Source organism: Dyadobacter fermentans DSM 18053 (assembly GCF_000023125.1).
GTDB lineage: Bacteria > Bacteroidota > Bacteroidia > Cytophagales > Spirosomataceae > Dyadobacter > Dyadobacter fermentans.
On sequence record NC_013037.1, the window covers coordinates 5,407,511 to 5,522,853 of the forward strand.

The following is a 115,343-nucleotide window of genomic DNA, read 5'->3' on the forward strand; positions in this document are numbered from 1 at the left end:
CGGGTTGCAGGAATGCGTGCTTTACGGAAAACGTAAATGCACGGTTTGTGCCACACTTCTTACACCCACAAAATGAGCACAGAAACACACTCTATCGAATGCACGGATGCGATGTTGCGGGCCTATGGCCGCGAGGTAGGCAAGCTCCTGAGCAGCAGCAGTGCCGAATGCTGGCGGGACGAACTCTGGACGATCTTCACCGGCTACATCATCTCCCTCAAAGAACAAGGCCCCGCGCCGGAGCTTTGCGATACGTACTTTTCGTTTAAGGAGCTGATTGCGTTTTTTGAGAATGTGGAGCGGATTGGGAGTGGGGAGGGGGAGAACGCAATGTAACGGCGACTGCCCTCACCTGCTGTCAGGCAACGGGTTCTCTGTCCAGGTCGCTATACGGATAATACCCGGCTTCTTTCAGCTTTTGCAGCAATTCGGACGTTCCGTTTTCCCTCGCGAAGTCCAGCTCGCTTGCAAAAACGGTAATGCACAGGAGCAAATGGTGTTTTCGGGTGCCGACTATAAGTTCCTTGTTGTCGGGTTCGTAGAGGTCCAATACAACATATGTGTTTTCCTCGTCGTCTCCATTGGGCACTTCGCAGGTTTCACCTGGATTCAGCACTGCTTCTTGTGAGAAAAGGCCGATGGTCGTGAAAATATGGCAAACTTCTCGCTCTATTAGATCGAAAGGTGTCGGCATTTCTTTGCCGGAATCATAACTGAGTTTGGTAAAAGCTACCAGCTCGTAGGTCCCGAAGCGGTTGCGCCGTGGGCCGTTCCCATCCGGATCAAAAGCTCCATCGTTGCAAAGCCGGTGCCCGGAATGTGGTTCGGGAAGTAGTACATATCCACCGCCCCGCCTACTGCAAAAGGGATTATTGCATGTCCGACAATATCATGCATTTTGCCGAGCACGTTTTCGAGGCCTTTTCGCTTAGCCTCGTAGTCTGCCTCAAATTCTTCCTCGCTAAATTCTCTCGGGGGCAGGTTGTCTTGTTTTTTGAAAAGGTTTTTGACAAAATTCAGCATATGATTTTTAAGGAGGGAAGTTGCTAGTCCAATTTTCGAGAATGTGGAGCGGATTGGGAGAGAGGAGCCGCTATTCAGGCTTGACGTGCGTGATTTTGCCATCTCTCATGACCACGAGCACGCTGTTTTTCTGCTTCTTGTATTCGATGAGTTTTTCGTAGGCCTTGTCCAGGCCGGCAAGAAGCTTGTCTCGTAATTCCATTTGCTCTTTAACCGTGGTCATAATAGCTCTTTAATTGAGTGAATTTATGATCTTCAAGAATGTTCATGCCACCGTCCACTGTCTTCTGTGCGAGTAAGTGGCGCTTGCCCCAAGAGTTATCGAAGATGAACGCGCCGTCCACAATCGGTAGGTAAATATCGAACAAATTTCTGATTCCTTTAAAATACCTTCGTTCGATTACTTGGGGTTCAATGTTATGGCCGCCTTCCGACACTCTGATTCTGACACGTTCCTTGGCTAACTCGACATTTTCCAGCCAGAAAAAGATTAATGTCGCGGTGTATCCTTGCCGCTTTGCTTCTTCGATCTTGGATTTGTAGCTCCTGGTCGCCAGCGTTGTTTCAAACGCAAAGCTTTCGTCACTTTTCAGCAGGTCGTTAATGCGGTTCAGCATAATACGCCCGGCTTCGAAGGCTACTTTTTCGGGTTGAAAGGGAGATATACCTTTGGCGATTTCATCCGCATTGACGAACTCTTTACATTCAATAATTTCGGGCAAAATGGTGAAGGAGGCGGTGGTTTTACCTGCTCCATTGCATCCGGCTATGATGTAAAGGTTCTTGTTTGGCATAAGCGTGTCGCGTCCATCAGTGGCGTCGTAAATAATCACTTTTCACGAAAACAGTCAATAAATAATTACTTTTCACAAGAAATAAGTGTTTTTCACAAATGAACCAGCCGATCCGCTACATCATTGCCATCCGCCCGCCCGCAGCCATTATCGCCGAGGTGAAAGAAATGAAGCTGGCTTTGAAGAAGGCCGTTGGCGGATTTTACAATAGCGTCAACTCAGAAGCGCATATCACACTTTTTGAGTTTTATGCTTATGATGAGCACTATCCGGCATTGCTTAACGAGTTAGCGAGGGTGGTAGGAATGCTAGCTTCTTTTGATCTGGAATTTCAAGGCTTTAATCACTTTGCTACCACTGGCGCATTTTACATTCAACTCACCAGCGAATCGTCAAAATCAGTTACCGAGCGGTGCATTCAATTCCGGCAAACATTAAGTCCCGAAATTCTAAATATCCACACCGAAGGCTGGACCGACATGTTCGCAACGCCGCATATGACCATCGGCCGGCGGCTGCGAGCGGATTGGATCGAAACAGCCTATTCACTGTTCGATCGGTTCGATGCAAAGTTCTGGTGCGATTCCCTCGCTGTGCGAAAGTTCAATGACGATCGAAAGCAGTTCGACGTCATTGCGGAGCTGCCGATGGCTGCGATGAGCTCATAACATAAAAACGGCGAACAGTTCCAGAACTGCCCGCCGTTTCCCGTAGTCATAAGACAACATTTATTTCCCGCCCTTCGCCTGCTTCAACGCCGACGTCGTCAGCCAATATTTAGCAATCATATTCGGCACCTCCCATTCCGGCAACTTCCCGGCTTTGAGATACCCCATATAAGCATTAGCCACCTGCGCGAAGTGCGATTCGTGGCCGGTATCGTATTTGGCATCGATCACGACTTCCCAACCCGCAGCAGTCTTTTTCAGATCCACTCCGGGATACTTATCCTGCACGGATTTAAATGCAGCCGCCACCGCATCTTCGTATGCTTTCGATTTATCCGTAGTTTCAATATAAAGCACAGGCTTGTACTTCTGCTCCTTGCCCTGGCGGACGATCAGGTTGGCTTTCGAGCCTTTCATGATCGAGTAATGCGTGTCGCCGGTGCCTTCGGGGGCCTGGAAGTTCCAGATCACGGATACTTTCGCGTGCACGCCTTTGAGGGTGTAGTTCAGTTCGCCGTTGGAATACACATTCAGCAAAGTGTCCTTAATGTCCTTTTTGAGGAAGTCAGGGTAGGTTTCGCTTTTGGTGACGAGCTTGAACTGCGAGGGCGTGAGTTGGGTCGCGGTGCGTTTCGTCGAGAGGAGTTGAATGTCCTTTTGATAATCGAGGGATACATTCGGGAAGCAGCTCCATTGCACGAGGTCCACGAGGTGGGTCGTCACGTCTACCATGCCTTCGCCTTGCTGGTTTACATCAAAAAACCAGGTAGGACGTACCAGCGGCTCGCCGGAAATGTATTTGAAGAAGTGGTGAACACTTTCTTTCGATACGGCCGGGTTTTCAGGCGTACCTTTTTGCAGTTCGCCGAAGATCTCGGGCAGCAATGCGAGTTCGCGTTGCAGGGTGTTGGTGATCTCGTAACGCTCGGTCATGATGTCGTACAGGAGCACCTTGTTTTTGTCGGCGCTGGCGAATGCTTCTTTCAGCTTGTCGAAGCCCGCCGCGTCGATCGCCATCGGTTTGTCGGCGAGGACGTTCAGGCCTGCGTCGACGGATCTTTTGATGAAATCGGTCTTTTTCTGGTTGTTGCCGGCCAGTACCACCACATTGCCTTTTTTCTCCGAAATCATTTTTTCAAAGAAATCGGAGCCGGTGTAAACCTCCTCCTTCCAATGCGTCGGCGCTTCGGGGCGGGTGTTGTATTTCTCCACCTTGTCGAGGTAAGCCTTCACATCCGGGCCTTCGGACGCGTACACGTGCACGACCGAATCCACATCGTCATACATCGATTTCTGAACCAGCGCCGCATGGAAGTGGCCGGGTTCCACCACGATCAGGCTCAGCGGTTTCTTCTCCTCATTCTTGGCCTCCTCTTTCTTCGAATTACATCCCTGATTGAATACCATTGCGCTCAATAAAGCGATTGTCAAGAGTTCTTTTCTCATTTGAATGGGTTGAGGTAATACATTGCAAGATAGCTCCGGTGCGGAACTATGCCTGCGAGTATGACGAAATTTCTTTGAGCTTCCCTGAACTCGCCTGGTCAATGAACAAGATCGCGTGCGGATGCTTGCGGAGGATGGTCGACGGGTAGGCTTCCTCGATGTCCTCGGCCACGGTGTGGTAAATGGCCTGCGCCTTTTTCTCGCCGGGCACGATGCAGAAGGCATATTTGGCCTTCATGAGCGTCGGAATGGTGAGGGTCAATGCGGTTTGCGGCACTTCGGCGAAGGTGTCGAAGCATTCGTCGTTTACTTGCTGCTGGCGGCAGGCGTCGTCGAGCTCCACGACTTTCACTTCCAATGGATCATCGAAAAACGCCACATGCGGGTCGTTGAATGCCAAATGCCCATTCTCGCCGATCCCGAGGCACACAATGTCGATAGGGTTTTCGCGGAGCAGTTTCGCATACCGGTCGCATTCCTGCTGCGGATCGGTAGCGTTACCGTCGAGATACGAAACCGAGCGCACGGGCACGTGGTCGAACAACCGTACTTTCAGGAAATACCCGAAGTTCTGCGGCGCATCGGCGGCGATGCCGATGTATTCGTCCATGTGAAACGCATTGATTTTCTCCCATTGAATGACCGGCTCGTCCTTCAACGTCGCCAGAAACTCGTTCTGCGAAGGCGCCGAGGCGAAGATGATGTTTACAAACTCTTGGGTATCCTGAATCTCCCGGATCTTGTCCGCCACGGCCTTGGCCGCAGCTTCGCCCATTTGCTGGCGGGTTTCGGAGATATTGATTTCCAGTTGGTCGACTTTCATTTTTTTGTGGTAGGTTAAATTTGGGGTATAGCGTTATGGAAAATGGTTTTTCCCTTGATAATCGTCCTTTTAATGCGGACGTCGGCGTCGAAGATCACGATATCGGCGTCTTTGCCCGCTACTAATGTGCCCTTGCGGTCGTGTACGCCCATAATGCGGGCGGGCGTTGCGCTGGCCATGCGCACGGCGTCGAGCAGCGACACGTCGGCCATGTGCACCATCGTGCGCACTAGGCGGTCAGCCGTGGAGACGCTTCCGGCAAACGAGGTACGGTCGGGCAGCTTCGCCACACCATCCTCGACGATCACTTTCAACCCGTTTTTCAGCGAGCCAAGCATACTTTCTCCTTCCGGCATTCCGGCGGCGCGCATGGCGTCGGTAATCAATGCAATGCGGTCGGGACCTTTGATTTTAACAATGAGTTTCAACAGCGGCGCAGGCAAATGCACGCCATCGGCGATGATCTCCACATCCATATCGAGCAAAAACGCGCTTTCGATCGTGCCCGCGTACCGGAACGCATTTCTGCGCGTCACGCCCGACATGGCCGAGTACAGGTGCGTCGCGAGCGTGTAGCCGTTCTCGAACGCTTCCAGCACATCCTCGTAAATAGCATCCGTATGGGCCACGGCGGCCAGAATGCCTTTTTGTTTTAATCTTTTCCCAAATTCAATAGCCCCCGGCAGCTCCGGCGCGGCGCTCCATCGGGTGATCGAATTGGAGTAGGCCAACACTTCCTCATACTCTGCGGGATCGGGATTTCGGATGTAGCGTGGGTCCTGCGCCCCCCGCTGGCTCAATGCGAAATAGGGGCCTTCCAAATGCATTCCGAGAAACTGCGCGCCATTCGCATTGGCTGCATTGGCCTTTTCGTAGCAATCCAGCGTTTCGAGCAGGTCCTCTTTTTCGGCGGTCAACGTGGTCGGTACCATGGCCGTGGTGCCGTATTGGGCATGCGTTTCGGCAATTTTCAAAAATGCCTCCGCGCTGCCATCCATGAAATCATGCCCGCCGCCACCGTGGATGTGCAGGTCGATGAAGCCGGGGGCTACGTAATGGCCTTCGGCATCGATGACTTCCGCATCAGGAAAATCCACATCCCGCGTTTCAATACCGATAATGACGCCGTCCTCCACCAAGACGGTACCGTTGCGGATGTAGCGGTAGGGGGAGATTAGCGTGCCGTTGGTGATTTTTAGTTTCATCGTTCTAGTTTTGAATGAGTGAATGAGTCAATGAGTGAATGAGTGAATGCGGAAATTCAAAAAATATTCACTCATTCACTCATTCACTCATTCACTCATTCGCTAATTCACTCATTAAATTCCCCATTTGCGCAACTTGTGCCCCTTCACCGCGTAAAAAACCAGATACAAATAGCAAGGCAGCAACACCCAATAAGCCTCCCTTACATTCACCACATCCGCGAAATGCCCGTAGAAAAGCGGCATAATGGCATTTCCGCAAAGCCCCATGATCATCACCGAAGCACCCAACTTGGTGAAGCGCCCCAAATCATCCAACGCCAGCGGCCAGATGCCTGCCCAAACAAGCGAGTTGGCGAGGCCGAGCAGGACGACGAACCAGATAGAAATGTCGGTCGTATGCCCCAGGAAGGTCACTTGTCCGTGGGTGAAGATGATAAGCAGTGTAAAAATGGTCCCCAGCAATGTGCAGATCCGCAGCGCGTTCACCTGGCTGATGAATTTTGGAATGACGGTAATTCCGATGAGATACCCGCAAATGGTGCAGAACAGCGTGTAGGAAGGGAAGACTTTCGCTTCGAGCAAATCAATGCCCATGGAATTGGCATAACCGATAATGGTATCGATCGCGATCACCTGCGTGCCTACGTGCAGGAAGATCGCCAGCGCGCCGAGGATGAGGTGCGGGAAATCGAAAATGCTTTTCTTACCTGCATTGGCAGAAGCTATTTCCTGGCTTTCGTGCTCGGTGTCGATTTCGGGTAATGGGGATTTGAAAACCAGGTAACCCAATGCGAACAGGAATGTGCCGAGGGCAATGTAAGGATTAATCACCCGGCGGATCAACTCGTCCAGTGCGGCGCTGCGTTCGGCATCGCTCATGGTGCCGAGCTGGGCGAAAAGGTCGGTATCGGTGGGTTTCAGGATGACGGCAGCGAAGACGATCGGCGAGAGGATACCGGCGGCTTTGTTGCAAATGCCCATCATGCTGATCCGCTGCGCCGCGCGTTCCTTGGCGCCTAGGATGGTAATGTAAGGGTTAGCGGCCGTTTGGAGGATAGCAAGGCCGATCCCGATCGTGAAAAGGCCCATCAGGAATATCTCGTAAGTCCGCGACATCGCAGCCGGCACGAATATGAATGCCCCCAATGCCATCGCCCAGAAGCCGATCATCATGCCCTTTTTGAAACCCACGGCCTTCAACAAATAGGACGAAGGCACCGACATCACGAAGTAGGCAATGTAAAAGGCAAATGCGACGAGGTAAGCCTGAAAGCTCGTCAGTTCACAGGCGATTTTGAAATAGGGGATCAATATGGAATTGACCCACGACACAAAACCGAAAATAAAGAACATCAGGCCGATCAGGAAGATCGAAATTGTCGTCTCCCGCTTCGTTAGGTTTTCTACTTTAATGGCAATCGCTTCGCTTTTCATAATTTATACCGTCGGCTCCCAGCCTTTTTGATACTCGCGTTTCCAGAATTTCTCGGCGGCTTTGCTGCCTTTGATATGGCCGTTGCTTGGGTCGATATTCAGCGTTTCGCCCGAGCGGATCGCGATGTTACCCAGCTGCGCCAGCAGCGTGCTCTGGTGCCCGCCGACGATCTCCGCCGCCACAGGCGTTCCCTTCTTAATGCCTTCGAAGAAATTTTGAATATGCAATGCGTCGAGCCCTTGCGAAGGGTTCATTTTGTTCAATGGGTCAATCTTGAAGTCGTTTTTGACGTCCTTGACCAGCTTGTTGTCCAGGTCGAATACTTTATAAGTATTGCCCTCGCCGATCTGAATCGAGCCTTTTTCACCATAGAATACCACGCCTACCGAGCTGCCTTCGATCGTGCGTCCGTTGCAGCTGCGGCCTTCCCAGGTCATGGCGGTGTTGTTCGCGAATTCGAGGTTGATAACCTGTGTATCAGGTGTTTCCCAGTCGTCTTTGTAGCGGAAACGGCCGCCTGAGGAGGTGACACGCGTCGGGTAATCCACTTGCAGGCCCCAGCGCATGAGGTCGAGCATGTGGGTGCCGTTGTTGAGCGCCTCGCCGGTGCCCCAGTTCCAGAACCAGTGCCAGTTGTAATGCACCACATTGTCTTTGTAAGCGCGGCGAGGCGCAGGGCCTTGCCACAGCTCATAGTCGAGCCAGGAGGGAACGGCGGTTTCCTTGCCTATGCCAATGGAAGCACGGTTATTGGTATACCAGCCTTTGGCAAAATACGCCCGGCCGATCACGCCGTCATGCACTTCCTTGATGCCCGCCGCCACATTCGGCCAGGAGCGGCGCTGGTTGCCCATCTGGATCACATTCTTGTATTTTTTTGCCACGGCAATGAGCAGCTCGCCTTCGTGCGGGTTGTGGCTGCAAGGTTTTTCGAGGTACACATGCTTGCCCGCTTTGGAGGCCAGAATAGCCGCCGGCGCATGCCAGTGATCCGGCGCAGCCACCACTAAAGCGTCCATGTCCTTATTTTCAAGCGCCTTGCGGAAGTCGGGCGTGTTAGCAGGTTTGGATTTTTGGGTGTCGTTCACGACGCTGATGCATTTCTCGGCAGCACGCGTATCGACGTCCGAAATGGACACCACTTCGCAGTTAGGCTGCAATGCATAGTTGGTCGCCAATGCCAGCCCGCGGCTGTTTACGCCCATCATACCGACGCGTACCTTCTCGTTCGCGCCGATGATTTTGGCATAACTTTTCGGACTGAAACCAGGCAATACGCCGCCGAATGTCAGCAATGCGCTGCCGGCCAGTGATTTTTTAAGGAAGTCACGACGGTCGTTACCGCGGCGGTCGTTATTTGAATTTAGGTTCTCCATTGAAGAAAAAGGTTAATGTCAGGTTATTGAAATGGATTGGGGATTTTGATAAGGTCCTGGATAATCTTGCCCTCCTGCTCGAAACGGGCGAGGGTGTAAACAGCGCCATCGGCACCGACGGCGATCGAATTCACGTAGGTCGGTCGTTCGCCGTCTTCGTAAAAGATCGCCCCGTGGTCTTTATATGTATGCGTGGGCAAATGAAATGTAATTAAATGCAGATTTTCCAACCCGCGTGCGGCGCCTTTTGCTATCTGATCTTCGCCTTTCACACGTTTGCCGTGCTCATAAATCGGCCCGCCGGTGAGGTAATAGATCGTTTCGCCATCCGGACCGAGCTGGAAGCCAAGGTAACCGTAGCTGAACTGATCGAACATCCCGCTCCTGCGCGACGGCTCGGAGGTAATGCGTTCCACAAGTTCGACTTTTTCCTCTCGGGGGTCGAAACGGAACAGATAACCCGAATTGCCATGCACGCCGTAAGCGACCTGCTCTTGCGGATGCCAGAAGATTTTCCGCCAGTTGTAGCACATGCTGCCAGGACGTGTCGGGTCGTATTTACCGAAATAGTCGAGGCGCAGGTCTGCGCTTTCTAGTTTACGTAAAAATTGGGTTTCAGGGTTGTAGGTAAGAATATCACCGTCGGCAACCGAAAAATACACATCGCCCAACTCCGCGTCCACAAACAGCGAGCGGCAAAGCGAACGAAAATCCGAGCCCGGCGTGCCTGCTTCGCCTTTGTACGAAATGGGGCCGAGGTTTTTCAGCACCTTATTCTCAACATCGTAATGAATAAAATGCCCGTAAGGCCACGTAATGCCGTACAAATGCCCGCGGTCGCGATCCATGGTCATGGACACCATGCCTTCGCCGTCCGGGACCAATGCCAGGTCCTCGAATGCCCCGGTTTTAAGGTCGTAGGAGAGAAAATGCCCGCCGGGATACAATGCATATCCTTCCGGCGCCTGTTCGGGAAGGCGGTCCATGCCGTCGATGAGCTGGTAATAGCCCACGTGGGTCGAGAAATAGAGCTTGCCATTTCTTTCGTAAAAACGCACGTGGCTCTTGCCTTGCGGAATGGCTTTTAAATGCTTTTCGCCGCAAATGTCGGTGAGGTCACCGAGATGGGTAATGCTGTCACCGGCCGGATCGTAGACAAACATCTGCCCGCCGATTTCGTGGTTATCCGACGACAGGATGTAATAGATCTTCCCATTGCTAGCCGCCGAGAGCGCGTTGTACGTATCGTGCGCACGCTCGAAGCCCGAATAGTAATGCTTCGCGGTCAACGTTTTAGGCTCAGCCAGCGGTTCGAAGTTCATGGAATAATCGATACTGTTCACGAAAAGAGGCAGACTTTGGGTAAACATTAATTTTTAATTACACGGGATTCCGGCGTGGCGACCCCGGCCTGCTTCGCCAGTTGCACCATCCCGTTCAATATTTCAATTTCCACATCTGACGCCCAGGTCGCGGGCAGCCCGTACACAATCGCGGCCACTTCGCCCTCATACCCGCCCTCGCGCAGGATGGTCGTACTGGGAATGTACGTCATCACATCATTGGAATAGCCCATCACAAACGTATCCTGACCGAATATTTGCTTCAAATTGATCGCATAATCCACCACCAGCTCGCCGCCGAGGGTCATGATAGCCTGGTCGCCGAGTTTCCACACCTGCAATGGAAAAGGGTAGGAGGTTTGAAACGGCTTTTTCTCTTCGATCTGCGCGATCATGCGCTTGGCCCATTTCTGCTGGAAACCGGTTGCTTTTTCGGCCATCGCGGAAAGTTGGGCGCGGGTGGGCGCAGTCGTTAATGAAAGCGTCACCTCATTGTAAGCCGTCGAAAGCTGCGGTGCCAATGGGTTCATTTCTTCACTCAAAACCCGCTCCACGGCCGCTGCAAGCGTTTTTCCATATTGAATGGCGAGCGGAACGGTATGCCTCGGTAATGGATTTTGATCCGCCCCCGCACCTTGGAAAAACAATGCGGTAGCACCCGGGTATAGCTTTTCGAGTTCGATCTGCGCCCAGCCGGGATAGTCGCCCGACCATTGGTAGCCGTCCAAAACAGTAGGATGGCAGGCATAGCCGAATGCGATGGCCATGATTTTCCCTTTCGCGTCCAGCACTTTCAGCACCGGCACGGCGGGGTCGCCGGGGCCGGTAATTTCGGTAAGCCTTTCCAATGTCGCCGCGTCGTTGTTCCGGCGGTTCACCTGGAAGCGCGTCACGCCGTTTTTTGCTTCGATCGTCGCCGGTTGCAATGCCTTCAATGCATCGCCAGTCAGCGTTATGATCTGATCGATCAGTTTGGCCGAGTACTGATCAATTTTCCTTTGGTCGGTTTCGGTTATCGGGTAAATATCCGACAACGCAGCTCCAAGCACGGGGCCGGAGTGCGTGTGCGAACTGTTGAGAATAATCTGTGCTTTGGAAAGTTTGTAGCGGTCATTGATTTTCGCCCTTAGCTCGTCAGACATTGCCTTTGGAAAGCCCAACAAATCCGTGGTAATGAGCACGGCCTGCTTGCCGTTCGCGTCCTGGATCGCCAATGCTTTGGCCCAAAGATCATGCAGCTTGCCCTCCGAAGCGTGCGTGCGCGCCGCGTAACCGGCCATCCACATCGGTTCAGCGGGCGTTATGGCTATTTTTGCCACACCCGCCTTCCAGCCCTGCGCGAATGCGGGGATGCAGGTCAAAAGCAGGAAAGTCCATGCGAGGGCTAGCTTCATTTTTGTCCTAATGTTTTGATCTTTTCGGCATTCTGATGGATCTTCTCAACGGCCGAAGCGATCGATTTCATGTCGTCTTTTGTGCCGAGGAGCATGTTTTGGGTGAACCAAACGGCTTCGTTACAAACCTGATCGTTCACCGGACATTTGTTCTGCGCATGATAGCGGTTAATGTCCAGCTTTTCCTTCGGATACATCCGCTGGTAGTTCTCCGAATCGAATGTGTCTTTCAAATAGGGCTGTGTATTCAAAGGCGTATATCCGCTCGAACACGGAACGCCTTCTGCCCGCAATGCTTTCAGAAATGCCTCGCGCGGTAATCCTTTGAACCCTTCCTTTTGATAACGGAAAGGAAACAAGTGAAAAGCGCCGCGGGTAACTTTGTCGTACAATTTATAAGGCACAATGCCCGAAATATCCTTGATCAGCGATTTGAGGTATTCGGCGTTTTCATTGCGCGTGGTCGTTTGTGCATCGAGGCGTTTCAGTTGCGCAATGCCGATCGCCGCCTGGTATTCCGAAAACCGCAGCTTAGTGCCCTGCATCACGGCCCCGGTACTGACCGAGCCCACGGCGCTTCCATAAGGATTACCGAAATTGGTATAGGAAAAACAGAGGTCGATGAAATGGTCGTTGTTACTCACAATCGCGCCGCCTTCGCCGATGGGCAGGTTTTTGGAGTTTTGAAAACTGAAACAGCCTGCGTCGCCAATGCTGCCGACTTTCTTTTTATCGTATTCTGCCAAATGCGCCTGGCAGGCGTCCTCGATCACGAGTAGTTTATGCTTTTTGGCAATGGCTATTACACGGTCCATATCCACAGGCAGCCCGAGAATGTGTACGGCCAGGATAGCTTTGGTGCGTGGTGTGATCTTAGCCTCGATCTTCGCCGGGTCGATCTGGAAAGTTTCGGCATCAATGTCCACGAACACCGGCATGGCGCCATTGGACAGAATGGAAGAAACCGACGCAATGAACGTGTAAGGCGGCACAAGCACCTCGTCGCCCGCGCCGATACCCATCTGGTGAATGGCGGTTACCAATGCGTTGGTTCCATTCACAACCGCGAGGCATCGCTTCACGCCCAAGGCTGCGGCCCATTCCTTTTCAAACCGGGTTACCACATCCGCCCGCGACCAGATGCCGCTCCTCATCACTTCCAGCAATAGTTTCTCGTCCGTTTCCGGGTTCCATTGCGGCCATATCGGCCATTTCACCTCCGCCCATGCTGACGGCCCGCCCAAAATCGCTGGCACCTGCGCCGACTTTGAAGCGATTGCCGGCAAGCCGGCCACCGACGACGATGCCAGGGCCACACCCAGCCCCGCCAGTGAGTTCTGTTTCAGAAACGTTCTTCGTGACAGTTTGGAGCTGAATGCTTGCATGGGACAATGGATTTAGGGTTGATTTCGAAAAATCTATTTTTTGCCGGCCTTGGCCAGCACGCTTTCCAGGGTCACGCTTTTGCCGCCCTGGCGCTTGCTTTCGTGGGCAGCTTCCATGAAAGAAAATATTTCAATGGTCTCTTCGGGTGTAACCGGCACCTCGCCGGTTTTGAAATACTTGATAATATCGACCAAAAGCGGCTCATAACCACCATAAGGCCCTAAAACTTTGTTGCCATCCTCGGTGAAAACTGTTCCGCCATAGTCGTGCTTGCCCGACCGTGTGCCGCGGAACGTACCCGTGCGGCCATCCTCCCAGATGCCCACCACGATATCGGTATTCGGTGTACTCACGCGGGTAACGCTTTTGCAGCCTCGTCCCATCACAGTGTACAGCGTTTCCACGCCGTGAATGCCGTACCAGAAGAAATCAGGGTGTGTTTTTTCGAAAACGGCCGGACTATACGTATCCGCGCCGAGCACCTTTTTCTTATCGAGGCTCTCAACTCCTTTGATATACCGGAGCGAGGAAGCTGAGAAAACTGGGATATTGTATTTTTTAGAAGCTTCGAAAATTTTCAGCGTGTCTGAAAGCGAGGCAGCGACCGGCTTGTCGATAAACATCCGTTTTCCCGCCTTTAAAACTTCCACCGCCTGCTCCAAATGCAGCCGCCCATCGTTCGTTTCGAGCAGGATTACATCGGTTTTATCCAGCAGTTCCTTGATCGAACCGACCACCTCGACGCCCATTTTCTTCACGTCCTCGATGTAACCCGGAATGCGTTTCGTGCTCGACTCGATGTCCTTGCTGCCGTAAGGATAGGCAGCCACTACTTTGTAACCGTCGTACACGGCATCCGGCTGCGGCGCGTTCAGCGCTTTTGTGAATGCGATCACGTGGGAAGTGTCCAAACCGATTATCCCGACCCGCTTGCCATCGGCAGGCCGCGCCAATGCAGGCCGCGCCAATGCAGGCAAATGATTTATCAAACCCAAGCTGATGCCGGCGGTTGCCGATTGGAAAATAAACTTTCGTCTGCTAAGCGAATGCATATGGGAAGTGGAAAAGAGGTTAGGAATAATCAGCCCGTCAATGATTTCGGGTACGTACCCGTAAATATACACACATATTTTAATTTACAACTAATCGCTTGAATTGTTTGAAGGAAATTTTGCGATGTAGATTATTTGAGAAAGCAAATATGGTTGAAGTGGAAAATGGCGGTGTTGCGGCAGCGCGAATGCGGCATCGGTTTTGTTGTTACATGCCTGACGGCATTTTCAGAATGGTCCTGAATATGGTTTTCTACCAGTATTACATGCCTGACGGCATTTGGTAGAATGGCCCTGAATTGGTTTTCTACCAATATTGCATGCCTGACGGCATTTGGTAGAATGGTCCTGAATTGGTTTTCTACCAATATTACATGCCTGACGGCATTTAGTTAGAATGGTCCTGAATATGGTTTTCTACCAGTATCACATGCCTGACGGCATTTGTTAGAATGGTCCTGAATATGGTTTTCTACCAGTATCACATGCCTGACGGCATTTGTTAGAATGGTCCTGAACATGGTTTTCTACCAGTATTACATGCCTGACGGCATTGTTAGAATGGTCCTGAATTGTTTTTCTACCAATATTACATGCCTGACGGCATTTAGTTAGAATGGTCCTCAATATGGTTTTCTACCAGTATCACATGCCTGACGGCATTTGTTAGAATGGTCCTGAATTGGTTTTCTATCAATGTTACATGCCTGACGGCATTTGGTAGAATGGTCCTGAATTGGTTTTCTACCAATATTACATGCCTGACGGCATTTGGTAGAATGGTCCTGAATTGATTTTCTACCAATATTACATGCCTGACGGCATTTGGTAGAATGGTCCTGAATTGGTTTTCTACATGCCTGACGGCATTTGTTAGAATGGTCCTGAATTGATTTTCTACCAATATTACATGCCTGACGGCATTTAGTAGAATAGTCCTGAATATGGTTTTCTACCAATATTACATGCCCGGCCGCATTTGGTAGAATGTTGTCTATTCGTATCTATTAATGTGGAATGCTCAGCAGTGCTGTCTTCGTACATCAATAGCAGCATTGCAATCGCGTAGCGATGTAACATTGGTAGCAATAAGAAAATAGCCGACGTATTTTAATTCCGTAGGAATGTAACAACAAATCGAACGCAACCGACATTCTGTGATGCAATATCGTTCGCACGGTACTAACCGGCCGGAAGCCTGCGAATAGTCTGTGCGAAGGTGGACCTTCTACCTCAGCAGCGTCAATTCTGATAAAATGCCTGGTTCTCCTTTGTCACAATATCAATCGGCATGAAATGCGTTTTTTCAACCGGCGCGCCGAGGACGAGCGTCTGGTAGAGCGCCATGAGCCCGCGGTAGCCTTGTTCTTCGGGTTTGTGGCAGATCAGGAAGTCGATGAGCTCCTTGTTCAGGTAGGTGATGTTTTCTTTTAAATAATCATAACCAATGAGCGAAATGTCGGAGCGTTGGGTCTTTTCAAGGAATGCCGCCACAGAGAAAACGCGGGAATTGGTCACGAAAATGGCTTCAATGTCGCCGTGCTCGTGCAATGCGCGTGTAAGGTCGCGGGTAACGGACAGGCTGTCGGTATCCTTAATATCAATGCGGATGATCTCGATCGGCAGGTTATGGTCCTTAAAATAGGAGCGAAAGCCTTCTTCGATTTGCAGGTAATTGTAGCTGTCGGATTCCTTCGAAATGTTCACCACGGCTACCTTATGTTTTTCTTTCAAACGATAGGTAGAAAGCTTGGCACCCACATAGCCGCTCTGGAACAAATGCGGACCGATGTAGCAGAGATTGTCCTCGTCGGGCACGTCGGAGTCGATGAACACAAACGGTATTTTTTTCTCCCGGCAGGAACGGATAAACTTCCGGGACTCTTCAATGAACGAAGGGGCCAGCAGCACGCCTTTGAAATGGCCATCGAGAATGGCGGCCGCCTGCTCATTGAATGACGCAGGATCATTCAGATCGAAGTAAAAAGTGGTAACCTGAATGCCATATTTCTTGATCTCCGAATCGGCCCGGGTAATGCCTTTCATAGGCGCCTCCCAGAAATCGGTTTCCTCGGAAACGCGCGGAATGAGCACGGCCAGCGAGATGATTTTCTTCGAAGCGAGGCGGCTGGCGAGGATATTGGGCTGATAATCCAGCTCCTTGATAATGTCGTTGATCTTCTTCTTGGTCTTTTCCGAAACGCCCGAGCGGTTATGCAACACACGGTCGACGGTCGCGATGGAGACGTTGGCACGGCGGGCGATTTCCTTCACGCCGTAGTAGGTATTTTCTTTTTCCATCCGGAAAAGGGAGGTTATGATATCAGTAGCAAATTGTACGATCGGAACAAGGCCGCCTGTAAAACCACGAATAAAAGGGTTTTAGAATTTATTTAACGGTTTTTGTCCAAATTTTTGGCAAATACAATCACACATCCAATATTTGTATATATAATCTATTAATTAAATATAGTAAAAGAGTCGGTTATGGCGCTCAATTACATGGCATTGGCCGTTCCACTGTTCCTTTTGCTCATCGGGATCGAATATTGGGTGTCGAAGCGCCTTGGGCGGCAGCTGTTCAATTTCAACAGCTCTATTGCCAACATGAATGTCGGTGTTTTAGAGCGGCTGATCGACATGTTCACGGCCGGTTCGTTCTTCTTTTTTTATGACTATATCCAAAAAAATTACGGCCTGTTTGAAATCCGGCCGACGTTGCTCGTCTGGATCGCATTGATCCTCGCCACAGACTTCGTTTGGTATTGGTACCACCGGGCGGGGCACAAAATCAACCTGTTTTGGGGCTTTCACGTGGTGCACCACACGAGCGAAGAGTTCAATTACACGGCCGGAACGCGCATCACCATTTTTCAGGCGGTCGTTCGCACGGCATTCTGGTCGGTGCTGCCGCTAATTGGCTTCCCGGCGCCGATGATCACTACCATGCTCATCGTCCACGGCCTTTACCCGTTTTTTACGCACACCCAGGTCATCGGCAAGCTCGGCATTCTGGAATACATATTGGTGACACCCTCGCACCACCGCGTGCACCATGCGAGCAACGAGGCCTACCTCGACAAGAATTTCGGCGACATGTTTATCATTTGGGATAAGCTTTTCGGCACATTCGAGGAGGAAAAAGAACAGCCCGTTTTCGGCCTCACCAAGCAGCTCGACAGTTACAGTTTTCTCTGGCAGCATTTCCATTTCCTCGTCGAAATATGGTATGCCGCGCAGCAGAAAAAGGGCATTGTCGCTAAGCTGAAAGTTATTTTCGGCAGTCCGTCCGACTTCGATCCGGCCGTCCGCAGGATTGTTGAAAAGCGCTTTTTATCCAAAAACAAGGTACGCGTACGCTCGCAGAAATTCCGGCGCTACGTGCTCGTGCAGTTTGCCATCACGGTGATCACGCTGTTTTTCCTGTTGCTATTCGAGCACCACGAAGAAACGTTCTTGCAAGTAATGATGGCGCTCGTCATTTTCGTGACGCTCATCAACTGCGGCGCCATTCTCGAACAGCGGCGCTGGGTTTTCTATCTGGAATTCGCCCGCGGCGCATTGATCTTTATCACCGCCTACCATTACTTCCCGCATCCGACGGTGCTCTTTCTCATTTGGGCGGTGCTCATCGGTGGCGTGCTTTACTTTTCGGCTTTGCAAAAACAATATCTACAATCGATCTACGGGCGATAAGTAAAATCGCGAGCCTTGTATTTTTTACATAACAAGTAGCAGTAATCCTTAAAAATCGCCCGATTTGTGCAGAATAAATTAACACAGGTTGCTTGTTGCTGATTCTGTATTTTACTTTGCCTATATATTTAATAGGATTTATAGTTTTATATCAAAGCACATTTACAACCACCATTTCCCCGCTGCCACGCCCCAGCCCATTTACTAATCGCTATGTTCCAAAATCTATCCAAAAGCTCTCTGTTGAGCAGAGGCCGGCTACTTGTGGCTTTGCTGCTCTTCGGCCTCAGCGCCGCCGCCCAGAACATCACCGTGAAGGGCACCGTTACGTCCACAACTGACAACGGCTCGCTGCCGGGTGTCAATATTGTGGTCAAAAACACACTCATCGGGACTTCCACCGATGTCGATGGTAAATTCGAGATCGATGCACCGTCCGACGGCACCCTTGTTTTCTCCGGGATCGGGTACGTTACCCAGGAGGTTTCGGTGAATGGCCGTGCTACGATCGACATTAAACTCGCTGCCGACACGAAGCTGCTCGAAGAAGTGGTCGTGGTCGGTTATGGCACGCAGAAACGCAATGCGCTCACCAACTCGGTTTCGCAGATCAGCGGCGAAGCGATTACCAAACGGCCGGTATCAAATATCCAGCAGTCGATGCAAGGGCTCATGCCGGGGGTAACCGTGCTCGATGCGGGCGGCTCGCCGGGTAAATCCAATACCAACATCCGCGTGCGCGGGATCACCACATTCAACATTAACGGCAGCAGCACCAGCGGCTATGATCTGGGTAAAAACGACGCATTGGTGATCGTTGACGGCATCGAGCAGCGCCTGAGCGACATTAACCCGGACGATATCGAGTCGATTTCCGTGTTGAAAGATGCCTCTTCGACGGCCATTTACGGTTCGCGCGCAACGAACGGGGTAGTGCTTGTTACCACCAAGCGCGCGAAAGGCGGCAAAGTGCAGGTGGATTACCACGGCTATTATGCCATTCAAAAATCGAACAATGTGCCCAAAATGATGGGAATCGAGGCTTACATGCGCGAGCAGGTGGCCGCATACACGAATGCAGGCCTGGCCGTGCCGGCGCGTTTTACGGAAGAATCCATTCAGGCGTACGTGAATGCGACCGACCGGGAAAAATACCCGATGCCGAACACCTGGTTTGAGACCATGCTCCGCTCGGCGCCCCAGCAGAACCACACCATTTCGGTAGCCGGCGGCACGGACGTGATCCGCACGCGACTCAGCGCCCGTTTCCAGGACCAGCAGGGTGTGATTGCGGGTTATTCCAACAAAATCGGCGAATTTCGGTTGAATACCGATTATAATGTCTCGAAACGCATTCGCGTGAGCGGCGACATCAACTACCGCTATGCCCGCGCATTGAACCCGACCGTCAACAACAACCCGAATAACCCAACGCCGCTGAACAACTTCTTCCATGGTACACTGTGGGCAGTTCCCAAATACCCGGATGGTACTTACGGACTGAGTACGCAGGGTAATAACCCACTGATGTTTAACGAAATAGGCGGCCAGTCCCGGCAGGTGACGGATTATCTGGCGGGTTATCTCAAAGCGGAGTTCGACATTGCAGAAGGGCTGACTTTCTCGACCCAGATCGCAGGCCGGGGCACATTTGTGAACCAGAAAAACTATACGAATTCCTACACCAACACCGACAAAAACACGAATGTTACCAAAACGGTGGCCATTAACTCGCTCACCGAAGTGCGCAACACGCTGCGCGAATACACGATCAACAACCTGCTTAACTATGAAAAAAGCTTCGGCAATCATGGTTTGAAGGCATTGGTGGGCTATTCGCAGATCGGCAACACGCAGACTTTCCTGTCAGCCTACCGCGAGCGGTTCTATAACAATGATATCGGCTCGATTGGCCAGGGCGCGAATGATGGCACGAAGAGCAACACCGGCAACGATGCGGAATATGGCCTGCGCTCCTATTTCGGCCGGGTAAATTATGATTACAAAGAGAAATACCTCTTCGAAGCGAATGGCCGCTATGACGGTTCTTCGAAGTTCACCGGGCCGAAACAATACAGTTTTTTTCCCTCATTCTCAGCCGGATGGCGCATTTCGAAGGAAAGCTTCTGGCAGGGAATGGAAAAGTCGGTCAACGACCTGAAACTACGCGGCTCGTGGGGGATCACGGGTAACCAGTCGGTGGACCTGTACAGCTACTACTCCGCATTGACGGCCCTCGGGTACAGCTTCGGCGGCACGCCGGTGCAGGGTTACCGCCCCACCACATTGGCCAACACGGGACTCGGCTGGGAATCTACCACGCAGCTCGACCTCGGTATCGACGCCGCGTTCCTCAACAAGCGCCTCACGTTTACCGCCGATTACTACCGCAAACTCACCGACGACATTCTCCTGAACCTCGACATTCCGGCCACGATCGGTCTGAAAGCGCCGCCGCAGAATGCAGGATCGGTCGAAAACAAAGGATGGGAGTTCAGCCTCAATTATCGCAGCGCATCCAGCTCATCGGGCTTCCGGTACACTTTGGGTGGAAATTTGAGTATTAATGAAAACAAAGTAACCGACCTGAAAGGCACTGGTCCGTACATCACGGGTTCCGACATCGACCCGCGCTACATTATCGCCAAAGGCCTGCCGATCAACACGCTTTGGGGTTATCAAACGGACGGCTTGTTCCAGACCGAGCAGGAAATCGCTGAATACAAAGCCACTTACGCCGCCAACACCAAGCCCGGCGACGTGAAATATGTGGATCGGAATGGTGACGGCAAAATCAACGCCGACGATATGACCGTGATTGGTAACTCGTTCCCGAAATACACATTCGGGGTGAATGGTGATTTTGCTTACAAAGGCTTCGAACTGAGTATCTTATTCCAGGGAGCGGCGAAAGTGGATGCCCGCCTGGCCGGTGCATTAGCGGAAATGGGTAACCAGGAAGGCTTCACCCACGAGATTTATACCAATAATTACTGGACGCCGGAAAATACCGGTGCGCGTTTCCCGCGCCCGACCAAATTCGACCTTCGCAACGTCGCCACTTCCGACCGTTTGGTAATTGATGGCTCTTATTTGCGCCTCAAAAACGTTCAGCTCGCCTATAACATTCCGTCCGAAATGGTGAGCAAACTGCGCGTGAGCCGCATCCGGGTTTACACCTCGGCTACCAACCTGCTCACTTTCTCGAAGCTGAACGAATGGAACCTCGACCCGGAAGTGCCATCCGGCCGCGCCGTGTATTTCCCGCAAACAGCCTTGTACACATTCGGCTTGAACCTCTCATTCTGACCGCATTGATTTTATGAAAACAAATACATTTAAACATACCATTATCGCCGGAATCGCCGCCCTCACGCTCGGTCTGGCCTCCTGCGACTCGGGCCTGCTCGAAACCGTTCCGAACGACCGTCTTTCCGAAGACTTATTCTGGAAAACCGAAAACGACGCCAAACTGGCCGTTAACTCACTCTACACGGACCTCGACAGCACCACCGCCGTCACATTCGACGGCATTACCGACCTGGCGCATACCAACCAGAGCTTCAACGTGGCCGCTTACATTGAAGCCGGCAGTTACGATGCGACGAGCTCGGTGATTTATGACGAATGGCGGCGCGCATACCGCGGCATTCGCGGTGTGAATTACTTCCTGGAAAATGTGGATAAGGTGCCGAGCACCAACACTGCGCTGCTCAACCAGCTGAAAGGCGAAGCAAAAGCATTGCGCGCTTACCATTATCTGAAACTGGCTGGCTTGTTCGGTTCGGTCCCGTTGGTGACCGCGTCGATCAGCATTGATGAAGGCCGTTCGCTCACCAGTACGCCAGTGGAAGAGATCTGGAATTTTGTCGAAAAAGAACTGACCGAAGCCGCTGCCTTGCTGCCGTCCACTTACGGCGCTGCCGACAAGGGCCGCTTCACGAAAGGCGCTGCGCTGGGCCTGCTCGCCCGGGCGGATTTGTACGCAGGCCGTTACCAAAAGGCAGCCGATGCAGCCGACCAGGTGATCAAATCGGGTGTGTATGGCTTGTATGAATCCTACGAAAAGCTGTACAGTTACGCCGCGGAAAATAACAAGGAAGTGCTGCTGGATAAACAGTATCTGAAAGACATTGCCCAAAACAACGTCTTCAACCTGCTGGCGCCGTACAGTCAGAAGAATGCGCAAAGCACTTATGTTCCTACAAAAGCATTGGTGGATAGCTACGAAACTCTGGAAGGAAAGAAAATCTCCGATCCGGCGAGCGGCTACGATCCAGCAAAGCCTTATGCGAACCGCGATCCGCGGTTGAAATTCTCGATCTTCCTCGAAGGCGACGCATTACCAAGCGGCATTACATTCCAGCCCCGCCCGACGAGCGGCACCGCCGACGCGATCGGCAGCACGTACATTGCTTCCACGACCGGTTTTAATATCAAAAAGTACATCAATAATGAAGATTTCGCGAACCCGACCAACAGCGGGATCAATATCATCCTGCTGCGTTACGCGGAAGTACTGCTGACTTACGCGGAAGCGAAAATCGAGCTGGGCCAGACCGATGCGACCGTGCTGGCTGCCATTAACCAGGTACGAAATGGCCGTACCGACGTGAAGCAGCCTTCGGTAACCGCTGCCACGCAAGCCGCATTGCGTGACATCGTACGCCGCGAACGGACGGTAGAGCTGGCATTTGAAGGCCAAAGGATATTTGATATCCGCCGCTGGAAAACTGCTGAGCAGGTTTTACAAGGTCCGGTGTTCGGCATCACTTACCCGGATGCGTCGGGCAAGCTGGTAACGGTGCAGGCTGCTTCTTCCAACCGCGTGTTCGATGCGAGCCGCCATTACCTGTGGCCCATTCCGCAGAAGGAGCGCGATTTGAACCCGAATCTGAAACAAAATCCGAACTGGTAATTAAATTTGACCAATGGCGCCAGACGAAAGCCTGGCGCCAGCTATCTGCCGGCATCCGGCAAAGGTAGCATTTACCTAAAACCACCTTAAAAACATGCTTCGAATACTCTCTCTGCTGCTGGTATCCGCTGGCCTATGCCTGCTGATGGCCTTCAGACCTGAAAAGCCAGCCGCAAAAACACCCAACATCGTTCTCTTTTTCATCGACGACCTCGGCTACGGCGACCTTTCCGTGTACGGCGCATTGGGCTACAAAACGCCTAACCTCGATAAAATGGCCCAGGAAGGCACGCGTTTTACCAACTTCATGGCCGCACAGGCCGTGTGCAGCGCGTCGCGTGCGGCATTGTTGACGGGTTGTTATCCCAACCGTCTGGGCATTTCGGGGGCATTCGGGCCAAATGCTGGGGTAGGCCTCAACCCTAAGGAAGAAACCATCGCCGAATTGGTGAAAGCGCAGGGTTATGCCACCGGTATTTTCGGCAAATGGCACCTCGGCAGCGACCAGGAATTTTTGCCTTTGCAGCAGGGCTTTGATGAATATTACGGCGTGCCTTACTCGCACGACATGTGGCCGCTGCACCCATGGCAGGAACGCGCCAAATATCCGCCGCTGCATTGGATTGAAGGAAATAAGCCGGTGAAGGAGATCAAAAACCTCGAAGACGCCAGCGAACTGACGCCCGTAATTACCGAAAAAGCCATTTCATTTATCAAAAGGAATAAAAACAAGCCTTTCTTCCTATATGTACCGCACCCGCTGCCGCACGTGCCATTGGCTGCTTCGGCAAAATTCCGCGGCAAAAGCGAGCGAGGCATTTTCGGAGATGTGATGATGGAACTCGACTGGTCGGTAGGGGAGATCATGAAAGAGCTGAAAGCGCAGGGGCTGGATAACAACACGCTCGTGATTTTCACCTCCGACAATGGCCCCTGGCTCAACTACGGCGACCACGCCGGCTCGGCAGGTGGCTTCCGCGAAGGCAAAGGAACCTCATTCGAAGGCGGCCAGCGCGAGCCGTGCATTATACGCTGGCCGGGTGTTGTCCCCGCCGGAAGGGTTTCCAATAAGCTCCTCTCCACCCTCGACGTCCTCCCGACCATCGCCAAACTGACCAATGCGAAATTACCCAAGGAAAAAATCGACGGCCTCGATTTCAGCGCATTGCTCAAAGGCGACGACACCCAGACGCCGCGCGAAAGTTTCTTGTATTATTACCGCAAAAACAACCTGGAAGCCGTCCGCAAGGGCAACTGGAAGCTCGTCTTCGCCCACCCGGGCCGCACTTACGAAGGCTCCCTCCCTGGCAAAAACGGCCAACCCGGCCCTTCGCCAGAGGATCATCAATTCCCAAAAGCACTCTACAACCTCGCCCGCGACCCATCTGAGCGCTACGACGTGCTGGAACAGAACCCGGAAATCGTAGCCGAACTGGAAAAAATCGCGGACGCCGCACGTGAAGATATGGGTGATGATTTGCAGAACAAGACCGGGAAGAACGTTCGGGAGATCGGACGTGCCGGTAGAAAATAAGAGATGGTGTTTCTGAGCAGCGATGACCACATTGCTGCTCAGAAAATTTGTAACCCTCGGGGTGGCACGCTATCTTTATGATAAGACTTTCAACCACAAAGGATTAAGGCTGCTTTGGGAAAAGGACGATACATTGAAGTTGTCTCCCGGGCAAGTCGAAAAGCGAAGGCGTATACTTGCGGTTTTGAATACCGCCAAAAGTCTTGACCCGATCAGAGCAATCCCGGGATACAAGCTGCATGCGCTGTCGGGTAAAATGGATGGGTTTTGGTCTGTCTGGGTTACCGGTAATTACCGGGTATTGTTCAGGTTTGAGAAAGGTGATGTCTTCAATGTTGACTATGTCGATTATCATTAAGCGTTATGGAAAGCGAAATGAAGCCGGTACACCCCGGCGCGGTATTGCGAGAGGATATTCTGAAGGAAATGAAAATTTCGGTGACGCGTGCTGCAAAAGAATTGAGTGTAAGCCGCAAGCAGTTGTCGGAGGTGGTGAATGAAACCGCTGCTATTTCGGCTGAAATGGCTGTCAGATTGGAAAGCGGGTTCGGCGTTAGTGCGGAATTTTGGCTAGATATGGAGAAGAAGTATGATATCTGGCGAATTAAAAGCAGCGGCCGCGTTCAGAATGTGCATCGTATTACGGCAGGTCCTATTATTTAAGCAAAAAAATAAATGTAGATCGTACATTTCATTTGCTTCTTCAAACATTTTAAATTTACTTTGTCTATCAAACAAGTAGATTATATCGAGCTTTCGATTCGCGATATTCAGAAACGTATCTGCTTTCCGATACCCTAAAAGACGGCCCTGGCGCGACTTGCCGGAATTTTCGGTGGTTGTCAATTCATGCCAGTCGACCGGGCTGTCGTAGGGTATCGGGACAAAGATACACCCGCCACGCCAAATCCAAGTAACCCCGGGCCTGCAATGTCTTTCTGAAATGTATTAATCTACTCCACAATGAGAAAATATTTGTTGCTAATACCCCTACTGACTTCCTCATTCCTTACTCAACGCGCCGACGCGCAGGCCCCAAAGCCGCAACGCCCGAATATCGTATTTATCCTGGCCGACGACCTTGGTTACGGCGACGTCGGTTTTAACGGACAGAAGCTCATCAAAACGCCCAATATCGATAAACTGGCGAAGGAGGGAATGATCTTTAACCAATTTTACGCCGGTACATCGGTGTGTGCGCCTTCGCGGTCGTCGCTGCTGACGGGGCAGCATACCGGCCATACGTATATCCGCGGCAATAAGGGTGTGGAGCCGGAAGGCCAGCAGCCTATTGCCGACTCGGTGACGACGCTGGCGGAGGTGCTCAAAAAATCGGGGTACGTGACGGCGGCATTTGGCAAGTGGGGGCTGGGGCCGGTTGGCTCGGAAGGCGATCCCAATAAGCAGGGCTTCGATCGTTTTTATGGTTACAACTGCCAAAGCCTCGCGCACCGCTATTATCCGGAACACCTTTGGGATAATAGCAAAAAAATACTGTTGGAAGGCAACAAAGGCCTTATTCATAACAAGGAATACGCGCCCGACCTGATCCAGAAAAAGGCGCTCAGCTTTGTGAATGCGCAGGATGGCAAGCAGCCTTTCTTCCTGTTTTTGCCCTACATTTTACCCCACGCCGAGCTGGTGGTGCCGGACGACAGCCTTTTCAGATATTATAAAGGTAAGTTCGAAGAAAAGCCGCACAAGGGCGCCGACTATGGCCCGGGTGCTAACGGCGGCGGCTATGCATCACAGGACTTTCCGCACGCGACTTTCGCGGCGATGGTGGCGCGCCTGGACCTTTATGTAGGCCAGGTAATGAATGCATTGAAGAAAAAAGGCCTTGACAAAAATACGCTGGTGATCTTCACGAGCGACAACGGCCCGCACGTCGAAGGAGGTGCCGATCCGAGATTTTTCAACAGCGGCGCCGGTTTCCGCGGCGTGAAGCGCGATTTGTACGAAGGCGGCATTCGCGAGCCATTCGCAGCCCGCTGGCCGGCCGCGATCAAGCCGGGTTCGAAAAGCGATTACATTGGCGCATTCTGGGATATTCTGCCCACTTTCGCCGAGCTGGCCAACGCGCCGGCCCCGCGTAACATCGACGGTATTTCATTTACCGATGCATTGAAAGGCAAGGCGATTCAGAAAAAGCACGATTACCTCTATTGGGAATTTCATGAGCAAGGCGGCCGCCAGGCGGTTCGCCAGGGTAACTGGAAGGCCGTCCGCCTGAAAGCCGCCGGAAATCCCGATGCATTGGTAGAGCTCTACGATCTTTCAAAAGACCCGCAGGAAAAGAATAACCTCACCCCACAGTTCCCCGAAAAAGCCAAGGAACTCGGCCAGATCATGAACCGCGCGCACGTTTCATCCGCGATTTTCCCGTTTGGCAGTCTGGCGACGAATTAAGGTAGGCGTATAACAGAAAAGCCCTGACCATTTCGACAATGATCAGGGCTTTCGATTTGTAAATCCATCAAATCAACCCCAACCCCGCAGCTAACTTAATCAGTGAAGCGGTATTCGATACTTCGAACTTGATCAGTAAATTCTGCCGATGGCTATTTACCGTCGTCACGCTGATAAATAGTTGTTCGGCGATTTGGGGGTTGGTGAGGCCTTCGGCGATTAGTACCAAAACTTCCTTTTCGCGGCGGGTGAGGAATGGCACCGTTTTCGGAGCGGTGGCGGGCGTTACCTGATCGAATTGCACGTTCATGAAATAACCCCCGGCTTGCACCTGGGCGATGGCTTCGAGGATGTCCTCCTTGCCGGAGCTTTTGATGAGGTAGCCCGAAGCGCCGTTCTGGATCATGCGCGATACGTAAGCGCGTTCGTTGAAGGTGCTCAATGCGAGTGTTTTCACCTCAGGAAACTGGTCTTTGACCTTTTTGCAAAGATCAATGCCGCTGATGTCGGGCAGGTTGATGTCCAGGAATGCGATGTCGACTTCGTTGCCTTTCAGGAATGCAATGGCTTCGATCGCATTGGTAGCCGTGCCTACGACCTGCACGCCCTCCGCGTCGGCAAGCAGCGATTTAAGTCCTTCCAAAACCAGCGGGTGATCGTCTACGATGAGGATTCTGACACTCATAAGTTCTTTTTTATAGAGATTAAAGCCATTGCTGGCATTGGTATCGGTGATTTACAATACAATTTCGACAAGTACCGACGTGCCTTCGCCCGGTTTCGACTGGATGTCGAGCGTGCCGTTCAGGTAGTCTACACGCGCCTGTACGTTGCGCAAGCCGGCGCCTTTGTTTTGTTCAAGGTTTTGAGTGTCAAAACCTTTACCATTGTCTTCCACGGTCACACTCACATTGTTTTCGACCCAGGTCAGCTGCACCTGCGCTTCGGAGGCGTGGGCGTATTTGAGCACGTTGTTCAGCAGCTCCTGGATGATCCGGTAAAGCACTACTTCCACCTGCGAATCGAGGCGTTTGTCTTCGAAACCGAATGCCTGCATGGTCACTTTCAACCTGCCGGAGGCGCTGATGCCTTCGCAAAAGTCGCTCAGCGCGTCGATTAATCCGAACCGTACGAGCGATTCGGGCATCATGCTGTGGGCAACGCGGCGCATTTCGCTGATGGCACCGTCGAGTTGGGTGAGAGCCCTGGTAAACGTCATGGCGCTTTCCTCGGGCAGGATTACATTTCCTTTCACGGAATTGAGAGTTAGTTTAATGCCTGATAACAGTCCCCCGAGGCCATCGTGCAGGTCGCGGGCCACGCGGGTGCGTTCTTCTTCTTGTCCTTTCAAAATGGAATTGGTGGCTACCAATTGTTTTTCCTGCTGCAATTGGAGCACTTCCTGCTCGGCCACGCGCTTGCGGAATGCAATGTTCCGGTAAACCAAAATCGCGATAACCAGCAGTCCCACCAGCCCGGCAATGAGGCCGTAAATCAATGTCGTGCGGGTTTGTTTCTCTTTTTCAAGCGTTACAATCTGGTTTTCCTTTTGGGCCGTCAGGTATTTGGTGTCGAGCTCCTGCAATTGTTTCTGCACGTCGATCCCCTGAATGGAGTCGTTCAGGATCGAGTATTTCATCAGGTAATCATAGGCGCCTTTGTAGTTGTTCTGGCGGGCAAGGTCGGTCGCGTAGTCTTCGTAAAGCTCCACCAAATGGTCGGTCATGTTGTTGGCTTCGGCAATGGTGAGCGCTTCTTTGGTGTATTTGGCGGATAAATCCGTCTTTTTAGCGTCCTCTGCGAGGAACATCAATGCCCTGAGGCAGTCGAGTTCGAGAAAAACATTGCCGGATTTCCGCGCGAGATCGAGCCCTTTCTGACCGTAAATCCAGGCTTCGTCGAGATTTTTCAACAGGCGGTTCGTGCGGCAGAGTCCGGCGTAGGCCTGGGTTACGAAAATGTCGGAACGGATCTTTTGAGCCACCAACAGCCCTTCCTTGAAATGCGCGAGGGCTTCGTTGTACTTTTTCAGATTGAAATAACAACCGCCGATATTGGTCAGAATGTCGGCCAGTTGCAGGCTATCCTTCATCGGACGGGCGAGCTGCAATGCTTTTTGCTTGTAAACCACCGACTTATTGAACAGATTGGCATGCTCAAAAGCCGTTCCGATGCTAATGTAAAGCCGGGGCAGGAACTCCTTCATTCCCAGCTTGTCGAACTGGCTCGCCGACTGCTGGTAATACTTGATCGCCTCCGTAAAATTGCCCATATAGGTGTAGCTGGCCGCGATATTGGCGTAGCTCTTGCCGATATTGACCTGGTGTTTCATCCTTTTGGCGATTTCCAGGCTCTCGCGGTTGAGTTTCAGCCCCTCTTCGAATTTCCCCTGCAAATTGAGAATGTACGTGTAGTTCGACCGGAACTTGAACCGCCCGATGTCGTAATTCAGCTGCTCGCTCAGGGCGTCGGCTTTGAGGTAATATTTGGCGGCGCTGTCGAGATTCTGGTTTTCGAGATACTGGCCGTATTCGACGTAGGCGAGTACGCGGTTGGTGTCTTGCCGGCTGGTCTGAATGCGTTTCAGAATGGCGGCCGGATCTGGGTTTTGTGCAAATGCATTATTGTAAAAAAAAACCAGTAAGAGTGCTCGTAAATATAATTTCATCGGACCCGGAGAGTAGAATGGATTGGAAAATTACAGTGGCAAAAGTCTGAAATAAAACCTTTTAATAATATCCTCTAAACATATGATTTTTCAAAAATCATGCATTTATAGGATTGATCCCCGGCTCCCCGGCAGGCTACCTTTGTGATGTCGAAAGGCAAAAAATTATCTCATCCATTATCCATTTATTAATCAAATACAGCCATGAAGAAGATCACATTTTTGAAAAACATTCTCGCTCTGTTGTTCCTTAGCACACTGATGTTCGCTTGCGAAGACAAAGACAAGGACCCATCTCCGGAACTGAGCTCGAAAGTAGAAGGAAGTTACAAAGTGACCCGCATGACCGAAGACGGTGAAGAGTATCCGCTCGAAGAGAACAACGTTAAGATCTTTGTTGAACTGGACAAATTCTCGTCAGAAGTGGTAAGTGCCAGAATGAAACTGACGATCGACGGCGACCGCCAGCCAGATGAGGAAGTAGGCACGCTCACGCTGAAAAACGCCGGCAGCACGGGCATCGACCTGTATGAAGGCACTGAAAAAGTTGGCAATGTGAAAGACGGCAAGCTGAACATTTTCGTGATTTACGAGGGCGCGGAGCTGGAAATGACGGCCAGCAAGCAGTAATCCGCCCTTTGCCGTACCCATTAACTCCCGATTACAATTATATAGCCATGAAAAATAGAATAGTACCCATTTTCCTCTACGCGATCTGCATTGCATTCCTGAATTTCACTTTCAGTGACGAGTTTGAAGAATATGGAATCAGCCAAAAGGACATTCAGAATCGCCTTTGGAATGGTTTGCAGGCCCCTTCGGTAACTGTGCCGTACTTTGGAAGCTCTGTGAAGTCGGCGTGCCGCTCGCTCGCTCCCGACGCCCAGGCCACCGCGATCAGGAAAGCAGGTTCATTTGTGAAGATGTATTTCAATTCGGAAGACTTTCAGAAGCGTTATACGGAATCGATTGCGAAAAAGTATCCGAAACTGGAAACGGCCGTGAGCGAACAGCGTAAAGCGGAAATCCGTGCGAACCGTTTGAAAGGCGTGCAGGGCTTGCAGGCGAAGGATATGGAGCCGGTGGTAGACATTCAAATCCAGTCCGCGGAGACGTTCGTGGGGATGGAAAGCATGCTCAGCAGCATCCCGGCCGACCAGCGTGCCGACTTCAAGAAGCAGATCGAGGACGGCAAACGCAATGCAGCATTCTTTAAGAAGATCAAACCGCTTTTGAAAACGAATATGGAGGAGTTTAAAAAGCAATATGCCGAGTTTCTGGCGGCTGATGAAATCCGCCAGTCGGAGCAGACGATGGCGCGGAATGCGAAAAGCAATGCGGACGAATACGAGAAGTTGAAAGACCCGAAAAAAGTGCTCGTGGCTCGCCTTACCGACTTTCTGAACCAAAGCAAGGGCGTAGACTTTGCGGCGCAGACGAAGGAAGTGAATGGACGTAAGAAGTTTGTCAATGCGGCTTACGAGGGCAGAAGCGACGTCTGGAAATTCTGCTACCGCATGGGCGCGACGCCTACGAACACCGCCCGCGCATTTGCCCAGCAATGGGTGACAGAGTTGAAATAAAGTTGAGCGAGTTGAAATAAATTGGTTTATATAAAACCGACAGGCAGGCGCCATTGGTGCCTTTTCTGTCTGATCCGTGGCCGACAGCGCGTTACTGTTGCCACGGATTTTTTTATTTTAAAGAAAATGCGGCGCGCTATTGCATTTTAAAAAACATTAAACTTACTTTGTCTATCAAATAAGTATACTATTAAAGAAACAAGGCTCCTGAACCACCCTGAGCTGAGTATTAATCCAGGCATCTTTGATATGAGCGCGGTTAATTTACTTTGTACGACCCCATTGAGGGAAGTGGTGGGACGCCCCTTCATGCTTTGTTTTTTCCGAACCTGTTGCTGTTGTTGAAACGGCGGCATTTTACCTGACATTTCTCGGAAATATCCCGCCAGACAGTCATGGCTGATCATCTGAAATTTTCGGTGGTTGGCGATTTCAGTTGCCGGCTGTGCTGTCCCGGGGTATTTCCGTGCCCATATTACCTGCTGCGTTTATAGTTAACCGGTACTACTACACCTTTCAAATATGATCACATTTTCAGACGTGTTGCTGCTGGCACGGAAGATCGCCGTTGGCATTTTACTCACCGTTATTCCTTTTGTTCTGGTTGCCGGGGGAATCTGGCTGGCCTGGAAAGTATTGAACTGACATCTCAATTTCACCTTTTAAAGATCACTTATTATGAAGTTGGACAACGAAACGGCGCGGAAAATCACCCGCGACGGTCTTATCAGCGTGGCGCTCTACACTGCGCCGATTATACTGATGTTCGCAAGTTTCCAGATTTTCGACTACCGGCCATGGGAGGGCAGCAATGCATTTCCGTTCAAAGCCCCGGCGTTTCTTGAGGCGGTTTTCAAAAACCTGAGCAGTTGGGGTTTGCCGGTGATCGTGCTCACGCTGGGTGTGATCGAATTCGCGGCGGGGCTTTATGAAAACAAATGGACCAAGAACGAGCGCATCCTCGACATTGTGTGCTTTGTGGTGCCGAAACTGGTCGTACGGCCTTTTGTAGCCTATTTTGGACTAAAACTTCTTCCTGAAATCCTGCCGGGTGCCAAGAATGCGTTCGAATGGGTGCCGTTTTGGTGGGCATTTCTGATCATCGCCGTGGCCGACGACCTTACGCAATACTGGTATCACCGCCTGCACCATCAGGTGCCGTGGCTGTGGCGCTTCCACCGTACACACCATTCGGCGCCTTATATGGGAATGGCAATGGCCGGCCGCCAGAACATCATTTACACGCTGTTTTTCTCGCAAACATACCTCACCGTCGCGCTGACTTACCTCGGGCTTGGTTATGCCGCATTGTTTGTGAAAGTGATTAAATCGTTCATCACCACCGGCGCGCATTCAAGCATTCCCTGGGACAAACCGTTTTATGAAAAAAAATGGCTGCAACCGATCGGCTGGGTATTGGAAAGGCTCATTTCCACCCCTGCCACACACCATGCACACCACGCCGATACGAATGACGACGGAATAGGGCATTACAAAGGCAATTTCGGGAACATGTTCTTTCTTTGGGACATTATTTTCGGAACGGGCATCATTACCCGCAAATATCCGTCGAGCTACGGTATCAAGCATTATCAGGAAGAAGAATGGTATGCGCAGTTTTTGTGGCCCATTCTCAAATCCAGAAAGGAAGGCAGCGAGCTATCTCACAACGGTCCGGTCGTAGGCGACGCCGTGCCCGATACGCCCGAGCTCATTCCCCTGAAACCTGAACCAGCGACTACCGCAGTACCGACTGCCGCAGTACCGACTGCCGCAGTAACGACTGCCGCAGTCGCTTGAAATCACTGATGACCACTGGCTGAGTCGGTGGTCATTTTTTTGTGCCAAATACTCAGTCAGAAGCTTAGTCGGCCTTGGTCAGGCCATCCACCTTGCCCCGATACGGCTGCAATGGGACGGTAGGGATGAAGCCTTTGGTACCGTCGGCCAGCTGCACGCGGTAGCCTCTCGACATTTCCCCAATGATGCGAACGACCGCATCGGCAGGCAATGGTTGAATGATCGTGCTTTTATCGAGTTGCGGCGTGTTATACAAATTTGTCTTCTTTCGGATCGTAACCGTATCGCCCAGCCATTTGGAAAGTTCCGGTAAGCCGGGCAACTTCTCGCGGCGATCGTCGATAAACGGCAGCGGGTTCACCGCGCCGGAGCCTCGTGTATAAATCCCGAAATGCAAATGCGGCGACGTGGTAATGGCATTGCCGGTATTGCCGACCAATCCGAGCGTATCACCCAATGTAACCCGCTGGCCGGATGACACCATTTGGCTATCCAAATGTGCATAATACAGCGAATAGGGGCTGTCGAGCGAAGAAAGGAATACCACTTTTCCACCCAAATTATTAGTCCCGACCTGCGTCACGAAGCCATTCTGAGAAGCAATGGCCGGCGTGCCGCGTTTGGCTCGGATATCGATCCCTTCGTGCGAGCGTGCACCCGCGTCACGCTCCGCGCCCCAGTAGCTGATCACGCTCGACATGCTATGCCCGGCCACCGGGAAGCCGAGTGTCGGCTCTGTCGAAAGCGACACCGTAACGGCGAGTTGCTGAGCCAGCCCAGTTTGTATTTTCAGCAGTAAAGTGTCCCGTTCGGTATTGGAATAGGCAATGTAGGCGCCATTGTCTTTGAGGTAATCCAAACGCTGCGGCTTTCCGTTCCGCCGGATTTTGTACAGCTCCATAAACAACAATGCGGCCGAATCGGCATTGGCGCGGTTAGGCGTAATCACCAGCTTCCGGCCTTCCGGCACGGTAATCCTGAATGCCTGCGCGGGCAGCGAATCACCGAGGAAAACCCGCTCCTGGTACGGCGCGATGGTGAAAACTGAGTCGGAAAGCACTTCGGTACTCATCCTGAACCACGTGGCGCCGGCCTGGGTCTTCTCCATTTTCGCTTTGAGCAATTCCCTTTCGTAATGCTCCTGCGGTGTCACTGGAAACCAATGCGAAACCGGCACCGGCTTACAGGCTTCGAAAAGCATTGCGAGTGCAGCTACGACAAGTATTTTTTTCAGGGATTCCATTTGCTGATGACTTTGTAAGCGGGAGGGTAACAAAGTCATGCCATTGGAGAATCGGATTTGAGCGATGAGTGCTGATAAGGTGTTATTCGACTTTTTATCATCTAAAACTTCATCAATATGACCGATTTCAAATCATTAGTATCAAGCATCCAGGAAACCAATGTGACTCTCCAGCAAAGCGCTTCCAAAGCCATCAACAGATACCTTACCATCCGTAATTGGCTGATCGGCTTCCACATTGTGGAATTTGAACAGAATGGAGAAGATCGGGCAGAGTACGGTCAGCGGCTAATTGAAGAGTTGGCCAAAGCTTTGGATACGGCCGGGCTAAGTGTACGAAGCCTGAAATTATTCCGACAATTCTATTTTACTTATCCCCAAACTGGGCAGACACTGTCTGCCCAATTCAAAAGTATGCGTTCAATCAGGTTAAATGACCTTCCTGCAAAGCTTGATAAGGTTAATGCGGTAAATGAACAAGGTGCCCGGTTTTCGGTAGATGCGCAAATACTGCTTTCCAAATTGTCATTTTCACATCTTGCTTTACCACTCCCGCTGAAAGAGCCTGAGAAGCGCTCATTCTACGAGCGTCAGTGCGTGATGGGGAATTGGAGCGTTTCCGAACTCAAAAGGCAAATCAATACCCTTTATTACGAACGCTCGGGAATGAGCCTCGATCCGGATGAATTGGGCCGGGGCGTTGAGGAAAATGCGCAGCGGCCCGGCATTGCAGACATTATCAAGTCGCCATTCACCTTTGAGTTTCTTGGGTTAAAAGCGAAAGACGCGGTGTATGAAAATGAGCTGGCGCAGATGCGATCTTAGCTGATTCGTTTATAAACTGTTTCAGTTGCCTTATCCTCTTGCCCTTCGGGCGAGATGTTGTACGCGGTGATGATTAACGTGTTTTCGTCTGCCAGCTCGGCAACGGTGCGCCAGTTCCAGGGAGCGGGGTATTCGGGGACGCTGTATTGGCCGAGAACGTTGAAGCCGTTGTCGGTGGGAGTGCCGTTGGAGAGCATCATGCCGGTGCCCATGTGAAAGCTGTCGATCCAGAACGCCTCTGCTTTGCTGTTAGGAATGTCGAATCCGTAAATGGCAACGCCCTTAAATGGTTTGCCGTCGATGCTGCCCTCGTATTCGTGTAGCAGAAAGCTGCCTCCGAGGATGGCGCGGATCGTGCCACTCATTTCAGATTCGTCGGCAAGGATATTGGGCTCGAACCACGTTTTGGTAATGCCTTTCCAGGTGCCCGTCAGCGCCTGCAGTTGATGATGTACTCCCGATTCCAGGGACGTTTCAAATTTCGATTTTGTCATAGGTTTTCTAATTTGTTTGAATAAAGACGCGATTGTGCACCAACGCATTCAAGCCTGTCCGTGTCATCGTGGCGAGTTTTTATAAATATAAACATCCAAAATTTGATAAAAATAAGATGCAAAGCAATTGCCGGAAACGCCAACCGAGAGGGGTATTTGAGACAAAAATATTTATATTGGTGCCCGCTTTGGTTTGAATGTCAAAGATTAACACATCAACAACATGGTAAAATTAGGACTATTAATTACCAACCGGCACCGTTTATTGAGCGTAGCAGCGATTCTGGATGTATTCGAATCGGTGAACAGCTTTTATGAACGGGCCAATCAGCCACCCTTCTTCCACATTACATTGTTTTCGCCGGACCCCGAGCCGGTGGAATTTTACGGTGCATATTCAATGCAGCCGATCAGCCAGTTTATCAAGCAGGACCTTGTTCTCGTGCCGGCATTCGGTGCTGGCGACGTCCAGCTTTCGATTATGAGTAACCAGAGCTGCATTCCGTGGCTTTGGGAACAATACAAAAGCGGGGCTGAACTGGCCAGCTTCTGCACCGGGGCATTCCTGTTCGCCGCGGCCGGCCTTTTGAATGGCAAGCACGCCACTACGCACATCGACGCGGCCGAAACGCTCGCATCCAACTTCCCGGAGATCATTATGAAAAGCGACGCCGTTGTGACCGAGGATAAGGGCATTTTCACAAGCGGCGGCGCTACCAGCAGTTTTCACCTGATGCTTTACCTTATTCAGCGTTTGTGCGGAAAAGATCTCACGCTGCGCACCGCCAAAATGTTCGCCATCGACATGGACCGCGAGCAGCAAACCTATTTCGGGACTTTCGCGCCGCCGCAAAACCACGGCGACGGGCTGGTGAATATGGCGCAGCGGAAAATCGAGAAGGAGTATCAGGAAGGAAGCACGATTGAAGTACTCATTCAGGACATTCCGGCAAGTCGCAGGAATGTGGTGCGGCGGTTTAAGCAGGCAATCGGCGTGACGCCCATCGAATATTTGCAGCGCACGCGCATCGAAGCAGCGAAGCGGCTCCTCGCGCAAACCGACCAGAGCGTGCTGGAAGTAATGCTCAATTCCGGCTACAACGACCTCAAATCGTTCCGGCAACTCTTCAAGAAAAGTACCGGTGTGACGCCTAAGGAATACCGCGACAAATTCAATATCGCCCGGCTAGAAACCGGTGCCCGATGGAACCGCCCGATGAGCGGAGCCGCCTATCTCGACTAAAAGCAAAAGCCCGGACTTTTTCGACGGTCCGGGCTTTGCATTGCTGAGTATTTTATTTCAATTCACTTTCGCGATTTTGCGGAATGCGCGGTCGCTGCCCTGGATGATTTCAACAATGTAAACGCTAGCGGGAAGCTGGGTGATGTTCAGTTCGTGCGAGAAACGGTTCGCAGTTTTTTTCACTTGGGTGTTTTTATAAAGTGCTCCTGATTTTGCATCAAAAATCCTGATTTCAATTTGCTCAGTCTTTTCATTCGCGAGATCGATCCGCACGAAATCCGATGTCGGGTTGGGATAGACATTGACATCCGCATGCAGTGAAATTTCTTCTGGGGCTAAGGTCGCAGCCACTTCCACCGCCGCTTGTCTGGCATTCTGGCCGTCGGCGGCGATTACAAAAATGGGGGTTTCGCCTGCTGTAACGGTCACTTTCCCATCCACGATCGGCAGTTCGATCATGGCCATGTTGTCGGCACCGGCAGTAGGGGTGTAAATCCGCGCGACGCCCGATTGGTTGAGGTTTACGGTATATTCCGCCGTTCTGCCCACTTCGTCAGGGACGGTGAGGATGAAGAGCGATTTTCCGTTCAGCTCATAGCGGTCCACAATCGGGTCGTTGTGGAGCGTTTCCTTGTATTCGTATTGTCCGAAAAGCTTTTGCGTTTGCAGGAAATAGTCAGCGGACGGCCGGCGGGTTTGGTCATTATTCACAAATCCCGAAGTGCCGAACATGCCACCGTGGCCATGGTCGTCGTACATTTGGTAGAAAAACAATTTCTCGACGCCATTGCGGGCTGTGAACAGCGAAGTGCGCAAAATCCAGTCGGCCTGCGTTTGCAATGCGGATTTGTTGCCGATCGGGATCGCTTTCAGCGGGCTGTCCTGATGAATGTCGTAACCGGCTTCGGTGTTCCAGATCGGAAGGTCATTGGATAATTCGCGGGTTACTTTTACGAAATTTTCGAGGATTTGTTTCGCATTGGTCACTTCCGGGGCTGCGCCGCGGGTTGAGGTACCGCTTTGGCTCGACGATGTGTTGTCGGTATAAAGGTGGAAGTTCACCACGTCCCAGCAAAGATTCACCGTGCCATCGGCATTGTAGCCGCGGAATTCTTTACACCAGTCAACCATCCCTTTTATAAAATCGGGTCCGGTAACAAGCCCGGCGATGACGACTTTCATGTTCGGATCGGCGTTTTTGACACCTACGCCGGCGCCCATCGTGTTTTTGTGCCCGTCATAAAAGGCCGACATATTTGCCGCATATTCGCGGGCTGTCTGGTAGCCTTTGCGGCCTTTCCACCATTTATCGCGCTCGTTGTCGCATTCGATGTATTTGATATAATTCAGCCCGATTTTCACTTCGTTCACAGGGTCGTTGGTCCATCTTGGGGTGGTCGAAACGCTCAGCAGCGACGGATCAACATTGGTATTGCTGCCATAGCGCGCCGCATATTGGAAAGCGACTTTGGCCTGTTCGATGTACGAAAGCGGATCGGCGAAATTCTTGCCGTAGCGCACGGGAACATTTTCCGGGTCGCGCTGATCTTCGGGATAGGTTTCGCGCATCCAGGCGGGCTGCGTTTTGAGGCAAGCGAGCACTTCGATGCCTTCCTGTTTGCAGCGTTCGTAAATCAGGTCATAGTTCCAGCTGCCGCTCAATGTCGGGTTGTAGGAATAAACGCCCTCCGACGATTCCAGTTTTTCCCAATCCATATAATGCCGCAAGCCGGTGAAGCTTTTGGCAACCTGCACTTTTGACTCAACGAGTGATTCGGTATGCGCGCCGTCCTGAAAATACCATTCATACCCATTTACGCCGAGCATGTCATTCAGCTTAATGTGCTTGGTTCGGGCAGGTTTCGCGGTTTCAGTGCCTGGGGTGTGGCTTCCGTAGAATTCAATTTCAGTCGGCAATGTGTTCGACATCGTCATCACCAGGTACCGGATGTTGCTCATCGGCTGATCCAGCTTGAACTGCGCATCGCCGGAAAGCTGACGATCGGGGTAGGGGCCTACCCAGCCGTTGTAGATTTCGCCTGTGAAAGTTGCGACGGAAATGCGCTCCCATTGATCTGTGATCACCGATAGTACCAATGGGAAATCCTGCGCCGAGCCTGTAAAATCGAAGAATTTGACACCATTGAGGGTAATCTGCTCGCCCTCTTTGAGCGGATAGTAGGCCTCGTAGTTGTTAATAACCTTGCCCCAGCCTGTTTGAACATTCTCCTGGGTATTGCCGTCGAAGAGCCCGTCGAGCCCATTGGCCGCATTAGTCAGCTGGTACCAGCGCTTCGGATCGATGGGGATTTTGGTGCCCAATGCAGGATTGTTTGGATTGGTAATGCCTGAAACAGTAAATGTTCTGGCGATATTGTCAGCCGTAAGATAATTGTTGTTACCCGCTTGCGAAGCCGTGATGGTCACCTGTCCCGCCGCGTGGATTGAAGCTTTCCAAATGCCGCTCGCGTTTGAAACAGACACAATGGCTGGGTCGGAGGAGCTGAAAAGGATGGGTGTTTCGGGATTAGTGCTGCTGGCGGTCAGGTCGAACGAGCCATCGGTAATGCTTTTATCCGAAATCGCGTCAAAAGTGAGGATGGACTGTCCCTGAACGGAACCTGGGATTACTTCAAACCAGTTGAAGTTGAATGCGCCGCGGTTCGCAAAAATGCGGAAGATCTGGCTCCCTGCTTCCAGCTGCACAGTGGTGCGAACCGTCGTGTAGTTCTGCCAGCCGCCGGTTTGGGGAACGTCCACACTTCCGAGCACAGTACCGTTTGTATTTTTGAACTGTATATTACCATTGCCCCATTGGTTGGCTACCCTGAAATTAATCGTGTAAGTGCCTGCCGTTGGAACATTTACATTGTAATCCATCCAGTCGTTATCGTCGATGTAATTCACATTGATCGCTCCATCAACGTCGCCCGTCACTTCTGTACGCACGTCCGATGCTGCGTCGAAAGTCTCGGCTTCGATCCTGCTAGTCAATGCGCGGGATTCTTTGGCTTCAAACCAGTTGAAATTCCATCCGCCCTTGGTCGCAAAAACCCGCAGTTGCTGATTACCCGCCGGCAACGCTGCTATCATACTCACGGTTTTCCATCCCTGCATTCCGCCCGTTTGGGGCAAAATGATGCTGCCCAACTGATTGCCTTCGCTGTTTTTTAATGTCAGGGTTGCTTCCGGACTGTATCCGTTGGCAATGCGGTAGTTGAATGTGAAAATGCCTGCTGCGGGAACATGGACATCGTAATCCATCCAACTGCCGTCCTGAATCCATTCTACATTCTGGCCGCCGTCTATATCCTCGGTATTCTGCAGTTGCACGCTCGAAAAGTCGTCGTAGTTTTCGGCTTCTACTTTGGCAGGTAAAATAGTGCCGGTAATGCGGGCACCTGCCGAGACGAATGAAAACCAGTTAAGGTTAAAGGCGCCGCTGCGGGCGAAAAGGCGAACGACCTGGCTGCCTGCGGGAAGCGATACCGTGGTGCTGACCGTTACCCAGTTCTGCCATCCGCCGGTTTGCGGCACATTCACCTGGCCGAGGACGGTGCCGGCCGCATTTTGTATTTCAATAACCCCATTACCGTAAGCGTTAGCGACCCGGAACTGAATCTCATAGTCGCGTGCGGTAGCGAGGCTCAGGTTGTAGTCCAGCCAATCATTATCGTCGATGTAGCCGACATTCTGGCCGCCGCCTTCGTCGCCGGTATCTTCCGTGCGCACCTCGTGAGCGGCATCGAAGTTTTCCGCTTCCACCTTACCCGAAACGAGCGCGCGTGAACTGCCTACCTCGAACCAATTAAAATTCCAGCCTCCTTTCTCCGCGAAAATTCGGATCGTTTGATCCCCTTGTGGAAGCAATGCGACAAACGAAACGGTTTGCCAACCCTGCATTCCACCCGTTTGGGGAAGCACAATGCGACCGAGAACACTACCACTTGCCGATTGCAATGCTAGTGCCGCTTCCGGACTGTATCCATTTGCGATGCGGAACCGGAATGTGTAGTAGCCAGCCGACGGCGCCTGAACGGCGTAATCCATCCAGCTGCCATCCTGAATCCAGCCTACGTTGAGGCCGCCGTCTACATCCGAGGTATTCTCGGTGCCGACAGCATTCATTACAGTGAAATCTTCTGCTTCAATCTTTCCGGGAAGTGCCTTATTTAACTGAGCCTGAATAGAGAAGGAGATGAGTACAAAACAGATTGTAAAGATTTTAGTCATTCGTCGGGTCTACCTAAATTTTAGGTGAAGATACGATGAATTTAAATCCGACTACAAATTTTGTAGTAGTTTTTGTGACCAAAGCAATCCGGCAGTCTATTTCAACTTCAAATTTCGGCTAAACAAAGGACTAGTTTATTTGAATGCAGGGATTCCAGGTTCTTCGCCGGGGAGCGGTTCAACTTCGGGTACGACGGGTTCCACTGGCGGCAATTCGGGTTCCGGTTCAATGGGTGGGGTTTCGGGTTCCTTTTCGAATGGCGGTGTTTCTTCCGGTACATCGGGGGATGGCACTTCGGGGCGTGGATCGAAGGGAGGCGTTTCTCTCGGTTCGGTGGGATCTCCGCCGGCATTCTCGGCATCGAAGTATTCGTTGGCCAGTTGATAGATATCCATGATTTCCAGTTGTTTTGATGAGCTGTAACAAATGCGTGATTAAAACAACTGTGCCGGAGGTGAGCACGTGGGGCGGGAGATGCGCCGGCAGGCTGCTATTTGCAGATGGCCGAGGATTTGGCGCGACGGCAAAAAGGGTGAAGGAGGATATAGGCTTAGAAAAGAAATGGGATTTGATTGAAAGTGAATTGAAATGGAAAGCGGACCGCTGATGACGGCCCGCTTTGTTTGGCGTTCTATTTACTACCGGATTAGATTCCTTGCCAAGCCTCGGAGTATTTTAGAACCTTCGTTTGAGGGTTCGCAGGCGGATTATTTCCCGAGGAAATAGTTTGAGTTTTTGAAATAACGAGTCCGTCGCTGTCTGTTACATAAGTGGATTTATAATTGTGTGGCACTCCGCCGCCTAAAAATTGCCCAACCATTACATCCACAAGTACATCAGAGAATTTTCCAAAAATAGGAAGAAATGCATCCATGTTCCCATGTTCAACAGAAGTAGGGAGGTAAACCAGTGGGTTTCTCAACGGATATTTGTCAGGTATTGAAGTGTAGGAATAAGTTAGCGTGAAGTTGCCCCCACCAAGTTCAGTTAGGCTATGAAGTCTGTAAGATTTGGTGGCTGAGTTGTAGTTGTAGGAAAAGAGCAGGCCGTTGATTGCAACGACCCGCTCTGAGTGTTATGTAAAGGACTCTATTATCTTATGGATTACCTGGTAATCCCTGCCAGTTAACGGAATAGTTAAATGTTTCCTTGTAAACGGTTGCATATTTTACCATATATCTGAAAATAACAAGTCCATCACCATTCAACTTCTGTTTAGTATAAAATGTTTGCACGTGGTTGTTCGTAAGGAGATTATAATCCATTATTTCCTCTACTTGAAACTTGGAGCACTTTCCAAAGATTGGTAAATATCTGTCTCTGATACCGATTTCTATATTCAAGGGGTATTTATTCTCTATTGACGTGTATGATTTAAAATGGTAAGTGTGGTAGGGTTTGCCTTCTTTCTGATGCTCGATTACGTTTAAGCGGTAAGTCCAATCATATTTGTACTTCCAAGACTCTGTCAATATTCCTTGAATAAATTGATTGACTTCACTTAGATAGCCTTCTGAATTATATTTGTATTCAAAAATATCTCCGTTGTCATTTTCACTCTGTGTACATTGGCCGTTCACAACTTTAAACTTATGTTCTCTAATAAATGAATTGTTGGAGGCTTTGTAAGTCTTTTTGCTTATAGATAAGTACCCGGCTGGGTTTTCGCTATATGTATAGGTTACGTATTCGTCATTCAAAGGGCTTTTGCCTACTCTCGATATTTTTCCAAAAAATTTCCCGCTTTTTTTGTACTCAATTGATTGACCGCTGTCATCTACCAGTCTGGTCAATGGATTTAGCTTGGCATTTTGATCGCCAACAGCAGCGCTAGTCGGCTCCGTAGGCGCTACGACCTGATCATTGTTACAGGCGATTAGCAGCCCTGCTAATGCCAAACACTTAAATGCGCTTCCGGCTATTCTAACATGTTTCATAATAAAAATGAATGGGTGAATAAATATTTAACCTTATTTCAAACTTATCACATATTTGTAAGTTTTTTAAAGTGCCTTTTTTGAATGGCAAGGATGAATGAATGTATGGCGCAGCAAAATCATGTGTTTGCTAGCGTATAAGATTTGTCGCACAGAAGCGCGTGTGTGGGTATTAGTTTGGAGCATTAAGGATTGGATAGTCACTGCGCAAAATAAATGACGGACCATTGCTTCGGCGACGACCCGTTCATTTGTTAAAGAGTTGGATGATTTTAGAACTGGCCGCCTGTGATTCTTGAATGTTCCATATATTTCGAATATGGGTTAAATATAATTGACTAATCGAAAATTCCAGCAGCGTGTAATTGATTGCAAATATGATGAAGTTAAGGTAGTGAAAATTTAGTGCGCCTATGGCTATCATTGGAAGCGATGAGTATGTTTGACTAACTTTTTAAATTTGATAAATCAATATCACCAGTTAAGTAATATAAAGTGCATTTGAGTTTAATATAAATTTATTTTACATTTGGTAAAGATTAGAAAATAGAAAGCAGCCATTGGCTGCTTTCTATTTTTTCTGACCGACGTAATTTACAATCCCGCCCAGTTTGTAGAGTAAGTAAGAGAACTGTAAAATGCTTGTTTCCCGGCTTCGTTTCCATATCCTAGTGGGTAAAATTCCCGGTGACGAGATGATGCGTATCCGTCTGCATTGATTCCATAAAAGAATTGATAGAACGGCTTAGTTTGTCCGTTGTACGGAAGCGGCGTGATTTGTACGCGCTGTACCAGAGCGTCGCTGAATTTGCCGAAATAAGGCAAGTACGGGTCGAGCGAAGTGTGCTCCGGGTTCAGGAAATATTTGTCAGCCTTTGCAGGGCTGCCGTTATAATCATAGAAAAAGTTTATGCGCTCGTATGGAGCTCCGAATGAATTGTAAGACGTTATATAATCCAGTCGCTTACTATCCAAGCCAAGTGCTATCTGTTGATAAGTAAAGATCGATTTTTGGCTAAGGGCGGAACCAATAATGGATACCTCTTGCAGATAACCCATTTCATTATATTTGTATTCGCGTGTGATATTATTAGTTTTGTCAATGCTCTTAACGCACTTTCCGTATTTAATCTGATAGGCAATTTCTTTGCAAAGCTGATTATTAGCCTTGTAATATTGTTTACTCGTAATCCAAAGATCTCCGGTACTGTCATCATAAGAGTATTCTGTGTAGAGTGTGCTCCCAGATATCTTTGACAGCTTGCCCGCTAGTCTCCCGGCTTTAATGTATTTAAGCTTATTGTAGCCATCTTCAACTAATCTCAATTCAGCATTCACCTTCGCTTCGGCCTCATTCCTGATCCCGCTTTCCTGCGATTTTGGGTTCAATACATCCTCATTCTGGCAAGCAGTCAGCATGCCGGCTAACAGAACCCCCTTTAACAAATTCCCTGCGATGTGTAGTTTTTTCATAAGATTAATAACGCTAATTGGTTAGACATTAACTTTTATCGAATCAAACTTAACGGCGTTGTAGAACTCCAAGAAATCCGATGGGTGAGTGGCATGTTTGGAAAAACCTTCGGTAGTGGAGGGGTATATGGCACTGTTTTTGCCTCGTATTTTTAAAACGCTGAGCTATGAAACTACTGACGCAAGAAGGACGGCAACGGTTAAACGAAGTCGCCGCCCGATATAATTTGAGTACCGGAACCGTTGAGTCTTTGCTGAACGCTATCATCCGTGGAAACGGCACCATGGCGCAGTTCAATTTGCAGGAGCTGGGCGGACAGGGGCAATGGATGAAAGGCGGTATGACGATGGTCGGGGATATGTTCAATCATTCGCTTCGGACGACGGTCGAACAGGTGGCTAACGAACTTGCAGAGCTCGCGGCGACAACGGTACTGTTCGAAGAACGGGACGACGACATGCATAAGGGAACGCAGGCAGAAGACGATGCCCCAGGTTTGGCGAAGCAAGGGAACGAGGATTTCAGCCGGGCGACCAGCTCGTGGCCGGCCATATTCGGGACACCCACTTCAAGCGGCTCGCAGAACAATTTCCGATATGCATATTTTAGGGCGGTTCATAGGCTGGTAGTCGAGGAGAATGGCCAGCGGACGATATATGACACCAAGCATCATCAGATCACCGGCGTTTCGCAGCAGCAGGGGGCAAACAGTTCCTTCCGCTTTACAAGCCAGGAAGGTGTGGTTGATTTAAATTCATTGGAAAAAGTTTCCGACCCGGAACGGCAACAGCAACCGACGCCTGAGGTTGCTTATGATGTGACAGCCAATGCGGATTTACGGTCACAGGGCAAGAGCCCAGACGAGATTATTATTGCCACGATTGAGAAGTTGAATGTGCTTTTTGAGAGAGGGCAGATTACCGAGGAGGAGTTTGCTACAAAAAAGAGGGAATTGCTGGAAAGATTGTAATGAAATTTAACATGTGTAAGTACGGCCCGCGGGCCGATTTAGCGGGCCGTACGATTTTTAAAAATTAAAAAGATGGCGTAAAGTATTTTCTGTCGGTTGAAGAGACCGGTACGTAGCCTTGTGAACTGTATTTCTTCACAATAATATTTGTGGCCTTGCCAGCATAATTCAACTTGTAACTATATGTATATTGAGTAATGGATTCTTGCTGACCATTTAAAAGATATTTGTATTCATATATGGATTGAACGAGATTGCTACTGAACTTCCCGAAAATCGGTAAATACTTGCTTACCCCGGCAGGGAGTACGTCCGGGTTCAAAGGGTGTTTATCGGGGATTGCCATATTGCCGCCATAGCCAAATGTTAGTGCCTTCGTTTTTACATTTTGTGCATTATAGAAAGTTGCTGTGGCCAAAGATCTGTCCGAATTAGTGGCATTAACCGTATTATATGTAAATACTGTTTGCTCATTAGGCTGATTTTTATTGTACAATCTGGTGAGCTGTCCGTAGACATCGTATTCATATATGTACGTTTTGTCTGTGACAGTCTCGATACAACGCCCGTTCATATCAAGAGTATATTTGTATTCTGTCGGACTTCCGTTAACATACCTTTTCGCTGTAATTAATTGTGGGTTATACGTGAATTGATAGTAAACGTTAGGATAAGTTTCTTGTGATAAAACGCCTGATCCCTGGTAAGACAGGTCAACCTGACCGTCCTTAATTAACTTACCAACCGCTAATGCGGTCCTTGCATTCTGGTCAGATTCACCTGTTGGCGCTTGCGGAGCCAACTTGATGTCGTTTTCATTCTGACAAGCGCTAAGCAATCCCGCGAGCAAAATGCCCTTCATTAAAATTGGGGTGTTTTGAAATAGTTTCATAAACTCTTCCTGTTTAAGTGTGAATAATATAATTAAATTGATTTAAACCGCTCCAAACTTAGGTGTGCTTTGTCACAGCGTGAAATTCAATGGGTGAAAGGTATCTCCTAAATAGTCTGCGGTAAAAATCTGATTGGACACAGGTTAATTTTGGCGAGACTTATCTTCACTTTCTTTGTAACATTTGCTTATCTGCCGTGAAATTGGTGCGCTATAATTCGATGTAGCGTTTTTGTTAAATAGCCTTATCGAAGTAGAACTAGGTAAGTTGCATAAGAAATTTACTTCAATTCAAACGGCCCAGGATTCTCCGGGCCGTTTTCACTTTACATCAGAGAGCCATGTTAGGTATTGTGTACTTCCGATCCGTCGTCGAAACTAATGTACCGTCATATTTCTTGACAGTAACATTCTTCACTTTACCAGCGTAATCCAATACATAGGTATGGTAGTAATTGACCGAGGAGACTTTTTGCCCGTTCACAAATTTCTTTTCCGAAGAGCACTGCACAAGATTGCCACTGAATTTCCCGAAGATGGGAAGGTATTTGCTGACATATTTGGCAAATACATCCGGGTTCAAAGGGGATTTGTCAGCAATAGGCTGTGTGAGACTGTAATTAAATTCCAGGACCTTGGTTATTTTGTCGGACGCATCATAAAATGTAACTGCAAACAGCGAGTTGGTGATCCCATTGGCATCTGGCTTATAGGTGAACACGGCCCGCTCGTTGGGCTGTTGTTGGTTGTAATATCTCGCGAGTTGCCCGTTAGCATCATATTCGTATATGATAGTCTTGTCCCCAACGGTTTGAACGCAGCGCCCATTGGCATCCAGGGTGTAACTGAATTCTTTGGTTGGGTTTGAGAAGCCGGTCATAAACCTTTTGCCGCTGATCAGCTGCGCCCCGTAGCTAAATTCATGGAATGCACCATTGTCGTAAATTTCTTTCGACAATGCGCTTGGCACCTGACTGTTGTAAGTGAGGCTCACATTGCCATCTTTAATTAGCTGACCTACCGCTTGTGTGGTTTTTGCGTTCCGGTCCGACGCCGTTGTGGGTGTTTGTGGAATAGGTGCATTGTCGTTTACATTCTCACAAGCTCCCAGCATTCCTGCGAGTAAAAGGCCATTGACCAACATTGCTGCGTTTCGAAATAGTTTCATAATGTACCTTGTTTAAGCGTGAATAAATTGATTTTGAACTGGCTTAAACATAGGAGCGCTTCGAAAAGACACGAAATGCGATGGGCGAAAGGTAAGCCTAAAAGAGTTTTCGGTAGAAACGGCCCCGATGGGGCGTAATGGTTTTAGTGATCCGGATTTTTGGAAACCACACAACATTTGCGAGTTTTGTTCTGTTTATAGAAGGCTGGCCGGCTACTAGTTTGACAAGGCCACCCGTATTGGTTGCTATCATGATTTTCGCTCAGATTTCCAGAATAATAGACCCCATCGCCGTCAAGCTCGACCGCTGGACGGTGGAGGTTTACCGGCTGCTGCCCAACATTTTTATCGCCATTCTGATCCTCGTCGTTTTCAGGTTTCTGGCATCGCTGGGCGGTAAGTTCATGGAACGTATTTTGGGCCGCGCCTCCCAGAATATTGCGTTGGTTGGGCTGATATCCACCATTATCCGCATTTCCATTGTTGCCGCGGGCCTTTTCTTTGCGTTGGGTGTGCTGGGTCTGGATAAAACCGTCACTTCGCTGCTTGCCGGTGCAGGCGTGCTGGCATTGGCACTCGGCTTTGCTTTCCAGGACCTGACGACCAATTTTATTTCCGGCGCATTCATCGCCATCCAGCGACCGATCCAGGTAGGCGATGTGATCGAAACGAATGGTTATACGGGCAAAGTGCTGTCCATCGGGCTGCGTTCGGTGAAGCTGGACAACTTCGAGGGGCAGCAGGTGGAGCTGCCGAGCAAGGATATTTTTCAGAAGCCCATCGTCAATTTCACGCACTCGGGCGAGCGACGTGTACGGATGGAGGGCAGCATTGGCTACAAGGATGACCTCGCATTGGTGGAAAGCCTCGCATTGGGGGAAATCAGAAAACTGGAATTCCTCGATCCGTTGAAGGCCGTAGAGCTCAATTTTACCCGTTTCACCGAAAAGAGCATTGATTTTGAAATATTCTTCTGGATCAGACAAGACAAAACCGGCCCCGGTCCGGCGAAAAGTGCAGCTATGAAGGTTGTGAAGCGGGTATTTGATGAAAACAATATCTCGTTCCCAACGCCTGCCAGGACTCTTGACCTGTTGCCGCCAGCACCAGGAAAGCCTGAAGCTTAGCATCACTATATTTTTCAAGTACAAAAAAGACCCCGCTACGAATCCGCAGCGGGGTCTTTTCAATATCAATCCTAATTATCAATAACGGTAAGTTTCCGCCTTGAATGGTCCTTCCACAGTAACGCCGATGTAAGCAGCTTGCTCCTCGGACAGTTTGTCGAGGTTTGCGCCTACGTGTGCGAGGTGCAATGCAGCAACTTTCTCGTCCAGTGCTTTTGGAAGAACGTATACTTTCTTCTCGTAAGCAGCCGTGTTGGTCCAAAGCTCGATCTGTGCCAGCGTTTGGTTAGAGAATGAGCAGGACATGACGAACGACGGGTGGCCCATTGCGCAGCCCAGGTTTACCAGACGGCCTTCTGCCAGCACGATGATGTCTTTACCTTCCACATTGTAGATATCCACCTGAGGTTTGATCTGCGATTTGGTGTGGCCGTAAGTCGTGTTCAACCAAGCCATGTCGATTTCATTGTCGAAGTGGCCGATGTTACAAACTACCGCTTTGTCACGCATTTTGAGGAAATGACGGTCGGTGATGATTTTGTAGTTACCCGTTGCAGTAACGAAGATGTTGGCGCGGTCGGCAGCTTCGTCCATTGTTACTACTTCAAAACCGTCCATTGCAGCCTGCAATGCGCAGATCGGGTCGATTTCGGTAACGAGTACGCGGCAGCCTGCACCACGGAGTGATTCGGCAGACCCTTTACCTACGTCGCCGTAACCTGCTACTACTGCTACTTTGCCAGCCAGCATCAGGTCGGTTGCGCGGCGGATAGAGTCAACCAATGACTCGCGGCAGCCGTATTTGTTATCGAATTTAGACTTTGTAACTGAGTCGTTTACGTTAATCGAAGGCAGGTGAAGCGTACCGTTTTTGTAGCGCTCGTACAAGCGGTGAACACCGGTTGTAGTTTCTTCCGAAAGACCTTTAATGCCGTCGATCAGCTCAGGATATTCGTCGAATACCATGTTGGTAAGATCACCACCATCATCGAGGATCATGTTAAGAGGCTTACGCTCTTCGCCGAAGAACAAAGTTTGCTCGATACACCAGTTGAATTCCTCTTCGTTCATGCCTTTCCACGCGTAAACCGGGATTCCCGCTGCTGCGATTGCCGCTGCGGCGTGGTCTTGCGTAGAGAAGATGTTACAAGATGACCAGGTAACTTCCGCACCCAAAGCTGTAAGGGTTTCGATCAGAACGGCTGTCTGGATCGTCATGTGCAAGCAACCCGCAACACGCGCACCTGCCAAAGGCTGTGACGGACCGTATTCGGCACGGATCGCCATCAAACCAGGCATTTCAGCTTCTGCCAATGTGATTTCTTTACGGCCCCATTCGGCCAGCGAGATGTCTTTTACCTTGTACGGAATGTACGTTTCGGTTGACGTTGCCATTATTTTACAGTTTAGTTAATATCTTGATTTTACCACAAAACTAAGTAGAAAAACCACCGTAGGGAATATTTGCAGATACAAATTCTGATTTGAGCGCCAATTTTGGATATTTTATCTTTCAATGCGCGCATATTGCCGCATTATGAAGTGACGGCCCGGTTATTCACCGGTTGGCGGAGATATTTTGTCTGTATGCCAAATCATTACCCCACAGCAGTGCCGTTTGTCGACAATAGTATGACATTGGTCGACAATGCTTTTCAAACCCGGTAATGGCTTTCGAAATATTTATCTTTGTTACATGCGCCCGGTTTCCCCGATCCTGAATTATACCAAACATAAAAGAGTTTTACTGCACATCCTGTTCTGGCTCGCCGTACTAACGATCCTGACGGTCATTTACGGTGCAGGCATGCCCGATTACTGGCTCACGATCGGCATCGTGGCAATGTTCATGCCCATTCATATCGGTTATTTCTACCTGATCGCCTACGTGATCATCCCCCGGTATTTCGACCGTAAGAAATATGTGCAGTTCGTCCTTTTTTTCGTGCTGATCGTCGTCGGTTCGACGCTCGCATTCAGGCTGATGGAAATACTCGTGGCGGACCCGATCATTTACAACGCCGTGAAAAAGAACGATCCCACGTTCGTCTGGCGGAAGCTCGAAGGGACGTTCCGGCAGCAGCTGGCGAAGCCGACGTACCTGATCAGTGCGTTCGAGCAGACCAATATTTTCGTCTGGATCGCATTATCGGTGAAGTTTTTCAAAATGTGGTTCGATCGCAGGCAGGCGGCGATGGAGGCTGAGCTGAATTTTCTCAAAGGCCAGCTGCACCCGCATTTTTTGTTCAACACACTCAATAACCTGTATGCACTGACCCTCAAACAATCGCCGCAGTCGCCGGGCGTCGTGATGGGCCTGGCGGAGATATTGCGGTACATGCTTTACGAGGCCAACACGGAGATCGTGCAGCTCGAAAGGGACATTAGTATTCTCAAAAGTTATATTGAACTTGAAAAGATCAGGTACGAAGAGCGGCTGGACATTAATTTCAGCATCAACGGATTAGCGCCTGAATACAAAATTGCGCCGCTGCTGATTTTGCCGCTGGTAGAGAATGCATTCAAGCACGGCGCAAGCGAGCAGATCGGCCAGGCGTGGATCAATATGGACCTGAGGGTGAAAAACAATGCATTGAAATTCAAAATCTCGAACAGCAAACCCGAGACGGCCGTGCAGGACGACCGGCCGCACCACGTGAGCATAGGCCTCGCCAACGTGCGCAAGCGGCTCGAGATCCTGTACCCGGGCGCGCACAACCTGAAAATCATGGATGACGAGGACGTGTTTGCCGTGATCCTAGAAATTGACCTGGACAAACGATTGGAAATCTGATATTTATGAAATTGAAGGCCATTCTCGTGGACGACGAACCCCACGCTATCGAAATACTGGACAACTACCTCGCCAATTTCGCCGAAATTGAAGTCGCTGCGCGCTGCCAGGACGCGATCCAGGCATTTCAGGTGTTGCAGCAGCAGAAAATCGACCTTATGTTCCTCGACGTGAAAATGCCCGGACTGAAAGGTACCGACCTGCTCCGGAGCCTCAAAAACCCGCCCAAAGTCGTTTTTACCACCGCTTACCAGGATTACGCCGTCGAGGGCTTCGACCTCAATGCGGTGGATTATTTGCTGAAACCCATTCCCTTCGAGCGTTTCCTGCGCGCGATGGACAAGGTTTTTACAGGGCTGAACATCACCAACCAATCCGTTTCAGTGGCGCAAAAGGCCGCGCAGGCGACCCAGGATGTGTTTTTGTATTTAAAAGTTGACCGTAAAATGGTGAAAGTGAACGTCAATGACATTTACTGGATCGAGAGTTTGCGGGATTACATCAAAGTAGTTTTGAAAGACAAGGCCCTCATTTCAAAACAAAAAATCAGCCTTTTGGAAGAATTGCTTCCCGAAGACGGGTTTATCCGCATTCACCGCTCTTTCATCGTCTCCGTGGACAAGGTCGAAAGCTATCATTCGCACAAGCTCGAAATCGACGGAAAGGAGTTGCCCATTGGCCGTAACTTCCGCAACGACTGCCAGCGCCGCTTCAAGCTCTCCTTTTAAACGGTGCTGCAAATGGCGTTTGTCGATAAAACCCGCTGTTAATCGACACTCGGTTTCATACGCTTCCCCGGCTCGCCAAATCGGTTTAAAATTGCAGCGCCATTGAGAAATGGAATGTAATTCATTTAAATCATTTGGAATATTAGCCATGTTAAAAGCAAGAAGAATTCTTTGGGCGACCTTGTCCTTTGCCCTGTTGCTGGGTAGCTGCAAGGAAGACGAAGATGTAACACCATCCGACACATTGACCGCCAAAGCAGGAGCGGACCAGAATGTAAACGCAGGCTCTGTTGTAACCCTCGACGGTAGCGCTTCTACCGACAGCGAGAACAAGCCATTCGATTTCAGCTGGGCATTCACCAAAAAACCGGCCGGTAGCGCCGCCAACCTGGCATCGGCTACCACTGCCAAGCCAACTTTCACCGCCGATGTGGCCGGTGACTACGAAGTGGAGCTGACGATCAGCAATGCGAACGGACAAAGCAAAGACAAAGTCGTGATCACCGCGGCCGTGATCGAGCCGATCGTGATCGACGCCCAGATCCGCGCCAAACTGACACTGAACGACCGCATCGATAACCCGGCCATTCCGGACTACATCGTCAATGCGAACGTATCCGTGAATGCGGAGCTGGAAATTAAGCCGGGCGTTGTGATCGCGTTTGCACGGGATACGCGTCTGGAAATCAACGACGGCGGCGGCGTGCTCCTCGCAAAGGGCGATTCGGCCAAGCCGATCCGTTTCATCGGAAAGGAAACGACCAAAGGTTTCTGGTCGGGCGTAACATTCCGTTCGTCGAGCAGCGCCAACACGCTTGAATACGTGCAAGTGCTGCACGCAGGAAGCAAGCCGTTGTTCAGCACTACCAAAGCTGGTATGGCCGTGCTGGGAAGCCAGGCGGAAGTGAATATCAAGCATTGCTTGTTCGAAGCGAATGCAGGTTACGGCCTCTACATTCAGGACGGCGTGGCGCTGGCTTCATTTGAAAAGAACAATTTCAAAGACAATACCGAAGCGGGTTTGCTGCTCAGCGCCGAAAACGTGCAAAATCTCGACACAGATTCGAAATTCACCAATGGCAACGGCCGCAATGTAGTCGAGATCACCGCCTCTTCGCTGCCTAAAAATGCTACTGCGGAAGTGATTTGGAAGGGTTTTAAAGACAAAACACCTTACCGCATTCTCGAACACGTTACCTCCGATGCCAACTGGAAGCTCCTCCCCGGCGTGACGATCGAAGTAAACCGCGCGGGCGCCATTACCATCGACGACGGATATTTCAACGCGGTGGGCACGGAAACCAATAAAATCATCATCCGCGGCGCCGAGAATGCGGCTGCCTATTGGAAAGGCCTGCTGAGCTTCTCGACCAGCGACCAGAATATCATCGAAAATGCCGAGGTGTCGGGCGGCGGCAACATCGCGATCGTGTCGGGCAAGAAGGCCAACATCGCGATCTACGGAGGCCAGTCACGCATGACGATCCGCAAGTCGGTGATATCCAACAGCGGTGGCTACGGCATCTTTGTCAACTACCAGGCCACTGTGAACGACGACGTTGAAACCGTCAACACATTCAAAGACAACGCGCAAGCCAAGTTGCTGAAAGAGTAGCGGTTCGCAATGGATAGCTCCACGTATTGTGCCAGTTCCATATTCGGCCTGATCACACTCCTGGTGGTATTTACCTTCCATCAGGCTGTGAAAGGCTCCGGCCGGTTCGCCGCGCTGGTCGCCATCTGGATCGCGATACAATGCGGGGCTGCGCTGGCCGGATACTTCCGGGTTACCGATACCATTTTTCCCAGATTACTCCTTGTGGTGGTTCCACCGGCTATCCTGATGGCCTGGCTGTTTCTGACCGGGCCCGGGAAAGCGCTCATGGACCGGATGAATGTGGATCTGCTCACGATGATCCATGTCGTCAGGGCGCCTATCGAAGTGGTACTCTACTGGTCGTTTATCGACAAAATGGTGCCCTACGAAATGACTTTCGGAGGTGGTAACCCCGATATGCTCGCCGGACTTTCGACGCCCTGCATTTACTACCTGGCGGTCATGCGCAGCGGGATGAAATGGCGGTGGCTGGTAACCTGGAACTTCGTGTGCGTCGGACTGCTGCTCAATGAAGTGTTCCGCGCCGTGTTGTCGGCACCGCTACTGTTCCAGACCATCGGCCTCGACCAGCCTAATGTCCTCGTGTTGCAGTTCCCGTTTGTGCTTTTGCCCGGAGTAGTTGTGCCGGTGCTGCTTTGTGCGCACATCGTGGTGATCCGCAACCTGGTGAAGGCACATTGGCAGGAGCCAAAGATCGTGAGCTCGGGGCGGGCGGTAATCAGCCATTTTTTTCAGATGAAACGAAAGATAGCCATGAATATCATCACACATTGCCTGTTGGCCGGTTTCCTGGCCGCGGCGGGCATTCAGCAGCAGGCGGCGAGCAAGGCTCCGCGCTCTGCCCGGCAGCCGTTCCCCGAAAAAGGGTTTTGGGTAGCGGAAACGGCTCGCGATAAAAAATCGACGATCGTCCGCTACTATGCACACAGCAACCACCTCGTGTCCGAAACGACCGAACCTGAGTTGCTCGACGTCCGGAAGCTTGCGGTCAGGAAGTATTTAAATGAAAAGCTCCGCAAAGAGCTTGAAAAAGACACGACAGGCCAGTCGGCCGTCAAACTGTACGAAATCAATTAAAATCTAAATAAATCTAAAACTGCCATGAAAATTAAAACTGCACCCTCAATAACCCTCGGCCGATTTGCGAAATCCGCATTGGCCCTGGCCGTTCTGGCCATGTCTTTCACCGCTTGTAAAGACGACGACGATCCGAAACCAGGCGGCGACGGCGATGGCGGCGGCACGGAGAAAGTGTTTATTCCAACCAAAGGCAAGACTTACAGCTATAAAATGACCGATTCGGACGGCAGTTCGGGCGATATGATCACCAAAATTGTCAGCTCCAAAGATTCTGCCGGAATGCAGGTTCACACGGTGAACCACATCGTGAAGGAAGACGGCGAAGAAATGACGCTCGTGTCCAAGGCATATGCCAAAGGCGGAACTACCACCAATGAGCTGCCTTACCCGGCGGCCATTAAAGCGCTCGAAGCACAGATCGGTGAAATTGCAGAGGTGACTGAGTTTAAAGTAACCGGCTTCCCGCAATACCAGCTATTCGAAAATAACGGAAAAGTAAACAGCGCGCTCAATTTCAAAGGCGACCCGATTAAGGTGGTGATGGAGTTGGAAATCCCGGTAGAGGACGAAGGTTCGATCCTTGGCAGGCTGGAAGCACGTATGACCTACAAAAATGGCAAAGCGGTAGCCGAAGAATCAATCACCACGCCTGCCGGCGAATTCAAATGTACGAAATGGGAATATTCCTACGAGGTTTATACCAAGTTCGAAACGCAGGTGACCGAGCCTGAAATCTCCACAGAGCAGGTGAATGTAACGCTCTGGACCGCACCAGGCGTAGGGGTAGTGAAGTCGATTGAGAAAGGAGAGGAGACAACGTCCACGACCGAATTGCGTAAAGTGGAGTAATGCAATATGTGGCCTTCGTGCATGCTGACGCACGAATGGCCCCATCCCAAGAAGAGAAACAATAGAGAAATAGGATGGATAATTTGGGACTAGCCAGATCTTAAAGACCTGGCTAGTTTTGTTTTATATCAAAACAGCGAAGCTTTTGAAGATTGCTCCAAGCCTAACCGCATCGAATATACGTGCCTGCGTGCCGCCGTGGTTCAGCACAGATTGCTCGTGCGAGGTTACGCACATTTCGCAGCCGTTCAGCGCGGATACGACGAGGCTCATTAGTTCAAAAAACTCTTTGCCCAGCACCGGGTTCACCATAATGCTCATTTTGATGCCCGCAGGCGCATTATCGTAAAACTCCTTGTGCATGAAGTGACGGAAACGATAGAATACGTTGTTCGCATTCATGAGTGAAACACAGGCTGTTACCTCCGCGATCTCCTTCTCGTCCGCGCCTTCCTGCGCAGCAAGCTCTTCCAACGCCGCGATCAGCGCCGTGTTTTTTTCATTCACCGCAACCGACAATGCAAGCAGCAATGCTTCCTTGCGGTTCAGTGTTTGGGATTTTAATACATTACCTACATTGATTTTCAGGTCTTTGAGGTAACGGTGGTCCAATGCCGCGAGCTTGTTGATGAGCACGCTCTCGAATTCCGCAGGCAAATTGACCTCTTTATACAGGGACTCTTTCGTGTTCCCTGTGGCTGCAAATGGATACATGTTTGTCTGAATTTTGAGTGGGAAGATTTTCCCGTGGGTGATAAAAAAAGCAGTTCACAGAACCGGCGTACGAATGACTGACCGCTGTGAACTGCTTTGGAAAGGCTGATTAAGCGAGAGTAGCCTCGCCTTTTTGCCAGTTGCAAGGGCAAAGCTCGTCAGTTTGCAACGCATCGAGTACGCGCAATACTTCCGATACGTTACGGCCTACTGAAAGGTCGTTAACACTTACCCAACGAATGATGCCTTGTGGATCAACGATGTATGTTACGCGGTAAGCGATTTTTTCGTTTGCTTCGAGGATACCCAGCTCTTCTGCCAATGATTTCGAAGTGTCGGCCAGCATCGGGAATTGCAGGTCGCGCAGGTCGTCGTGGTTTTTGCGCCATGCCAGGTGCACGTACTCGCTGTCGGTAGAAGCACCGATCAGGATCGTGTCACGGTCAGCGAAGTCGCCGGTGTGTTTGTTGAACTCTGCAATCTCGGTAGGGCATACGAAAGTGAAGTCTTTCGGCCACCAGAACATGACCATCCACTTGCCAGCGTTTTTGTGGTCTTCCGAGGTAATATCGTAGAATTCGTTTCCTTTTTCAAGAGATACTACGGATGTCTTTTTGAATTCAGGGAATTCCGATCCCACCGATAACAGTCTATTAGCCATGATTGCTCGTTTGTTTATAAATTGTATTTTTTTGTGTTACAAAACTACGAACGATGAGTACATGGGTCAAACTCGAACCTGGTATTATGCCAGGAAAGAGTTGTTTTAATCAAATGAATTTGATTTTATTTATAGGAACGAAGATGTTATAAATATTAGTTATAATGATATAGATTTTTGCAATATAATTATACTTATAATAACTGTAATTCTAAATTATCAACCGGGCATCACGCCGAGTACCGTTTCCAGCGACATCCCGCGGGAACCCTTAATGAGGAAATGTGTATTTTCCTGCGGATTGTCCATGATCCAGTTATGCAAGGAGAATTTATCCGGAAAATAGTACGCTTTCGGCAATGCTGGCAGTGCGTGCTGCATGAGTTTCCCGGCAAGTATTACGACGTCGAACTTCTCACCGGCAATCTGTTTCCCCAAAGCCAAATGTTCCTCCGGCGCGGCATCGCCGAGCTCAAACATATCGCCCAGGATCAATATCTTCCGTGCCGCTTCCATTCTCCCGAAATTGGCCACCGCCGCGGCCATTGACGATGGATTGGCATTATATGCATCCATTATCACCGTATTCGTCCCTTTCTTGACGATTTGCGAGCGGTTATTGTCCGGCTCGTACGTCGCCACCGCCTCGTAGGCATCCGCATCCTCCACACCGAAATGCTTTCCTACGGCCAATGCGGCGCAAATGTTGTCGAAATTGTATCTTCCTGGTAAATGGGTGGTTACAGTTTTGCCGCCGTTGCTGAATACCACGTTCGGGTTTTCCTCGATCAGCGTCGGGTTAATGGGACTGTTTTCCGAACAGTAGAATACGATCTCACCAAATGCCCTGCGTTTGCTCACCATGTCCATGATCACGTCCTGGGTGGAGTTCACAAACACCGTTCCCTTCTTTTTAGAAAGGTAATCGAACAGCTCGCCTTTGCCTTTAATGATGCCCGAAACACCGCCGAAACCTTCCAGATGTGCCTTTCCGATGTTGGTAATAAGGCCGTGCGTGGGCTGTGCAATGCTGCTCAGCAATGCGATTTCCTGCTGGTGGTTCGCACCCATTTCGATGACCGCCATTTCATGCTTCGCCGGGTCGATGCTCAGGACCGTGAGCGGTACGCCGATGTGGTTGTTGAGGTTGCCGCGCGTGGCGTACGTGTTGAACTTCATCGAAAGCACCTTCGCGATCAGCTCTTTGGTGGTGGTTTTGCCATTGGAGCCGGTTAATGCAACCACCGGTATGTCCAGGGTTTTGCGGTGGTGCCGCGCCAGGTCCTGCAATGCCGTGAGGCCGTCTTCGAAAAGCAGAAACCGGTCGCCGTTGGCCACAGTTGGGTCGTCTACCACGGCGTAGGCCGCGCCTTTTTGCAGTGCCTCTGCCGCATATTGGTTTCCATCGAATTTATCACCCTTCAATGCGAAGAAAATGCAGCCGTCGGTGATCTGGCGGGTGTCGGTGGAAACTTTGGCGCCTTTGCGGTAGATATCGTAAAGCGTTTCTATGGAAGTATACATGAAATGTCGGTCGGTTATAAAGTAATGCTGGCTTATTTCGTTAGGTTTAGGACGAACAAGCCCGCAAAACTAACAGATTATTCCTCAACGATGCGAACCAAATTTACCTCCTTTATACTCTGTCTCATCTGTATTTACCTGCCATCGCAACTGCGGGCGCAGCAAGCCTGGTTCAGGCTCGATACGCTCACCAGCGTGTCGGCAGGCGGCGTAAAAATGACGAACCCGTGGGGTGGAGGGCTGAATGCATCGCAATTCCTGAAAATGCATTTGAATAACGACGCCGATGAGGACCTCGTCGTTTACGACCGCACGAACAGCAAGGTAACCACCTTCCTCGCCGGTCCCGACCCCCGGAATCCAGGTAAAAAAACGTTCATTCATGCACCCTATTACGAAACCTTATTTCCACCGGTGGATAACTGGATGATCCTGGCCGATTATAATGGCGACGGCCTGAAAGATCTCTTCGCGAGCACGTCGCTCGGCATTGTGGTGTACCAGCAGGTGAAAACGGGAAATACCTGGGCCTTTAAGCAAATGCGTGAAGTGTTGTATACCAAAGGTTTTTCAGGAAATATCAATATGCAGGTGTCGGGAACGGACATTCCGGCGATTACGGACGTGGACGACGACGGCGACCTGGACTTACTAACCTTTGATTTTTCGGGGACTTACATTGAACTGCACCAGAACCTGAGCATGGAAAAATTCGGCGTGGCCGACAGCCTCGGCACGCAGGCAAGCCCTGTTTTTCAGCGCAATGGCGATTGCTGGGGGAATTTCCACAAAGGCAACGGCGAAGATTTTGTAGTGGGCGTGGACTGTGACGTCGTGACCAATCCTTCCAACAGACGCACTGCGGAAGATCCCTCGAACGGCCGCATTCTGCACGCGGGCAATTCCATTCTTCTGCACGATCTGAATGGCGACGGAACGAAAGACATGCTCGCCGGGCACGTCAGCAACGACCATATTTCTTTCCTGCCCAATTCGGCAAAAGGTATCATTGCCAATTTTACCGGTTTCAGTAACACTTATCCGGCGGTAGATCCGGTGGTTATGCACATTTTTCCGGCCGGTTTTTATGAGGATGTGGATTTTGATAATGTCAAAGACCTGCTGATCGCCCCGAGCATTCCGGCGAACGATATCAACCGGACCGATTTCAAGTCTTCCGGCTGGTATTACCATAATGAAGGCACATCGGACAAGCCTGTTTTTAAACTGGTTCAAAAGAATTTCCTGCAAGACAACATGATCGACGTGGGTGAAAATGCAGCACCTGCGTTCTTTGACATGGACGGCGACGGCGACCTGGACATGCTCATCGGCACAGGCGGCAATCCGGTGCAAAACGGTTTTAAAGGGAGTTTGTGGTATTTGAAAAACAACGGAACACCTGCCGAACCGAATTTTACAGTAGAATCCCAGGATTACCTCGAATTGCTTTCCAAACTTTCTGTTTACAATATCAAACCGCAATGGGCTGATTTCAATGGCGACGGCGTGCCCGACCTTGGTTTTGCCGCCACGGCCGGAGCCACGCTGAAACTCGAATACCGCTACATTCCCAACAAAGGCACCAATAGCGGCGCAGCACAGCTGAATGTAGCCGACGCTGTGAGCATTGCATTGCCGGTTGAGCTGCAAATCGGCGACTCGCCGTATTTCTACGATGCCGACGGCGACGGCGACCTCGACCTGCTCGTCGGAAAAACGCAGGGCAACATTTACTATTACACCAACACCGGAAGCAACACCCAATACACATTCAAACTCGAAACGGACTCGTTTGCAGGCGTGGGAATCAACTTTGCGGGCCGCTTTTCGCAGGTAGCCGTCGCCGATTTTGACCTCGACGGCAAGCCCGATCTCGCCACCGTAGACCATACCGGCTCGATCCGCGTGTTCCGCAACGCCGATTGGGGCAAATGGACGGAGCGCGACGGCTCTTTGCTGAGCGTCAACGGCAAGGCCGGCAACGTCCATTTCGGCAACTACCTGGCCCTGGCCGTGGCCGACCTGAATGGCGACAAAAAGCCCGATGTCGCGATCGGCAACAATGCGGGCGGCGTGCGTTTGCTGACCAACATCTTGCCTGTGTCGGTAACCGGCGTGGAGCCGGGCGATGTGGGTGAAGTGAAAGTTTTTCCCAATCCTTCGGTCGGATTTTTCAAAGTATATGCTTCCAAAACCGGCACCTTCAATGTGCTCACGGCAGGCGGCGCGCCGATGTTCCGCAACCGCCGTATCCGGGCAAACGAAACCTTGCAGATATCCACCGCGCAATGGCCTGCGGGCTTATACCTGGTAGAGCTGAAAACGGGTAACAGCCGGGTGGTGAGGAAAGTGGTGGTAGGAGACTGAGGGTGTCCGCGGTTCAAAGACTTGGCCGTTTTGGCAGTAGATACCCGGAAGAACGCCTTTACATGATAAAATTTAAAAATATTCATGCAAGCTCTTCTGGGTGTTATCTTTCATTTCATCGGCGGCTTTGCCTCCGGTAGTTTTTATATTCCTTACAAGCAGGTAAAAGGCTGGGCCTGGGAGTCTTACTGGATCGTTGGAGGGGTCTTTTCCTGGCTGATCGTTCCGCCGCTCGCAGCATATCTCACCATTCCGGGCTACACCGAAATCATCGCCCATACCAACGGCGGCATACTCTTTCTGACCTATTTTTTCGGCGTCCTCTGGGGCATAGGCGGCCTCACGTACGGGCTGGGTGTGCGTTACCTGGGCGTCGCGCTCGGCAGTTCCATCATCCTCGGATTGTGTTCGGTTTTCGGGGCATTAATACCCTCGGTGTATTACGAATTCAACCCGCAGCCGGGGAAGGACACCATTTCGATGCTACTTGGCAATGCGTGGGGACAATGGGTGCTCATCGGCTTGCTGGTGTGCGTGATCGGTATCATTATATGCGGTAAAGCGGGCGCCATGAAAGACGCCGATCTGCGGAAATCCGGTCGCGGGGCGGAGGATAACACAGAGTTTAAAATCGGCCTTGGGCTCACCGTTTCCATTATTTCCGGTATTCTCAGCGCATGCTTCGCCTTCGGGATCGACGCTGGCAAAGTAATGGCCGAGGAAGCGAACGAAATCTGGAAAGCGGCCAACCCGGGGCAGGGCGAATTTTTATTCCAAAACAATGTAACCTACGTCGTAATTCTCTGGGGCGGCCTTACTACCAATTTCATCTGGTGTATGCTCCTCAATGCGCGCAACAAGACCTTCGGCAACTACACCGACAGCTCGACGCCGCTGCTTTCGAACTATATTTTTTCGGCGCTGGCCGGCACCACTTGGTTTCTGCAATTCTTCTTTTATGGCATGGGAGAGAGCAAGTTAGGCAACGGGCCGAGCTCGTGGATTTTGCACATGGCATTCATTATACTTATCGCTAATTCCTGGGGACTAGTCCTGAAAGAGTGGAAAGGAGTAAGTAAAAAGACCATTTCCTCGATCTTCATGGGTATTCTGGTGATCATCCTGTCGGTGCTGATTGTCGGTTATGGCAATTATTTGAAAGAATAGCCATGAAAGCGCATTATCCGATCATTTTGGCAACGATGGCGGCTATAATGGGCTGTCAGTCGAACACTAAAAACGGTAAAGTGGAAAAAGAGCAAACGCAGGACGCCGGCACATTCGGGTATGACCTGGCATTTTTGAAGAAATACAAAGAAGCGGTGGTATTGTCCGCGCCGGATAATGCAAATGCGCAGGCCATTGTTATCCCCGACTATCAGGGGCGGGTCATGACGAGCACAGCCAATGGCGACGGTGGTAACAGCTACGGCTGGATCAACTACGCGCTGATTGAAAGTGGCCGTTATCAGCCGCATATGAATGGCTTCGGCGGCGAAGAGCGTTTCTGGCTTTCTCCCGAGGGCGGCCAGTTTTCGGTGTATTTCAAAAAAGGCAAGCCGTTCGACTTCGAAAATTGGCAAACGCCGGCGCTGATCGACACCGTTTCCTACCCGGTGGTGGAATCGGACGCAGCATCTGTGCAATTTCAGGTGACTGCGACGATCGAGAACTATTCGGGCAAAACATTCACAATCGAAATCAACCGGAAAGTCGAGATGCTGACACGGCAAAGCATAGCCAAGCTGCTCGACCTTCCTGCATTGGATGGCGTGAAGGCCGTTGCCTACCGTTCCACCAATTCGGCTACCAACAAAGCCGAGACCTGGAAACCCGAAACCGGCATGCTGGGCATCTGGCTGCTGGGCATGTTCCGCCCTTCCGACCAGACGACCATTATTGCGCCATTTTCCAAAGGTCAATCTGAAAAGCCGCTCATCACCGACGACTATTTCGGCAAAATCCCCACCGACCGGCTCGCGATCAAAGACTCGACGTTGTTCCTGAAAGCCGACGGCAAACACCGCAGCAAGCTCGGCATCGCCCCGAAATCCGCCCGCAACGTCGCCGGCAGTTACGACGCCGAAAAAGGCATCCTCACCATCATCCAGTTCGACCTCGACCCGCAAGGCCAGTACATGAAATCCACCTGGGAACTGCACAAAGACCCCTATAAGGGCGACGCATTGAATGCCTACAACGACGGCAAGCTCGCCGACGGCACCCAAATGGGCCCATTCTACGAACTGGAATCGAACTCATCGGTGAAGGCGTTGGAGGAAGGCGAAGCCATCACGCACCGGCAGAGCACGTTTCATTTTGAGGGAGACAAGGCGGCATTGGGTGAGATAGCCCGGAAGGTGCTGGGGGTGGAAATAGAGGGGTTGGGAGTGATTTTTGAATAAAAGTATGATGGTTTGGTATAGCAATTAGGGTGCGAAATCAACTATAATCCATTTCGCGTATAGTAACATTCGTTAAGCACTCCATTCTCTTGTGTGGCATGCGATAGTTCGTCGGCCGGATTGTTGGTAATTTGCATACTGGTGAAAGTTTGCTAGAAAATCTATCACCAATACCTAGTGGTTGTCCCGGTTAGTAACCCAAAACTGCCGCTTGGGTACCGGCTTTGGGATTCAAGCGGGTTGAGTTGACATTTGATTAAAATCATCTGTAAACATTTCCGTGAATAACATGAAAAATCCAATTATTCCCGCAAGGTTTTTCTGCCAATGGCATCCGGACGATTCTAAACTGATCCCGTCTATCTTCGTTTTGACTGTTTTATTGCTTGCCCCTGAGTTCCTTTTTGCTCAATTGGGCATCGGTACAAAAACTCCAAGAGAAAGGCTTCATGTTTTTGAAGGGTCAGTGTATGCTGAAAGCAAGCAACTAGATCCGGTCAACAACTCGTTTCCGCCACAGGATTCAGTGTACTATAAATTTCAATGGTTTCATCGAAAGGGGGCGCTGAGATCGATGACGGAGCGTACAGGAAAGGGTGGCTTTGAACTAGTCAATATTGGCCCGCTTTCTTTCGCAACAGGGTATGAAAGCTTTGCGACTGGCACGGGAGCATTTGCTGCTGGGCGGGAGGTGTTTTCGTCGGGTAACTTCTCGGCTGGGTTCGGGGAGCTGGTGACTGTCGGCGGAGATTATGCCTTCGGACAAGGTTATAACGTGATTGCAAGTGGGCTGCATTCTGTTGCACTGGGTACAAGGGTAAGTACCAACTCGCAGACGGGGTCTTTTATTCTCGGTGACGATGGTGGCGGCACCTCACAGAATGACGCAAAGAATCAGATGATGATGCGGTTCTCGGGAGGGTATAAGCTTTTCACCAGTTCGCTGAATGTCTTAGGCGTACAATTAGGCGCGGGCGGAAACGCATGGTCGGTGATCTCGGATGTTAGAAAAAAAGAAAACTTCGCTCCTGTAAATGGGGAAGACTTTCTTCAAAAAATCAGCCAAATAAACCTCACTTCCTGGAACTACAAAGGTCAGGACCCGAAGATATTCCGGCATTACGGGCCCATAGCGCAGGACTTCTTTAAAGCATTCGGTCAGGATTCGTATGGCACGATTGGCTCGGATACCACCATTAATCAGGCGGACTTCGATGGCGTGAATTTGATTGCCATTCAGGCACTTGTTAAACGGACGGAGCAGTTGCAGCAAATGAATGATCGGCTTCTGGGTGAAATTATGACGCTGAAAGAAGAGCTAAGAACGACTAGCAGAGCCGTAAAACGCAGAAAAGCCTGGGTGGCAAGGAAGTAGGGGGACATCGTTCACTTTAATTATGATGACTATGCGGAAGATTTACATTGTGCTGGTTCTGTTATTCATTGTTTCCGGCAAAGCTGCCTGGGCGCAGATTACCACGGGAAACGAGCTGTTTGCGAAAGCGAATACGATCATTAGTCTGGATAGCCTGGTGCTGGTCCCGTCGGTAGACGTGGATTTGAGTAACCGCTCACTGACGCTGGCGCATACGGCAGTCCCTGGAAACCCACATGCGAGTATCGGCAGGCAATATCTTTTTGATGAGCCGTTGCTTTTCAGTGGAGATGTGGGCATTATTTACCGTCCGTCAGAACTGAATGGAAATACGGAATCCTTGCTGGAACTGAGTAATTCGGAAACGAATGAGAATGGTTTTGTCACGTTTTCCGGAAGTTCGCGGGATCTGGCGATGCATCATGTTTGGAAAACTGTTACTGGCCTGAATTTGAAAATGTTGACATTAGTCAATGCGGATGCCGCGCTGCCCGTTGCCTTGGTTGCATTTCATGTGCGGAAAGAAGAAAACGGAGTTGAAGTGGCCTGGGAAACTTCCTTCGAAACGAACAGTGACTATTTTGAAATCCAGCGGAGCGGAAATGCGAAAGACTGGCAGCCGATCGGTCGTTTATCGTCCGCGGGTGAAAGCAGCCAAAAAACGAGTTACAGCTATTCGGATCATGCTCCGATGAAGGGCGACAACTACTACCGCCTGAAAATGGTCGATCAGGATGGTACCTTCGCATGGAGCCAGATCCGGAAAGTGACGTGGGACGAAACAGCTTTGAATATTTTTCCAAATCCGGCTACCGACGTGCTCGAAATGGAGGCACAGGATTGGCTGAATGTTGCGCAAATCAGTGTCATTGATGAACGCGGGACCGTTTTGAAAGAGCAGAACCCTCAAACCAGCTCGCAACGCGGTAGTCTTTCGCTCGAAGGGCTTAATGCGGGAAGTTACATATTGCAAGCCCGGTATTTCGATGGAAGCGTGCTGCGCAGGCATTTTATCAAACATTAGCAACGAATAGCCAGGCATTAATTAAAATCCTCATTACCAAAGTAAAATCCGCAATGCTTCTGGTTTTCTTACCATTACCGATTCAACGAAATTCCTCAACCCTGCTTTTCAGGTGATCGTATGGTGCCAATTCAGAACGCAGCCAAAATCGGTCTGGTTTTACTGACCGCCCTTCCAATGCCCAATGTTCAAAGCTGTAACCTCCCGGAAACAAACAGGGGCATCATGTGGTCGCGTGGGGAGAGCAGCTGCTCGCCGCCGGCGCGGCCCAACGTGAGGAACGCCAGAAGCTGATCGACGCCCGCATCGCGAATTTCAGGCCGGCCACCACGTTTTCAGATGCGGGGAAAGTGATTTTTGTGCAGAATTGCAGCGGCTGTCACCAGATCCAGGGCTCCGGCGGGCTCGCTGGACCGCAGCTCGATGGCATCGGCAACTGGGGCCACAAGGCATTGACGCAAAAAATCCTTGACCCCAACAGGAATATAACTGAGGCATTTCGTACTTATAATATCACGTTGAAAAACGACAAGACCTTCACGGGCTTGTACCGGCGCAACGAAGGCGAAACAATGGTTTTCGCCGACATGACCGGCCAGGAGTTTTCAGTGGTAAAAGGTGAAATGAAGGAATACCGGGCATCCAGATACACTTTAATGCCCGATGAGTTCCGGAACTTCATTCCTGAGAAGGACTTTTACGCATTGCTGGACTATCTGCTGGGGGTGAAATAATCGAGTTTTAATCCTAACCCATAAATCCGATGTTGTTAACGGGAAGATCTTTGAAGTGGCTTTGTTTGACGGGTATCGTTGCGGTAACCTGTAACCATGCAGCTGCGCAGACGGGCGCGAAAAGCAAACCGGCGATTACATTTAAGAAAACAGAGCTTACCAAACGGTTTATCGCGGAAGGTGCGGCAATGGCCGATGTGAACAAGGATGGAAAGAAGGATATTCTTTCCGGTGCCTATTGGTTTGAAGCGCCCGACTGGAAGCAGCATGAACTGGCCAAACCGCAGGAATTCATTGTAAATGGCAGTTACAGTGATTCTTTCCTGGATTTTGCGATGGATGTAAACCAGGATGGCTGGGTGGACCTGATCCGCATCGACTGGCCGGGCAAAGCCGCCGCATGGCATGAAAACCCACAGAACAAACCCGGGCATTGGCCAATGCACACCATTTATTCTTCGGTGGGGAATGAGTCGCCGCAACTCGTCGACATCGATGGCGACGGCCGACTGGACTTGCTTTGCAACGATCCCACCGCGAAGAAGGTGATTTGGCTTAAATGTCCGTCGAAAAAAGACGATACAACCTGGGAAAAATACGTGATCAGCAACGATCCGAACAACTCCACGCATATGTACACGCACGGGATCGGGTATGGCGACATCAATGGCGACGGTCGCAAGGACGTGATCGTGAAAAGCGGCTGGTGGGAAGGCCCCGTGGAAGGGCCTGCCAAATATCCGAAAGACAAGGACTGGAAATTCCATCCGGCAGATCTCGGCCAAGACTGCTCACAAATGTATGTGCTCGATCTGAATGGCGATGGCTTGAACGACGTCCTCAGCGCCTCCGCCCACAATTACGGCATATGGTGGCATGAGCAAAAGAAGGAGGGAAAGGAAACCGTGTGGATCCACCACGACATTGATAAGACCATCTCGCAAACCCACGGCCTCGCATTAAAGGACATCAACGGCGACGGCCACCCCGATTTCATCACCGGCAAACGCTATTTCGCCCACAATGGAAACGATCCGGGCGAGTTCGAGCCGGCATTTATTTCATGGTTCGAATACAAACCGGGCAAAGTACCGACGTGGATCAGGCATGATATTGATGACGACTCCGGCGTAGGCCTGCACGTGACCGTCGAAGACCTGAATGGCGATGGCCTGCTCGACATCGTGACGGGCAACAAAAAAGGGGTACGCATTTTCACACAGCAAAAAGGGAAATAAGCTTTCATGAAGTTTGGTATCAACACTTACCTGTTTTCTTCACCATTTACGAACGAAAGCACCTCGATTTTTCCACAGTTTAAATCGTGGGGTTTTGATTTCGTCGAAATCGCGCTCGAAGATCCCGCGCATATCGATCCGCACACGGTAAGGAAGGCGCTGGACGACAATGGGCTTGAATGCCGGTCGGTGTGCGCTGCAACCGGCCCCGGACGCGACCTGCGCGGCACGCGGAAGGACCAGGTAACGGCGATCGAATATGTGGAAGCGCTTATCCGGATAGCACCGGTGCTGGGCAGCAAGCTGGTGGCCGGGCCGATTTACTCAGCAGTAGGCCGCGCCGAGCTGGTGCCCGAGGATCAGAAGCGCAAGCAGTGGGAACTCGTTGCAGGCAACCTGAAAGCCCTGGCCGATTTTGCGGCAAAGCACGACGTGAAGATTGCCATTGAGCCATTGAACCGCTATGAAACCGATTTTATCAACACCTGCGACCAGGCTCTGCGGATGATCGACAACGTGGGCAGTGATGCATTGCAGGTACACCTGGACACATTTCACATGAACCTCGAAGAAAAAGACCCCGCTCAGGCGATCCGGAAAGCAGGGCACAGGCTGGGCCTTCTGCACGCATCCGGCAGCGACCGCGGCACGCCGGGAAACGATCAGATCAATTGGGACCGCATTTTCGCCGCACTCGATGCAATCCATTACCCGGGCGATATTGTGATCGAGTCATTTACGCCGGATGTGAAAGTGATTGCCAAGGCGGCGTCGATCTGGCGGCAGGTAGAGCCTTCACGGGAGGCGATTGCCGTGGATGGATTGCATTTTTTGCGGTCACTGGCATTCTAGCGATAATTGCCGGACCGCGTCGCGGACTACATTAACCTTAAAAGTAGAAAACCCGAAGATCACTCTCCGGGTTTTCTGTATCTAAAAAGCTACGCAGTCATTTCTGCTTCCAGATGCGAGGCGCTCAAATGGAGCACTTCGGTAGTCCAGGCGCGGGTTTTTGCGGCGAGCTCCTTCTCTTTGGAAAGTGACTTTCCGAATGAAGGGATGATTTTCTTGAATTCACGCTGCCATTCCGGCGTTTTGGCTTCTGCAAAGCAACGGTGAATCAGGTCGAGCATGATCGACACCGCTGTGGAAGCACCCGGAGACGCACCCAGCAATGCAGCGAGTGAGCCGTCGCCTGCGGTAACCATTTCGGTCCCGAATTCGAGCACTCCGCCCGCTTTTTTGTCTTTTTTGATCACCTGCACGCGCTGGCCGGCCGTTTCCAGATCCCAATCTTCCAGTTTCGCTTCCGGGAAATAATCTTTCAGGGCTTGGAGCCTGTCCTGAGGCGACTGTCTTACCTGATCGATCAGATATTTGGTCAGCGGGATGTTATGCAGGCCAGCTGCCAGCATCGGTTTGATATTATTCAGCTTAATGGAAAGCGGAAGGTCGAGATAGGAGCCATTTTTCAGGAACTTCGTTGAAAAACCGGCATATGGCCCGAATAGAAGCGCTTTTTTACCATCTATAACCCGGGTATCCAAGTGTGGAACCGACATCGGAGGCGATCCCACAGAGGCCTTGCCATACACTTTCGCCTGGTGTTTTTCGATGATCTCCGGCTTGTTACACACGAGCCATTGTCCGCTCACCGGGAAGCCGCCAAAGCCTTTTCCTTCGGGAATATTTGATTTTTCGAGCAGTGGTAAGGAGCCTCCGCCTGCACCGATGAATACGAATTTCGCAGTAACCTTGCTCTCTTTCCGGGTCGCGCGGTCCTTCACTTCAATCAGCCACGAATTGTCTTTTTTGCGCGTCAGGTCATCAACCTCATAGTTCAGGAAGAGATTGACGCCATCCTGTTTTTCAAGATATTCGAACATCGCCTTAGTAAGCGCGCCGAAGTTGACGTCGGTGCCCAGCTCCATGCGGGTAGCGGCAACTTTTTCATCGGCACCGCGACCGTTCATCACAAGCGGGGCCCAGTTGGCGATCACATCCTTATCCTCGGTGTATTCCATTCCGTGAAAAAGGTGGTGGCTCGTCAAGGCCTCGTAACGTTTGCGTAGATAATCCACGTTTTCCTCGCCCCACACAAAGCTCAGGTGGGGAATGTTGTGGATAAAAGCATCAGGCGAATCAATCACGCCATTCTCTACAAGATACGCCCAAAATTCCTTCGAAACTTCGAAAGACTCGGCGATCTTAATCGCTTTTTTGGTTTCGATGGAACCGTCGGCAAGTTGCGGCGTGTAGTTCAGTTCGCAAAATGCGGAATGGCCGGTGCCGGCATTATTCCAGGGATCGGAGCTCTCCGCAGTGACGCGGTCCAGACGTTCGAACACGGAAATGGTAATGGCCGGATTAAGCTTTTTTAGTAGAACCCCGAGCGTAGCGCTCATAATGCCTGCCCCAATCAAAACCACGTCAGGTGAGCTCGTTTTTGAAGACTTTTTGGTATTCATCACGAAAAATAGAAATATGGTAAGAAGGCCTGAGCCCGGAAAAGTACAAACTGTTGCTAGATAACAATCGTTCTAACAATATTTGTTTCGAAAATAGTATAATTTCAAAAATAAAAGTTATGGCAGGGCGTAAGTTCTTGGCAAGGGGCAATTAAAACTTGGATAGGTTTAATTATAAACAAAAAGAGTCGCTCGAAGGCGACTCTTTCCGGCACTGATATAATTTTCGAAGATTAATCGACTTTAACTGCATCTGAATCTTTGAGACCAAGCGCGGCAATCGTTTCTTCGTAGCTGCTTTTCTGCAGGTCTGCATTCAAACGGAACTGATCGGCAGGGACAAACAATACTCTGATATCCTGGAAGTCCCGATCCGGCGCAGTTGGCTGATCTTCCGACCAGTTTAATGCCTGCAATGTGATAAATACGCGGGCATTTCCAAGACGGGAGAATACGCCATAGTTGGTGAACTTGTCTCCGTCCCAGCGAACTATACCCGGCATGTTCCACCATCTATTCTGGCTTTTCACGTAAACGAAAACAGAGCTGTTCGCAATGTACGTTGAATCTTCCGTCGAAAGGTTCTTTCCGGCAACATAACCGCCTTCAGTGCTTTTCACTGGGCCTGTCGTGAACATCCTCGCGCCCATTCCGTCTTGTCCATTAACGCCGGAATCACCCTTAGGTCCCTGAGCACCTGCCGGTCCTGCGGGACCTTGCGGGCCAGCGGGTCCCACATCTCCCTTATCGCCATCACAGGCTACCATTGCAACAGACAAACACAAGAAAGCAAATGATATTAGTTTTTTCAACATAATGAATTGAGTTTAGTTAAGAGTAATCAATGCAGAAACAAAATAAGTGGAAAAATTTCAAATACTACGTATATGCATTGTCAATATCTCCGTTACAAAATTGATTTGAGTAGTTAATGTAATAACCATAAAAATTGTGCCATGTTATCTCTGCATTATTCGCGTTTTGAATTACTACTACAACGCTAGTCGAAATCTCTGAAATTTCGAAAAATTTACTTAATTATGTATTTGCTTAGCGCCTTTGATGTTAATTTCATGGAATTATAGCACTATAAAACAATACGTTATGAACAAATGTACTTTTACAAAAATCTTCCTCACCTTCTTAATCTTTGGCACGTGTGTGGCGCAAATTGCACTCGGTCAGGGAACACCATGGAATGGCTTTTACGGGAACGAATGGCTTCAGGGGAAATATAGCCAGAAGTGGTTGCGCATAGGAATATCTCAAAAAGGTATACATCGTGTTACGCTTCCGGCTGGTTTTATGGTGGGGTCCGACCCCAATGTGTTACACCTGTATCACCGCGGCGTAGAAGTGGCGCTTACTGCTGCAAGCACAACCCAAATCGAATTTTACGGCGTACCCAACGACGGGGCTTCAGATTCGTTGCTTTACCGTCCTTATTCCGCACGGACGAACCCATATTACAGCCACTTTTCCGACGAAAGTTCTTATTTTCTGACAATCGGTTCACCTAATGGGAAAAGGGCTGCGGTGGAGAATTTGACCGACCCTGCCGGGTCTGACCTGCTGACCTACCACATGCAAACCGATAATGTGGCATATCCAAACGATTACACCCATGCCACCAATTATCCGACCAGGCCAACGAACTTGAACAGCTTCATGGAAGACGGCCAAACCAGGAGTTCGACAAGGTTTAATGATACGGATGCGCACCCGATTTTTTCGGAGTTCCCTATTTCAGTGAAAAAGCAGGTGGGATCTGATCCGCCGCAGGCCGAAATTCTCGTTCACGGTCGCTCGAATTATTCGCCTAATGGCATTTATCCGCGAAATATTCATGCCTATGTCGGGAAAGATGCAGGCTCGTTGAGAAAAGTGGATCAGAAGTCGATCGACGGATTTATGTACGCGAAATTCAATTTCCCGATTCAACAGACAGACCTCAATGCGGGTGTAGGACGATTTGGATTTCAGCTGGACGCGCCGTTACAAGGTGCGGCGAACGACAGATTTTCTGTAACCTATTATAATGTAACATATCAGCAGCAAATCGATATGTTCGGCAGCAATTCTTATCTGTTTACATTTCCATCGGCTGCTCAGGGTTCAAAAAGCAGAATTGCGGTGACAACACCTCCGGGAGGCACTGTGAAGTTCTATGATATAACTGACCCGGCGAATCTCCGTGTGGTTAATGGAACAACTGCGAGTGTCATTTTCAGCCGACCGAATACGAAACCGCTGTTAATGCTGGCCACCAACCAAACCTTTGATGTAGACGGAGGCAAAGTTTCTGTGGTGACATTCCCTCAGATCAACAAGTCGGACTACGACTACATGATCGTGAGCAGTGAATCGCTGATCGAAGCCGCGGACTCCATTGCATTGTACAGAAGCGCTGAGACGGCGGGAAGGAAATTTAAGACAGGTATTTTTAAGATCAGGGATATCTATAATCAATTTAACTATGGAGAGCCGAGCCCTATTGCTATCAGGCGATTTGTTGACTTTATGATTTCTGATTTGAAAAAGGATAATCTTGGCAGGCTGGATAAGTATTTATTGCTGCTTGGAATATCTGTTACCCGTAATGACCGAATCAATAAAGAGCTGCTGAACGAAGTTCCGACGTTCTCTTTCCCCGGTTCGGATCTCCTGTTGATCGAGGGTCTCCAAGGCACGCCCAGGGACGTTCCGGCTATTCCTGTCGGTCGAATTCCTGCGACCAACAATGCACAGGCACTGGCTTATCTGAGGAAAGTGAAGCAGTATGAAAATGCGACAACCAATTTGGCCTGGCGGAAAAATGTGGCACATATCAGCGGAGGGAAAACCTCTTCCGAGATCAACGACCACGTTTCCAACCTGAACACGGCAGCGCTCAAAGTGAAAGCGAATGTTTTTCAGGGAAGAGTTTATACGGCTAAAAAACCCGTTGCAACGGATCAGGTTCTTCAAATGGATACATTGGCCAAGCACGTCAACGTAAACGTCACTGCTGCTGCCGATAGCGCCGGTGGGCTGGGTATGATCACCTATTTCGGGCACAGCGTTCCCTATCAGACAGACTATAACTTCGGATACGTATCCGATGGTGCGAAAAAGTATAACAACCCGAACAGATACCCGATCATTTTCTACAATGGTTGTGATATCCTGAATGTTTTCAGCAACAATTTCAATGAAACTGTGAATACGAACACATCCCGGCCGCAGTCTCTTGACTGGCTTTTGAGCGCCAACAAAGGAGCAATCGCTGTGTTTGGAAACTCGTGGGCAGGTTATGCTTCAAGCTGTAATAATTACATGCAAAAGATCTACACGGAGCTGTTTACCAAAAATGACGCCGACAGAGATTTGATGGGCCGTGTTCTGCAAGTAGTAGCTGCGCAGACCAAAGCGGGCGGCGGATTCAGAATGGGATTTGAAAATGCAAGAACGGCGGAGGTTTATGTTGCCGATCAGGCGCAGATTCATCAGACTGTTCTCCTCGGTGATCCTGCTCTGAAAGTGCTTGTTTCAACAGAAGGAGGTTTGCCCGTTACACTCGTTTCATTTAATGCGCAAGCTGCCGGTAACCAGGTTAATGTAAACTGGAAAACTAGCTCAGAGGTGAACAATAGCCATTTCGTAGTGGAAAGAAGCTACAATGCTAAGAATTTCGAGGTGGTGGGACGTGTAGAGGGCAAAGGTACGATCAACGAAGAGTCGGTTTACAACTTTATCGACACCAAGCCGCTGCCAGGTGTGAGCTACTACCGTTTGAAACAGGTTGACTATGTAACAACCGGCGCCGACGGAAAGCAGATTGATGGCAAAAGTACCTATTCTCGCATTGTATCTGTTGAGCGCGAAGGAACCAGCTTGCTGACGGTGTATCCGAACCCGGTGACTGATGTAGTAAACATTACTCTCAACAATGTGGTGAAACTGAAAAAGTGGAGCCTGATTGGCTTGGACGGCGCCGCTAAAAAGTCGGGTACCGGAGCGAAAATCGACCTTTCGAACTACCCATCAGGGACTTATATGGTTGAGATAACCACCGTAAATGACGACGTGTATTATCAGAAGGTCGTTAAAAAGTAGTAAAAATTTCCATTGAATACATTTATGCGTCGAATGAAGCTGCATACTGCTGGATTGCTGCTCCTGTTCCTGGCCGCCTTTGGCCTGGAACAGGCAGTTGCCCAGCAGAAACCGGGTTATGCCAATAGCTGGATCAATTACGGTAAGCCCTATGTCAAAATAGGGGTTATTAAAAAAGGCCTTCACAAGATAACAATGACGTCACTGCCGAAGGAATTCTCTTCGGCCGCTGTCGATAAATTGCAGCTTTGGCACCGGGGCAAGCAAGTTTCGATCATCAGTGCGAATAGCAGTGAAATAGTGTTTTTTGGAGTACCTAACGATGGTTCCAGCGACTCGCTGCTCTATCGGCCTATGAGCTCTCGCATGAATCCATATTTCAGCATGTATTCAGACGAGAGCTCTTATTTCCTGACTATCGGCGACACGGCCGGTCTCCGGGCAAAGGCGACCAGCGAGCCGGTCAATGTAAATGCGGCGGCGCTGCCAAGTCACGATGAGAAGGTAACTACCGTTTTCCAGACAGACTATTCGTTGAGTACGGTAAGCCCTGTTCGTCCCAATTTTTTCAACAGCTTTTTCGAAATAGGGGCCAGCAGAACTGGCAAGATTGTGTTGTCGGGAGTGATGCACAATAATGAGTTCACTTTGAAAAATTTGGTGGGAGGAGTTGAAAATGCGAAGATCAAACTGCTCGTCCATGGCCGGAGCAACAACGATCGGAGCATCGAGGTTTATGTAGGTAAAAATGCGACGTCGCTCAGACTGGTCGGGACGATAAGGAATTCAGGTTTTGGAGGTTCGGAGTATACCTTTAACATAAAACCTGGCGATGTAGACGATGCAAAAAAGGGCGTGCTCGGCCTGAAAAGCATTACCACAGAAAGATCGGAGCGCTTCTCGCTCGCATATTACGATGTGAGCTATCCACAGGCATTCGACATGACCGGTCTGACCGGAAAAGAATTCAACCTGAAACCTGCCAAAACTGGTTTCAACCGTGTACAGGTAAAGGGCCTTCCCGCCAAATCTACGCTACTTGACATATCCAACGTCGACACTCCCGTCGTGGTAAACGGATCAGGAGAAAATTACATGGTGAACGGTACACAGGGTAAAAATGTGCGGTTTTATGCATCCAATGAGATTACTACGGTAGCCGCAGCGAAAATCAAACCGCTGAACCTGGAAGTAATCGAACCTAAACAACCGAATTACATCATCATTACGACACAGGGCCTCATGCAAGGCGCAAACCAATATGCGGCCTACCGCAGTTCTGCGGATGGGGGCGGATTTAAGACCATTATATTGAATGTTGCTGATCTTTACGATCAATTCAACTACGGCGAACCTAGTCCGCTTGGTATCAGAAATTTTATGGCCTACATGCTCGGAGAGGGCGGGAAAACGGATAAACACCTGTTTTTAATAGGCAAATCTATCACACACAACGAAAGAATGACAAGAGAGCTGCCGGACGAAGTACCGACCATCGGATACCCTGCTTCGGATGTGCTTCTGGTCGAGGGATTGGCGGGTACAGCGGCGGAAATTCCAGCCATACCGGTGGGAAGGTTATCCGCGATTTCAAACCAGAACGTACTCGATTACCTTACAAAAGTGAAAGAATACGAACACAATGCGATCGGGGATTATGGCTGGCGTAAGAACTTCCTGCACCTCAACGGAGGTAAAAATACCGGCGAAATCACGCAGCTGAAAGAGTTTTTGAGCGACCTGGAACCCACGGTTGCGAACGGGGTCGTAGGCGGAAAAGTGATACCATTCGTGAAGCAACAGCCGATCGCGGAAGTAGAATCGGTGAACATTACCGCTGAGGTGAACGCGGGAGCCGGTTTGATTACTTATTTCGGGCACGGTTCAGCGACGGTTACGGATCTCGATATGGGGTATATAACGGACGTTAAACGTGGCTATAACAATTTTGGGAAATACCCGATGATGTATTTCAACGGATGCGGTGTGGGTAACATTTTCGCCGGCCGCTTTAATCCTAACCCGAATGCGACCAGTGACAGGATCACGCTGTCACTCGATTGGCTGCTGGCGAAGGACCGCGGAAGCGTTGCAATCATTGCGAATTCGTACGAGAGCTTCGTGAGCCCGTCAGCGCAATATTTGGAACAGTTGTACAAAAATATGTTTGCCGTTCCGTCGACCGTGAATTTCTCGATCGGCAAAATCCAGATAGCGGTGGCCGAGGCGATTATTTCCAAGACAAAAGACAAATATGCAGTTGCCAACATTCACCAATCGCTCTTGCAGGGCGATCCGGCGCTAAAACTGGTTACGGTAAGCAATCCCGACTATGCGGTGAATTCAGAACAAAGCATTTCACTTTATTCTGAATCTGGCAACAAAACCATTGATCAATCCGACTCTGTGCGAGTGGCGGTTGTGCTGGAAAATAAGGGACGATTCGTAGCGGACCAATCTATAACGGTCGATGTGGCTTATGTAGGAAATAGCACTGTTACGAAATCGGTAGTGGTGAAATCGTTCCCGGCTCGCGATACCATTATGGTTTCTTTTGCAAACAGGAGGGATTTGGATAAAATCACAGTGAATATTGACCCAAAACACCTCGTCAAAGAAATGGACCTTTCCAACAACCTGGCGGAAATGGATATCAATTGGGACATGGTCAAAGACATGAATTTCTTCTCGTCTGCAAACAATAGGGACGTGGTGCCGCCGATGCTTCACGTCAGGTTCAACGGTACGCTTCCCAAAGACAATGAGCAATTGAACCCAAATCCAACTATTAACATTACACTTCGGGATGACCGCCAGCTCTTTGCCGACACCGATCTGGTCGAGGTATATTTGAAGCGGTGCCCGGATAGCTCTTGCGAGTTTGAGAAACTCAGCTACACTGCCGCAGGAATAAGTGTTGATTCGCTGGATAATTACAGTTTCCGTATTAACTACCCAACTACCGGCCTGGTGGCGGGAGAATACGAATTGCTTGTGAATGCCAAGGACAGGGCAGGTAACTTCTGCACCCAGCCTTACCAGATTTCATTCCGCATATTGGAAGCAGGTGATGCAGGCATCAAGCTCGTAGCCAGCCCCAATCCGGCGACTACGTTCGTACGGTTCGAGCTCAGCGATGTTAGTGTCTCCGGCCCTATCGTAATCAAATATTCTATCTATTCCCTGACAGGCGCCTTGGTGGAGGAAAAAGAGTTTCGCGACACGGCAGGCTCACGAAAACTGGATTGGTATTGGAATCCATCATCGTCATTTGCGGCTGGACTATTTACTTATAAGGTAGTTGTGTCCGGGCAGGATGGCCAGACATTGAGACAGCTTACTGGAAAAGTAGTGGTAACGAAATGATCGAGGGCGCTAATCTACCTGGACGACATCCGCGAGCCAGGTAGCCAGTGAAATGGTCTTGGACACATGAAATCTCGTATCAACCTTGTGATTGTACGGGATTTTTTTGTTGGTCAGGATAGACAATTGGTGGTCGAACTTTTGTCTGTCGACATACTCCCAAATCGTTTTTGAGTCAAAAAGAAGCTCTTTAGAGTCGTTGAACATTCGGATAACTACGTCCTGTGCGTGCGACCTAAGGGGCGTTTTAGTACTTCGGCACCTCACCTTATCCACTAGAAGTCCCTTCATTCCTTCACGGAAATGAGCTCGCCCGATTCCATCACCGAACTTCACAACATCGGGCACTGCCAGGCAGAGTTCAAACAGCTCATGATTGTAAAAAGGAGAGCTACTCACCATACCCATGTGGGTGCTGGAAGCAAAATCCTGTTCATTCACGAGCAACGTTTGCCTGTTGAAAACGCCACGAAATGAATAACGCAATGCAGCCTGGTCCGTCGGATCATCCAGCAGGCCCATTGCAGCGAAATCCTTTTCTTCCGACTGCTTCAACATCTCCTCCCGGATTACCGACATTACCTGGCTTGTTTCTTTCCGCCGAGACTTGTTAACGAGGCTCGTAAACCCACGACGAAGGAAATAGGTATGTGAAATATGGAATGACTTTGATACCGCATTATAAAGGCGCCAGAACTCACTAAGAGAGCTATGCATCAACTTGTTGGAGAGTTGCTTGTAAAGGAAGTTTTGCACCACAATATCCGTTTTCTCCTCAAAGGAGAGCTGATTCCATTTTGGATATTGGTGCGAAAGGGAGAAATAAGGGACTCGCTTTTCAATCAGTTGCCTGACCACGTTCCAGTTGCCATCGGCAAAAGCTCGTTCGGTTGCTCCAAAGCCCGTTCCTACCACAGAATCTCCGCCTACACCATTAAAAACAGTGTCGCAGTGGTGCGATTGAGCAAACTTCATGAGTGTCCAGCTGGAAGATGGACTCGAAAGTTTACTGGAAGGCTGGCCGGACAGCGCGATATATTCCCTTAAAAGGTCAAAGTCGTTCGTCGACTGGATCAGCTCGTGATGTTCAGAGCCGATTGCTTCCGCGACTGCTTGCGCATACAGATTCTCGTCGCTGTCTAGCGTATTGGACTTGTTGTAAAGCGTAAGTAGTGGATGGTCAGGATAAAGAAACCGGAGCGCAGTGCTCACTGACGACGAGTCCATTCCCCCGCTCAAATGCGAAGCGAACCGTTCGTGTGGACCTTTGTCGCTAGCCCGGACGGCATTGAGAAAGCAACTACGGAACTCCTCACCAAACTCTTCTAATGATACTAAATGAGTCCACTTTGAAGGCCGGAACCGCAACAAAGGGACGGATGTCGCCGTATCTGCGGTGAGTCTCAGAGCATGGCCGGGCAAGACGGATTTGATGTTGGTCAAAAATGTATCCGAATTGCAAAGCGTCATGGCATCGCCATGGACAGTGGCGTAGCTTTTAATCCGACGGACGTCGGGCTTCAAATCCCGCCTTACGGCGCTTTGGGTGAGCAATGAGGTGTAACTCGTGGAAAATAGGAATGTGGAGCCGTCGATGATGGTGTAGTGAAACGGCACTCGACCGAACAGGTCGCGGGTGAGTATCAGCTCTTTTTTATCTACATCAAATAATGCACCTACGCCAACACTATTGGAAGCAAGTTTGCCATCGAGAATGGACAAAAAAACGGAAACGGAATTTTCACCAAACGAGCTGGAGAGAAATTCCGTTTCCAGTATTTTCGGACTTGAAAAAAAAGCACCTAGATAGCTGCTACCTAGATGCCTCGACTTTTTTTTTCCTTTAATTCCTATATACCCATACTTCGAAACAAGCATTTCGTCGTACTTTGATTCTAAATCTCGAAAATCTAAATTATTTCTTTTTAGAGAAACAGAACCCTCAAAAAGCATACCGAAACTAATAGAAAGATCTAAAAGCTCTTAGTCTTCGTTAAAGTCGAAATCGCCGTCTTCATCTTCTTGACTGCCGATTTTACCCTTTGTAAGTTTAGCAACGTTTCCAAGCTTGTTCAGCACGGGTTTGCGATAAGACTTTTTTGTCTGTGTAGAGTGCGATATCACTGTTCTCATTGTTTATAGGTTATGATGTTTAATACCAGTATCCGACGTAAATTTAATGACAGAATTTTAAAAAGCAAACTTTCAGTCCTGAGAATATAAAAAAAACAAGTTTACTTACTATTCGCAAAGCAATCGTAAACCCTTAACGGTCACCAAATTCGATGATTTTCCTCGTTTTGTGACTGCCGGATTCAACTTTCCCCGAGCCGATGCAATCTTCGTTTTGGCAAAATTCAAAGGCGGTCTGATCGTCCGAAACGAGGCCGACGCCTTTTCCATATACCTTGACAGTCACATACTTGTTGATGATCGAGGTGTCTTTCCGCTCCACAACCGTGAGTGCTTCATCGAAGCGCTTGTCGCCGACCGTCGCCGGCTCCTGCACGGTCTCATAGTAATAGTCCTGCTGTTCGAGGTCATTATAGGCATTGCCGTTCCAGGTCATGCGCGTATCGACCGGAAAAACCAATGCATTAAATGTCTGGTTGTCAATGCTGACGAGCAGCTTGTCGGGATATTTTTGCACCGTGAATTCTTTCACCTTCTGCCAGTAATCGGCTGCCGTATTTCGGGTAGACCTTGAAACTAGATAGGTGGAAATCCCGGCTGAGTCGCTGATCATCTTTTCCACTTCGTCCTTTTCCTGCCATTTGGTAACCACCGGAGCGGCCTGGCCGGTTGAGTACACTTCCTGGTTCACTTCATACACCACGTAGTGTCCCACGGTAAGAGGGTAGTAGGAGTAAGGGTCGAATGGCGCCGTGTCATCGCCATCGCAGGAGACCAGGATCGTGGAAGCGATTGCGAGAATAGTGATGTGTTTGTGGAGATACCGGCAAATCGTCTGTAGAGGATTCTTCATTAACTCGGATAGTTTTGACTATGATGAATGTTTGTTTTGCTCTTCCAGTTTTCTCTTCAAAAAGCCGATCAGCACCTGCAATCCGACGTCGAAACGCGAATTGTTATTGATGATCATATCCGCTTCTGCCCGGAGTGGAAGAATGAACTTGTCGTATGTGGGTGCGACGTGGTGTTCCCAGCGGTATAGCACATCGTCCAGATCATAGCCGCGTTCGTTATTATCACGAATAATCCGCCGTTTTATTTTAACATGCTCCTTCGCGTCGACAAAAATTTTCAGATCGATAAGCCGCGCTATCTCAGGGAAATAGAAAACGAATATTCCTTCTACGATGATAATGGGCCGGGGTTCGAACAGGAGGATTTCTGGTTGGATCAGCGGGTTATTGAATGTGTATTCCTTTTGCTGCACCGAACGCCCCGCCCGCAGCACGGCTATGTGCTCGGCAAATAAATGGTGGTCGATTGTTTCCGGAAGGTCGAAATTCTCGATTCCATTCTCGTCGCGGGGGATTTCGTGAATGGGCCGGTAATAGTTGTCCTGCGAGATGCGCGTGATCTCTTCTTTGCCGAAAGCATCGATGAGATTTTTCATGAAATAGGTCTTCCCCGAAGCGCTGCCGCCGGTGATACCCACAATGTAAGGCGGTTTCTCCTGATTCGCCGTCATAATGATAATGCTGCGCTCATCAACCTGAGCGCCTGATGGATGGATAATATTAATTGATTATTGCCAACTTGCCCGCCTCGTGGCCGGACCCGTCGGCTGAAACGACGAATACAATATATATCCCAGCCCGCGCGCGGCGGCCGGTGTAGTCGTTCAGATTCCAGGAGGCCATACCGCCTTCCGAGCGTGTTTCGAATACCAGCCTGCCTGCCAGATCGGTTATTTTCACGCTAGATTGGTTGGTGAGGCCTTTGATGCCCACATTCCCCGAGTAGCTGGGCCGCACGGGATTGGGAAATATTGTAATGCCGGACAATCGCTCGGCCGGCGCTGCAGCATCGGACTGGTAAGAAACCATGCCAGCCGGGGTGTCAGCGAAAAGCAAGCCGGTTTCGGGCTCGAAGCGTAATGCGCGGATGTCGTCGGAGGGCAGCGGACTGTCGGCAGCGGTAAATCGCTTTACCAGCTCCGTACCGTCCGCATTAAACTGATACAGCCCCGTCCGGGTCCCGATCCATTTCCGGTTGCCCGGCTCGACGGCCAGTGCAGTACATTCTTCGTTGTTAAAAAGCCTTCTTTGGCCGTAAACCGGTAGAATCGCGTCTACCCGCGGCGCTTCCAGCACACCGTCCGCCACAAAATACCCAACGCCTCGTGCGCTCGCAAACCAGACGTAGCCATTCTGGTCCAAAGCCAGGCTGTTGATCTTCGACGCGGGCAATGTGCCGGTCCCGACCGATGTGGATAACACCTTTTTTCGCGAACCGTCGGGATTGCTCACCATGATGCCGCCGCCCAGGGATTCGGGCAGCCTCGTCCACGACAAGCCGTTGAGATCGGTAATGACCGAGTCGGGGCGGGGCGAAATGGTGGTGTCGCCCTGGGCTGGGGATACTGACTTGAAATCGGAATATTGGTTGGTGATTAATCCGCTTGTGCGGTCTGCAATCCAGAACTTCGCTGATTCTGCGCGGATACCCGATCGGACGTTTTTGAAAAGCGGGCTATTGAATGTCTGGGCCGCGTAAAGTTTGTCGAGGGTGAAAATGCTGGTTCCGGTGGTAACTGTCAGCAGGTCGCCGGCGTCGAGAATCCGAAGGTTGCCGCTACCAGACGTGTAAACGAGCTTCCAGCCGCCATTTTCATATTTAAATACACCCTTACCTGAAACGGCCGTGTGAACCGCCCCCGAAAAAAACGCAATGCCTGAAATGGCGCCCGGGGTTGTTACCGGTTTCCAGTTGGCAAAATACTGGCGGTTCACATCATCGCGCATCGACGTTGCCAGGAGTCCCTGGGAAGTTAATGCAAAGAGCGAATCGCCCGAAAATGCCAGGTCGGTAATGGCTGTCTGCGTACCGCCCGGACCGATGTAGCGATAGGTTTCCTTAACTTGTTTGAGCTGGGTATCGAGCACCAAAATCCCGAAACTGGTGGCGATAAAGGCCAGATTTTCCCTAAAAACAATGCGCCGGATGCCCTTGTCGGCCGGGAGGCCCTGGGTCGTGTTCAGCAGGTCCCATGTATCTATCTGGTCGGGCTCGGATTGTTCATTGAGATACACAAAATCGATGATCCCGTTCCGGTAGGCGAGCAAGAGAAGGTTTGATGCCGGCAAATAACCCATGGCACCAATGCCCGTGCTGCTGATCCCATCCGCTTTGGAAAGCGTTTTGGATTCGCCGCTCGCTATTTCAATGGAAAACAGTCCGTTGTAGGAAGCGCAATAGACGCGCGCACCGGTTTGAACAACTTCCTGTGCTGAAAGGTAATTGAAATGGCTTTGCCATTGACCTAATGGCAAAGCCTGTCCCAGAATGCGCGAAGGGCCTGATAATAGGGCCAGAAAGAGAATGATAGTCCCCGCTTTGCGCATGGTCGGATATTAGTTTTCTACCGTCACCATAGCGGCGCCGCGCCCTGTGCCCGTGCCGCAGCCGCTTTTAAGCGAACTAATGGTATATTCTGTCGAAGTGGCCGGAGAAACGGAAATCAGATACGGATTCAGGAATGTACCGTTGATTGCCGTGCCGTCGGAAAGTGTGAACGACCAGGGCGGAAGGCCATTTTTAAATCTTAGCTGAATGCGTGTGGAACGTCCCGCCGAAATCGTGCCTTTTCCCGAAACTTCCGCAACGGCTTTGTCGGGAGCGATTATTTCCAGCTCTTCAATGGCGCTCGAAACCGCCGGCGATGATGAAACAATGCGGATTTTCTGGATTTTCGAAGTGTCTCCCGGAGCCGCGGCCGCCAGTTTTACCTGCATGGCGGTAGGGGTTACCGTAGTAGGCAGCGATACGAAACGGCCGGATTTGTCGGTCATCTGAACCGTAAATTTGTTGTTCGGATTGTAGCGGCCTTCTGTTTTATAGGGTATTTCAATGGTAGAACCGGCGCAGGCCATATTTTGAGGCAGCCTGTCGAGTGTAATGCTTGCCGGAGGGCTTTTTACCGTAACTTTTGCCGACCCGGAGAATTTACCCACGCCGCAAAGGCCGCCGGCCGATGTGATCTGGTAGTTGGTGTCGTAAAAAGGCTTGACTTTGATTTTGTGCGGCGATTCCTGGATGTTATTCTCGTAAGTGCCGTCTGAAAGCAATACAAACCACGGCCCGCCGCCCGTAAACTTCACAGTCAGCTGCCCCGATTCATTCTCACCCAATCGCAGCGAGTCTTTCTGAAGCGTCGCTACGGTTGGCGATACGATCGAAATATTAGCAATTTGGCTTACCAGGTAGGGAGCCGTTGACGTGACCCTCAAACGATATTCGCCCGGTTTGTAGCTATCGGGAATCTGCGTGGTAATGTACCCCGAAGAATCAGGTGTGGATACATTCTTGAATGAGCCGCCGCGTTCGGCGATCTGGACGATGAATTTGTTGCCTTCCTTATATTTACCCGTAGCATTAAACGGCACCTGGAATGGCACACCAGCACACAGCTTCGCGATCTTTTCGATTTCTTTCAGTTCCAGCTTAGGCTCCGGATTGTTATTCACATTCACGATCGCTTCGCCCGAAGTGGTGCCGCTACCGCAGGCATTTGAAACGCCGGTTACCCGGTACGCCTTCACGTCGGTTGGTTTTACGGTAATATAATGCGGGTTGGAAAGCGTCTGTAATACTGTGGTGCTATCGGAGAGGCGGAACGACCACGGTGCGGCGCCGGTCAGGTTGACCCGCAAATGTGCTTCCTGCCCCGGCATAATGCGGACGGTTTGCGTGCCATCGATCAGGTCAATCTTGGCCGCGGGCGCTTGGAGCAGCCTGAGCGGCACTTCCTGGCTTTTTACAACCGGAATGGACGATACGATCTGAAGGCGGTATACTTCCCCGCCAACTTTATAAGAAGGGATCACCGCCTTAGCCGGACTTTTCTTCACCGGAAGTGAAATCGGTACCGATTTGCCGGTCGCATCGATAATGTGGACGATGTAGGTATTATCCTCGTCAAACGGTCCTTCCGCTTTGAAGGGGATCGTAACATTGGTGCCCGGGCAAACGGACAGGTAAGAAATATCTTCGATAGTGATCTTATACGCATGTATGCTATCGGCCTTTTCTACCGGGAGCTTTGCTTCGTATGCCGCTTCTGTGAGCGTATCGCCGTTAGCCGAAATGGCACTCGGCATGGTAGTGTCCGCGACCGTGGTGTCCGCAGCCGGTGCAGCAAGGGCCGGAGCCTGCTGCTTCACGCTGTCGGCTTTGATGCCGGCCGGGGCGCCCGCAGCGGGTTTAGCAGGGGTAGGGGCCTTCTTTTTAGGCGTTATCAAAGTTTTTCTGGGTGCGCTATTCCTTCTCTGCGCTTCTGCCTGACCCGTCAGGAGCAGCAACCCGAAAAAAATCGCAAAGACTAGTCTGTACATGCAGTTTGGATTGAGTAAATACTTAATTCATGGATACCAGCGTACCACCCCGCAGCACCGGAACCACATCATACAGGTCGGTTTGCAGGCAATAAGAAATGTCTTTCTGGATGCCCAGGCGTTGGAGGCGGCGCACGTGCGACGAATTCGAGACACTGGCCAGCAGGTTATCGCGGCTTTGCTGGTATAAACGCTGCGCCATCAGGGTTCCGTCTTCCAGCAGCATAAATTCATCCTTCAATGCCTCCGCCAAAGCGCCCGTAAAAAGGGTATCTTCGAGGTTGGGACGGCCTTTCCAGCCGGCGCAAAGCACCACTACATCGTAGGGTTCGGTTTTCAGGTGTTCGGCCAGCGCGCCCAGGTTCAGGAACGCGCCTATCATGACTTTCACGGCCGACGATTTGGCTTTCGAAATCGAAAGCGTTCCGTTAGTGGTCGTCATCGCGATCTGCGCGCCGATCAGGCTTTCGTGCATGTAGCTGAACGGCGAGTTGTCGAGGTCGAAACCTTCCACCTTGCGGGCATCGCGTTCGGCGGCGGCTATGTACCCTTTGTCTTGTAAAAACTTACATTCTTCGACGCTGGCTACCGGTGTAATGCTTTTTACACCGTAAGCGAGGCCGGTTACCATGCATGAAGTGGCCCTGAATATGTCGGCCACGACCACTATTGAATTATCGAGTTTGTGTAGATGAAGTAAATCGGGGGTGAGACAAACGTCCAGCTGTTTCATAAAAATGCAATCAGACTTGAATAGGAGGGGTTAATTTTTAACAAATGGCGTTTTTACAATCTGTGCTTTTAACAGCCTGTCGCGCACTTTTACGAAAATTTCGGTACCGGTTTTGCTGAACTCCATCGGCACGTAACCCAGGCCGATGCCCTTCTGCAAGGTAGGTGATTGTGTACCGGAGGTTACCTCGCCGAGTTTGTTGCCTTCGGCGTCGCAAAGCTCGTAATGCCCGCGCGGAATGCCGCGATCGATCATTTCGAAGCCAATCAGTTTGCGTTTCAACCCGGCTTCCTTTTGCGATTTCAATGCTTCGGAATTGATGAAATCCTTCGTGAATTTGGTCACCCAGCCAAGGCCGGCTTCCAATGGCGACGTTTCATCGTCGATGTCGTTGCCGTACAGGCAGAATGCCTTTTCCAGTCGCAATGTATCACGTGCACCCAGGCCCACAGGTTTGATACCGAACTCGGCGCCCGCTTCGAAAACGGCATCCCACATTTTTTCGGCATCCTCATTTTTGACATATATTTCAAAACCGCCTGCGCCGGTGTAGCCCGTCGCGGAAATGATCACATCTTTAATACCCGCCATTTCGCCGATTTTGAAGGTGTAATACTCCATTGAGGATAAGTTCACATCGGTGAGTTTTTGCAACGCGGCTGTCGCTTTCGGTCCTTGCACGGCCAGCAGGCAAAGGGAATCGGACAGGTTTTCCATGGCTGCGCCTTCGGTATTCTGGCTCTGGATCCAGTTCCAGTCCTTCTCGATGTTCGACGCATTTACTACCAGAAAATAATCGTCCTCGGCAATACGGTAAACGAGCAGGTCGTCCACTACGCCTCCCGTTGCGTTGGGCAGGTAGCTGTATTGCACTTTTCCGTCATACAGCGCCGATGCGTCGTTAGCCGAAACTTTCTGGATCAAAGCCAGCGCACCAGGCCCTTTTACACTGAATTCGCCCATGTGGGATACATCAAAAACACCCACGGCATTCCTTACGGTGTGGTGTTCATCCAGATCCGACGAGTAACGGACAGGCATTTCAAAACCTGCAAACGGGACCATTTTTGCGCCCAGGCGGATATGGAGCTGATGTAAAGGGACTGTTTTCATGAACGATATTTGATTTCACAATAATTCACAAAAGTAGGTAATGCAGGTCAAAGCGACACAAAAAACTCTTTTTTCAATGTCCGCCGAGTGCATTTTGAAGTATATTGTTAAAAAATAGGTTGAAACTTTTATCCACCGGCAGGCGCCGGTTTTCAGGAATATGAATAAACAACTATTGCTCTCGGCGGCATTCGCAATGGCTGGAACCGCATTTGCACAAACCGCCACATTCACTGGCCAGACGATCGACGACAAGGTCAGCATTGGCTACGGCGTGGCTTCGGGCGATGTGGATGGCGATGGCAAGACCGACATTCTCCTAGCGGACAAAAAGGAAATTGTATGGTATAAAAATCCCGGGAAAAAGGACGGGGCCTGGACGCGCTACGTAATCGCGAAAGACCTCACGGAGCAGGATAATGTATGCATTGCCGCCCGCGACATCGATGGCGACGGCAAAGTAGAAGTGGCCGTTGGCGCAGGCTGGAACCCTTCCGAAACGAAAAACCTCAAAACCTCGGGAGCGGTTTTCTACATGGCAGCGCCCGACGACCGCACGAAACCCTGGGAGCCCGTGCGCCTGCATCATGAAGTGACCATCCACCGGATGCATTGGGTTCAAACTGCGGACGGACCGTTCCAGCTGGCCGTTTTGCCATTGCACGGTGAGGGCAATACCGGCGGCAGCGGGGCAGGCGTGAAACTCATCATTTTTGATGTGCCTGAAAACAAAAAAGGCATTTGGCCCTATAACCTCATAGAAACGAATATGCACATGACGCACAATTTCCAGCCGATGGAAATACCGGGTCGGATGGCCGGACTGTCCATTGCCGGCAAGGAAGGCGTGCAGGTGTTTTTGAATGGGGCCGATGGCTGGGCGCCGTCCGGCAACTGGATGGTGCCGGAGCGCGGGGTAGGAGAGATCAGAACGGGAAGTTTGGGTAAAAAACAGCTATTCACAGCTACCATCGAGCCCATGCACGGCACTGAACTGGTGGTTTATACCAAAGACGGCCGCACCGTGCTCACCGACCGCATTAAAGAAGGTCACGCATTGGCCGTTGCCGATTTTTTCGGTCAAGGCCGCGATCAGGTGGTGATGGGCTGGCGTAACCCGAATGTGACCGGCGAAACCGGCGTTCGCATTTATGTTGGAAACGATGCCGAAGGCAAGAAATGGACGGAGTACACTTTGGATGAAAAAATCAAGATTGCCTGCGAGGATTTACTACCGGCAGATTTGGACGGCGATGGCGACCTGGACATTATCGCCGCCGGACGCGCGACGCATAATCTGGTGGTATATTGGAATCAGCGGAAGAGGTAATTTTGAATGATTGAATGAGTGAATGAGTGAATGAGTGAATGAGCCGCCGTCGAACGGGGAATGAGTTGGGAGTACATAAGTTAGAGTAATAGCAAAAAAAGTCAGTCCTCGCGAGCGAAGACTGACTTTTTTATTGACTTTAAACTCTAAACTTAATCCCTCCGTCCCATCAATAGACTCACGTAATAAAGCAATGTGGCCAATGAACCAATCGCGGCTACGAGGTAAGTACGGGCTGCCCATTTCAATGCATCGGCAGACATAATGTACTCACGTTCGTTCACAATGCGGTTTTTCTGGATCCAGGCCAATGCGCGGTTGCTGGCGTCATATTCAACTGGCAAAGTAATGAAGCTGAACAATGTCGTCACTGCGAACAGCGCCACACCGATTGTTAACGGAATGACCGTGGTGTTGATCAACAGCACGCCGATCAGGATAATCCATTGCATGTACTGCGAGGCAATGCTCAGAAACGGCACCATTTGGGAGCGGAATTGCAGCCAGCTGTAAGCCGTCGCATGCTGCACCGCGTGGCCGCATTCGTGGGACGCAACAGCCGCAGCCGCTACGCTGCGTCCGTAATATACATCCGGACTGAGGTTGACGGTCTTGTCCTGCGGATTATAGTGGTCGGTCAAACGGCCTTCCACGGACAATACTCTTACATCGTAAATGCCGCTTTCCCGGAGCATCGTTTCAGCGATTTCCTTACCGCTCATGCCGTTGCTCAGCCCAACTTGTGAATATTCTTCAAACTTACTCTTGAGACGCCATTGCACATAAAGGCTAACGAGCATCACAACAATACCAATTACATATGCACCTAACATAGTTACGTTATTTATATCCTTGTTTTATCTTTTCGATCAGTGCGGTAGTCGAGTAGCCTTGTACCAAAGCAATCGTTTTTACCTCACCTCCTCTACCCAAAACAAAATCCGCGCCAGCAATGTTCTCGATCGTATAATCGTCTCCTTTGACCAAAATGTCAGGTTTTACGGCTTCGATCAACTGACTAGGCGTCGGTTCGTCGAACAAAATGACAGCATCGATGAACGAAAGGGCTGCCATCAGGCGGGCCCGGGCGTATTCATTTACCACCGGGCGGAGCGGCCCTTTGAGACGGCTTACGGAGGCATCGGTGTTCAAGCCGAGCACCATTTTGTCGCCCAATGCGCGGGCTTTTTCGAGGTAATCGATGTGCCCGAGATGTACAATATCGAAACATCCGTTGGTGAAAACAACTTTTTGCCCGGCACGTTGCCATGCTTCAACGGTTGGAACAGCTTCTTCTAGTCTCAGGATCTTGCTTTCAGTCAAATTCATTGTAAAAAACAATATGGATTTAAGAAAATGGATAACCTAACATACTCCATTTCCGGTAACCGTGACTATTAAAGTAGCAATTAGTTTGCCGCGGACACTTGTTCGGTCGTTTCGACTTTGTTTTTGTTCACAATCAGCACATACAAGAATGCCAATGCACCGATGACGAGCATAAACAGCATTTGCGCGCCGTGGATGAATGTCGCCAATGTGATGCCGTCGTTCTGCGACAGTCCGTACAGCACCATCACATTACCCACGAGCAAATGATATGCACCGATCCCGCCCTGCGTAGGCGCCGTCATACCGATCGCCCCCACGACGAGCAGCGTCAAACCCGCCAGCGGGCCGAGGTGGGAAGTTTCGGGAATGCAGAAGAAAAGCACGTACGAGACCAGATAATACAATACCCAGATCATCACCGTGCTGAAAATGAATAGTCCCGGATTACGCAGCTTGCGAACGCTCAGCAAACCTTCCAGCATGCCCTGGGCAAAGCTGATGATTTTGGCAACAAGCGCATTCTGCTGCAATTTATTACGCAACGCGACATTCCTGAAAATTACAGTAGCCGCCACGCCAACAGCCAGTAACCCGACGATCAAAACTGTAAGCAGCATGCCGCTGCCCGAGCCGCCGCCCTGGCTTCCGCCGCCTATTTTACTTTGGAAAAAATCAGTGAAGAATGTGCTGAGACGATCGAATTCGAGGATGAAGTTCAACCCGATCATCAACACCAGTATGATCACATCGAAAATCCGCTCGGCCACCACGGTACCAAAGCTCAGGCTCACCGGAATGCGTTCAAGCCGGTATAATGTGCCGCAGCGTGTTACCTCGCCCATTCTTGGAACAATATAATTGGCAAAATACCCGGTGAGTACAGACATTGTGCTGTTCACAATGCCCGGCTTGTGGTCCAGCGGCTCGATGAGCATTCCCCAACGCCAGGCGCGCGTCATGTGCGCAAGCAGGAGGCAAAAGCATGATACGGCGATCCACCGCCAGTCGGATTTCGCAAAACGGTCGAGCATTTCGCCCAGGTTGATGTCTTTAAACACAAACCAGAGCAGACCGCCTGCCAGGACAAGCGATATCGTGTAACGCAGTATATTTTTCATGCTATAATTGTGTATCGTGTAGGTAAAAGCCGGAGATCAGCCTACGAGATGGTTGTTATGGTCCGGAAAAACGATCATCGGTTTGAATGTCTTCGCCTCTTCCTGGCTCATGCTGCCGTACGCGATGATGATGATGATATCGCCGATCTGCACCCTGCGGGCCGCTGCGCCGTTGAGGCAAATCATGCCCGTGCCGCGCTCGCCTTTGATAACATATGTGATAAAACGTTCACCATTGTTATTGTTCACAATGTGAACCTGCTCGTTTTCTATCAGTCCCGCGGCGTCCATCAGATCTTCGTCGATCGTGATGCTGCCTACGTAGTTCAATTCCGCCTGAGTCACCTTAACCCGGTGAATCTTCGATTTCATTACTGTGATTTGCATTACCCGGTGGTATTGGTCTATTTGAAATGCATTACCCTGTAAAGTTACAGGAATAATACCCAGCCATCAAAACATACGCTTCGGTGGGACGGTTCCGTGATATTTGAAACCGCCGCATTCATGATGTTTCGTGAGAACATTATTATATTTAAGCGGGATTTAATAGTATTCGATCTCTATTAAAAACTTATTCCTTTAATCTATATTAATCTACTTTATTTTTTCATTACCAAAACCGATGAGTACAGAAAACAAACCGAAAGACGTTAACCGCCGGGACTTTATCCAGAAGACCTCCGCCGCGGCCATTGGAAGTTTCTTCATAGTTCCCCGCTACGTGCTGGGAAAAGGATATAAAGCTCCGAGCGACAAACTGAATATCGCCGGTATCGGTGTGGGTGGAAAAGGTTTTTCTGACACGAACAATGCATGGAACAAAGGTGCCGAAAACCTCGTGGCACTTTGCGATGTAGACTGGAACCAGGCGAAGAAGAACTTCGAACTGCACCCGACTGCCAAAAAATACAAGGACTTCCGCAAGATGTTCGACGAAATGGACAAGGATATCGACGCGGTAACGGTATCGACGGCCGACCACATGCACGCGATCATCGCCATGAACGCCATGCAGCGCGGCAAGCACGTGTACGTTCAGAAACCCCTTACGCACAATATTTACGAGGCCCGCATGCTCACCGAAGCTGCCCGCAAATACAAGGTAGTAACCCAAATGGGTAACCAGGGAGCGTCCAACCCCGCACAGACGCAGATGAAGGAGTGGTTCAACAAAGGCCTCATCGGTAATGTGCACGAGGCGCACGTTTGGACTAACCGTCCCGTGTGGCCGCAAGGCATTCCCGTTCCGACCAGCAAGCAGGAAGTACCGGCGGACATCGACTGGGAATTGTGGGTAGGCTGCGCCGAATGGGTAGATTACAGCCCGGCATGGCACCCATTCAAATGGAGAGGCTGGTGGAACTTCGGTACCGGCGCATTGGGCGATATGGGTTGTCACCTGATCGACCCGGCTTTCCGTACGCTTGGATTGGGTTATCCAACGGAAGTTGAATGTTCCGTAGGCCAGGTGTTCATCAAAGACTGGACAGCCGAGTACATTCCGGAAGGCTGCCCGCCGTCATCACGCGTGCAATTGAAGTTCCCTGCAAACAAAGTGAACAAATCCGAAGTGACGTTGACCTGGCACGACGGCGGTCTGCGCCCATTCCACCCGGATCTGATCCCTGCCAACGACCCGCTTGGCGAGCCCGACAGCAGCAATGGCGTGCTTTTGATTGGTGAAAAAGGCGTAATGACCTGCGGAACTTACGGTATCGCGCCGAAAGTATATCTCAAAGACGGCACCAAGCTCGAATATAAGCAAGGCGATTTCGGGAACGAATACACCACCATGCCGGAGTTTGGTCACCACGTATCGTGGAGCGATGCCTGCAAGGCTGGTTTCAACAGCAAGGAGCACAAAGCGCTCACGTCATCGTTCGACTACGCTGGTCCGTTGACGGAAACTGTGATCATGGGTAACCTCGGTATCCGCAGCTACAACCTCCGCACCGCGAAGGCCGACGGCAAAGGATTCGACTACCCAGGCCGCAAAAAACTGTTGTGGGATGGCAAAAACATGAAGGTTACCAACTTCGACGAAGCGAACCAGTTTGTATCCCGCAAATACCGCGGTGACTGGAAACTGGCATAATAGCTGGTAATGTAAAACGCAGAAAGGCTCCGATGAGGAGCCTTTCTACGTTTTGAATATGTTGGAATGTTGTCAGAACACGATATTGTCGATCAGTCTTACCGGGCCGAGGAGTGTGGCAACGCAGATCGCATTCGAACCTGCCGGGCCCGTTTTTTCGATGGGAAGCAGGGTTTTCAGGTTAATCACTTCAAAATAGTCGAGGGTGAATTCTTTGATCTTCCCGAATTCGCTTTTGGCCCAGCTTACTACTTCACTTACTTTCCTGCCTGCGTTCAGCTCTTCGCCCGCGCCCGCGAGTATGCGGTATATATGGGGTGCGATCGCGCGCTCGGTAGCATCCAGGCGGGTGTTGCGCGAGGACATGGCCAGTCCGTCCTTCTCGCGAACGGTAGGACATACGATGAGTTCCAGTCCGAAAGCCAGGTCGCTCACCAGCTGGCGCACGACCGACACCTGCTGTAAATCCTTCTGCCCGAAATAGGCGCGGTGCGGCCTGACGATATTGAACAGCTTCGAAACGACAATGCCGACGCCGTTGAAATGCCCGGGCCGCGAAGCGCCTTCCATCACAGTTTCCAACGCGCCGAAGTTCATTTTTACGACGGGCTGTTCGGGATACATCTCCTCCACCGACGGCGCAAAAACGGCCGAGCAGCCTGCATTTTCCAACATGGCACGGTCGGCTTCGAAAGTTCTCGGGTATTTGGCCAGGTCTTCGGGATTGTTGAATTGAGTGGGGTTCACGAAAACGCTGCAAACGACGATGTCGGTGTCCTTTCTGGCGGCTTCGATCAGTGAAATGTGGCCTTCGTGAAGCGCTCCCATCGTGGGCACGAGGCCGACGGTTTTCTGCTGTAAAAGTTGCTGATCCAGGTACTGGCGGAGGCTTTTGACCGAAGTGAATACTTCCATGTAAATTCTGAAAACTGAGGGAGTAACCTGTGCGTTACCACTGCTTTTTCTGATGAGTGCAGTGCGAATGGCAGGTTATGGAAACATCAGGACAGGGAAATCCCAAACTGGGCGCAATATGACAATTAGTTTGGAATATCTTTTGAAATTGCCATTTTTTTTGTATAATTTTGCAAAACTTTTTTTCACAAACTGCTAAAAGATCTATGGAGAAACTACGAATTTTGTATGTAGCCAGTGAAATCAATCCCTTCCTCCAAACGACCGACGTTGCCGACTATGTTAGAAAACTTCCGCAGGCAATGCAGGAAAAAGGGGCGGAGATCCGGATACTCGTTCCGCGTTTCGGGTTGATCAACGAACGCAAAAACAGGCTTCATGAAGTAGTTCGACTGTCAGGAATCAATATTACCGTAGGAGATGAAGAAAAGCCGCTAATCATTAAAGTAGCTTCGATTCCCAATGCGAAGTTGCAGGTCTATTTTATAGATAACGACGATTACTTCCATCGCAAATCCGTTTTCTTCGATAAGGAAAATAACTTTTTCGATGACAACGACGAACGTGCGATCTTCTTTTGCAAGGGTGTTTTGGAAACAGTTAAGAAACTGGGATGGGCCCCGGACGTGGTGCACTGTAATGACTGGATGACGGCTCTCATTCCATTGTACCTCAAAACCACTTACCGTAACGATCCGATGTTTAAGGATACGAAAAGTGTGTTTACCGTACACAACAATGCATTTGACTACAAATTCGACGCGGATTTGCAGAGCAAAGCCAAGGCCATGGACGTGAGCGACGAAGCGCTGGCACATTTGCATTCGGCCGATTTCGAAGGTTTTGTCAAAATCGGATGTGCTTATGCCGACGCGGTGCTGAAAGCCGAAGAGCATTGCAGCGAGAGTCTCAACGAAATTTTCAACAATGCACCCAAACGCGTGCAGCTCGACGAGCAGGATGAGAATTTCTCTGAGTCGTATTACAATCTCTACAACGATCTGGTAAGTTAACAGATAGATTTCACAGGGCAGAAAAGCCGGCGATTCTCAGAGTCGCCGGCTTTTTTGTGTTTTACAAGAATCTTTTGTGTGTTCGAGCACTATCAAGAAATTGGATATTTTTTAGTATTTAATTAAAATTTAGCTTGCTAACGACCGCTGTTTCTCATTTATTTGCCCCCGTCGAATACATACACAAAATTAAAATATTTTAAGAATATGTGCGGAATTGTGGCTTATGTTGGGAGCAGAGAGGCATATCCTTTGATTTTAAAAGGATTGAAACGTCTGGAATATCGGGGCTATGATAGCTCGGGCGTGGCATTGCTTGAAAACGGCGAATTGAATATTTACAAGAAAAAAGGAAAGGTCTCGGACCTGGAATCGGAACTGAACGGAAAGCAACTCGCCGCCACGATCGGCATCGGCCACACACGCTGGGCCACCCACGGCGAACCGAACGACGTAAATGCCCACCCGCATTATTCCAACAACCGCCGGTTATCGATCATCCACAACGGCATTATCGAGAACTACGCGGCCATCAAGCAAAACCTGATTGGCAAAGGCCACAAATTCCTAAGCGATACCGATACCGAAGTCCTGGTCCATTTCATCGAAGACGTGCAGAAGGAAACCGGCACCACACTCGAAGCGGCCGTGCGGCTGGCATTGAAGGAAGTAGTTGGCGCTTATGCCATCGTGGTGATGTCGCTCGATCATCCCGGCCAGCTTATCGCGGCCCGCAAAGGCAGTCCGCTGGTGATTGGGGTGGGTGAAAATGAATACTTCCTCGCCTCCGACGCCACGCCGATTATAGAGTATACCAAAGACGTGGTATACCTTGATGATTACGAAGTAGCCGTGATCAGCGAAGGCAAGCTCAGCATTCAGCACCTCGAAAGCAGCACAGAAACCACTCCATACATTCAAAAGCTCGAAATGGAGCTCGAAACCATCGAAAAAGGCGGTTACGACCATTTCATGATCAAGGAAATTTTCGAGCAGCCCCGCTCCATCGCCGATTCCATGCGCGGTCGCCTCCGCGCGGATGATGCGCACCTGCAATTGGGCGGCCTGAACGATTACCTCGATAAGTTGGCACAGGCCGACCGCGTCGTGATCGTCGGCTGCGGTACTTCCTGGCACGCCGGGCTCGTGGCCGAATACATGTTTGAGGAGCTGGCACGCATTAATGTAGAAGTGGAATATGCTTCGGAATTCCGCTACCGGAACCCGGTGATCAAGGAAAATGACATTGTAATTGCCATTTCGCAATCGGGCGAAACGGCGGATACCCTGGCGGCCATTGAACTGGCAAAGTCCAAAGGCGCAACGATTTTTGGGGTGTGCAACGTGGTGGGCTCGTCCATTGCCCGCGCTACGCATGCCGGCGCTTACACACACGCAGGCCCGGAGATAGGCGTGGCCAGTACCAAGGCATTTACAGCCCAGGTGACTGTGCTCACGCTCATGGCCATTGCCGTAGCCAAGCGCAAAGGCACCATTGCCGAGGAAACTTACCGCCAGCTGCTGATCGAACTCGAAACGATTCCGGCCAAAGTGGAAAAAGTGTTTGAAAATGCGGCCAAAATCAAGGAGATCGCATTCATATTCACTTATGCGCGCAACTTCATTTATCTGGGGCGTGGTTTGAACTTTCCAGTGGCGCTGGAAGGCGCATTGAAATTGAAAGAAATTTCCTACATCCACGCCGAAGGTTACCCGGCCGCGGAAATGAAACACGGCCCGATCGCATTGATCGACGAGGATATGCCGGTGGTGTTCCTGGCCACGAAAGACAGTTCGTACGAAAAAATCGTGTCAAACATCCAGGAAGTGAAAGCCCGCAAAGGCCGCGTGATCGCGATCGTGACCGAAGGCGATACATTAATCCCCGGCATGGTCGATTTTGTGATCGAAGTGCCGAATACGCATGAAATTCTGACGCCGCTTGTGTCCGTGATCCCGCTTCAACTGCTCTCGTACTACATTGCGGTGATGCGGGGCCGGAATGTGGACCAGCCAAGAAATCTTGCCAAATCTGTTACCGTGGAGTAGCGGAGGAGGGTGCCGGAGAGCGAGACTGTCATGTACGGTTTCGCTTTTTTGTTTTCAGGGGTTTGGGATAAAATGATTGTAGGGCTGTTTTCGTTAGCTTTGCGCACGTTTGCCAAAGGGACTTATCATATGTACAAATTCGTTTTTACCATTTTCCTGCCTCTTTCACTGCTTTTGATCTCAGGTTGCAAAAAAGAAGCGGAGCAAACCTACATTCCGAAACCCAAAGGCTACAACCGCATCGACCTCCCCGCGCACAGCTACCGGCCACTTACCGAGGCGCATCCCTACACATTTGAATATTCCAAATACGCCGTGGTGGAGCCGGATACATTCAAAACGGCCGGGAAAGACTGGATCTTTATCAATTATCCGCAATTCAAGGCCAATATCCAGATTACCTATAAGCCGCTGAACAACAATCCCGCATTACTGAGAGCATTTATCGACGACAGTTACAAGCTCGCCAGCAAGCACCAGATCCGCGCTTCGTCCATCCAGGAGCAGCGGGTTTTGGGCAAAACGGGACGAACGGCGCTGCTTTTTAAGATCGAAGGCGATGTGCCGAGCCCATACCAGTTTTATACCACCGATAGCACCGGGCATTTTCTAAGGGGCGCAATCTATTTCCCAACGGCCACTAAAAATGATTCATTGGCACCGGTGATCGACTATTTGCAGGCCGATATGCTGCAACTGCTCAACACGTTGGAGTGGCGATAATATTACTTGTCCGCAGTTGCGGCGGAAATCGGAAGGACGTATCTTTGAAAGTTAACACCTCAACAACTACCTCGATATGCCTCGCAAACAGCCCAAAAATCAACTTCTTCTCGATTATTCCGTCCGCGGTAACCGCATTGTCCTGCATTTGGGACAGGTCGAAAGCCAGCGGATCGCGGGCCAGCTGTTTGAAGGGCTGGTGAATGGTGACTGGATGATCGAGCCGGCGGGGGAGGTGGCCGACATTTCTTACGCACAGGACATTGTGCATCAGATCGGGCACAAGTTGCCGTATCCGGAAGGCATCAAAATTGCGCAATTACATAATGTAGACCCGCTTTTCAAAGGCTTTTCAGCGATTTATCATCAGAAAGGGTGGGTGTTTGTGAATGCGGCTTCGGATATCAATGAGCGCAATTACCACATTCACCTGCTCACCGTTTCGCTGGGTTTGCACACGATTTATGCCAACACGGCTTCGCTTGCAGCGCGGTCCGAGCAGCTCATTTTCGAGGCTTTGCTGCCATTCGATGAGGTGGAGAGTTTTTTCAGGAATGATATCTCCAAAATCCCGGATTTTCTGGCGTCGGATATCGCCAATTTCTTCAAAGTGCCGTTCCCGATGGTGCTGAAACGTGCATTGCTGTTAAAAATCATCACCGACGACCAGTACCGCAGCTTCATGACGGCTAATCCCGGCACCGCTGCCAAGCCACGCGAGCTCTTCTTTTCAAAAGACGGAAGCATCGATGACCTGGAAGCGCAGCTGTTTTCGGGCGACTAAAATCTAGCTTTTCTTGACATTCATATTGCTCAGATCGGGCAGGGGGCTCACGGACGTCCAGCCGCCGTCGACGATCAGGCTTTGCCCTGTAATGTGGCCGGAATGCGGCGATAGGAGGAATAATGCGGCATTGGCAATGTCTTCGCAAATCGCAGGCCGGCCCATGGGCGTGATCGCCGACCAGGTTTTGGGGTAGGTGGGATCTTCCGCCTGCGTCCGCTCCGTAAGCGTAGCGCCCGGCGCGACTGCATTAATGGTAATACCGTGCGGAGAAAGCTCGATCACGAGGTTTTTCGCGAGCATTTCCAAACCCGCTTTCGTCATCGCATACGCACCCAGGAACTGGTGTGCCTGGTGCCCCACTACCGACGACATCAGCAATATCCTGCCGCCCGACTTCTGCTTTCGCATTTGCTTAGCCGCGGCCTGCGTAAGCAGGAATGAGCCCATCAGGTTCACTTCCAGTACTTTGCGCAGATTTTCCGCCGGATAGTCAAAGAAATCGCCGAAAAGCGTGATGCCGGCATTGCACACGGTCAATGTCAATTTACCGAAGCATTTCACGGCCTCATCCACCATCGCGTCGATCACCTCCGGCTGAGAGGCGTCGCCCGCGAAAGCGACGCATTCCCCCTCCTTGTTGCGGATTTTCTTGGCTGCTTCGGCGGCGAGGGCCTTATTGGTATCGTTCAGGATCACCCCGGCGCCCTGGCAGGCAAGCTGCTTCGCGATTTCAAATCCGATGCCCTGGCCCGCACCGGTGACGATGGCGACGTGGTTATCAAAAAGTTGACTGCTCATTGTAATGCTGTTAATGCGAATCTCTCGTTACTTTATCGCCGGAGCCGCCTTTGAGAAAGTCGAGGTCGGCGCCTTCGTGTGCCTGGGTTACGTGCGCGATGTGCAAATGCACGTAGCCGCGGTTATAGCCCAGTTCGAGCGGTTTCCAAAGTGTTCTGCGGCGTGCCAGTTCTTCGTCCGACACTTCGAGGTGCAGTCTTCTGTTTTCCACATCGAGTTCAATGTAATCGCCATCCTGCACCAATGCGAGGTTGCCGCCTACGGCTGCTTCCGGCGATACGTGCAAAACTACCGTTCCAAAACCGGTACCGCTCATTCGTCCGTCGGAAATGCGCACCATGTCGATCACGCCCTGCGCGAGGAGCTTTTTAGGTAACGACATGTTTCCTACCTCCGGCATACCCGGGTAGCCTTTCGGGCCTACATTTTTTAGTACCAAAATGCTGTTTTCGTCCACATCCAGATCGGGATCGTCGAGGCGGATCTTGTAATCGTCTATATCCTCGAACACGATTGCGCGGCCGCGGTGCTGCATGAGCTCCGGTTTCAGGGACGCCGACGGCTTGATCACCGCGCCATTCTCGCAGAGGTTACCGCGTACAACGGCCAGGCCGGTCAGATCCTTAATTGGCTCTTCTATTGTGCCGATCACTTCGGGATTGAAGCATTCCGCGCTCGCCGAGTTCTCGGCCATCGTTTTGCCGTTGGCTGTGATCACCGACTGGTGCAGTATGCCGCTCAGTTCCTTGATCACGACAGGCAGGCCGCCCGCGTAATAGAAATCTTCCATAAAATACCCGCCGGAAGGCTGCAAGTTGAGCAACAGCGGCACTTTTTTACAGAGGTCATTGAAATCATCCAATTGCAAATCCACACCAATGCGCCCCGCGATCGCGAGCAGGTGGATTACAAAGTTGGTGGAACCGCCAATGGCCGCATTGATCATAATCGCATTCTCGAATGCTTCTCGCGTGAGGATTTGCGACATTCTCAAATCTTCCTTTACCATATCCACAATGCGCCGGCCCGATAAATGTGCGAGCACTTTCCTGCGCGAATCCGCTGCCGGAATGGCCGCATTCTCAGGCAATGTCAATCCGAGTGATTCCACCATACAGGCCATGGTGGAGGCCGTGCCCATTACCGCACAATGGCCGTCGGAGCGGCACATGCAGGCTTCGGCGGTGTACAATTCTTCTTGCGTAAGCTCGCCCTTGCGGTGCAGCTCGCTGAAACGCCACACGTCGCTGGTACCGATGGTTTTGCCGCGGTAACGGCCGGTGAGCATGGGGCCGCCGGACACGACGATGGTAGGAATATTCACGCTGGCAGCGCCCATTACGAGCGAGGGTGTCGTCTTATCGCAGCCGCAAAGTAGCACCACGCCGTCAATCGGGTTGGCGCGGATAGATTCCTCTACGTCCATACTCGCGAGGTTGCGGTACAGCATAGCCGTCGGTTTGATGAGCGTTTCACCCAGCGACATGACCGGGAATTCGAGCGGAAAACCGCCGGCTTCCCACACGCCGCGCTTCACCGATTCGGCCAGCTCGCGGAAATGCCCGTTGCAGGGCGTCAGCTCCGAGAATGTATTACAAATGCCGATTACCGGCCGTCCTTCAAACTCATCAGCGGGGTAACCCTGGTTTTTCATCCAGGCGCGGTAGATGAACCCGTCCTTACCCGATTTCCCGAACCAGCCCCGGCTGCGCAACTTGTTTTCTTCCATTATTTCGCCATTGTTTATATCTCATCAGAAAAGGAGCCGGGGAGTAAAAACTAATTCCGGGTACCCTTTAAAATAAAAATCGTATATTCGGCTAACACGTGCCCGATTGTATTCCATGCGCTTTTTTAGAAATTATAAACTGTTGTTTCTCTTGTCTTTACAACTGGCAGCCCTGCCGATTCACGCACAGTATTACGCAGATAATTTCATTGAAAAACTGTTAAAAAAGCATCCCGAACGCTTTTCGGCGATTCTCCAAAATCCTGACAAATACAAGGTGCAGGTGCTCTATACTAAGATTGACCGTAATAAAAACAATGTCCCGCACTTTACTACGCATGGCTACCGGGTCAATTCGGGTGAATATTTTTATCCGGCCAGCACGGTTAAGCTACCGGCAGTGGCGCTCGCATTTGAAAAGCTGAACAAGCTCGGTATCAACAAGTACACGCCGATGTTCACCGACGCGGTAAGGCCCGAGCAAACTGCCGTGACAGCCGATACGAGTTCGGAAGACAGCCTGCCGTCTGTGGCGCATTATGCCAAAAAGATCTTGCTCGCGAGCGATAACGATGCATTCAACCGGCTGTATGAATTTATCGGCCAGCGGGAGTTCAACGACAGCCTGCACAAGAAGGGATTTAAGGAAAGCCGCATTGTCCACCGCCTCGAATCGCCCATTGGCGCGGAAAACAATCGGTATACCAATCCGGTCCGGTTTGAGAAGGACGGCAAAATTGTGTTCGAGCAGCCCGCAAAATACAATGAGGAGGAATTCAAGGCGCCCGGCCCGATTCTTCTGGGCAACGGTTATCTGAAAGACGGTGCATTGGTGAATGAGCCGTTTGATTTTACCCAAAAGAACTTTTTTCCCCTTGAAGAGCAGCATCGGCTGCTGAAAACGCTTTTCTTCCCCGATCAGGTGCCGGCTTCACAGCGGTTTAACCTCACGGAGGAAGATTACCGGTTTATGTACCAGTACATGTCGCAATTCCCGGTTGAAACGAGCTTCCCGGCCAGCTATACCGATGATTATTACGATGGATATGTGAAATTTCTGCTTTTCGGAGCCACTAAAACGCGGCTGCCGCGCCATATCCGGCTTTTCAATAAATGCGGCGATGCCTACGGCTTTCTGTTGGACAATGCCTACATCGCCGATTTCGAAAAGGGGATTGAGTTTATGGTAACTGCCGTGATCTATTGCAACGAAGATGGCGTTTTCAACGACGATAAATACGATTACGACACGGTAGGTTTCCCATTCATGGCCAACCTGGGCAAAACGCTTTTCGAGTATGAATTAAGCCGAAAGCATACCAACCGGCCCGAACTAGGCCGTTTCGAAGTGGAATATGATAAATGATCAGCGGGTTCTGAATTTCAACCGCGGGGCGATCTGGCAAACGTAGAGGTTGATCAGGTGACCGACGATCAGCAAGCCGGAGCCTACATAACCCAGCCAGGAGAATACCTGGTGGCGGCCTTCGAAGATCAGCGAAATGGCGAAGATTGCCAGCGCGCTCCAAAGCAGCACACGAATGCCCGTTGAACGATGGTCACGGGTGGCGTAATATACCGCGATACCGTTGATGAGAATGAAGAAGTAATCAAGTGAAATGAGGCCGATGTGGGAGTGGTCGTGCGTAGCCACCGACGATCCCAGCGCCAATGCAGGAACCAGTATGCAATGGATAATGCACAACACGGACCCTAAGATCCCAATGTAGTCGGCCTTGCCATGTGAGTGTACTGCTTTCATTTTCCTACATACAATAATGTTGCAAAAATAACACCCATGCTTTGAACTTGCAACGGGGTTGCAGAATATTTTTAGCAATTGGCGTGCCAGGCCGTTCAAAGTGTAATCGGAATCCTTGGAATTTGAACCGGTTAGAACTTAACTTTGACGGGAAAGGTTTTAGAAGGGAGGAATTATTAAACTGTTGGAGACAATGGACCAATTAAGAGAAACGCTGAAAGTACATCATTTACGCACCACCACATGCCGCGAAGATGTGCTCTCGACATTTATCAACCGGAAGAATGCGTTATCGCACGGCGACCTGGAAGGCGCATTGGGAGAGAATTACGACCGTGTGACGATATATAGAACACTCAAAACATTCCTCGAAAAAGGCATTATCCACAAGGTGCTCGACGACGAGGGGATGCGTTACGCATTATGCTCGCACAACTGCTCCGAGGAAAAGCACCAGCACGACCATATCCATTTCAAATGCAGCGCTTGCGGAGAAACCAATTGCCTTGAAAACCTCCATATTCCGGCGGTACAGCTTCCGGAAGGTTACTATCCCGAACATTTCAATCTGCTCATACAGGGCGTTTGCCCCAAATGCAATTAAACAAAAAAGGATCAGTCACTCGGCTGATCCTTTTTTATTTCACTTCCTTTTTGCCGTTTATTTCACTTTCAACTGGAAATCCACGTTCACGTCGTCGCTGCCGGGCGTAGGCGTACCGTTTTTGTTGCCTGGCTGATGGCGTAGCTGCACTTTCAATGTGCCGTCGCCTGCCGCGCCGGTTTTGGCGGAGCCGGTGAGGCCGATCGGGTGGTTGTTTTTGTCCTTATCGCCGTAAGTATAGGTCAAAAGCGCGGCGGGAGAAGGGGTGTATACAAACAAGTGCTCGTCCGATTCTTCCTCCACTTCCTTGGTTATATCATTTGCCGGTGACTTGCTTTCGTCGGCCAGCTCGATGGCCAGCGTGTAGGTCGTGTTCGGTTTAAGGGCAATCGTATCGAATTTCGTGGGGGCATTGCCTCCGTCGCCGTCCGGATCTTTGAATGAGAAAGTGCTCACATTGGACGTTCCCTGCTCGGTAAATTTCAACGTCACGGACGTAATCAGCTCGTTCTCGTCGTCCGGCTCTACTTCATCGCCCGAATCTTTACATTGCACAAATGCCGTGGTCAATGCGGCGAGCAGCATCCAGGTCAGCTTGCGGTTCATTTTCATACGTAAGTGTTTTTAAGTATTGTATTAAAAAATCATTTTTGGCGGGGCTTCGCTAAGCCCCAAACTTCCATTTCAACCGTAGTGATGCATTGCGGCCCATGTCGTCGGTGTAGTAGCGGAAGCGGTTCAGATAATCCCGGTAAACGGTGTTGAACACATTTTGTACATTCACCCCGATTTCCAGTTGTTGTTTGTCGGAGATTTTCAGCGTCGCGCCGGCTTGCAGGCTCCACAGCGAATAGGCTTTCGGCGGAGGCATGAAATCGCTGTTAGCGGGAACCCGCTTTTGCTCCGCTACCAGCAGGTTACCGACAGAAATAAAGCCATCTTTCCATTTGCCGCGGTCGGCGAACTGGTATTTCAATGCATTGTCGAGCCGGTTGGGCGGGATCATCACCAGGTAACCATCATTACGCTCGTCGTACACACGCAGGTACGTGAGCTTGCTCGAAACCGTCGTGCGCTTCACAAATTCCCAGCTTCCCGACACGTCGATGCCTTTGAACGAAGCGTCGGTTTGGGTGTATTTAAAGTAAGGAAATGCGCCACGGATGGTCAGAATCGGCTCGGGCTGTGGTTTCAAGTATATAAAATCAAAAATGTAATTGTAATAACCACCCACTTCCAGGCTCCATTTCGGCGCTAGGTATTTCACGCTGGCAATGGAATTGAGGGCTTTTTCGGGCTGCAAGCTGGCATCGCCTTGCTCGTAAGCAGCTGCGCCGTGGTGCACACCGTCGCTGAACAGCTCGCTCACGTTCGGCGCGCGCCAGGTCGTACCCACGTTCACACGCGCGGAAAAGCGTTCGGAAAAGTTGCGGGTAGCGCCCGCAGTGCCCGAAAAGTTGCCGAAATCGAAATGGTTGGCGATCTTTTCGCGGTTCACGATCCGATAGGTTTTCAACGTCCGGTAATCATAACGCAGGCCTGCTTCGAGCTCCCACTTGCTGGTCACGAGCCGCTCAATCCAGAATAGCCCGATATTGAACTGGTTAAAATTTGGGATCAGCGGACGGCCGCTCATGAGGTTGTATTGGTACAATGTACTCACGCCAACCTGTCCGCTGATTTTCCCGGCAACGGGCTTGTGGTCCCATACCACGTCGTTTGTCAATGAAGTGAGTTTAAATGACAGTTCAGGATGGTTCAGTGCCGCTATGCTGTCGTTCCGCGGGCGGTGCAAATCGAACTCGTTGCGGTTGTTGTACTGCCGCGCGATCGTCCATTGCAGTCGGTTGCCATCGTTGAAATGGTAATGCGTTTCGGCTTTCAGCAATTCGTGCGTCGCATTCTGGTTAGGCCGGTTGATGGCATAACTAAAACCCGATTTGATGAGCGGCTCGCCATGCTTGATAACGTTGAGTAAATCGGTGACGCTCCCAATGTGCGACCCCGAGAAAATGCCTATTTGTGTGTCGAAACGACTGTAAAATACATCAATGCCCAAACCTTTGTGACGGTAACCGGCTGCGAGCGAGAAGTTGTTTTCGCTAATCCCGGTGTTGTCCAGAAAATAATTCGGCGTGCGGATGTTCCCGCCCCGCTTGATCGTGCCCTGCGCGCGCCAGCCAAACCCTTTGACAAAATTCAGCCCGCCTTGCACCGTGCCGGATAATACGCCCTGCCGCCCATTGGAAAAGCCAACCGCATTCAGTTCACCGGTAATGGGTTTATCCACCGGCAGCTCTTCCGGCTCTACCAGTATCACCCCGCCGATCGCGTCGGAGCCGTAGCGCACACCAGCAGCGCCCTTCACAACGGAAATGCGCGTGGCGATGAACGGGTCGATTTCCGGTGCGTGTTCCGAGCCCCATTGCTGGCCTTCCTGACGAATGCCGTTGTTCATGATCAGCACGCGGTTGCTATGCAGGCCGTGGATGACGGGTTTGGCGATGGATGAGCCGGTTTGCAGCGTCGTCACGCCGGTCACGCCTTTGAGGCTTTCGCCGAGCGTCTGGCCGCGGGTTTTGTCCAAATCTGCACCCGAAATCATGGTCAATGGCTGGGAAGAAGGCGCATCAGTTCGGTGTGCGGTGATCTCCACATCGTGCAAATGCACTTCCTGTTCGAGCAGATTGAAATTCTCTTCATGCCCGGCCGTCAGATCCACTTTTTGCTGAAATGGATTGTAGCCGATAATGCGGCATTCCAGCGTATAATTGCCCGGACAGAGGTTTTTGAGCTCGTACCGGCCATGCTCGTCCGTAAAAACGCCGTTGCTCTGGCCTACGATAAGTACCGTCGCGCCGATGATCGGCTGGCCGGTGTGCCGGTCTTTCACAATACCTTTCACAAAGCATTCGCAAGCCGGCTTTTGGGCCAGGGCCATCAGCGAATGGAGTGACAGCACTACGGTGAGCAGCAAATAACGGGCAAATGGCATTGGTGTCGGGTGCGAGTGGGCTTTCTTTGTGTTACAACGTTGCAAAAATACGATCATTGCAACTGTGTTGCAATTAAAATCCGGAAGTATTTCATCAAATTTTCAGACGGTTAAGCACTTAAATGTAAATTTGTGCAACATTTTGCCGCTTTAATACATTGTCAGACCTTTTGCTAGCCAAGATTGCCCTTATGCCGCCGCTCATTGCCGGTGTAACGCTGGCTGTCCGCAAATGGGGCGAGGGGCTGGGCGGCTGGATCGGCGGATTTCCGTGGGTAGCCGGGCCGATTTCTTTCTTCATCGCGTTGGAGCACGGGGCTGCATTTGCCGCCTCCACCATCACTTCCGCATTGCTGGGTTCTGTCGGGACGATGCTCTTTGCATTGATTTACGCATTTCTCTCGGCGCGGATGAAGTGGCTGCCTACCGTGCTGATCAGCTACGCGGCATTTTTTGTAGTGGCATTAATCGCCCTGGGACGCGACATTTCGATGCCGGCAGCCGTAGGGCTCAATCTGATCGTGCTTACACTGGTTTTGTATTTTTTTCCAAAACCAAAATCAAAACCTGACTTTAAAAAACAGCCTTCCTGGGATATTCCGCTTCGGATGCTGGTTGCTACATTTTTCGTTGTAATGCTCACGCAGGCGGCCGACTACCTTGGCCCGACTTGGAGCGGAATCTTGACGCCTTTCCCGATCATGACTTCCACCCTGGCCGTTTTTACGCATTCGCAGCAGGGCTCCGACGCAGCCGTGCGTATTTTGTATGGTCTGCTGCTGGCGGGTTACGGCTTCGTAGCGTTCCTGGTAGGTGTGGCGTGGCTCGTTCCACAAATGCCCATTGCAGCGGCCTACGGCATTCTCACGATCTCGACGATGGTGGTGAATGGGATTACAATAAAACTGATCCGCTAGCATAGCCAACGGACCAGTTTTGGAAACCCTTTTTATTTGTTCTCCTTGAAAAGCTTTTTGGCTTAAACCCTTTCCAGTTTTACCGGATAGGTCTTCTTCGCGTTCCACTGGCACACGTAAATGTTGTGATCGTTATCCACGCACACATCGTGGCAATGCATGAAAATCGGTTTTTCCTGCACCATCAGTTGCAGTTCGCCGTTTTGGTAAGTCGGCTTGGTGCCGCCGGGGTTGGATATAACCTTATTGGATTTGTCGAGAATCGTTACGAAACCTGAGTTTGGGGTCTGGTTCAAATAGCGCAACCGCGACCAGCAGACGCCCGCGTACAGCGTGTCGTCCTTGAAAACAGGGCGGCAGACGAATGCGCCGGGCAGGAAGATTGTGCTGAGGTATTTGCCGTCCAATGTGAATTTCTTGAATGCATTGTGCGCGCGGGAGGTTACGATGAGCGTCGGGTTGGCCTTGTCGCGGGAGTCGATTGCGATGCCGTGCGCGGTGGAGAATTGCGCGTCGCCGTCGCCCGAGCCGCCGAACTTGTCGATGAATTCGCCCTTGGGCGTGTATCTCAAAATCCATTGTGAGCCGTAGCCGTCGGCGATGTAAATGGTGCCGTCGGGCCCGATGGCCGTTTCAGTCGGTTTGAAAGGGTCGTTTTCCTTATAAGCTCCTACTTTCGAAGGATGCTCGATTGTAAGCAGGATTTTACCTTTCAGATCGGTTTTGAAAACCTTTCCTATGTTCGGATCGCTGATGAAAAGGAATTCTTCGCCATTGGCATTCCAGAGCGTGAGCCCGTGGCCGCCGGGAAACTCGTGTCCCCAGCTTTCAAGCAGCTTGCCCGAGCGGTCGTAGATCAGGATGTTGTTTTTAATTTCATCCCCCACCATAATGAGCCTCCCTTTGCTGTCCTGCACCATTTCGTGGCAGTTGTTCACCGGAAACTGCGAGGCATCCAGGTTGCCCCAGCCCTGGTGGACTTTGTATCGGTGGTTACCGTGCCCAATCACTTCGCCATCCGCTTTGGGCCTGGCGTGCAGAATGTAAAATGGCTTAAAAGTAAGGGCGGCGGCAGTAGCGGCTGTGATTTTCGCGAACTGACGGCGGGAATGTGTATCGGACATGACCAGATCTTTATTTTGAGAAAGACCGCATGCCCGATTTCTTACTATTTCCTCTGGAATGGATTTAGTTAACCGGCCGAGTAGCGTTTTCCGTAGCGGTTGAGCCAGTCGAGCAGGCGGTTTACGTCCTGCATCCGGAAGAGCTCGCTGCCTGAATTCATCGTCGCCGCCGTTCCGCAGGCTACGCCCATCCGCACGGCTTCGCGGTAGGATTTGCCTTGGGATAATGTCCATACGATGCCTGCCAGCATGCTGTCGCCGGCTCCAACGGTACTTTTGGGCTGTACCGGCGGCGCGGGAATGTGCTCCACCTGGTCTTCGGTAACAAGCATGGCGCCCATCGCGCCCATGGATACGATCACGATCTCGCATTGCCCGCGTATGATGAGCGCGCGCGCGGCGTCGTCTACTTCGTCCATTTCGAGCTTATCCACGCCTACGAGTTCACTGAGTTCGGTGATATTGGGTTTCAATAAATAAACACCTGCCTCGGTGGCATAGCGCAGCGCGTCGCCGGAAGTATCCGCTATGAACCGCGCGCCTTGTGCGTGGGCGATGCGGGCGATCTGTCCGTAAAAGTCCGACGGCACGCCTGGCGGCAGGCTGCCGCTGGCAATGATGTAGGACGGCCTGGGGTCGAGCTCCTCCATGGTTTCGAGGATCGAGCGAACTTCGGTGGGCATCATTTCGGTGCCGGGCATCCCGAAGCGGTATTGAAAGCCGGTGCTGGTTTCGAGCACGTGGAAGTTCTCACGCGTCCATTGCTTGGTTTCGATCACCATTGTTTCCACGCCTTCGCTTTTGACGAGCTTATGCAGGCGCTGACCGGTGGGGCCGCCTACGGTAAAAATGGCGATCGGATTGCCGCCCAGACGGTGAATGGCCTTGGCTACGTTGATACCGCCGCCGCCCGCTTCAAAATTCGGTGTTTCACAGCGCAGTTTGTTGTCGGGAACAATGCGCGGAACGTTGGAGCTTTTGTCGAGCGCGGGATTTATTGTAAGTGTTACAATGGGTCCGGTAGCCATAGGAGTACGATGTCTGGTGAACTATTTTACGCGAATAAAAGAAAAAAAGCGATTCTCCCTGCGTTCATGTTGCATTCGCTGCAATTTCTTCACAATGCCTCCGTTTGGCGAGCGCCTAATATTGTTCTTCCAAAACACTCCGGCCGCCATCGATCACGAGCACTTGTCCGTTGGTGAACCGGGCGTGATCGGATAGCAGATATACCGCCGCTCCATCCAGGTCAGCTACGGCCGAGGTGTCGGCGGAGATTACATTAATGCGGATTTCGTAGGGCGCATATGCGGCAGCAGCGGATTTTGAAAAGCCCAGAATGGCTGCTTTGGCAGTTGCGGCACCCTGGCCGGCCTGGTTTTGATCGTTGGACGGAACGTCGGGGCAGAGGTTCAGGATGCTTCCGCCTTTGTTCATGCCCATGAAAGTGCGCACGGCCGCCTGGTTTGACAGCATGAGTGACGTGAGGTTATGGTCGAGTGTTTTTCGCCAGCCTTCCATCGTGAGGTCGTGCAGCGGCGCATCCGCTACCGGTTCGCCGGTTTCCTCAGGCACGTGATATAATGCATCGAAACTTCCGAATTCCCGGATGCACAGCTGAATGGCGTCCAGTGCCATTTGCGGCTGCGTGGCATCTCCCCGTTTGGCTCTTGCATTGCTTCCCAGGTTCAGTTCCGCCAGCAGACAGCTCTCCGGGTTGCGCCCCACTACCACCACGTTCGCGCCATGCCGGACAAAGGCCTGGGCCGCAGAAAGGCCCGCGCCGGTGGTTCCTCCGATGATGACGATTGATTTATTGTTAAGCCAGGTTTCCATTAAAATATATAGCGTTTTAATGTAAAAGTAGGACTATTGGTATAAAAAAAGAAGCGCCCTGCTCCATCAACAGAAGCAGGGCGCGTATTACAATGCTAATGCAATGACAACTAGGCCACTGAGCGCAGCAATGCCATCGAAGATTTTTCGAATTTATCTTTCGCATAGTCGAGCGAGAGGGTGAATTCCTTCACCTCCTTCTGCGACGGCAGATCGAACATCGCGTCGGTCATGATCGACTCGCAGATCGCGCGCAGGCCGCGGGCGCCGAGTTTGTAGATCATCGCCTGGTCCACGATGTAATCGAGTACCGCATCTTCGAAATGCAGGGTGATGCCTTCCATGGCGAACAATTTGCTGTACTGGCGTACCAATGCGTTTTTAGGCTCGGTGAGAATGCGACGCAATGTCTCGCGGTCCAGCGGGTTCAAATGCGTGAGTACGGGCAAGCGGCCGATCAGCTCGGGGATTAGTCCGAATGATTTAAGGTCCATGGCAGTCACGTAGCGCATTAAATTACCCTTATCAAAAATCTCGATAATGCGGTTATCTCCATTGAAACCGATCGGACGGGTGTTGATCCGCTTTCCGATGTGGCGCTCGATGCCGTCGAATGCACCACCGCAGATGAAGAGGATGTTTTCGGTATTCAAAGAAATCATCTTCTGGTCGGGATGCTTGCGGCCTCCTTGCGGCGGCACGTTCACGATTGAGCCTTCGAGGAGTTTCAGCAATGCCTGCTGTACACCTTCGCCGCTCACATCGCGGGTAATGGACGGGTTGTCCGACTTACGGGCAATTTTATCGATCTCATCAATATAAACGATACCGCGTTCCGCCGCTTCCACATTATAGTCTGCCGCTTGCAGCAGGCGGGTCAGGATGGTTTCCACATCTTCACCCACATAACCGGCTTCGGTTACCACGGTGGCATCGGCCACGCAGAATGGAACTTGGAGAATGCGCGCGATGGATTTCGCGAGGTAAGTTTTGCCGGTACCGGTTTCGCCTACCATGATAATGTTGGACTTCTCGATCACAACGTCGTCCTCGGTCGCAGCCTGGTTGAGACGTTTATAGTGATTATATACAGCCACCGCCAGCGAGCGTTTCGCTTCATCCTGGCCGATGACATATTGTTCGAGGAAATGCTTGATTTCAGCGGGAGGAATGGGTTTCAGTTTCGGAAGTTTCGATTTCTTTTCTTTCTTGTCCTCCTTCGGTCCCAGCTCTTCGGTAACTACCTGGTGCCCCTGGGCAATGCAGTGGTTACAAATGTGAGCGTCTATCCCGGAAAGAAGCAAATCCACTTCGCTTTTCTTACGTCCGCAGAACGAACAACTTACTTGTGCCATCGATTCGATTTAACAGTTTGGTGAATGTTTCCGGCTTGCATACAAAAGCCATACTAAACAAACGTGTGAGTCAATTTAACGCGAAGACTTGATTTTATGTTTCAAATCTTCCATTCTATTGACAATTAGCGGTTATCTTTTTGCAAATTTCCGGTTTTTTGACCGGGTTACCAAATCAAGCTTAGGCCATATACTAAAAACGCCCCGACAGCGAGCTACCGGGGCATTTTCTGAAAGGCTGTTCAATTTATTTATCGCGGGTAAGCACCTCGTCGATCAAGCCGTATTCTTTTGCCTCCAATGCTTTCAACCATTTGTCGCGGTCGGAATCCAATGCGATCTGCTCTGGCGTCTGGCCGGTGTGGTGGGCAAGGATTTCATACAGTTCGTGGCGCAATTTCACGATTTCGCGGGTGGTGATCTCGATATCAACCGACGTTCCCTGTGCGCCGCCGGATGGCTGGTGGATCATCACACGAGCGTGCGGAAGCGCCGAGCGCTTGCCTGCCGCGCCGCCTGCGAGCAACACCGCACCCATCGAGGCCGCGAGGCTGGTACATACCGTCGCTACGTCGGGACGGACATATTGCATGGTGTCGTAAATACCCAAACCTGCGTAAACCGAACCACCAGGGCTATTGATGTACATCAGGATGTCTTTCTTAGGATCTGCCGATTCGAGGAAGAGTAGCTGGGCTACAATGATGTTGGCGATATTGTCGTCCACGCCGGTGCCCATAAAAATAATGCGGTCGGCCATCAGACGGGAGAATACGTCGACCTCGCGGAAGTTCATCGGGCGTTCCTCGATTACCGAACGGGTCATGTTTTCAACAGAGTGGTTCATGTAACCGTCTACGGTCAGACCATTCATTCCCAGGTGGTGAACGGCATATTTTCTAAATTCATTTCCGTAATTCATCGAAAAATTTAAATTTTAATTTATCAATAGTTAAAGGGCAACTGAGTGCGAGAACAAAAAGCAATATAGGTTAGTTTCTGTTTAAAACGCCGCAGGTTCCCCGGTTGCATGGCACAAATTTGACTAATTCACCGAATAATCCTTGTCAATTTCGGCGACAATTTATCGAAAAATGCGACAGTCAGCAGCCATCATAAAAGATTACATTGCAGCATAAAAACGTTGTACCACGCATTATAATCGGACATTATGAACGTGACATCCAATTTATCAGAGAAAATAAGACAGATAAGACTGCAAAAAGGCCTTTCTCAGGAAAATATGGCAGACATGCTCGGGCTATCCACGACAGCTTACGGGGACATTGAACGCGGCCGCACCGAACTATCGGTTTCCAGGTTGGAGAATGTGGCCAAGCTGCTCGACGTGCCGCTGCCCGAACTGCTCGGCATTGATAGCTCCATGTCCGAAACGGAATGGCTCCGGCAGGAGAATACCCGCATACTAGCAGAAAACCGCCGGTTGCAAAATGAGCTGGACCAATGGAAAATGAAGTTCCGGCAATTGTTCGGCGACGGCATTATCCGCCAGATAGGAGAGGAGCGCCCGCGCATTGGTTTTTAATGCGAAGGGTTTAAATAAAAAAACACCGCCCGGTTACCCGAGGCGGTGAAAAAAAATGCTATTTCTGAAAACTAGGCTTCTGCTTCAACTTCGCCTTTCGCCAGTTTTTCGAATTCTGATACTTCAACAGTTTGCTCGTCGGTGCTCACCTGGCCGCGGATTACTTCCAGAACCTTGTTATCAAACACCTGGTTGAACACGCTCGTATAGTTATCCCGTTCCTTATCGGCCAGGTAACCTTGTGCCACGCGGTCGATGGTTTCACGCATTGATTCGTCGTCGCCGTAGATACCGAACTGACCTTTTACCATTTCGCGGGTAAATGCCAGGATTTCAGGATATTCTACTTTCACTTCCGACTGGTCGGCGATTTTGTTTTTGATCAGGCTCAGTTTCAGAGATTTTGCGAAATCAGCGAATTGCTCGTCGATTTGTTCGCGGGTGAACTTGCCTTCGTTGGTGCGCTCTAACCAGTTTTTGAGGAATTCCTCAGGCAACTCGATTGAAATGCTGTCCAGCAATGCCAACTCGATGTCACGGCGAAGCATGGCTTCCGTTTCGCGCTCGTAGTTGCTTTTGATGATTTCGAGCACCTTCTCGTTGAACTGCTCTTCGTTTTCAACCTGACCCGGGCCGAGTACTTTATCGAAGAATTCCTGGTTCAGCGTCGCAGGCGCCGAGCGCGTCACGTCTTCTACGGTCAGGGTGTATTCGCCTGAAACCTCACCAACGTCTTCTTTTTTCTTACCGGTTACGTGGGCAATCGCCGACTCGTCGGTAAATGTATCCTTAATGTCGAAAGTGATCACATCACCTTTTTTCACGCCGATGAACTTCGCAGCGGCTTCTTCCTTCACCTGCTTGGTAGGGATGGCAGTGCGCGTGGTGAATTCGTCCTGTTTCAGCTCACCGAAGATCATATCTCCCGCTTCGCTTACTTCGGGGTGAATGCTGTCGGCGAAACGCTCGCGGAGGCTGTCCAGCGTTTTGGTCAGCTCGTTGTCGTCTACATTAATGCTGTAACGCTTCACGGCCGGCAGCTCGCTCAGGTTTACTTCGAAATCCGAAGCGATACCGAGGTCGTAGCTGAACTCGAATGAGCTTGGGGTGTCCCAGTTCACTTCCGCCGCTTTATCGCGATCGGGGATGGGGTCGCCTACCACCTGCAATTTGTTCTCGCGGATGTAGTTGCTTACTGTGGTGCTGAGGATGTTGTTCACCTCGTCAACCAGAATGCTCTTACCATACATGCGCTGGATCACATGGGATGGTACTTTGCCAGGACGAAATCCTTTCAGGTTCACGCGTTTCGAATAATCCTTGATCGTCTTATCAACTTTGGGCTGATAATCTTCCTTGGTCAACGTTATTTTCAGAGAGGCTAAGGTCGGCGAACTCTTTTCTAACAAAACTTCCATGTGTCGCTAAGCTATTGGTAAATACCTTTGTTACATTTGAACAGAAAAAAACAAAAATGCCCTCAAAACGAAGTCCTGAGGGCATTTGACGGGTTTCAATACTACGGAGCAACTCATTTTCCCAGCTAGAAGAGGAATCTGACGCCCCGTCATTCCCTTGTATTTCGTACGGGCGGAGGGAATCGAACCCCCACGCCTTGCGGCACTAGATCCTAAGTCTAGCACGTCTACCAGTTCCGCCACGCCCGCTTACTTAGTCCCGTTTTCAACACGATCGTCGAATTGGGAGTGCAAAGGTATTCCTATTTTTTAAAAACATCCAAACTTTTTCCAAAATTTTATCTTTGGGTAAAACCATGTTGAAAAATGTCGCTAAAATTTGTTATTTTGGTGAAGCATACCAATTAGAATATAGCAGTGGAGCAACTGGTTGAATCCCTCAACATTGACCTGGAACAGGAGCGTAAGGATATCCTCAAAAAATACCGCCGGCTTTTAAGAACAGCTAAGCCATTTTTAAAGGATAATGATGCTAAATTAATCAAAAAAGCCTTTTATACTTCCGTTGACGCGCATAAGGACATGCGCCGCCGGTCGGGAGAGCCATATATTTACCACCCGCTCGCGGTGGCGCAGATCGTGGTTGAGGAAATCGGGCTGGGTACCACCGGCATCGTGGCGGCATTGCTGCATGATGTGGTGGAGGATACCGATATGGGGATCGACGATATTGAAAGACTTTTTGGAAAAAAAGTCGCGAAAATTATCGACGGGCTGACCAAAATTTCGGGCCGTTTTGAATACGGGTCGTCGCAGCAAGCCGAGAACTTCCGCAAAATGCTGCTCACGCTTTCGGACGACGTGCGGGTAATCCTCGTCAAGCTCGCGGACCGCCTGCACAACATGCGTACGCTCGACAGCATGCCGCGCGATAAGCAGCTCAAAATCGCTTCCGAAACGATATTCATCTACGCGCCGCTTGCGCACAGGCTGGGTTTGTACAGCATCAAGTCGGAGCTGGAAGAATTGTATTTGAAATACACCGAACCCCAGGAATACCGGGCCATTGCGAGGAAGCTGAGAGAGACTAAAAATACCCGTGACCGCTTCATTTCGAAGTTTATGGAGCCGATCGCGCAGGACCTGGAATCGGTGGGGTTGAATTTTATCCTCAAAGGCCGTCCCAAATCAATATACTCGATCTGGAACAAAATGCGGAAGCAGAGCAAGCCGTTCGAGGAAATATATGACCTGTTCGCAATCCGCATTGTGCTCGAATCGCCGCCGGAAAGCGACCGCGAAAAGGCGATCTGCTGGCA

Annotated in this window: 98 protein-coding genes and 1 tRNA gene (1 of these 99 cut by a window edge); 43 read left to right on the top strand and 56 right to left on the bottom strand. The window is 50.6% G+C overall.

Features of this window, described 5'->3' with window-relative positions; translation table 11 throughout:
* The first annotated feature begins 72 nt into the window (after positions 1 to 72).
* Positions 73 to 336 (top strand): hypothetical protein, encoded by a 264-nt coding sequence (locus tag DFER_RS22315; RefSeq protein WP_143828781.1) that lies wholly within the window; start codon positions 73 to 75, stop codon positions 334 to 336.
* A gap of 22 nt (positions 337 to 358) precedes the next feature.
* Here the strand turns inward: DFER_RS22315 and DFER_RS30380 are convergent, their stop codons facing one another.
* The 4 genes from DFER_RS30380 to DFER_RS22325 form a co-directional block, all read right to left on the bottom strand.
* On the bottom strand, positions 359 to 694 hold the full coding sequence (locus tag DFER_RS30380; RefSeq protein WP_015813922.1) for a suppressor of fused domain protein: 336 nt from the start codon (positions 692 to 694) through the stop codon (positions 359 to 361).
* Positions 695 to 729: 35 nt separating this feature from the next.
* Positions 730 to 1,023, bottom strand: coding sequence for a hypothetical protein (locus DFER_RS30385; RefSeq protein ID WP_015813923.1), 294 nt, complete (start codon positions 1,021 to 1,023; stop codon positions 730 to 732).
* A 70-nt stretch (positions 1,024 to 1,093) separates the two neighbouring features.
* Positions 1,094 to 1,246, bottom strand: a complete 153-nt coding sequence (locus DFER_RS30195; protein WP_015813924.1) for a DUF8506 family protein — start codon at positions 1,244 to 1,246, stop codon at positions 1,094 to 1,096.
* Positions 1,233 to 1,856, bottom strand: a complete 624-nt coding sequence (locus DFER_RS22325; RefSeq protein WP_229206081.1) for an ATPase — start codon at positions 1,854 to 1,856, stop codon at positions 1,233 to 1,235. Before DFER_RS22325 ends, DFER_RS30195 begins: the two co-directional genes overlap by 14 nt.
* A 59-nt stretch (positions 1,857 to 1,915) precedes the next feature.
* On the opposite strand from DFER_RS22325, the gene DFER_RS22330 reads away from it, so the two are divergent.
* Positions 1,916 to 2,485: a 2'-5' RNA ligase family protein gene (locus tag DFER_RS22330; RefSeq protein ID WP_015813926.1), complete on the top strand. Its 570-nt coding sequence runs from the start codon at positions 1,916 to 1,918 to the stop codon at positions 2,483 to 2,485.
* Positions 2,486 to 2,545: 60 nt separating this feature from the next.
* Here the strand turns inward: DFER_RS22330 and DFER_RS22335 are convergent, their stop codons facing one another.
* The 10 genes from DFER_RS22335 to DFER_RS22385 all read right to left on the bottom strand — a co-directional run bounded on the left by DFER_RS22335 (position 2,546) and on the right by DFER_RS22385 (position 16,249).
* Positions 2,546 to 3,931, bottom strand: a complete 1,386-nt coding sequence (locus DFER_RS22335; RefSeq protein ID WP_015813927.1) for a putative oxidoreductase C-terminal domain-containing protein — start codon at positions 3,929 to 3,931, stop codon at positions 2,546 to 2,548.
* 46 nt (positions 3,932 to 3,977) lie between these two features.
* Positions 3,978 to 4,754: a glucosamine-6-phosphate deaminase gene (locus DFER_RS22340; RefSeq protein ID WP_015813928.1), complete on the bottom strand. Its 777-nt coding sequence runs from the start codon at positions 4,752 to 4,754 to the stop codon at positions 3,978 to 3,980.
* A 14-nt stretch (positions 4,755 to 4,768) separates the two neighbouring features.
* On the bottom strand, positions 4,769 to 5,959 hold the full coding sequence (gene nagA / locus DFER_RS22345; protein ID WP_015813929.1) for an N-acetylglucosamine-6-phosphate deacetylase: 1,191 nt from the start codon (positions 5,957 to 5,959) through the stop codon (positions 4,769 to 4,771).
* A gap of 114 nt (positions 5,960 to 6,073) precedes the next feature.
* A complete protein-coding gene (locus DFER_RS22350) occupies positions 6,074 to 7,396 on the bottom strand; it encodes a sugar MFS transporter (RefSeq protein ID WP_015813930.1) in 1,323 nt (440 codons plus the stop codon).
* Between the two features lie 3 nt (positions 7,397 to 7,399).
* Positions 7,400 to 8,773 carry a Gfo/Idh/MocA family oxidoreductase gene (locus DFER_RS22355; RefSeq protein ID WP_015813931.1) on the bottom strand — a complete coding sequence of 458 codons (1,374 nt, stop codon included), beginning with the start codon at positions 8,771 to 8,773 and terminating at the stop codon, positions 7,400 to 7,402.
* A 23-nt stretch (positions 8,774 to 8,796) separates the two neighbouring features.
* A complete protein-coding gene (locus DFER_RS22360) occupies positions 8,797 to 10,143 on the bottom strand; it encodes an NHL repeat-containing protein (protein WP_015813932.1) in 1,347 nt (448 codons plus the stop codon).
* Positions 10,143 to 11,510 carry a neutral/alkaline non-lysosomal ceramidase N-terminal domain-containing protein gene (locus DFER_RS22365; RefSeq protein WP_015813933.1) on the bottom strand — a complete coding sequence of 456 codons (1,368 nt, stop codon included), beginning with the start codon at positions 11,508 to 11,510 and terminating at the stop codon, positions 10,143 to 10,145. The genes DFER_RS22360 and DFER_RS22365 overlap by 1 nt, the downstream gene beginning before the upstream one ends.
* Entirely contained in the window at positions 11,507 to 12,895 is a 1,389-nt protein-coding gene (locus tag DFER_RS22370; protein ID WP_015813934.1) for a DegT/DnrJ/EryC1/StrS family aminotransferase, read from the bottom strand. Before DFER_RS22370 ends, DFER_RS22365 begins: the two co-directional genes overlap by 4 nt.
* Positions 12,896 to 12,928: 33 nt before the next feature.
* Entirely contained in the window at positions 12,929 to 13,948 is a 1,020-nt protein-coding gene (locus tag DFER_RS22375) for a Gfo/Idh/MocA family protein (protein WP_041736599.1), read from the bottom strand.
* A gap of 1,242 nt (positions 13,949 to 15,190) precedes the next feature.
* Entirely contained in the window at positions 15,191 to 16,249 is a 1,059-nt protein-coding gene (locus tag DFER_RS22385; RefSeq protein WP_015813936.1) for a LacI family DNA-binding transcriptional regulator, read from the bottom strand.
* A gap of 186 nt (positions 16,250 to 16,435) precedes the next feature.
* On the opposite strand from DFER_RS22385, the gene DFER_RS22390 reads away from it, so the two are divergent.
* The 7 genes from DFER_RS22390 (at position 16,436) to DFER_RS22420 (ending at position 26,505) form a co-directional block, all read left to right on the top strand.
* Positions 16,436 to 17,644, top strand: a complete 1,209-nt coding sequence (locus DFER_RS22390; protein ID WP_015813937.1) for a sterol desaturase family protein — start codon at positions 16,436 to 16,438, stop codon at positions 17,642 to 17,644.
* A gap of 213 nt (positions 17,645 to 17,857) precedes the next feature.
* The gene (locus tag DFER_RS22395; RefSeq protein ID WP_015813938.1) at positions 17,858 to 20,953 is read left to right on the top strand and encodes a SusC/RagA family TonB-linked outer membrane protein; all 3,096 of its coding nucleotides are present in this window, start codon (positions 17,858 to 17,860) and stop codon (positions 20,951 to 20,953) included.
* 13 nt (positions 20,954 to 20,966) lie between these two features.
* Entirely contained in the window at positions 20,967 to 22,562 is a 1,596-nt protein-coding gene (locus tag DFER_RS22400; RefSeq protein WP_015813939.1) for a RagB/SusD family nutrient uptake outer membrane protein, read from the top strand.
* A gap of 94 nt (positions 22,563 to 22,656) precedes the next feature.
* Complete coding sequence (locus DFER_RS22405) at positions 22,657 to 24,096, top strand: sulfatase family protein (RefSeq protein WP_143828782.1); 1,440 nt, start codon at positions 22,657 to 22,659, stop codon at positions 24,094 to 24,096.
* 22 nt (positions 24,097 to 24,118) lie between these two features.
* On the top strand, positions 24,119 to 24,454 hold the full coding sequence (locus DFER_RS22410; RefSeq protein ID WP_015813941.1) for a type II toxin-antitoxin system RelE/ParE family toxin: 336 nt from the start codon (positions 24,119 to 24,121) through the stop codon (positions 24,452 to 24,454).
* Between the two features lie 5 nt (positions 24,455 to 24,459).
* Positions 24,460 to 24,759, top strand: coding sequence for a HigA family addiction module antitoxin (locus tag DFER_RS22415; RefSeq protein WP_015813942.1), 300 nt, complete (start codon positions 24,460 to 24,462; stop codon positions 24,757 to 24,759).
* 300 nt (positions 24,760 to 25,059) lie between these two features.
* Positions 25,060 to 26,505, top strand: a complete 1,446-nt coding sequence (locus DFER_RS22420; protein ID WP_015813943.1) for an arylsulfatase — start codon at positions 25,060 to 25,062, stop codon at positions 26,503 to 26,505.
* Between the two features lie 67 nt (positions 26,506 to 26,572).
* On the opposite strand, the gene DFER_RS22425 is transcribed toward DFER_RS22420, so the two are convergent.
* Together DFER_RS22425 and DFER_RS22430 are read right to left on the bottom strand one after the other, a co-directional pair.
* The gene (locus DFER_RS22425) at positions 26,573 to 27,190 is read right to left on the bottom strand and encodes a response regulator (RefSeq protein WP_015813944.1); all 618 of its coding nucleotides are present in this window, start codon (positions 27,188 to 27,190) and stop codon (positions 26,573 to 26,575) included.
* A 51-nt stretch (positions 27,191 to 27,241) separates the two neighbouring features.
* A complete protein-coding gene (locus DFER_RS22430) occupies positions 27,242 to 29,173 on the bottom strand; it encodes a tetratricopeptide repeat-containing sensor histidine kinase (protein WP_015813945.1) in 1,932 nt (643 codons plus the stop codon).
* 204 nt (positions 29,174 to 29,377) lie between these two features.
* Here DFER_RS22430 and DFER_RS22435 point away from each other — a divergent pair, with 204 nt between their 5' ends.
* The 4 genes from DFER_RS22435 to DFER_RS22450 all read left to right on the top strand — a co-directional run bounded on the left by DFER_RS22435 (position 29,378) and on the right by DFER_RS22450 (position 32,556).
* Positions 29,378 to 29,803 carry a hypothetical protein gene (locus DFER_RS22435; RefSeq protein ID WP_015813946.1) on the top strand — a complete coding sequence of 142 codons (426 nt, stop codon included), beginning with the start codon at positions 29,378 to 29,380 and terminating at the stop codon, positions 29,801 to 29,803.
* A 47-nt stretch (positions 29,804 to 29,850) separates the two neighbouring features.
* Complete coding sequence (locus DFER_RS22440) at positions 29,851 to 30,756, top strand: hypothetical protein (protein ID WP_015813947.1); 906 nt, start codon at positions 29,851 to 29,853, stop codon at positions 30,754 to 30,756.
* Positions 30,757 to 31,278: 522 nt separating this feature from the next.
* Positions 31,279 to 31,401, top strand: coding sequence for a hypothetical protein (locus tag DFER_RS30730; protein WP_015813948.1), 123 nt, complete (start codon positions 31,279 to 31,281; stop codon positions 31,399 to 31,401).
* Between the two features lie 33 nt (positions 31,402 to 31,434).
* Positions 31,435 to 32,556 (top strand): sterol desaturase family protein, encoded by a 1,122-nt coding sequence (locus tag DFER_RS22450; protein ID WP_015813949.1) that lies wholly within the window; start codon positions 31,435 to 31,437, stop codon positions 32,554 to 32,556.
* Positions 32,557 to 32,620: 64 nt separating this feature from the next.
* On the opposite strand, the gene DFER_RS22455 is transcribed toward DFER_RS22450, so the two are convergent.
* The gene (locus tag DFER_RS22455) at positions 32,621 to 33,799 is read right to left on the bottom strand and encodes a peptidoglycan DD-metalloendopeptidase family protein (protein WP_015813950.1); all 1,179 of its coding nucleotides are present in this window, start codon (positions 33,797 to 33,799) and stop codon (positions 32,621 to 32,623) included.
* A 117-nt stretch (positions 33,800 to 33,916) separates the two neighbouring features.
* Here DFER_RS22455 and DFER_RS22460 point away from each other — a divergent pair, with 117 nt between their 5' ends.
* Positions 33,917 to 34,624, top strand: coding sequence for a DUF1016 N-terminal domain-containing protein (locus tag DFER_RS22460; RefSeq protein WP_015813951.1), 708 nt, complete (start codon positions 33,917 to 33,919; stop codon positions 34,622 to 34,624).
* Here the strand turns inward: DFER_RS22460 and DFER_RS22465 are convergent.
* Positions 34,621 to 35,118 carry a DUF1579 domain-containing protein gene (locus DFER_RS22465; RefSeq protein WP_015813952.1) on the bottom strand — a complete coding sequence of 166 codons (498 nt, stop codon included), beginning with the start codon at positions 35,116 to 35,118 and terminating at the stop codon, positions 34,621 to 34,623. The genes DFER_RS22460 and DFER_RS22465 overlap by 4 nt on opposite strands.
* Before the next feature lie 223 nt (positions 35,119 to 35,341).
* On the opposite strand from DFER_RS22465, the gene DFER_RS22470 reads away from it, so the two are divergent.
* Positions 35,342 to 36,361, top strand: a complete 1,020-nt coding sequence (locus DFER_RS22470; protein ID WP_015813953.1) for a GlxA family transcriptional regulator — start codon at positions 35,342 to 35,344, stop codon at positions 36,359 to 36,361.
* Positions 36,362 to 36,418: 57 nt separating this feature from the next.
* On the opposite strand, the gene DFER_RS22475 is transcribed toward DFER_RS22470, so the two are convergent.
* The 5 genes from DFER_RS22475 to DFER_RS22495 all read right to left on the bottom strand — a co-directional run bounded on the left by DFER_RS22475 (position 36,419) and on the right by DFER_RS22495 (position 44,005).
* Complete coding sequence (locus DFER_RS22475; RefSeq protein WP_041735426.1) at positions 36,419 to 40,489, bottom strand: carbohydrate-binding protein; 4,071 nt, start codon at positions 40,487 to 40,489, stop codon at positions 36,419 to 36,421.
* A 240-nt stretch (positions 40,490 to 40,729) separates the two neighbouring features.
* Entirely contained in the window at positions 40,730 to 40,990 is a 261-nt protein-coding gene (locus DFER_RS22480) for a hypothetical protein (protein ID WP_015813955.1), read from the bottom strand.
* Between the two features lie 251 nt (positions 40,991 to 41,241).
* Positions 41,242 to 41,469, bottom strand: a complete 228-nt coding sequence (locus DFER_RS29960) for a hypothetical protein (RefSeq protein WP_143828783.1) — start codon at positions 41,467 to 41,469, stop codon at positions 41,242 to 41,244.
* Positions 41,470 to 41,692: 223 nt separating this feature from the next.
* Positions 41,693 to 42,532 carry a hypothetical protein gene (locus DFER_RS22490; RefSeq protein WP_015813957.1) on the bottom strand — a complete coding sequence of 280 codons (840 nt, stop codon included), beginning with the start codon at positions 42,530 to 42,532 and terminating at the stop codon, positions 41,693 to 41,695.
* 594 nt (positions 42,533 to 43,126) lie between these two features.
* Positions 43,127 to 44,005 (bottom strand): hypothetical protein, encoded by an 879-nt coding sequence (locus tag DFER_RS22495; RefSeq protein ID WP_015813959.1) that lies wholly within the window; start codon positions 44,003 to 44,005, stop codon positions 43,127 to 43,129.
* Positions 44,006 to 44,256: 251 nt separating this feature from the next.
* Here DFER_RS22495 and DFER_RS22500 point away from each other — a divergent pair, with 251 nt between their 5' ends.
* Entirely contained in the window at positions 44,257 to 44,976 is a 720-nt protein-coding gene (locus DFER_RS22500) for an SHOCT domain-containing protein (RefSeq protein ID WP_229206082.1), read from the top strand.
* Positions 44,977 to 45,040: 64 nt separating this feature from the next.
* Here DFER_RS22500 and DFER_RS22505 read toward each other — a convergent pair whose 3' ends face one another.
* Both DFER_RS22505 and DFER_RS22510 read right to left on the bottom strand, forming a co-directional pair.
* Positions 45,041 to 45,868 carry a hypothetical protein gene (locus tag DFER_RS22505; protein ID WP_041735428.1) on the bottom strand — a complete coding sequence of 276 codons (828 nt, stop codon included), beginning with the start codon at positions 45,866 to 45,868 and terminating at the stop codon, positions 45,041 to 45,043.
* 331 nt (positions 45,869 to 46,199) lie between these two features.
* Complete coding sequence (locus tag DFER_RS22510; protein WP_143828784.1) at positions 46,200 to 47,036, bottom strand: hypothetical protein; 837 nt, start codon at positions 47,034 to 47,036, stop codon at positions 46,200 to 46,202.
* 251 nt (positions 47,037 to 47,287) lie between these two features.
* Between DFER_RS22510 and DFER_RS22515 the strand changes: the two genes are divergently transcribed.
* Positions 47,288 to 48,163, top strand: a complete 876-nt coding sequence (locus DFER_RS22515) for a mechanosensitive ion channel family protein (RefSeq protein ID WP_015813963.1) — start codon at positions 47,288 to 47,290, stop codon at positions 48,161 to 48,163.
* Positions 48,164 to 48,241: 78 nt separating this feature from the next.
* Here the strand turns inward: DFER_RS22515 and ahcY are convergent, their stop codons facing one another.
* On the bottom strand, positions 48,242 to 49,558 hold the full coding sequence (ahcY, locus tag DFER_RS22520; protein ID WP_015813964.1) for an adenosylhomocysteinase: 1,317 nt from the start codon (positions 49,556 to 49,558) through the stop codon (positions 48,242 to 48,244).
* 301 nt (positions 49,559 to 49,859) lie between these two features.
* On the opposite strand from ahcY, the gene DFER_RS22525 reads away from it, so the two are divergent.
* From DFER_RS22525 to DFER_RS22545, 5 genes are all read left to right on the top strand, one after another.
* Positions 49,860 to 50,957 carry a sensor histidine kinase gene (locus DFER_RS22525; protein ID WP_015813965.1) on the top strand — a complete coding sequence of 366 codons (1,098 nt, stop codon included), beginning with the start codon at positions 49,860 to 49,862 and terminating at the stop codon, positions 50,955 to 50,957.
* A gap of 5 nt (positions 50,958 to 50,962) precedes the next feature.
* On the top strand, positions 50,963 to 51,685 hold the full coding sequence (locus DFER_RS22530; RefSeq protein WP_015813966.1) for a LytR/AlgR family response regulator transcription factor: 723 nt from the start codon (positions 50,963 to 50,965) through the stop codon (positions 51,683 to 51,685).
* 148 nt (positions 51,686 to 51,833) lie between these two features.
* Complete coding sequence (locus tag DFER_RS22535) at positions 51,834 to 53,300, top strand: right-handed parallel beta-helix repeat-containing protein (RefSeq protein WP_015813967.1); 1,467 nt, start codon at positions 51,834 to 51,836, stop codon at positions 53,298 to 53,300.
* A 9-nt stretch (positions 53,301 to 53,309) separates the two neighbouring features.
* Positions 53,310 to 54,380: a DUF8737 domain-containing protein gene (locus DFER_RS29315; RefSeq protein ID WP_015813968.1), complete on the top strand. Its 1,071-nt coding sequence runs from the start codon at positions 53,310 to 53,312 to the stop codon at positions 54,378 to 54,380.
* A gap of 24 nt (positions 54,381 to 54,404) precedes the next feature.
* A complete protein-coding gene (locus DFER_RS22545; protein ID WP_015813969.1) occupies positions 54,405 to 55,232 on the top strand; it encodes a TapB family protein in 828 nt (275 codons plus the stop codon).
* Positions 55,233 to 55,355: 123 nt separating this feature from the next.
* Here the strand turns inward: DFER_RS22545 and DFER_RS22550 are convergent, their stop codons facing one another.
* The 3 genes from DFER_RS22550 to DFER_RS22560 form a co-directional block, all read right to left on the bottom strand.
* On the bottom strand, positions 55,356 to 55,946 hold the full coding sequence (locus tag DFER_RS22550) for a carboxymuconolactone decarboxylase family protein (RefSeq protein WP_015813970.1): 591 nt from the start codon (positions 55,944 to 55,946) through the stop codon (positions 55,356 to 55,358).
* Between the two features lie 109 nt (positions 55,947 to 56,055).
* Positions 56,056 to 56,607: a peroxiredoxin gene (locus tag DFER_RS22555; RefSeq protein WP_015813971.1), complete on the bottom strand. Its 552-nt coding sequence runs from the start codon at positions 56,605 to 56,607 to the stop codon at positions 56,056 to 56,058.
* 219 nt (positions 56,608 to 56,826) lie between these two features.
* Positions 56,827 to 58,131 (bottom strand): UDP-N-acetylmuramoyl-tripeptide--D-alanyl-D-alanine ligase, encoded by a 1,305-nt coding sequence (locus DFER_RS22560; protein ID WP_015813972.1) that lies wholly within the window; start codon positions 58,129 to 58,131, stop codon positions 56,827 to 56,829.
* 90 nt (positions 58,132 to 58,221) lie between these two features.
* On the opposite strand from DFER_RS22560, the gene DFER_RS22565 reads away from it, so the two are divergent.
* From DFER_RS22565 to DFER_RS22600, 8 genes are all read left to right on the top strand, one after another.
* A complete protein-coding gene (locus tag DFER_RS22565; protein WP_041735434.1) occupies positions 58,222 to 60,501 on the top strand; it encodes an FG-GAP-like repeat-containing protein in 2,280 nt (759 codons plus the stop codon).
* Positions 60,502 to 60,585: 84 nt separating this feature from the next.
* Positions 60,586 to 61,668 carry an L-rhamnose/proton symporter RhaT gene (rhaT, locus tag DFER_RS22570; RefSeq protein WP_015813974.1) on the top strand — a complete coding sequence of 361 codons (1,083 nt, stop codon included), beginning with the start codon at positions 60,586 to 60,588 and terminating at the stop codon, positions 61,666 to 61,668.
* A gap of 2 nt (positions 61,669 to 61,670) precedes the next feature.
* Complete coding sequence (locus DFER_RS22575; RefSeq protein ID WP_015813975.1) at positions 61,671 to 62,906, top strand: DUF6786 family protein; 1,236 nt, start codon at positions 61,671 to 61,673, stop codon at positions 62,904 to 62,906.
* 289 nt (positions 62,907 to 63,195) lie between these two features.
* Positions 63,196 to 64,281: a tail fiber domain-containing protein gene (locus tag DFER_RS22580; protein WP_015813976.1), complete on the top strand. Its 1,086-nt coding sequence runs from the start codon at positions 63,196 to 63,198 to the stop codon at positions 64,279 to 64,281.
* Positions 64,282 to 64,312: 31 nt separating this feature from the next.
* Positions 64,313 to 65,305 carry a T9SS type A sorting domain-containing protein gene (locus DFER_RS22585; protein ID WP_143828785.1) on the top strand — a complete coding sequence of 331 codons (993 nt, stop codon included), beginning with the start codon at positions 64,313 to 64,315 and terminating at the stop codon, positions 65,303 to 65,305.
* Positions 65,306 to 65,532: 227 nt separating this feature from the next.
* Entirely contained in the window at positions 65,533 to 66,039 is a 507-nt protein-coding gene (locus tag DFER_RS22590) for a c-type cytochrome (protein ID WP_015813978.1), read from the top strand.
* Between the two features lie 50 nt (positions 66,040 to 66,089).
* Positions 66,090 to 67,277 (top strand): FG-GAP repeat domain-containing protein, encoded by a 1,188-nt coding sequence (locus DFER_RS22595; RefSeq protein WP_229206083.1) that lies wholly within the window; start codon positions 66,090 to 66,092, stop codon positions 67,275 to 67,277.
* A gap of 6 nt (positions 67,278 to 67,283) precedes the next feature.
* Positions 67,284 to 68,129, top strand: coding sequence for a sugar phosphate isomerase/epimerase family protein (locus DFER_RS22600; RefSeq protein ID WP_015813980.1), 846 nt, complete (start codon positions 67,284 to 67,286; stop codon positions 68,127 to 68,129).
* An 89-nt stretch (positions 68,130 to 68,218) separates the two neighbouring features.
* Here DFER_RS22600 and DFER_RS22605 read toward each other — a convergent pair whose 3' ends face one another.
* A complete protein-coding gene (locus tag DFER_RS22605; protein WP_015813981.1) occupies positions 68,219 to 69,745 on the bottom strand; it encodes a malate:quinone oxidoreductase in 1,527 nt (508 codons plus the stop codon).
* A gap of 233 nt (positions 69,746 to 69,978) precedes the next feature.
* Entirely contained in the window at positions 69,979 to 70,560 is a 582-nt protein-coding gene (locus DFER_RS22610) for a collagen-like protein (RefSeq protein ID WP_050774716.1), read from the bottom strand.
* A 346-nt stretch (positions 70,561 to 70,906) separates the two neighbouring features.
* Here DFER_RS22610 and porU2 (DFER_RS22615) point away from each other — a divergent pair, with 346 nt between their 5' ends.
* Both porU2 (DFER_RS22615) and porU2 (DFER_RS22620) read left to right on the top strand, forming a co-directional pair.
* Positions 70,907 to 73,840 (top strand): putative type IX secretion system sortase PorU2, encoded by a 2,934-nt coding sequence (porU2, locus tag DFER_RS22615; RefSeq protein ID WP_187293400.1) that lies wholly within the window; start codon positions 70,907 to 70,909, stop codon positions 73,838 to 73,840.
* 33 nt (positions 73,841 to 73,873) lie between these two features.
* Positions 73,874 to 77,206, top strand: a complete 3,333-nt coding sequence (gene porU2, locus DFER_RS22620) for a putative type IX secretion system sortase PorU2 (RefSeq protein WP_041735439.1) — start codon at positions 73,874 to 73,876, stop codon at positions 77,204 to 77,206.
* Positions 77,207 to 77,215: 9 nt separating this feature from the next.
* Here the strand turns inward: porU2 (DFER_RS22620) and DFER_RS22625 are convergent, their stop codons facing one another.
* From DFER_RS22625 to gcvT, 8 genes are all read right to left on the bottom strand, one after another.
* Positions 77,216 to 79,084, bottom strand: coding sequence for a lasso peptide isopeptide bond-forming cyclase (locus DFER_RS22625; RefSeq protein ID WP_015813985.1), 1,869 nt, complete (start codon positions 79,082 to 79,084; stop codon positions 77,216 to 77,218).
* A 105-nt stretch (positions 79,085 to 79,189) separates the two neighbouring features.
* Positions 79,190 to 79,339 (bottom strand): lasso RiPP family leader peptide-containing protein, encoded by a 150-nt coding sequence (locus tag DFER_RS30965; RefSeq protein ID WP_015813986.1) that lies wholly within the window; start codon positions 79,337 to 79,339, stop codon positions 79,190 to 79,192.
* Positions 79,340 to 79,472: 133 nt separating this feature from the next.
* Positions 79,473 to 80,192 (bottom strand): hypothetical protein, encoded by a 720-nt coding sequence (locus tag DFER_RS22630; RefSeq protein ID WP_015813987.1) that lies wholly within the window; start codon positions 80,190 to 80,192, stop codon positions 79,473 to 79,475.
* Positions 80,193 to 80,210: 18 nt separating this feature from the next.
* The gene (udk, locus tag DFER_RS22635) at positions 80,211 to 80,864 is read right to left on the bottom strand and encodes a uridine kinase (RefSeq protein ID WP_015813988.1); all 654 of its coding nucleotides are present in this window, start codon (positions 80,862 to 80,864) and stop codon (positions 80,211 to 80,213) included.
* A 49-nt stretch (positions 80,865 to 80,913) separates the two neighbouring features.
* Positions 80,914 to 82,740: a PorZ beta-propeller-like domain-containing protein gene (locus DFER_RS22640; protein WP_015813989.1), complete on the bottom strand. Its 1,827-nt coding sequence runs from the start codon at positions 82,738 to 82,740 to the stop codon at positions 80,914 to 80,916.
* Between the two features lie 9 nt (positions 82,741 to 82,749).
* Positions 82,750 to 84,729 (bottom strand): hypothetical protein, encoded by a 1,980-nt coding sequence (locus tag DFER_RS22645; protein WP_015813990.1) that lies wholly within the window; start codon positions 84,727 to 84,729, stop codon positions 82,750 to 82,752.
* 22 nt (positions 84,730 to 84,751) lie between these two features.
* Positions 84,752 to 85,462 (bottom strand): 2-phosphosulfolactate phosphatase, encoded by a 711-nt coding sequence (locus tag DFER_RS22650; RefSeq protein WP_015813991.1) that lies wholly within the window; start codon positions 85,460 to 85,462, stop codon positions 84,752 to 84,754.
* 30 nt (positions 85,463 to 85,492) lie between these two features.
* Complete coding sequence (gcvT, locus tag DFER_RS22655) at positions 85,493 to 86,575, bottom strand: glycine cleavage system aminomethyltransferase GcvT (protein WP_015813992.1); 1,083 nt, start codon at positions 86,573 to 86,575, stop codon at positions 85,493 to 85,495.
* A gap of 160 nt (positions 86,576 to 86,735) precedes the next feature.
* On the opposite strand from gcvT, the gene DFER_RS22660 reads away from it, so the two are divergent.
* Positions 86,736 to 87,905: an FG-GAP repeat domain-containing protein gene (locus DFER_RS22660; RefSeq protein ID WP_015813993.1), complete on the top strand. Its 1,170-nt coding sequence runs from the start codon at positions 86,736 to 86,738 to the stop codon at positions 87,903 to 87,905.
* Between the two features lie 152 nt (positions 87,906 to 88,057).
* Here DFER_RS22660 and DFER_RS22665 read toward each other — a convergent pair whose 3' ends face one another.
* The 4 genes from DFER_RS22665 to panD all read right to left on the bottom strand — a co-directional run bounded on the left by DFER_RS22665 (position 88,058) and on the right by panD (position 90,742).
* Entirely contained in the window at positions 88,058 to 88,738 is a 681-nt protein-coding gene (locus DFER_RS22665; protein WP_015813994.1) for a zinc metallopeptidase, read from the bottom strand.
* Positions 88,739 to 88,745: 7 nt separating this feature from the next.
* Positions 88,746 to 89,234 (bottom strand): D-glycero-beta-D-manno-heptose 1-phosphate adenylyltransferase, encoded by a 489-nt coding sequence (rfaE2, locus tag DFER_RS22670; protein ID WP_015813995.1) that lies wholly within the window; start codon positions 89,232 to 89,234, stop codon positions 88,746 to 88,748.
* Between the two features lie 80 nt (positions 89,235 to 89,314).
* Complete coding sequence (locus DFER_RS22675) at positions 89,315 to 90,355, bottom strand: lysylphosphatidylglycerol synthase transmembrane domain-containing protein (RefSeq protein ID WP_015813996.1); 1,041 nt, start codon at positions 90,353 to 90,355, stop codon at positions 89,315 to 89,317.
* A 36-nt stretch (positions 90,356 to 90,391) separates the two neighbouring features.
* Positions 90,392 to 90,742, bottom strand: a complete 351-nt coding sequence (gene panD / locus DFER_RS22680; RefSeq protein WP_015813997.1) for an aspartate 1-decarboxylase — start codon at positions 90,740 to 90,742, stop codon at positions 90,392 to 90,394.
* Between the two features lie 238 nt (positions 90,743 to 90,980).
* Here panD and DFER_RS22685 point away from each other — a divergent pair, with 238 nt between their 5' ends.
* On the top strand, positions 90,981 to 92,453 hold the full coding sequence (locus tag DFER_RS22685) for a Gfo/Idh/MocA family protein (protein ID WP_015813998.1): 1,473 nt from the start codon (positions 90,981 to 90,983) through the stop codon (positions 92,451 to 92,453).
* Positions 92,454 to 92,525: 72 nt separating this feature from the next.
* On the opposite strand, the gene panC is transcribed toward DFER_RS22685, so the two are convergent.
* A complete protein-coding gene (panC, locus tag DFER_RS22690; protein ID WP_015813999.1) occupies positions 92,526 to 93,368 on the bottom strand; it encodes a pantoate--beta-alanine ligase in 843 nt (280 codons plus the stop codon).
* A 206-nt stretch (positions 93,369 to 93,574) separates the two neighbouring features.
* On the opposite strand from panC, the gene DFER_RS22695 reads away from it, so the two are divergent.
* The 4 genes from DFER_RS22695 (at position 93,575) to DFER_RS22710 (ending at position 97,937) form a co-directional block, all read left to right on the top strand.
* Positions 93,575 to 94,381, top strand: coding sequence for a glycogen/starch synthase (locus DFER_RS22695; RefSeq protein WP_015814000.1), 807 nt, complete (start codon positions 93,575 to 93,577; stop codon positions 94,379 to 94,381).
* Positions 94,382 to 94,588: 207 nt separating this feature from the next.
* A complete protein-coding gene (glmS, locus tag DFER_RS22700; RefSeq protein ID WP_015814001.1) occupies positions 94,589 to 96,430 on the top strand; it encodes a glutamine--fructose-6-phosphate transaminase (isomerizing) in 1,842 nt (613 codons plus the stop codon).
* 129 nt (positions 96,431 to 96,559) lie between these two features.
* Entirely contained in the window at positions 96,560 to 97,153 is a 594-nt protein-coding gene (gldD, locus tag DFER_RS22705) for a gliding motility lipoprotein GldD (RefSeq protein ID WP_041736618.1), read from the top strand.
* A gap of 76 nt (positions 97,154 to 97,229) precedes the next feature.
* Positions 97,230 to 97,937 carry a hypothetical protein gene (locus tag DFER_RS22710; protein WP_015814003.1) on the top strand — a complete coding sequence of 236 codons (708 nt, stop codon included), beginning with the start codon at positions 97,230 to 97,232 and terminating at the stop codon, positions 97,935 to 97,937.
* A gap of 3 nt (positions 97,938 to 97,940) precedes the next feature.
* Here DFER_RS22710 and DFER_RS22715 read toward each other — a convergent pair whose 3' ends face one another.
* Positions 97,941 to 98,738: an SDR family NAD(P)-dependent oxidoreductase gene (locus DFER_RS22715; protein ID WP_015814004.1), complete on the bottom strand. Its 798-nt coding sequence runs from the start codon at positions 98,736 to 98,738 to the stop codon at positions 97,941 to 97,943.
* A 10-nt stretch (positions 98,739 to 98,748) separates the two neighbouring features.
* The gene (locus DFER_RS22720; RefSeq protein WP_015814005.1) at positions 98,749 to 100,467 is read right to left on the bottom strand and encodes an IlvD/Edd family dehydratase; all 1,719 of its coding nucleotides are present in this window, start codon (positions 100,465 to 100,467) and stop codon (positions 98,749 to 98,751) included.
* A 151-nt stretch (positions 100,468 to 100,618) separates the two neighbouring features.
* On the opposite strand from DFER_RS22720, the gene DFER_RS22725 reads away from it, so the two are divergent.
* Entirely contained in the window at positions 100,619 to 101,833 is a 1,215-nt protein-coding gene (locus tag DFER_RS22725; RefSeq protein ID WP_229206084.1) for a serine hydrolase, read from the top strand.
* On the opposite strand, the gene DFER_RS22730 is transcribed toward DFER_RS22725, so the two are convergent.
* On the bottom strand, positions 101,834 to 102,229 hold the full coding sequence (locus tag DFER_RS22730) for a MerC domain-containing protein (RefSeq protein ID WP_015814007.1): 396 nt from the start codon (positions 102,227 to 102,229) through the stop codon (positions 101,834 to 101,836).
* 193 nt (positions 102,230 to 102,422) lie between these two features.
* Here DFER_RS22730 and DFER_RS22735 point away from each other — a divergent pair, with 193 nt between their 5' ends.
* On the top strand, positions 102,423 to 102,833 hold the full coding sequence (locus tag DFER_RS22735) for a Fur family transcriptional regulator (RefSeq protein ID WP_015814008.1): 411 nt from the start codon (positions 102,423 to 102,425) through the stop codon (positions 102,831 to 102,833).
* Between the two features lie 57 nt (positions 102,834 to 102,890).
* Here DFER_RS22735 and DFER_RS22740 read toward each other — a convergent pair whose 3' ends face one another.
* Both DFER_RS22740 and DFER_RS22745 read right to left on the bottom strand, forming a co-directional pair.
* Complete coding sequence (locus DFER_RS22740) at positions 102,891 to 103,445, bottom strand: hypothetical protein (protein ID WP_015814009.1); 555 nt, start codon at positions 103,443 to 103,445, stop codon at positions 102,891 to 102,893.
* 52 nt (positions 103,446 to 103,497) lie between these two features.
* The gene (locus DFER_RS22745; protein ID WP_015814010.1) at positions 103,498 to 105,828 is read right to left on the bottom strand and encodes a TonB-dependent receptor; all 2,331 of its coding nucleotides are present in this window, start codon (positions 105,826 to 105,828) and stop codon (positions 103,498 to 103,500) included.
* Positions 105,829 to 105,998: 170 nt separating this feature from the next.
* Here DFER_RS22745 and DFER_RS22750 point away from each other — a divergent pair, with 170 nt between their 5' ends.
* Positions 105,999 to 106,745 carry a hypothetical protein gene (locus tag DFER_RS22750; RefSeq protein WP_229206085.1) on the top strand — a complete coding sequence of 249 codons (747 nt, stop codon included), beginning with the start codon at positions 105,999 to 106,001 and terminating at the stop codon, positions 106,743 to 106,745.
* A 62-nt stretch (positions 106,746 to 106,807) separates the two neighbouring features.
* On the opposite strand, the gene DFER_RS22755 is transcribed toward DFER_RS22750, so the two are convergent.
* From DFER_RS22755 to DFER_RS22775, 5 genes are all read right to left on the bottom strand, one after another.
* Positions 106,808 to 107,869: a 6-bladed beta-propeller gene (locus DFER_RS22755; protein WP_015814012.1), complete on the bottom strand. Its 1,062-nt coding sequence runs from the start codon at positions 107,867 to 107,869 to the stop codon at positions 106,808 to 106,810.
* 68 nt (positions 107,870 to 107,937) lie between these two features.
* Entirely contained in the window at positions 107,938 to 108,897 is a 960-nt protein-coding gene (locus DFER_RS22760; RefSeq protein WP_015814013.1) for a 1-phosphofructokinase family hexose kinase, read from the bottom strand.
* 115 nt (positions 108,898 to 109,012) lie between these two features.
* Positions 109,013 to 109,705: an SDR family NAD(P)-dependent oxidoreductase gene (locus tag DFER_RS22765; protein ID WP_015814014.1), complete on the bottom strand. Its 693-nt coding sequence runs from the start codon at positions 109,703 to 109,705 to the stop codon at positions 109,013 to 109,015.
* Between the two features lie 110 nt (positions 109,706 to 109,815).
* Positions 109,816 to 111,060, bottom strand: coding sequence for an ATP-dependent Clp protease ATP-binding subunit ClpX (clpX, locus tag DFER_RS22770; protein WP_015814015.1), 1,245 nt, complete (start codon positions 111,058 to 111,060; stop codon positions 109,816 to 109,818).
* 247 nt (positions 111,061 to 111,307) lie between these two features.
* The gene (locus tag DFER_RS22775) at positions 111,308 to 111,982 is read right to left on the bottom strand and encodes a ClpP family protease (protein WP_015814016.1); all 675 of its coding nucleotides are present in this window, start codon (positions 111,980 to 111,982) and stop codon (positions 111,308 to 111,310) included.
* Positions 111,983 to 112,303: 321 nt separating this feature from the next.
* On the opposite strand from DFER_RS22775, the gene DFER_RS22780 reads away from it, so the two are divergent.
* Positions 112,304 to 112,606 (top strand): helix-turn-helix domain-containing protein, encoded by a 303-nt coding sequence (locus DFER_RS22780; RefSeq protein ID WP_229206086.1) that lies wholly within the window; start codon positions 112,304 to 112,306, stop codon positions 112,604 to 112,606.
* 71 nt (positions 112,607 to 112,677) lie between these two features.
* Here DFER_RS22780 and tig read toward each other — a convergent pair whose 3' ends face one another.
* A complete protein-coding gene (gene tig, locus DFER_RS22785) occupies positions 112,678 to 114,024 on the bottom strand; it encodes a trigger factor (RefSeq protein WP_015814018.1) in 1,347 nt (448 codons plus the stop codon).
* Between the two features lie 167 nt (positions 114,025 to 114,191).
* Positions 114,192 to 114,273 (bottom strand) — tRNA-Leu (locus tag DFER_RS22790).
* Between the two features lie 168 nt (positions 114,274 to 114,441).
* Between DFER_RS22790 and DFER_RS22795 the strand changes: the two genes are divergently transcribed.
* A protein-coding gene (locus DFER_RS22795; RefSeq protein WP_015814019.1) for a RelA/SpoT family protein crosses the window boundary here: on the top strand, positions 114,442 to 115,343 show its start. It continues 1,387 nt past the right edge of the window; the window shows 902 of its 2,289 coding nt (coding positions 1–902); the start codon lies at positions 114,442 to 114,444; its stop codon lies off the right edge, out of view.

What these genes read in the sequence shown, in the direction of transcription:
- DFER_RS22315 (WP_143828781.1), top strand. Translation starts at nt 73, where the DNA reads ATGAGCACAGAAACACACTCTATCGAATGCACGGATGCGATGTTGCGG.
- DFER_RS30380 (WP_015813922.1), bottom strand. Translation starts at nt 694, where the DNA reads ATGCCGACACCTTTCGATCTAATAGAGCGAGAAGTTTGCCATATTTTC.
- DFER_RS30385 (WP_015813923.1), bottom strand. Translation starts at nt 1,023, where the DNA reads ATGCTGAATTTTGTCAAAAACCTTTTCAAAAAACAAGACAACCTGCCC.
- DFER_RS30195 (WP_015813924.1), bottom strand. Translation starts at nt 1,246, where the DNA reads ATGACCACGGTTAAAGAGCAAATGGAATTACGAGACAAGCTTCTTGCC.
- DFER_RS22330 (WP_015813926.1), top strand. Translation starts at nt 1,916, where the DNA reads ATGAACCAGCCGATCCGCTACATCATTGCCATCCGCCCGCCCGCAGCC.
- DFER_RS22335 (WP_015813927.1), bottom strand. Translation starts at nt 3,931, where the DNA reads ATGAGAAAAGAACTCTTGACAATCGCTTTATTGAGCGCAATGGTATTC.
- DFER_RS22340 (WP_015813928.1), bottom strand. Translation starts at nt 4,754, where the DNA reads ATGAAAGTCGACCAACTGGAAATCAATATCTCCGAAACCCGCCAGCAA.
- nagA (WP_015813929.1), bottom strand. Translation starts at nt 5,959, where the DNA reads ATGAAACTAAAAATCACCAACGGCACGCTAATCTCCCCCTACCGCTAC.
- DFER_RS22350 (WP_015813930.1), bottom strand. Translation starts at nt 7,396, where the DNA reads ATGAAAAGCGAAGCGATTGCCATTAAAGTAGAAAACCTAACGAAGCGG.
- DFER_RS22355 (WP_015813931.1), bottom strand. Translation starts at nt 8,773, where the DNA reads ATGGAGAACCTAAATTCAAATAACGACCGCCGCGGTAACGACCGTCGT.
- DFER_RS22360 (WP_015813932.1), bottom strand. Translation starts at nt 10,143, where the DNA reads ATGTTTACCCAAAGTCTGCCTCTTTTCGTGAACAGTATCGATTATTCC.
- DFER_RS22365 (WP_015813933.1), bottom strand. Translation starts at nt 11,510, where the DNA reads ATGAAGCTAGCCCTCGCATGGACTTTCCTGCTTTTGACCTGCATCCCC.
- DFER_RS22370 (WP_015813934.1), bottom strand. Translation starts at nt 12,895, where the DNA reads ATGCAAGCATTCAGCTCCAAACTGTCACGAAGAACGTTTCTGAAACAG.
- DFER_RS22375 (WP_041736599.1), bottom strand. Translation starts at nt 13,948, where the DNA reads ATGCATTCGCTTAGCAGACGAAAGTTTATTTTCCAATCGGCAACCGCC.
- DFER_RS22385 (WP_015813936.1), bottom strand. Translation starts at nt 16,249, where the DNA reads ATGGAAAAAGAAAATACCTACTACGGCGTGAAGGAAATCGCCCGCCGT.
- DFER_RS22390 (WP_015813937.1), top strand. Translation starts at nt 16,436, where the DNA reads ATGGCGCTCAATTACATGGCATTGGCCGTTCCACTGTTCCTTTTGCTC.
- DFER_RS22395 (WP_015813938.1), top strand. Translation starts at nt 17,858, where the DNA reads ATGTTCCAAAATCTATCCAAAAGCTCTCTGTTGAGCAGAGGCCGGCTA.
- DFER_RS22400 (WP_015813939.1), top strand. Translation starts at nt 20,967, where the DNA reads ATGAAAACAAATACATTTAAACATACCATTATCGCCGGAATCGCCGCC.
- DFER_RS22405 (WP_143828782.1), top strand. Translation starts at nt 22,657, where the DNA reads ATGCTTCGAATACTCTCTCTGCTGCTGGTATCCGCTGGCCTATGCCTG.
- DFER_RS22410 (WP_015813941.1), top strand. Translation starts at nt 24,119, where the DNA reads ATGACCACATTGCTGCTCAGAAAATTTGTAACCCTCGGGGTGGCACGC.
- DFER_RS22415 (WP_015813942.1), top strand. Translation starts at nt 24,460, where the DNA reads ATGGAAAGCGAAATGAAGCCGGTACACCCCGGCGCGGTATTGCGAGAG.
- DFER_RS22420 (WP_015813943.1), top strand. Translation starts at nt 25,060, where the DNA reads ATGAGAAAATATTTGTTGCTAATACCCCTACTGACTTCCTCATTCCTT.
- DFER_RS22425 (WP_015813944.1), bottom strand. Translation starts at nt 27,190, where the DNA reads ATGAGTGTCAGAATCCTCATCGTAGACGATCACCCGCTGGTTTTGGAA.
- DFER_RS22430 (WP_015813945.1), bottom strand. Translation starts at nt 29,173, where the DNA reads ATGAAATTATATTTACGAGCACTCTTACTGGTTTTTTTTTACAATAAT.
- DFER_RS22435 (WP_015813946.1), top strand. Translation starts at nt 29,378, where the DNA reads ATGAAGAAGATCACATTTTTGAAAAACATTCTCGCTCTGTTGTTCCTT.
- DFER_RS22440 (WP_015813947.1), top strand. Translation starts at nt 29,851, where the DNA reads ATGAAAAATAGAATAGTACCCATTTTCCTCTACGCGATCTGCATTGCA.
- DFER_RS30730 (WP_015813948.1), top strand. Translation starts at nt 31,279, where the DNA reads ATGATCACATTTTCAGACGTGTTGCTGCTGGCACGGAAGATCGCCGTT.
- DFER_RS22450 (WP_015813949.1), top strand. Translation starts at nt 31,435, where the DNA reads ATGAAGTTGGACAACGAAACGGCGCGGAAAATCACCCGCGACGGTCTT.
- DFER_RS22455 (WP_015813950.1), bottom strand. Translation starts at nt 33,799, where the DNA reads ATGGAATCCCTGAAAAAAATACTTGTCGTAGCTGCACTCGCAATGCTT.
- DFER_RS22460 (WP_015813951.1), top strand. Translation starts at nt 33,917, where the DNA reads ATGACCGATTTCAAATCATTAGTATCAAGCATCCAGGAAACCAATGTG.
- DFER_RS22465 (WP_015813952.1), bottom strand. Translation starts at nt 35,118, where the DNA reads ATGACAAAATCGAAATTTGAAACGTCCCTGGAATCGGGAGTACATCAT.
- DFER_RS22470 (WP_015813953.1), top strand. Translation starts at nt 35,342, where the DNA reads ATGGTAAAATTAGGACTATTAATTACCAACCGGCACCGTTTATTGAGC.
- DFER_RS22475 (WP_041735426.1), bottom strand. Translation starts at nt 40,489, where the DNA reads ATGAATGCTGTCGGCACCGAGAATACCTCGGATGTAGACGGCGGCCTC.
- DFER_RS22480 (WP_015813955.1), bottom strand. Translation starts at nt 40,990, where the DNA reads ATGGATATCTATCAACTGGCCAACGAATACTTCGATGCCGAGAATGCC.
- DFER_RS29960 (WP_143828783.1), bottom strand. Translation starts at nt 41,469, where the DNA reads ATGGATGCATTTCTTCCTATTTTTGGAAAATTCTCTGATGTACTTGTG.
- DFER_RS22490 (WP_015813957.1), bottom strand. Translation starts at nt 42,532, where the DNA reads ATGAAACATGTTAGAATAGCCGGAAGCGCATTTAAGTGTTTGGCATTA.
- DFER_RS22495 (WP_015813959.1), bottom strand. Translation starts at nt 44,005, where the DNA reads ATGAAAAAACTACACATCGCAGGGAATTTGTTAAAGGGGGTTCTGTTA.
- DFER_RS22505 (WP_041735428.1), bottom strand. Translation starts at nt 45,868, where the DNA reads ATGAAACTATTTCAAAACACCCCAATTTTAATGAAGGGCATTTTGCTC.
- DFER_RS22510 (WP_143828784.1), bottom strand. Translation starts at nt 47,036, where the DNA reads ATGAAACTATTTCGAAACGCAGCAATGTTGGTCAATGGCCTTTTACTC.
- DFER_RS22515 (WP_015813963.1), top strand. Translation starts at nt 47,288, where the DNA reads ATGATTTTCGCTCAGATTTCCAGAATAATAGACCCCATCGCCGTCAAG.
- ahcY (WP_015813964.1), bottom strand. Translation starts at nt 49,558, where the DNA reads ATGGCAACGTCAACCGAAACGTACATTCCGTACAAGGTAAAAGACATC.
- DFER_RS22525 (WP_015813965.1), top strand. Translation starts at nt 49,860, where the DNA reads ATGCGCCCGGTTTCCCCGATCCTGAATTATACCAAACATAAAAGAGTT.
- DFER_RS22530 (WP_015813966.1), top strand. Translation starts at nt 50,963, where the DNA reads ATGAAATTGAAGGCCATTCTCGTGGACGACGAACCCCACGCTATCGAA.
- DFER_RS22535 (WP_015813967.1), top strand. Translation starts at nt 51,834, where the DNA reads ATGTTAAAAGCAAGAAGAATTCTTTGGGCGACCTTGTCCTTTGCCCTG.
- DFER_RS29315 (WP_015813968.1), top strand. Translation starts at nt 53,310, where the DNA reads ATGGATAGCTCCACGTATTGTGCCAGTTCCATATTCGGCCTGATCACA.
- DFER_RS22545 (WP_015813969.1), top strand. Translation starts at nt 54,405, where the DNA reads ATGAAAATTAAAACTGCACCCTCAATAACCCTCGGCCGATTTGCGAAA.
- DFER_RS22550 (WP_015813970.1), bottom strand. Translation starts at nt 55,946, where the DNA reads ATGTATCCATTTGCAGCCACAGGGAACACGAAAGAGTCCCTGTATAAA.
- DFER_RS22555 (WP_015813971.1), bottom strand. Translation starts at nt 56,607, where the DNA reads ATGGCTAATAGACTGTTATCGGTGGGATCGGAATTCCCTGAATTCAAA.
- DFER_RS22560 (WP_015813972.1), bottom strand. Translation starts at nt 58,131, where the DNA reads ATGTATACTTCCATAGAAACGCTTTACGATATCTACCGCAAAGGCGCC.
- DFER_RS22565 (WP_041735434.1), top strand. Translation starts at nt 58,222, where the DNA reads ATGCGAACCAAATTTACCTCCTTTATACTCTGTCTCATCTGTATTTAC.
- rhaT (WP_015813974.1), top strand. Translation starts at nt 60,586, where the DNA reads ATGCAAGCTCTTCTGGGTGTTATCTTTCATTTCATCGGCGGCTTTGCC.
- DFER_RS22575 (WP_015813975.1), top strand. Translation starts at nt 61,671, where the DNA reads ATGAAAGCGCATTATCCGATCATTTTGGCAACGATGGCGGCTATAATG.
- DFER_RS22580 (WP_015813976.1), top strand. Translation starts at nt 63,196, where the DNA reads ATGAAAAATCCAATTATTCCCGCAAGGTTTTTCTGCCAATGGCATCCG.
- DFER_RS22585 (WP_143828785.1), top strand. Translation starts at nt 64,313, where the DNA reads ATGCGGAAGATTTACATTGTGCTGGTTCTGTTATTCATTGTTTCCGGC.
- DFER_RS22600 (WP_015813980.1), top strand. Translation starts at nt 67,284, where the DNA reads ATGAAGTTTGGTATCAACACTTACCTGTTTTCTTCACCATTTACGAAC.
- DFER_RS22605 (WP_015813981.1), bottom strand. Translation starts at nt 69,745, where the DNA reads ATGAATACCAAAAAGTCTTCAAAAACGAGCTCACCTGACGTGGTTTTG.
- DFER_RS22610 (WP_050774716.1), bottom strand. Translation starts at nt 70,560, where the DNA reads ATGTTGAAAAAACTAATATCATTTGCTTTCTTGTGTTTGTCTGTTGCA.
- porU2 (WP_041735439.1), top strand. Translation starts at nt 73,874, where the DNA reads ATGAAGCTGCATACTGCTGGATTGCTGCTCCTGTTCCTGGCCGCCTTT.
- DFER_RS22625 (WP_015813985.1), bottom strand. Translation starts at nt 79,084, where the DNA reads ATGCTTGTTTCGAAGTATGGGTATATAGGAATTAAAGGAAAAAAAAAG.
- DFER_RS30965 (WP_015813986.1), bottom strand. Translation starts at nt 79,339, where the DNA reads ATGAGAACAGTGATATCGCACTCTACACAGACAAAAAAGTCTTATCGC.
- DFER_RS22630 (WP_015813987.1), bottom strand. Translation starts at nt 80,192, where the DNA reads ATGAAGAATCCTCTACAGACGATTTGCCGGTATCTCCACAAACACATC.
- udk (WP_015813988.1), bottom strand. Translation starts at nt 80,864, where the DNA reads ATGACGGCGAATCAGGAGAAACCGCCTTACATTGTGGGTATCACCGGC.
- DFER_RS22640 (WP_015813989.1), bottom strand. Translation starts at nt 82,740, where the DNA reads ATGCGCAAAGCGGGGACTATCATTCTCTTTCTGGCCCTATTATCAGGC.
- DFER_RS22645 (WP_015813990.1), bottom strand. Translation starts at nt 84,729, where the DNA reads ATGTACAGACTAGTCTTTGCGATTTTTTTCGGGTTGCTGCTCCTGACG.
- DFER_RS22650 (WP_015813991.1), bottom strand. Translation starts at nt 85,462, where the DNA reads ATGAAACAGCTGGACGTTTGTCTCACCCCCGATTTACTTCATCTACAC.
- gcvT (WP_015813992.1), bottom strand. Translation starts at nt 86,575, where the DNA reads ATGAAAACAGTCCCTTTACATCAGCTCCATATCCGCCTGGGCGCAAAA.
- DFER_RS22660 (WP_015813993.1), top strand. Translation starts at nt 86,736, where the DNA reads ATGAATAAACAACTATTGCTCTCGGCGGCATTCGCAATGGCTGGAACC.
- DFER_RS22665 (WP_015813994.1), bottom strand. Translation starts at nt 88,738, where the DNA reads ATGTTAGGTGCATATGTAATTGGTATTGTTGTGATGCTCGTTAGCCTT.
- rfaE2 (WP_015813995.1), bottom strand. Translation starts at nt 89,234, where the DNA reads ATGAATTTGACTGAAAGCAAGATCCTGAGACTAGAAGAAGCTGTTCCA.
- DFER_RS22675 (WP_015813996.1), bottom strand. Translation starts at nt 90,355, where the DNA reads ATGAAAAATATACTGCGTTACACGATATCGCTTGTCCTGGCAGGCGGT.
- panD (WP_015813997.1), bottom strand. Translation starts at nt 90,742, where the DNA reads ATGCAAATCACAGTAATGAAATCGAAGATTCACCGGGTTAAGGTGACT.
- DFER_RS22685 (WP_015813998.1), top strand. Translation starts at nt 90,981, where the DNA reads ATGAGTACAGAAAACAAACCGAAAGACGTTAACCGCCGGGACTTTATC.
- panC (WP_015813999.1), bottom strand. Translation starts at nt 93,368, where the DNA reads ATGGAAGTATTCACTTCGGTCAAAAGCCTCCGCCAGTACCTGGATCAG.
- DFER_RS22695 (WP_015814000.1), top strand. Translation starts at nt 93,575, where the DNA reads ATGGAGAAACTACGAATTTTGTATGTAGCCAGTGAAATCAATCCCTTC.
- glmS (WP_015814001.1), top strand. Translation starts at nt 94,589, where the DNA reads ATGTGCGGAATTGTGGCTTATGTTGGGAGCAGAGAGGCATATCCTTTG.
- gldD (WP_041736618.1), top strand. Translation starts at nt 96,560, where the DNA reads ATGTACAAATTCGTTTTTACCATTTTCCTGCCTCTTTCACTGCTTTTG.
- DFER_RS22710 (WP_015814003.1), top strand. Translation starts at nt 97,230, where the DNA reads ATGCCTCGCAAACAGCCCAAAAATCAACTTCTTCTCGATTATTCCGTC.
- DFER_RS22715 (WP_015814004.1), bottom strand. Translation starts at nt 98,738, where the DNA reads ATGAGCAGTCAACTTTTTGATAACCACGTCGCCATCGTCACCGGTGCG.
- DFER_RS22720 (WP_015814005.1), bottom strand. Translation starts at nt 100,467, where the DNA reads ATGGAAGAAAACAAGTTGCGCAGCCGGGGCTGGTTCGGGAAATCGGGT.
- DFER_RS22730 (WP_015814007.1), bottom strand. Translation starts at nt 102,229, where the DNA reads ATGAAAGCAGTACACTCACATGGCAAGGCCGACTACATTGGGATCTTA.
- DFER_RS22735 (WP_015814008.1), top strand. Translation starts at nt 102,423, where the DNA reads ATGGACCAATTAAGAGAAACGCTGAAAGTACATCATTTACGCACCACC.
- DFER_RS22740 (WP_015814009.1), bottom strand. Translation starts at nt 103,445, where the DNA reads ATGAAAATGAACCGCAAGCTGACCTGGATGCTGCTCGCCGCATTGACC.
- DFER_RS22745 (WP_015814010.1), bottom strand. Translation starts at nt 105,828, where the DNA reads ATGCCATTTGCCCGTTATTTGCTGCTCACCGTAGTGCTGTCACTCCAT.
- DFER_RS22755 (WP_015814012.1), bottom strand. Translation starts at nt 107,869, where the DNA reads ATGTCCGATACACATTCCCGCCGTCAGTTCGCGAAAATCACAGCCGCT.
- DFER_RS22760 (WP_015814013.1), bottom strand. Translation starts at nt 108,897, where the DNA reads ATGGCTACCGGACCCATTGTAACACTTACAATAAATCCCGCGCTCGAC.
- DFER_RS22765 (WP_015814014.1), bottom strand. Translation starts at nt 109,705, where the DNA reads ATGGAAACCTGGCTTAACAATAAATCAATCGTCATCATCGGAGGAACC.
- clpX (WP_015814015.1), bottom strand. Translation starts at nt 111,060, where the DNA reads ATGGCACAAGTAAGTTGTTCGTTCTGCGGACGTAAGAAAAGCGAAGTG.
- DFER_RS22775 (WP_015814016.1), bottom strand. Translation starts at nt 111,982, where the DNA reads ATGAATTACGGAAATGAATTTAGAAAATATGCCGTTCACCACCTGGGA.
- DFER_RS22780 (WP_229206086.1), top strand. Translation starts at nt 112,304, where the DNA reads ATGGCAGACATGCTCGGGCTATCCACGACAGCTTACGGGGACATTGAA.
- tig (WP_015814018.1), bottom strand. Translation starts at nt 114,024, where the DNA reads ATGGAAGTTTTGTTAGAAAAGAGTTCGCCGACCTTAGCCTCTCTGAAA.